General features: G+C 65.3%; 93 protein-coding genes and 4 tRNA genes (2 of these 97 running past the window's edge). 59 read left to right on the top strand and 38 right to left on the bottom strand.

Going from position 1 to position 115,343, the window contains the following annotated elements; translation table 11 throughout:
- On the bottom strand, positions 1 to 2,273 hold the 5' portion of the coding sequence (locus CRO22_RS01040) for an Rne/Rng family ribonuclease (protein ID WP_097068254.1). The gene continues 559 nt to the left of window position 1, outside the view; 2,273 of the gene's 2,832 nt are visible here — the first part of the coding sequence; its start codon is at positions 2,271 to 2,273; the stop codon falls past the left edge of the window.
- Positions 2,274 to 2,815: 542 nt separating this feature from the next.
- Between CRO22_RS01040 and CRO22_RS01035 the strand changes: the two genes are divergently transcribed.
- The 13 genes from CRO22_RS01035 (at position 2,816) to CRO22_RS00975 (ending at position 19,033) form a co-directional block, all read left to right on the top strand.
- Positions 2,816 to 3,703 (top strand): LysR family transcriptional regulator, encoded by an 888-nt coding sequence (locus CRO22_RS01035; RefSeq protein WP_097068253.1) that lies wholly within the window; start codon positions 2,816 to 2,818, stop codon positions 3,701 to 3,703.
- A gap of 120 nt (positions 3,704 to 3,823) precedes the next feature.
- Complete coding sequence (locus tag CRO22_RS01030) at positions 3,824 to 5,377, top strand: ABC transporter substrate-binding protein (protein WP_097068252.1); 1,554 nt, start codon at positions 3,824 to 3,826, stop codon at positions 5,375 to 5,377.
- Complete coding sequence (locus CRO22_RS01025) at positions 5,377 to 6,336, top strand: ABC transporter permease (protein WP_097068251.1); 960 nt, start codon at positions 5,377 to 5,379, stop codon at positions 6,334 to 6,336. The genes CRO22_RS01030 and CRO22_RS01025 overlap by 1 nt, the downstream gene beginning before the upstream one ends.
- A gap of 1 nt (position 6,337) precedes the next feature.
- Complete coding sequence (locus tag CRO22_RS01020; RefSeq protein WP_097068250.1) at positions 6,338 to 7,153, top strand: ABC transporter permease; 816 nt, start codon at positions 6,338 to 6,340, stop codon at positions 7,151 to 7,153.
- A complete protein-coding gene (locus CRO22_RS01015) occupies positions 7,150 to 8,751 on the top strand; it encodes an ABC transporter ATP-binding protein (RefSeq protein WP_097068249.1) in 1,602 nt (533 codons plus the stop codon). The genes CRO22_RS01020 and CRO22_RS01015 overlap by 4 nt, the downstream gene beginning before the upstream one ends.
- A 44-nt stretch (positions 8,752 to 8,795) precedes the next feature.
- Positions 8,796 to 10,796, top strand: coding sequence for a CocE/NonD family hydrolase (locus CRO22_RS01010; protein ID WP_097068248.1), 2,001 nt, complete (start codon positions 8,796 to 8,798; stop codon positions 10,794 to 10,796).
- A gap of 587 nt (positions 10,797 to 11,383) precedes the next feature.
- Complete coding sequence (locus CRO22_RS01005; RefSeq protein WP_097068247.1) at positions 11,384 to 12,973, top strand: ABC transporter substrate-binding protein; 1,590 nt, start codon at positions 11,384 to 11,386, stop codon at positions 12,971 to 12,973.
- 124 nt (positions 12,974 to 13,097) lie between these two features.
- The gene (locus tag CRO22_RS01000) at positions 13,098 to 14,027 is read left to right on the top strand and encodes an ABC transporter permease (RefSeq protein WP_217991858.1); all 930 of its coding nucleotides are present in this window, start codon (positions 13,098 to 13,100) and stop codon (positions 14,025 to 14,027) included.
- A 2-nt stretch (positions 14,028 to 14,029) separates the two neighbouring features.
- Positions 14,030 to 14,917, top strand: a complete 888-nt coding sequence (locus CRO22_RS00995; RefSeq protein ID WP_097068245.1) for an ABC transporter permease — start codon at positions 14,030 to 14,032, stop codon at positions 14,915 to 14,917.
- Between the two features lie 4 nt (positions 14,918 to 14,921).
- The gene (locus CRO22_RS00990; protein WP_097068244.1) at positions 14,922 to 15,932 is read left to right on the top strand and encodes an ABC transporter ATP-binding protein; all 1,011 of its coding nucleotides are present in this window, start codon (positions 14,922 to 14,924) and stop codon (positions 15,930 to 15,932) included.
- The gene (locus tag CRO22_RS00985) at positions 15,929 to 16,939 is read left to right on the top strand and encodes an ABC transporter ATP-binding protein (RefSeq protein ID WP_097068243.1); all 1,011 of its coding nucleotides are present in this window, start codon (positions 15,929 to 15,931) and stop codon (positions 16,937 to 16,939) included. Before CRO22_RS00990 ends, CRO22_RS00985 begins: the two co-directional genes overlap by 4 nt.
- 10 nt (positions 16,940 to 16,949) lie before the next feature.
- Positions 16,950 to 17,465, top strand: a complete 516-nt coding sequence (locus CRO22_RS00980; RefSeq protein WP_097068242.1) for a L,D-transpeptidase family protein — start codon at positions 16,950 to 16,952, stop codon at positions 17,463 to 17,465.
- Between the two features lie 8 nt (positions 17,466 to 17,473).
- Positions 17,474 to 19,033 carry a D-aminopeptidase gene (locus CRO22_RS00975; RefSeq protein WP_097068241.1) on the top strand — a complete coding sequence of 520 codons (1,560 nt, stop codon included), beginning with the start codon at positions 17,474 to 17,476 and terminating at the stop codon, positions 19,031 to 19,033.
- A gap of 145 nt (positions 19,034 to 19,178) precedes the next feature.
- On the opposite strand, the gene CRO22_RS00970 is transcribed toward CRO22_RS00975, so the two are convergent.
- The 3 genes from CRO22_RS00970 to CRO22_RS00960 all read right to left on the bottom strand — a co-directional run bounded on the left by CRO22_RS00970 (position 19,179) and on the right by CRO22_RS00960 (position 20,737).
- A tRNA-Val gene (locus CRO22_RS00970) sits at positions 19,179 to 19,253 on the bottom strand.
- An 18-nt stretch (positions 19,254 to 19,271) separates the two neighbouring features.
- Entirely contained in the window at positions 19,272 to 19,682 is a 411-nt protein-coding gene (locus CRO22_RS00965; RefSeq protein ID WP_097068240.1) for an HU family DNA-binding protein, read from the bottom strand.
- Positions 19,683 to 19,813: 131 nt separating this feature from the next.
- Positions 19,814 to 20,737, bottom strand: a complete 924-nt coding sequence (locus tag CRO22_RS00960) for a DUF6635 family protein (protein WP_097068239.1) — start codon at positions 20,735 to 20,737, stop codon at positions 19,814 to 19,816.
- 495 nt (positions 20,738 to 21,232) lie between these two features.
- Between CRO22_RS00960 and CRO22_RS00955 the strand changes: the two genes are divergently transcribed.
- Positions 21,233 to 21,308, top strand: a tRNA-Ala gene (locus CRO22_RS00955).
- 1,613 nt (positions 21,309 to 22,921) lie between these two features.
- Here CRO22_RS00955 and CRO22_RS00950 read toward each other — a convergent pair.
- From CRO22_RS00950 to CRO22_RS00940, 3 genes are read right to left on the bottom strand one after another with little or no spacing between them, the layout of a single operon-like run.
- Complete coding sequence (locus tag CRO22_RS00950; protein WP_097068238.1) at positions 22,922 to 23,872, bottom strand: ABC transporter substrate-binding protein; 951 nt, start codon at positions 23,870 to 23,872, stop codon at positions 22,922 to 22,924.
- On the bottom strand, positions 23,869 to 24,693 hold the full coding sequence (locus CRO22_RS00945; RefSeq protein ID WP_097068237.1) for an ABC transporter ATP-binding protein: 825 nt from the start codon (positions 24,691 to 24,693) through the stop codon (positions 23,869 to 23,871). The genes CRO22_RS00950 and CRO22_RS00945 overlap by 4 nt, the downstream gene beginning before the upstream one ends.
- 4 nt (positions 24,694 to 24,697) lie before the next feature.
- Positions 24,698 to 25,492, bottom strand: coding sequence for an ABC transporter permease (locus CRO22_RS00940; RefSeq protein WP_245860843.1), 795 nt, complete (start codon positions 25,490 to 25,492; stop codon positions 24,698 to 24,700).
- Between the two features lie 337 nt (positions 25,493 to 25,829).
- Between CRO22_RS00940 and CRO22_RS00935 the strand changes: the two genes are divergently transcribed.
- The 22 genes from CRO22_RS00935 (at position 25,830) to efeO (ending at position 50,125) form a co-directional block, all read left to right on the top strand.
- Positions 25,830 to 26,873: a LacI family DNA-binding transcriptional regulator gene (locus tag CRO22_RS00935; RefSeq protein WP_097068235.1), complete on the top strand. Its 1,044-nt coding sequence runs from the start codon at positions 25,830 to 25,832 to the stop codon at positions 26,871 to 26,873.
- A 125-nt stretch (positions 26,874 to 26,998) separates the two neighbouring features.
- Positions 26,999 to 29,230, top strand: coding sequence for a carbamoyltransferase HypF (gene hypF / locus CRO22_RS00930; protein WP_097068234.1), 2,232 nt, complete (start codon positions 26,999 to 27,001; stop codon positions 29,228 to 29,230).
- A 196-nt stretch (positions 29,231 to 29,426) separates the two neighbouring features.
- Positions 29,427 to 30,503 carry a hydrogenase small subunit gene (locus tag CRO22_RS00925; RefSeq protein ID WP_097068233.1) on the top strand — a complete coding sequence of 359 codons (1,077 nt, stop codon included), beginning with the start codon at positions 29,427 to 29,429 and terminating at the stop codon, positions 30,501 to 30,503.
- Between the two features lie 3 nt (positions 30,504 to 30,506).
- The gene (locus tag CRO22_RS00920; RefSeq protein WP_097068232.1) at positions 30,507 to 32,300 is read left to right on the top strand and encodes a nickel-dependent hydrogenase large subunit; all 1,794 of its coding nucleotides are present in this window, start codon (positions 30,507 to 30,509) and stop codon (positions 32,298 to 32,300) included.
- A 9-nt stretch (positions 32,301 to 32,309) separates the two neighbouring features.
- A complete protein-coding gene (cybH, locus tag CRO22_RS00915) occupies positions 32,310 to 33,098 on the top strand; it encodes a Ni/Fe-hydrogenase, b-type cytochrome subunit (RefSeq protein ID WP_097068231.1) in 789 nt (262 codons plus the stop codon).
- A gap of 267 nt (positions 33,099 to 33,365) precedes the next feature.
- Positions 33,366 to 33,998 carry a HyaD/HybD family hydrogenase maturation endopeptidase gene (locus CRO22_RS00910; protein ID WP_097068230.1) on the top strand — a complete coding sequence of 211 codons (633 nt, stop codon included), beginning with the start codon at positions 33,366 to 33,368 and terminating at the stop codon, positions 33,996 to 33,998.
- Positions 33,998 to 34,318, top strand: a complete 321-nt coding sequence (locus CRO22_RS00905; RefSeq protein WP_097068229.1) for a HypC/HybG/HupF family hydrogenase formation chaperone — start codon at positions 33,998 to 34,000, stop codon at positions 34,316 to 34,318. The genes CRO22_RS00910 and CRO22_RS00905 overlap by 1 nt, the downstream gene beginning before the upstream one ends.
- Before the next feature lie 7 nt (positions 34,319 to 34,325).
- Positions 34,326 to 34,742 carry a thioredoxin domain-containing protein gene (locus CRO22_RS00900; RefSeq protein WP_097068228.1) on the top strand — a complete coding sequence of 139 codons (417 nt, stop codon included), beginning with the start codon at positions 34,326 to 34,328 and terminating at the stop codon, positions 34,740 to 34,742.
- Between the two features lie 3 nt (positions 34,743 to 34,745).
- Positions 34,746 to 35,573 (top strand): hydrogenase expression/formation protein, encoded by an 828-nt coding sequence (locus CRO22_RS00895; protein ID WP_097068227.1) that lies wholly within the window; start codon positions 34,746 to 34,748, stop codon positions 35,571 to 35,573.
- Entirely contained in the window at positions 35,570 to 36,409 is an 840-nt protein-coding gene (locus CRO22_RS00890) for a [NiFe]-hydrogenase assembly chaperone HybE (protein WP_097068226.1), read from the top strand. Before CRO22_RS00895 ends, CRO22_RS00890 begins: the two co-directional genes overlap by 4 nt.
- A complete protein-coding gene (locus CRO22_RS00885; protein WP_097068225.1) occupies positions 36,406 to 37,290 on the top strand; it encodes a hypothetical protein in 885 nt (294 codons plus the stop codon). The genes CRO22_RS00890 and CRO22_RS00885 overlap by 4 nt, the downstream gene beginning before the upstream one ends.
- The gene (hypA, locus tag CRO22_RS00880) at positions 37,283 to 37,624 is read left to right on the top strand and encodes a hydrogenase maturation nickel metallochaperone HypA (protein WP_097068224.1); all 342 of its coding nucleotides are present in this window, start codon (positions 37,283 to 37,285) and stop codon (positions 37,622 to 37,624) included. Before CRO22_RS00885 ends, hypA begins: the two co-directional genes overlap by 8 nt.
- The gene (gene hypB, locus CRO22_RS00875) at positions 37,624 to 38,658 is read left to right on the top strand and encodes a hydrogenase nickel incorporation protein HypB (RefSeq protein WP_176518508.1); all 1,035 of its coding nucleotides are present in this window, start codon (positions 37,624 to 37,626) and stop codon (positions 38,656 to 38,658) included. Before hypA ends, hypB begins: the two co-directional genes overlap by 1 nt.
- Complete coding sequence (locus CRO22_RS00870; RefSeq protein WP_097068223.1) at positions 38,658 to 40,136, top strand: sigma-54-dependent transcriptional regulator; 1,479 nt, start codon at positions 38,658 to 38,660, stop codon at positions 40,134 to 40,136. Before hypB ends, CRO22_RS00870 begins: the two co-directional genes overlap by 1 nt.
- Entirely contained in the window at positions 40,136 to 40,426 is a 291-nt protein-coding gene (locus CRO22_RS00865) for a HypC/HybG/HupF family hydrogenase formation chaperone (protein WP_097068222.1), read from the top strand. Before CRO22_RS00870 ends, CRO22_RS00865 begins: the two co-directional genes overlap by 1 nt.
- The gene (gene hypD, locus CRO22_RS00860) at positions 40,423 to 41,556 is read left to right on the top strand and encodes a hydrogenase formation protein HypD (RefSeq protein WP_097068221.1); all 1,134 of its coding nucleotides are present in this window, start codon (positions 40,423 to 40,425) and stop codon (positions 41,554 to 41,556) included. The genes CRO22_RS00865 and hypD overlap by 4 nt, the downstream gene beginning before the upstream one ends.
- 108 nt (positions 41,557 to 41,664) lie before the next feature.
- Positions 41,665 to 42,687, top strand: coding sequence for a hydrogenase expression/formation protein HypE (gene hypE, locus CRO22_RS00855; RefSeq protein WP_097068220.1), 1,023 nt, complete (start codon positions 41,665 to 41,667; stop codon positions 42,685 to 42,687).
- A gap of 136 nt (positions 42,688 to 42,823) precedes the next feature.
- On the top strand, positions 42,824 to 45,850 hold the full coding sequence (locus tag CRO22_RS00850; protein WP_245860842.1) for a CheR family methyltransferase: 3,027 nt from the start codon (positions 42,824 to 42,826) through the stop codon (positions 45,848 to 45,850).
- A gap of 178 nt (positions 45,851 to 46,028) precedes the next feature.
- Entirely contained in the window at positions 46,029 to 46,862 is an 834-nt protein-coding gene (gene efeU, locus CRO22_RS00845) for an iron uptake transporter permease EfeU (RefSeq protein ID WP_097068218.1), read from the top strand.
- Position 46,863: 1 nt separating this feature from the next.
- On the top strand, positions 46,864 to 48,009 hold the full coding sequence (locus CRO22_RS00840; RefSeq protein WP_176518507.1) for a cupredoxin domain-containing protein: 1,146 nt from the start codon (positions 46,864 to 46,866) through the stop codon (positions 48,007 to 48,009).
- Between the two features lies 1 nt (position 48,010).
- A complete protein-coding gene (gene efeB, locus CRO22_RS00835; protein ID WP_245860841.1) occupies positions 48,011 to 49,306 on the top strand; it encodes an iron uptake transporter deferrochelatase/peroxidase subunit in 1,296 nt (431 codons plus the stop codon).
- Positions 49,307 to 49,321: 15 nt separating this feature from the next.
- Positions 49,322 to 50,125 (top strand): iron uptake system protein EfeO, encoded by an 804-nt coding sequence (gene efeO / locus CRO22_RS00830; protein ID WP_097068216.1) that lies wholly within the window; start codon positions 49,322 to 49,324, stop codon positions 50,123 to 50,125.
- A 96-nt stretch (positions 50,126 to 50,221) separates the two neighbouring features.
- Here efeO and CRO22_RS00825 read toward each other — a convergent pair whose 3' ends face one another.
- The 8 genes from CRO22_RS00825 to xdhA all read right to left on the bottom strand — a co-directional run bounded on the left by CRO22_RS00825 (position 50,222) and on the right by xdhA (position 60,957).
- Complete coding sequence (locus CRO22_RS00825) at positions 50,222 to 51,505, bottom strand: NAD(P)/FAD-dependent oxidoreductase (RefSeq protein ID WP_097068215.1); 1,284 nt, start codon at positions 51,503 to 51,505, stop codon at positions 50,222 to 50,224.
- Positions 51,506 to 51,678: 173 nt separating this feature from the next.
- Entirely contained in the window at positions 51,679 to 52,761 is a 1,083-nt protein-coding gene (locus tag CRO22_RS00820; RefSeq protein WP_097068214.1) for a BMP family ABC transporter substrate-binding protein, read from the bottom strand.
- Between the two features lie 50 nt (positions 52,762 to 52,811).
- Complete coding sequence (locus tag CRO22_RS00815) at positions 52,812 to 53,741, bottom strand: ABC transporter permease (RefSeq protein ID WP_097068213.1); 930 nt, start codon at positions 53,739 to 53,741, stop codon at positions 52,812 to 52,814.
- Positions 53,738 to 54,817: an ABC transporter permease gene (locus CRO22_RS00810; RefSeq protein ID WP_097068212.1), complete on the bottom strand. Its 1,080-nt coding sequence runs from the start codon at positions 54,815 to 54,817 to the stop codon at positions 53,738 to 53,740. Before CRO22_RS00810 ends, CRO22_RS00815 begins: the two co-directional genes overlap by 4 nt.
- Positions 54,814 to 56,334 carry an ABC transporter ATP-binding protein gene (locus tag CRO22_RS00805; RefSeq protein WP_097068832.1) on the bottom strand — a complete coding sequence of 507 codons (1,521 nt, stop codon included), beginning with the start codon at positions 56,332 to 56,334 and terminating at the stop codon, positions 54,814 to 54,816. The genes CRO22_RS00810 and CRO22_RS00805 overlap by 4 nt, the downstream gene beginning before the upstream one ends.
- Positions 56,331 to 57,272, bottom strand: coding sequence for a xanthine dehydrogenase accessory protein XdhC (xdhC, locus tag CRO22_RS00800; RefSeq protein WP_097068211.1), 942 nt, complete (start codon positions 57,270 to 57,272; stop codon positions 56,331 to 56,333). Before xdhC ends, CRO22_RS00805 begins: the two co-directional genes overlap by 4 nt.
- Positions 57,269 to 59,554, bottom strand: coding sequence for a xanthine dehydrogenase molybdopterin binding subunit (gene xdhB, locus CRO22_RS00795; RefSeq protein WP_097068210.1), 2,286 nt, complete (start codon positions 59,552 to 59,554; stop codon positions 57,269 to 57,271). The genes xdhC and xdhB overlap by 4 nt, the downstream gene beginning before the upstream one ends.
- Positions 59,551 to 60,957, bottom strand: coding sequence for a xanthine dehydrogenase small subunit (gene xdhA / locus CRO22_RS00790; protein WP_097068209.1), 1,407 nt, complete (start codon positions 60,955 to 60,957; stop codon positions 59,551 to 59,553). Before xdhA ends, xdhB begins: the two co-directional genes overlap by 4 nt.
- Positions 60,958 to 61,162: 205 nt before the next feature.
- On the opposite strand from xdhA, the gene dnaE reads away from it, so the two are divergent.
- Entirely contained in the window at positions 61,163 to 64,672 is a 3,510-nt protein-coding gene (dnaE, locus tag CRO22_RS00785) for a DNA polymerase III subunit alpha (RefSeq protein ID WP_097068208.1), read from the top strand.
- 30 nt (positions 64,673 to 64,702) lie between these two features.
- Here dnaE and CRO22_RS00780 read toward each other — a convergent pair whose 3' ends face one another.
- The gene (locus tag CRO22_RS00780; protein ID WP_097068207.1) at positions 64,703 to 64,909 is read right to left on the bottom strand and encodes a SlyX family protein; all 207 of its coding nucleotides are present in this window, start codon (positions 64,907 to 64,909) and stop codon (positions 64,703 to 64,705) included.
- Positions 64,910 to 64,982: 73 nt separating this feature from the next.
- Here CRO22_RS00780 and hisS point away from each other — a divergent pair, with 73 nt between their 5' ends.
- The 3 genes from hisS to hisG are packed head-to-tail and all read left to right on the top strand — an operon-like array spanning position 64,983 to position 68,259.
- Entirely contained in the window at positions 64,983 to 66,482 is a 1,500-nt protein-coding gene (hisS, locus tag CRO22_RS00775) for a histidine--tRNA ligase (RefSeq protein WP_097068206.1), read from the top strand.
- Positions 66,482 to 67,555 (top strand): ATP phosphoribosyltransferase regulatory subunit, encoded by a 1,074-nt coding sequence (locus CRO22_RS00770; RefSeq protein ID WP_097068205.1) that lies wholly within the window; start codon positions 66,482 to 66,484, stop codon positions 67,553 to 67,555. The genes hisS and CRO22_RS00770 overlap by 1 nt, the downstream gene beginning before the upstream one ends.
- Positions 67,552 to 68,259: an ATP phosphoribosyltransferase gene (hisG, locus tag CRO22_RS00765; protein WP_097068204.1), complete on the top strand. Its 708-nt coding sequence runs from the start codon at positions 67,552 to 67,554 to the stop codon at positions 68,257 to 68,259. The genes CRO22_RS00770 and hisG overlap by 4 nt, the downstream gene beginning before the upstream one ends.
- Positions 68,260 to 68,281: 22 nt before the next feature.
- Here the strand turns inward: hisG and CRO22_RS00760 are convergent, their stop codons facing one another.
- The 9 genes from CRO22_RS00760 to CRO22_RS00720 form a co-directional block, all read right to left on the bottom strand.
- Positions 68,282 to 69,223 (bottom strand): 2-hydroxyacid dehydrogenase, encoded by a 942-nt coding sequence (locus CRO22_RS00760; protein ID WP_097068203.1) that lies wholly within the window; start codon positions 69,221 to 69,223, stop codon positions 68,282 to 68,284.
- Positions 69,223 to 70,362 (bottom strand): rod shape-determining protein RodA, encoded by a 1,140-nt coding sequence (rodA, locus tag CRO22_RS00755; protein ID WP_097068202.1) that lies wholly within the window; start codon positions 70,360 to 70,362, stop codon positions 69,223 to 69,225. The genes CRO22_RS00760 and rodA overlap by 1 nt, the downstream gene beginning before the upstream one ends.
- A gap of 9 nt (positions 70,363 to 70,371) precedes the next feature.
- Complete coding sequence (mrdA, locus tag CRO22_RS00750) at positions 70,372 to 72,303, bottom strand: penicillin-binding protein 2 (protein WP_097068201.1); 1,932 nt, start codon at positions 72,301 to 72,303, stop codon at positions 70,372 to 70,374.
- A gap of 9 nt (positions 72,304 to 72,312) precedes the next feature.
- Positions 72,313 to 72,852, bottom strand: a complete 540-nt coding sequence (locus tag CRO22_RS00745) for a rod shape-determining protein MreD (protein WP_097068831.1) — start codon at positions 72,850 to 72,852, stop codon at positions 72,313 to 72,315.
- Complete coding sequence (mreC, locus tag CRO22_RS00740) at positions 72,845 to 73,759, bottom strand: rod shape-determining protein MreC (RefSeq protein WP_097068200.1); 915 nt, start codon at positions 73,757 to 73,759, stop codon at positions 72,845 to 72,847. The genes CRO22_RS00745 and mreC overlap by 8 nt, the downstream gene beginning before the upstream one ends.
- A gap of 58 nt (positions 73,760 to 73,817) precedes the next feature.
- A complete protein-coding gene (locus CRO22_RS00735; RefSeq protein WP_097068199.1) occupies positions 73,818 to 74,852 on the bottom strand; it encodes a rod shape-determining protein in 1,035 nt (344 codons plus the stop codon).
- A gap of 282 nt (positions 74,853 to 75,134) precedes the next feature.
- The gene (locus tag CRO22_RS00730; protein WP_097068198.1) at positions 75,135 to 76,694 is read right to left on the bottom strand and encodes a 2-isopropylmalate synthase; all 1,560 of its coding nucleotides are present in this window, start codon (positions 76,692 to 76,694) and stop codon (positions 75,135 to 75,137) included.
- A gap of 300 nt (positions 76,695 to 76,994) precedes the next feature.
- Positions 76,995 to 78,440, bottom strand: coding sequence for a sensor histidine kinase (locus CRO22_RS00725; protein ID WP_097068197.1), 1,446 nt, complete (start codon positions 78,438 to 78,440; stop codon positions 76,995 to 76,997).
- A gap of 293 nt (positions 78,441 to 78,733) precedes the next feature.
- Complete coding sequence (locus tag CRO22_RS00720) at positions 78,734 to 80,197, bottom strand: MORN repeat-containing protein (RefSeq protein ID WP_097068196.1); 1,464 nt, start codon at positions 80,195 to 80,197, stop codon at positions 78,734 to 78,736.
- Positions 80,198 to 80,346: 149 nt separating this feature from the next.
- On the opposite strand from CRO22_RS00720, the gene CRO22_RS00715 reads away from it, so the two are divergent.
- The 3 genes from CRO22_RS00715 to CRO22_RS00705 all read left to right on the top strand — a co-directional run bounded on the left by CRO22_RS00715 (position 80,347) and on the right by CRO22_RS00705 (position 85,344).
- A complete protein-coding gene (locus CRO22_RS00715; RefSeq protein ID WP_097068195.1) occupies positions 80,347 to 82,008 on the top strand; it encodes an NAD+ synthase in 1,662 nt (553 codons plus the stop codon).
- A gap of 126 nt (positions 82,009 to 82,134) precedes the next feature.
- Positions 82,135 to 84,102 (top strand): putative bifunctional diguanylate cyclase/phosphodiesterase, encoded by a 1,968-nt coding sequence (locus CRO22_RS00710; RefSeq protein ID WP_245860840.1) that lies wholly within the window; start codon positions 82,135 to 82,137, stop codon positions 84,100 to 84,102.
- Between the two features lie 624 nt (positions 84,103 to 84,726).
- Positions 84,727 to 85,344, top strand: coding sequence for a class I SAM-dependent methyltransferase (locus CRO22_RS00705; RefSeq protein ID WP_097068194.1), 618 nt, complete (start codon positions 84,727 to 84,729; stop codon positions 85,342 to 85,344).
- Between the two features lie 7 nt (positions 85,345 to 85,351).
- Here the strand turns inward: CRO22_RS00705 and CRO22_RS00700 are convergent, their stop codons facing one another.
- Positions 85,352 to 85,573 carry a hypothetical protein gene (locus CRO22_RS00700; protein WP_097068193.1) on the bottom strand — a complete coding sequence of 74 codons (222 nt, stop codon included), beginning with the start codon at positions 85,571 to 85,573 and terminating at the stop codon, positions 85,352 to 85,354.
- 420 nt (positions 85,574 to 85,993) lie between these two features.
- On the opposite strand from CRO22_RS00700, the gene CRO22_RS00695 reads away from it, so the two are divergent.
- Positions 85,994 to 87,928 (top strand): methyl-accepting chemotaxis protein, encoded by a 1,935-nt coding sequence (locus CRO22_RS00695; protein WP_245860839.1) that lies wholly within the window; start codon positions 85,994 to 85,996, stop codon positions 87,926 to 87,928.
- Positions 87,929 to 88,251: 323 nt separating this feature from the next.
- On the opposite strand, the gene CRO22_RS00690 is transcribed toward CRO22_RS00695, so the two are convergent.
- The 4 genes from CRO22_RS00690 to CRO22_RS00675 all read right to left on the bottom strand — a co-directional run bounded on the left by CRO22_RS00690 (position 88,252) and on the right by CRO22_RS00675 (position 90,839).
- Positions 88,252 to 88,953 (bottom strand): hypothetical protein, encoded by a 702-nt coding sequence (locus tag CRO22_RS00690; RefSeq protein WP_097068191.1) that lies wholly within the window; start codon positions 88,951 to 88,953, stop codon positions 88,252 to 88,254.
- Between the two features lie 65 nt (positions 88,954 to 89,018).
- Positions 89,019 to 90,401 carry a PucC family protein gene (locus CRO22_RS00685; protein WP_097068190.1) on the bottom strand — a complete coding sequence of 461 codons (1,383 nt, stop codon included), beginning with the start codon at positions 90,399 to 90,401 and terminating at the stop codon, positions 89,019 to 89,021.
- Between the two features lie 88 nt (positions 90,402 to 90,489).
- Positions 90,490 to 90,669 (bottom strand): light-harvesting protein, encoded by a 180-nt coding sequence (locus CRO22_RS00680; protein ID WP_097068189.1) that lies wholly within the window; start codon positions 90,667 to 90,669, stop codon positions 90,490 to 90,492.
- A 20-nt stretch (positions 90,670 to 90,689) separates the two neighbouring features.
- Entirely contained in the window at positions 90,690 to 90,839 is a 150-nt protein-coding gene (locus CRO22_RS00675) for a light-harvesting protein (RefSeq protein WP_097068188.1), read from the bottom strand.
- 811 nt (positions 90,840 to 91,650) lie between these two features.
- Between CRO22_RS00675 and CRO22_RS00670 the strand changes: the two genes are divergently transcribed.
- The 3 genes from CRO22_RS00670 to CRO22_RS00660 all read left to right on the top strand — a co-directional run bounded on the left by CRO22_RS00670 (position 91,651) and on the right by CRO22_RS00660 (position 95,676).
- The gene (locus CRO22_RS00670) at positions 91,651 to 92,982 is read left to right on the top strand and encodes an NAD(P)-dependent oxidoreductase (protein WP_097068187.1); all 1,332 of its coding nucleotides are present in this window, start codon (positions 91,651 to 91,653) and stop codon (positions 92,980 to 92,982) included.
- Between the two features lies 1 nt (position 92,983).
- Entirely contained in the window at positions 92,984 to 94,303 is a 1,320-nt protein-coding gene (gene preA / locus CRO22_RS00665; RefSeq protein WP_097068186.1) for an NAD-dependent dihydropyrimidine dehydrogenase subunit PreA, read from the top strand.
- 206 nt (positions 94,304 to 94,509) lie between these two features.
- Positions 94,510 to 95,676 (top strand): MFS transporter, encoded by a 1,167-nt coding sequence (locus CRO22_RS00660; RefSeq protein WP_097068185.1) that lies wholly within the window; start codon positions 94,510 to 94,512, stop codon positions 95,674 to 95,676.
- Here CRO22_RS00660 and CRO22_RS00655 read toward each other — a convergent pair.
- Both CRO22_RS00655 and trpA read right to left on the bottom strand, forming a co-directional pair.
- Positions 95,667 to 96,830, bottom strand: coding sequence for an alpha-hydroxy acid oxidase (locus CRO22_RS00655; RefSeq protein ID WP_097068184.1), 1,164 nt, complete (start codon positions 96,828 to 96,830; stop codon positions 95,667 to 95,669). The genes CRO22_RS00660 and CRO22_RS00655 overlap by 10 nt on opposite strands.
- Before the next feature lie 87 nt (positions 96,831 to 96,917).
- Positions 96,918 to 97,709: a tryptophan synthase subunit alpha gene (gene trpA, locus CRO22_RS00650; RefSeq protein ID WP_097068183.1), complete on the bottom strand. Its 792-nt coding sequence runs from the start codon at positions 97,707 to 97,709 to the stop codon at positions 96,918 to 96,920.
- Positions 97,710 to 97,846: 137 nt separating this feature from the next.
- Between trpA and ychF the strand changes: the two genes are divergently transcribed.
- The gene (ychF, locus tag CRO22_RS00645) at positions 97,847 to 98,944 is read left to right on the top strand and encodes a redox-regulated ATPase YchF (RefSeq protein ID WP_097068182.1); all 1,098 of its coding nucleotides are present in this window, start codon (positions 97,847 to 97,849) and stop codon (positions 98,942 to 98,944) included.
- On the opposite strand, the gene CRO22_RS00640 is transcribed toward ychF, so the two are convergent.
- Entirely contained in the window at positions 98,945 to 100,309 is a 1,365-nt protein-coding gene (locus CRO22_RS00640; RefSeq protein WP_097068181.1) for a hypothetical protein, read from the bottom strand.
- A 240-nt stretch (positions 100,310 to 100,549) separates the two neighbouring features.
- Here CRO22_RS00640 and CRO22_RS00635 point away from each other — a divergent pair, with 240 nt between their 5' ends.
- Both CRO22_RS00635 and pth read left to right on the top strand, forming a co-directional pair.
- Positions 100,550 to 101,155, top strand: coding sequence for a 50S ribosomal protein L25/general stress protein Ctc (locus CRO22_RS00635; protein WP_097068180.1), 606 nt, complete (start codon positions 100,550 to 100,552; stop codon positions 101,153 to 101,155).
- Between the two features lie 192 nt (positions 101,156 to 101,347).
- Positions 101,348 to 102,055 (top strand): aminoacyl-tRNA hydrolase, encoded by a 708-nt coding sequence (pth, locus tag CRO22_RS00630; protein ID WP_097068179.1) that lies wholly within the window; start codon positions 101,348 to 101,350, stop codon positions 102,053 to 102,055.
- Positions 102,056 to 102,058: 3 nt separating this feature from the next.
- Here the strand turns inward: pth and CRO22_RS00625 are convergent, their stop codons facing one another.
- Genes CRO22_RS00625 through CRO22_RS00615 form a run of 3 tightly spaced genes read right to left on the bottom strand, consistent with a single transcriptional unit; the run spans position 102,059 to position 104,750 of the window.
- Positions 102,059 to 102,487 carry a VOC family protein gene (locus CRO22_RS00625; protein WP_097068178.1) on the bottom strand — a complete coding sequence of 143 codons (429 nt, stop codon included), beginning with the start codon at positions 102,485 to 102,487 and terminating at the stop codon, positions 102,059 to 102,061.
- A 57-nt stretch (positions 102,488 to 102,544) separates the two neighbouring features.
- On the bottom strand, positions 102,545 to 103,888 hold the full coding sequence (locus CRO22_RS00620; protein WP_097068177.1) for a hypothetical protein: 1,344 nt from the start codon (positions 103,886 to 103,888) through the stop codon (positions 102,545 to 102,547).
- Position 103,889: 1 nt separating this feature from the next.
- Positions 103,890 to 104,750, bottom strand: a complete 861-nt coding sequence (locus tag CRO22_RS00615) for a hypothetical protein (RefSeq protein WP_097068176.1) — start codon at positions 104,748 to 104,750, stop codon at positions 103,890 to 103,892.
- Between the two features lie 213 nt (positions 104,751 to 104,963).
- Here CRO22_RS00615 and thyX point away from each other — a divergent pair, with 213 nt between their 5' ends.
- Positions 104,964 to 105,878 carry an FAD-dependent thymidylate synthase gene (gene thyX, locus CRO22_RS00610; RefSeq protein ID WP_097068175.1) on the top strand — a complete coding sequence of 305 codons (915 nt, stop codon included), beginning with the start codon at positions 104,964 to 104,966 and terminating at the stop codon, positions 105,876 to 105,878.
- Positions 105,879 to 105,956: 78 nt separating this feature from the next.
- Positions 105,957 to 106,883, top strand: a complete 927-nt coding sequence (locus tag CRO22_RS00605) for a type II toxin-antitoxin system death-on-curing family toxin (protein WP_176518506.1) — start codon at positions 105,957 to 105,959, stop codon at positions 106,881 to 106,883.
- Between the two features lie 93 nt (positions 106,884 to 106,976).
- Here CRO22_RS00605 and CRO22_RS00600 read toward each other — a convergent pair whose 3' ends face one another.
- A complete protein-coding gene (locus CRO22_RS00600) occupies positions 106,977 to 108,011 on the bottom strand; it encodes an SDR family NAD(P)-dependent oxidoreductase (protein WP_097068173.1) in 1,035 nt (344 codons plus the stop codon).
- A gap of 205 nt (positions 108,012 to 108,216) precedes the next feature.
- Here CRO22_RS00600 and CRO22_RS00595 point away from each other — a divergent pair, with 205 nt between their 5' ends.
- The 5 genes from CRO22_RS00595 to CRO22_RS00575 all read left to right on the top strand — a co-directional run bounded on the left by CRO22_RS00595 (position 108,217) and on the right by CRO22_RS00575 (position 113,555).
- Positions 108,217 to 110,820 (top strand): putative bifunctional diguanylate cyclase/phosphodiesterase, encoded by a 2,604-nt coding sequence (locus CRO22_RS00595; protein ID WP_141399396.1) that lies wholly within the window; start codon positions 108,217 to 108,219, stop codon positions 110,818 to 110,820.
- Positions 110,817 to 111,809, top strand: a complete 993-nt coding sequence (locus CRO22_RS00590) for a sugar-binding transcriptional regulator (RefSeq protein ID WP_097068171.1) — start codon at positions 110,817 to 110,819, stop codon at positions 111,807 to 111,809. Before CRO22_RS00595 ends, CRO22_RS00590 begins: the two co-directional genes overlap by 4 nt.
- 130 nt (positions 111,810 to 111,939) lie before the next feature.
- Positions 111,940 to 112,016: transfer RNA gene (locus CRO22_RS00585), tRNA-Asp, on the top strand.
- 129 nt (positions 112,017 to 112,145) lie between these two features.
- A tRNA-Asp gene (locus CRO22_RS00580) sits at positions 112,146 to 112,222 on the top strand.
- Positions 112,223 to 112,289: 67 nt separating this feature from the next.
- On the top strand, positions 112,290 to 113,555 hold the full coding sequence (locus tag CRO22_RS00575) for a glutamate-5-semialdehyde dehydrogenase (RefSeq protein WP_176518505.1): 1,266 nt from the start codon (positions 112,290 to 112,292) through the stop codon (positions 113,553 to 113,555).
- 110 nt (positions 113,556 to 113,665) lie between these two features.
- Here CRO22_RS00575 and CRO22_RS00570 read toward each other — a convergent pair whose 3' ends face one another.
- On the bottom strand, positions 113,666 to 114,295 hold the full coding sequence (locus tag CRO22_RS00570; RefSeq protein WP_097068169.1) for a histidine phosphotransferase family protein: 630 nt from the start codon (positions 114,293 to 114,295) through the stop codon (positions 113,666 to 113,668).
- A gap of 25 nt (positions 114,296 to 114,320) precedes the next feature.
- On the opposite strand from CRO22_RS00570, the gene CRO22_RS00565 reads away from it, so the two are divergent.
- Both CRO22_RS00565 and CRO22_RS00560 read left to right on the top strand, forming a co-directional pair.
- Positions 114,321 to 114,500, top strand: coding sequence for a DUF3553 domain-containing protein (locus CRO22_RS00565; RefSeq protein ID WP_097068168.1), 180 nt, complete (start codon positions 114,321 to 114,323; stop codon positions 114,498 to 114,500).
- A gap of 130 nt (positions 114,501 to 114,630) precedes the next feature.
- Positions 114,631 to 115,343: the 5' portion of a GNAT family N-acetyltransferase gene (locus CRO22_RS00560; protein ID WP_097068167.1), read on the top strand. 73 nt of this gene lie beyond the right edge of the window; only the first 713 of its 786 coding nucleotides appear in the window; it begins with the start codon at positions 114,631 to 114,633; the stop codon falls past the right edge of the window.

The raw sequence follows: 115,343 nt of genomic DNA, 5'->3' as shown, positions 1-115,343 counted from the left end.
TCGTCCTCGTCGCCGTCATCGCCTGCCTCGGCAGATTCTGAACCGCCCATGCCGGGTTTCTTGCGCCGACGGCGGCGGCGTTTTTTCTTCTTCGGCGTTTCCTCGGCCTCGGTCTCGCCCGCGGGGGCCTCTTCTGCCTCGTCCTCTTCCTCCTCGACGATCTCTTCCTCGTCGATCTCTGCCATCAGCTCGGCCGTGGCATGCACCGCGGCACTCATCGGATCGGGCACGATCCGGGTCGCGGTCTTGAATTTCTCGATCGAGAAATCGGGGCTCACCAAGCTCGGATCGGCCTCGATCCGCACCGCCATGCCGTAGCGCGCCTCGATCGAGGCGATATGCTCGCGCTTGGCGTTCATCAGGTAGTTCGCCACCGCGACGGGGCATTTCACCAGCACTTCGCGCGAGCGCTTGCGCGTGCCCTCTTCCTCGATCGCGCGCAGAACCTGCAGCGCGAGGCTGTCATCGGAGCGGATAAGCCCGGTGCCGTGGCAATGCGGGCAAGGCTGGGTCGTGCTTTCCAGCATGCCGGGCCGCAGCCGCTGACGGCTCATTTCCAGGAGGCCGAAGCCCGAGATCCGGCCCACCTGAATCCGCGCGCGGTCGGTTTTCAGCTTCTCTTTCAGGCGCTTTTCGACGGCGGAGTTGTTCTTGCGCTCCTCCATGTCGATGAAGTCGATGACGATCAGGCCCGCGAGGTCGCGCAACCGGAGTTGACGCGAAATCTCTTCGGCCGCTTCGAGGTTCGTCTTCAGCGCCGTATCCTCGATCGAGCCTTCCTTGGTGGCCCGGCCGGAGTTCACGTCGATCGCGACCAGCGCCTCGGTGACGCCGATCACGATGTAGCCGCCGGATTTGAGCTGCACCACCGGGTTGAACATCGAGGCGAGATAGCTCTCGACCTGGAACCGCGCGAAGAGCGGCAGCTGCTCGGCGTAATGCTTCACGTTCTTGGCGTGGGACGGCATGATCATCTTCATGAAGTCCTTGGCCACGCGGTAGCCGCGCTCGCCCTCGACGAGCACTTCGTCGATGTCTTTCGAGTAAAGGTCGCGGATCGAACGCTTGATCAGGTCGCCTTCCTCGTAGATCGGGGCGGGGGCGATCGATTTGAGCGTCAGTTCGCGGATCTGCTCCCAGAGCCGCATCAGGTATTCGTAGTCGCGGCGGATCTCGGTGCGGGTGCGCTGGCTGCCCGCGGTGCGGATGATCAGCCCGGCGCCTTGCGGCACCTCCATCTCGGAGGCGATTTCCTTCAGCTTCTTGCGGTCGGCGGCATTGGTGATCTTGCGCGAGATGCCACCGCCGCGGGCGGTGTTGGGCATCAGCACGCAGTAGCGACCGGCGAGCGACAGGTAGGTGGTGAGCGCCGCGCCCTTGTTGCCACGTTCTTCCTTGACCACCTGCACCAGCATGATCTGGCGCACCTTGATCACTTCCTGGATCTTGTAGCGGCGCGCACGCGGGCGACGGGGCGCGCGGATTTCCTCCTGCACATCCTCCTCGGCGACCGATTCGATTTCGTCATCGGCCGGATGTGCATGATGGTCGTGATCGGCGCCGTCTCCGGCCTCCTCGTCCTCGTCATCCGCGCCGGTATCCTCGACGCCGGTATCCTCGACGGTCGCGCCGTCTTCGGCCATTTCGGCATCAGCGCTGGCGTCTTCCGTCTCCGCGGCAGCTTCGGTCTCGCCAGCGTCGAGGTCCGAGACGGTTTGCGCGGTTTCGGCCTGCGGTTCCGGCATCGCTTCCGGCAGGGGTTCGGAGGAAGCCTGCTCCGCTTCGGCCACGGCCATCGTTTCCGTCGCGCCGTCTTCGGCCGCGGTTTCGATCACGGCCATGCCCGGAATATCTTCCGAACGGACAACGGGATCGGAGTCCGTGACCTTTTCGGCGCGCGCGGCGGAGGCGCCGCCCGAGGGCTTCGAACGCGAGCGCGAACGGCGCGAGCGCGGCCGGTTTTCCTCGGCCTCCTCGGCCTCGGCGGCCAGGCGTTCCTCCTCGAGGAGCGCCTGACGATCCGCCATCGGGATCTGGTAATAATCCGGATGGATCTCGGCGAAAGCGAGGAACCCGTGGCGGTTGCCGCCGTAATCGACAAAAGCGGCCTGGAGCGAAGGCTCCACCCGTGTCACTTTTGCCAGATAGATGTTCCCGGCGAGTTGCCGTTTGTTGATGGTTTCAAAGTCGAACTCTTCGACCTTGTTGCCGTCCACCACCACCACGCGGGTTTCTTCCGCATGGGTGGCATCGATGAGCATTTTCTTTGCCATTAATCCTGGTTCCCCACGCACAGCGCCGCCTTGGCCGTGACGGCAAGACGGGCAGCGCATGGTTTGTCGTTGAGGCGGGAGCGCCGAGGCATGACCGGGTGGCGGCGGCCGTTTCAGGCCCGCCCGTCATCACCCAGTTCACTCTTGCGCGCTCCATCGCGGTTCTTCCCAGACGCCCGGCAAGCCGCGCGCCGATTGTAAGACCCCCGAGACCGTTGCGGTGCTCGCGGGCATGAAGGCGGTCTTGCGACCAATCGGATGACCCAAGGCCCGCTTCGCACTCGCGAAGATCGCTGGCCCGGAAATCAGCGAATTCCGTGGGCGGGAGTAGTCCCGCCGACCCTGCGAGTGTAGCAAGTCGCAGGGCGTGAATACAATCGCTTTTTCGTCAAGATAGAATTAACGAATTCCCGTGTGCCCTGTCTCCGGCGCCAACGTTCCGGGCGGGGCTGGAACCGGCAGCACAACACCGATAGCCTGCGCCGGGCAGCATTTCGATGCGCGGCAAGGGCGCGTCCCAAAATGCCGCAAGGGGAGGTCTCATGGAGCTTGGTCGTCTGCCACCATTGCGCGCGCTCGTCGCCTTTCAGACCGTGGCACGTTATGGCAGCTTCACGCGCGCGGCGGAACTGCTCGGTCTCACCCAGAGCGGGATCAGCCGACAGATCGCCCAGCTTGAGGACCATGTCGGCACCGCGCTCTTCGAGCGCCAGCCCTCGGGCGTGGTGCTGACCGCGCTTGGCGAGGAATATGCCAAGGATGTCGGGCGCGCGCTCGATGCGCTGCAGGGGCTGGAGGCGGGTCAGATCGGGCGGCGCGGCGGCAATCAGGTGACCATCGCCTGCTCGCGCGGTGTGGCCGATCTGTGGATGCTGCCGCGTTTGGCGGGCTTGCACAGCGCCTTTCCCGATCTTGAACTGAAGCTGATCGTGAACGATTTCTACCCGCAGCTGAGACATGATGAGTTCGATCTGGCGATCTATTACCGGCCGATGCGGCCCGCCGATGTCACCTTTGATGCGCTCGGCCCCGAGGAGATGCTGCCGGTGATGGCGCCGGGCGGTGCCCCGCTGATCGCGCGGGCCGCCCCGGTGGTTCTGAGCGTGGAAGAGACGCACAAGGAATGGACCGACTGGGGCAACTGGCTTTCGGGCGCGGCGATGAGCCTTCCGCAGGCCACGCAACGCTGGAAGCTTGGCGATTATCACCTCTCGGTGGAGGCGGCGCGGCGCGGGCTCGGTGTGGCGATGGGCTGGACATGGATCATGGCAGATCACCTGCTTTCCGGCGCCTTGGTGCCAGCGCATGACTATGTGCTGCGCGGTGCGGGGCAGTATTACCTGATGCGCCCGACGACCCGTCATCAACGCCAGATCACGCGTCAGGTGGCGGAGTGGCTGCTGGAGAGCAACCGTCTCTGGAGCCGCTGACCCCTCTTGATTGCACAGGGGTATGACAGAAATTCATTTGTAACCCCAAGACTCATCTTCAATGTTCATAGGTAAAATTGAAGCTCCCGATCAGAGGGGCGCGAACACAGAGGAGATGACATGATGAACCTTCATAGCATGACTGCCATCAGCCGCCGCGGCGTTCTGGCCGGGGGCGCCGCGCTTGGCCTGCTGGGGCTCTCCGGGCGCCCGCTGCGCGCCGAGGCCACCCCGACGAAGGGCGGCGTGCTCAAGCTCGGGATTGGCGGCGGCTCGACCACGGACGATTTCGACATCCGCAAGCTGACGGATTGGGTGCCGGTGAACCAGGCCTATATGGTGATGAACGGGCTGGTCGAGATCGACGCCGACAACACCGCCCAGCCTGAGTTGTTCGAGAGCTGGGAAGCCGCCGAGGGCGCCGTGGAATGGACCTTCAAAGTGCGTCAGGGCATCACTTTCCACAATGGCAAGACCCTCACCGCGGATGACATCCTCTATTCGCTGAACCTGCACCGCGGCGACAGCGGCTCGGCCGCGCGCTCGGTGGCGGCAGCGATCAAGGAGCTCGTCAAGCTTGATGAGACCACGGTGAAGATCACGCTGGAAAGCGGCAACGCCGACCTGCCCTATGTGCTCTCGGATTATCACTTCCTCGTCGTGCCGGAGGGCTTTGACGACTGGATGAACCCGATCGGCACCGGCCCGTTCAAGCTGGAGCGGATGGAGCCCGGCGTGCGGGCGCGCTTTACCCGCAACGAGAGTTACTGGAAACCCGGCTGCGCCAATGTCGATGCGGTCGAGGTGATCGTGATTAACGATATCGCCGCGCGCACCAATGCGCTGATGTCGGGGCAGGTGCACGCGATCAACTCGGTCGATTTCAAGACCGTCGATCTGCTTGGCCGCAACCCGAATATCGAGATCGTGAAATCGGCGGGCGGGCAGCATTTCACCTTCCTGATGGATTGCACGCAGGCCCCGTTCACCGATACCAATATCCGCCTTGCGATCAAGCATGCGGTCGATCGCGAGCAGCTTCTGACCACCGCGTTGCGCGGCTATGGCCAGCTCGGCAATGACCATCCGATCCCGAAAACCGACCGGTTCTTCAACGCGGAGCTGCCGCAGCGCGCCTATGACCCGGAGAAGGCGAAGTTCTATCTCAAGCAAGCCGGGCTCGACAGCCTGAGCATCACGCTTTCTGCCTCGGATGCGGCCTTTGCGGGCGCGGTCGATGCGGCGGCGATCTTCCGCACCGCCGCGGCGGGCGCGGGCATCGACGTCACCCTGAAGCGCGAGCCCGCCGACGGCTACTGGAACGATGTCTGGATGAAGGCGCCCTTCTGCATGTCTTACTGGGGCGGGCGCCCGACCGCAGACCAGATGCTCACCATCGCCTACGAGTCCTCCTCGGCCCAGAACGACACGCATTGGAAAAACGCGCGCTTCGACAGCCTGCTCAAGGAAGCGCGCGCGCTCCTCGACGAGGAGAAACGCCGCGAGATCTATTGGGAGCTGCAACAGATCATCCACGATGATGGCGGCGCGATGATCCCGATGTTCGGCGATTATCTCGATGCCGTGTCGAAAAAGGTCAAGGGCGTCACGCCGCATCCGATGTTCAACCTGATGGGGGCACGGATGGCCGAGAAGGTCTGGCTCGACGCCTGATGACGACGTTGATCCTGAAACGCCTCGGGCTCGGGCTCTTCACGCTCTGGCTGGTCTCGGTTCTGGTGTTCGCCGGAACCGAGATCCTGCCCGGCGATGTGGCGGGCGCCATCCTTGGCCAGAACGCAACGCCCGAGTCCCTTGCCGCGCTGCGCACCCAGCTCGGGCTCGATGAGCCCGCGCTGATGCGCTATCTCGGCTGGCTCGGCGGCATCACCCACGGCGATCTGGGCCAGTCGCTCGCAAACCACCGCCCGGTGGCAGAGCTGCTGTGGCCGCGGTTCTGGAACACGATGGCGCTGGCCGCCTATGCGGGCGTGATCGCGATCCCGCTTGCGGTCAGCCTCGGCATCCTTGCGGCTGCGCGGCGCGGCCGCTTTTTTGACCGCTTCGCCAATATCGCGGCGCTCGCCCTCGTCTCGCTGCCGGAATACTTCCTTGGCCTGCTGCTGATCCTCGGCCTGTCCGTGCGCACCGGCTGGCTGCCGAGCCTTGCCGACACCTATGAGGGCATGGGGCTTGTGGACTGGTTCAGGGCCACCACCCTGCCGATGCTGGTGCTCGTGATGGTGACGATGGCGCAGATCCTGCGGATGACCCGCACCACGGTTCTGGGCGTGATGGATCAACCCTATATCGAAACCGCCTTCCTCAAGGGGCTGCGCAATGGCCGCGTGGTTTTGCGCCATGCCACCCCCAATGCGGCGGCGCCAATCGTCAACGTCGTCTCCTTCAACATCGCCTATCTGATCACCGGCGTGGTGCTGGTGGAGGCGGTGTTCAACTACAACGGGCTCGGGCGCTTCATGGTCGATGCTGTCTCCAAGCGCGATCTGCCGATGGTGCAGGGCGCTGCAATCGTCTTTGGCGCGGCCTATGTGCTTTTGAACATGATCGCCGATATCGCCGCCATCGCGCTCAACCCGCGGCTGCGCCATCCGCGGGCGAAGGGGGCGTAAGATGAACCGCATCCCCCTCACCGCCTGGATCGGGCTTTTCCTGATCGGGCTCAATCTCGTGCTCTTTCTCTTTGGCCCGCTCCTCGCTCCGTTCGGGCAGGAAGAGATCGTCGGCGCGCCGTTCGACGGACCGATGCCGGGGCATTGGCTCGGCTTTGACCAGAACGGGCGCGACATGCTCTCGCGGCTCCTTTACGGCGCGCAAATGTCGATCGGCGTCTCGCTTGGCGCGGTCGTGCTCTCCTTCAGCATCGGCATTCCGCTCGGCTTTTTTGCCGCGATCCGCGGCGGTTGGGTTGATCTCGCGCTTTCGCGCCTCGTCGACACGGTGATGTCGATCCCGGTGCTGATCTCGGCGCTGGTGGTGTTGCAGGCGCTCGGCTCCAGCCTTCCTGTGCTGATCGTGACCATCGCCTGCCTCGATTCCACCCGCGTGTTCCGGCTCGCGCGGCTCGTCGCGCAGGGCATCAACGTGATGGAATATGCCGAGGTGGCGCGGCTGCGCGGCGAGGGGCTCTGGTGGATGATCCGCAAGGAGATCCTGCCCAATGCGCTGCCCCCGCTTGTCGCCGAATTCGGCATGCGGTTTTGCTTCACCTTCCTCTTCGTCGCCGGGCTGAGCTACCTCGGGCTCGGCGTGCAACCGCCCTTTGCCGATTGGGGCGGCATGGTGCGCGACAATCAGCAGGGCATCCTTTACGGGCTTTATGCGCCGCTCTTCCCCGCCGCGGCCATCGCCCTTGTCACCATCGGGGTCAACCTTGTGGTCGACTGGATGCTGGCTGGGCGCACCATCGTGCAGGGAGACAACCGATGAGCGAGATCCTGAAAATCCGCGATCTGCGGGTCGAGACGGCAAGCGGCTTGGAGCTTCTGCACGGCATCTCGCTGGATCTCGCCAAGGGCGAAATCCTTGGCCTGATCGGCGAATCCGGCGCGGGCAAATCCACTATCGGCCTTGCCGCGATGGGCTATGGCCGCGGCGGCTGCCGGATTTCGGGCGGCACGATCGAGCTTGCGGGCACTGAGCTTGCTTCGGCGAGCCTGCGCCAGCGCGAGGCCGTGCGGGGCGCGCGCATCGCCTATGTCGCGCAGAGTGCCGCTGCCGCCTTCAACCCGGCGCAACGGCTTGAGCAGCAGATCGTCGAAGGGCCGCTCCGGCATGGCGTCATGACCGCCGCCGAAGCGCGCGCCTGGATGCTGGAGCTGTTCACCGCACTGCAGCTCCCCGAGCCCGAAGCTTTCGGGCGGCGCTATCCGCATCAGGTCTCGGGCGGGCAGTTGCAACGCGCGATGGTGGCGATGGCAATGGCCTGCAAGCCCGACATCCTCGTGCTTGACGAGCCCACGACCGCGCTTGATGTGACAACGCAGATCGAGGTGCTGGCGCTGCTGCGCGAGACGATCCACAAATACGGCACGTCGGCGCTTTACATCACGCATGACCTTGCGGTGATCGCGCAGATCGCCGACCGGCTGATCGTGCTGCGCGACGGCGCCGAGATCGAAAGCGGCACCACGGAACAGATCCTCGAGGCGCCGCGCCACGAGTATACGCGCCGCCTGGTGGCGGAGCGCGCCGAGAGCCTGACGGCGGCGCCGGGGGCGCATCACCGCACCGGCGAGACCTTGCTCGCGCTCAGCGGGGTCGCGGCGGGCTACGGCTCCAAACCCGTGCTCGCGGGCATTGACCTGACAGTGCGGCGCGGCGAGACGGTGGCGATCGTGGGCGAATCCGGTTCCGGCAAATCCACCCTCGCGCGGGTGGTGGCGGGGCTGTTGCCGCCCTCCGAAGGGCTTCTCGATTTTGCCGATGCGCCGCTGCCGCCCAGCTACACCAAGCGCCCGCGCGATCTGCTACGCAGGATCCAGCTCATCTATCAGCTCCCCGATGTCGCGCTCAATCCGCGCCAGAGCGTGGCGGAAACGATTGGCCGCCCGCTGGAGCTTTACCGCGGCCTGAAGGGGCGCGCCCTGCGGGCCGAGGTGGCGCATCTGCTGGGCCTGATTGGCCTCGCCCCCGAGATGGCCGACCGATTGCCCGGCGCGCTTTCGGGCGGGCAAAAGCAGCGCGTCTGCATTGCCCGCGCACTTGCGGCGAAGCCCGACCTGATGATCTGCGACGAGGTGACCTCGGCGCTCGACCCGCTGGTGGCCGAAGAGATCTTGCGGCTTCTGCGCCGCCTGCAGGACGATTTCGGCATGACCTATCTCTTCATCACCCACGATCTTTCGGTGGTGCGGCGGCTTGCCGACCGCACGGTGGTGATGCAGCAGGGCCGGATCGTCGAGGCCGCTGAAACCGAGACGCTCTTCACCGCCCCGCAAGAGGCCTACACGCAGCGGCTGCTCGACTCGGTGCCGCAGCTCGACCGCGGCTGGCTCGACCGCGTTCTGACGGCGCGCGGCGGTTGAGCGCGACCCCTCACACAATTTCCCTACGGCAAGCGGAGTGCGAGATGCACACGGAAGTGATTGAACAGATCTGGATCGAGATGCCCGACGGCTGCCGGCTCGGCGCGCGGCTCTGGCTGCCCGCGGGGGCGCGGGCGCTCCCCGTGCCGGCGGTGCTCGAATATATCCCCTATCGCAAGCGCGACGGCACCCGCGGGCGCGACGAACCGATGCACGGCTATTTTGCCCAGCAAGGCTATGCGGCGATCCGGGTCGACATGCGCGGCACGGGGGAATCCGAGGGCCATATGGCCGATGAATATCTGCAACAGGAGCAGGATGACGCCTGCGCCGTCATCGCCTGGATCGCGGCGCAAGACTGGTGCGACGGCAATGTCGGGATGATGGGCAAAAGCTGGGGCGGCTTCAACGGTTTGCAGGTGGCCGCCTGCCGCCCGCCCGCGCTCAAGGCGGTGATCACCGCCTATTCGACCGATGACCGGTTCCGCGACGACATCCATTTCATGGGCGGGTGCCTGCTCAACGACAACCTCTGGTGGGGCACGATCATGATGGGCTATCAGGCCCGCCCGCTCGACCCCGCCGTCGTCGGCGAGGGCTGGCGCGCGGCCTGGGAAGACCGGCTCGACCGGATCCCGTTCTTCCCAGCGCTCTGGGCCGCGCATCAGAGCTACGACGAGTACTGGAAACACGGCTCGGTGCAGGAGGATTACAGCGCGATCGAATGCCCGGTGCTGGTGATTGGCGGCTGGTCAGACAGCTACACCAATCCGGTGCCGCGGCTCCTTGAAAACCTGACCGTGCCCTGTCGCGGCATCATCGGCCCTTGGGGGCATATCTTCCCGCAAGACGGCGTGCCCGGCCCCGCGATCGGCTTTTTGCAGGAGGCAACCCGCTGGTGGGACCATTGGCTCAAGGGCAAGGATACCGGCGTGATGGCGGAGCCGAAGCTGCGCGCCTTCATCAACGATCCGGTCGAGCCGGTCACGTCCCGCCCGGTGCAGCCCGGTCGCTGGGTTGGCGAGCCCGCCTGGCCAAGCCCCGAGATCACGGCCCGCGATTTCCACCTCGGCGCAAGCGGAGAGCTTTCCGAGGCACCCGTGGCTGGCGGGCAGCTCACCCTGTGCTCGCCGCAAAGCCTTGGTGCGGCAGCGGGGGAATGGATGGGCGTCGGCTGCCCCGGCGACATGCCCGCCGATCAGCGCCTTGATGACGGCGGCGCCTTGGTGTTCGAGACCCCGGCGCTGGCAGCAGAGATCGAGATCCTCGGGACACCGGAGCTGACCCTTCGTCTTGCCTCTGACAAGCCCGTGGCGCAGATCGCGGTGCGGCTGAGCGACGTGAACCCCTCGGGCCGCGTGACCCGGGTGAGCTATCAGGTGCTCAACCTCACCCACCGCACCAGTCATGAGACCCCCGAACCGCTGGTGCCCGGGCAGATGGAAGAGGTTTCCATCACGCTGTCGATCTGTGGCCATCGCTTCGCGCCGGGCCACCGGATCCGCATCGCGCTCTCCACCGCTTACTGGCCGATCCTCTGGCCAGCGCCCGAAGCGGCAACGCTGACACTCGACACCGCGGCCTCGCGCCTCTCCCTTCCCGTGCGCAAGGGCGGCGACGGCGGCGTGGCCTTCGAGGCGCCGTTGCACGGGGTCGATGCGCCGCAAACAATGATACGCCCGGCGGTGCTGCGGCGCTCGGTCACGACCGATCTGATGACCGGTGCCGTGACCTATGTGACCGATGGCGAGGGGGGGCTTTTCGGGGAGGGCGTATTGCGCTTTGACGAGATCGGCACGGTGGTCTCGCACAGCCTGCGCCGCGAACTGACGATCCACCCCGACGATCCCGCGAGCGCCAGCTACACGCTGCATCAGGAATATGATCTCGGCCGCGAGGGCTGGCAGACCCGCTCCGTGATCGACAGCGCCATGACCTGCGACCGCGAGAATTTTTATCTCAAGGCCGAGATGCGGGTGACGCTGAACGGCGCCGAGGTGCGCCACCGCACATGGGCCGAAACGCTGCCCCGCAGGCTGATCTGATCCCGCCCGCCCGGCGCGGGGAGCGGCCTTTGCCGGGATCGCATGCGACAGGGGAGGGGCAGCATTGGGTGACGGGCATCTTTGGGAAATCGTCTGGAACCCGGAGCTGTTTCCGCCGGAGGAGTGAGGGACTTGCCTCAAGTCACTGGTCCGCCCCGGCGCAGGAGACGGCTTTGGGCACGAGCCGGTTCCGCGGCCGCCCCCCCTCCGCACCGCAACGATACCTTTTGAGGCATTCTTGCTGCCGATCTATGCGCGCTCCGACGTTTCCGCTCTTTATCAAGATCTTGGCCGGATCGTCTTTGGCGAGCGGCTGGTATTTGTCGATGCGGCCCCCTAAGGTGACGCAATGTCATGCTCCGGCACGCGCGTGATCTGATTCCCGCCGCGTTGCCGATGCAGGGCAGCCCCCGGTCATACGTTGCCACGCGGATTTCCGCGGTCTGCCGCAGCCTCGACAGGGCGGTCTCCGGCTGCCGCCGGGTGAGTACGAGAACCGGGGTGGTGCTGTGCGACAGGCTCTGCTTTTTTTCTAATGAAGTCGCTGAATGCCGCAGCCGCGGTCAAACCGACATGGAGCTGAACCAATGATCCTCACCCCCAAAATGAAGCTGCTGCTGGCCTCGGGGCTTGCCAGCCTGATGCTCATGTCTCCGGCGCTGGCCGAGAACATGCTGCGCATTTCCAACACCGAAGACCCGAAGACTGCCGATGCGCAGATGACGACGGATCTGTACACGCTGCCGCTCAATATCTTCGACCGGCTGGTGGAATCCGAGACCACCGGACCGGGGCAATCGAGCCTCGTTCCCGGGCTCGCGGAAAGCTGGGAGGTCTCGGCAGACGGGCTGACCTACACGTTCCATCTGCGCGCGGGCGTGAAGTTTCATGACGGTGCCGTGCTGAGCGCCGATGATGTGGTCTACACGTTTGACCGGATGCTCAACCCGGCCACCAAGGCGCTGAACACCGATATTCTCACCTTCATCGCCGGGGCCGAAGATCGGCTCGACGGCAAGGCCGACAGCGTCTCGGGGCTGAAAGCGCTTGATGATCACACCGTCCAGATCACGCTGGCGCAGCCCTATGCCGCGTTCCTTGCGCTTCTGGCCGCGCCCGGCGCCTCGATTTATGAGCGCGCCTTCACCGAAGCGGCGGGCGACCAGTTCGGCCTGACGCCGGAAACGACGAACGGCACCGGGCCGTTCATCCTGCGCGACTATACGCTCAACGACAGCCAGATGCTTGAGGCGAACGACGATTACTGGCGCGGCCGGCCGGAGCTGGACCGGTTGCTCGTGCGCGTGGTGGCCGATTCCGAAACCCTGCGCATGCTGTTTGAATCCGACGAGATCGACGTGCTCGACCTCGACTATGCGCCGACCCAGACGCCCTATTTCTACGGTAGCGACACCTGGAAGGATCAGATCCGCTCGGGCCCGCGCGTCGGGATTTACTATTACAACATCAACCAGGCCCAGAAGCCGTTTGACGATGTGCGCGTGCGCAAGGCGTTCCAGATGGCGATCGACCGCCAGACCATCGTTGACAAGAACTTCTACGGCAAGGGCAAGCTCGAAGACGGCGTTATGCCGCGCGGGCTGACCTGCTACGCCCCGGCGGAACCGATCGCCTATGATCCCGCCAAGGCCAAGGAGCTGCTCGCTGAAGCGGGCTACCCCGATGGCGTGGACATCACCCTGAGCCAGGCCGCGAACTGGTCGCAGAAATGGTCCGACATGAACCAGATCGTGCAGGCGCAGATTGCGGCGGCGGGGTTCCGCGCCACGATCGAAACGCCTGACGAGGCAACCTTCATGGCGGCGCGCAAGGCGGGCGAGACGCATAACTACATGCAGGTGTGGTCGGCGGATTTCAACGATCCGGACAACTTCTTCTACACCTTCTTCTCGGAATCCGGCTCGAAGTCGCGCGCCTACAACAACAACGACCCCGAGGTTTTTGCTGATATCGTCAAAGCGCGCGGCATGGTCGATCAGGAAGCGCGCTGCAAGCTCTATCAGGATCTGACGGCGCGGATCGTGGGCACGGATGCCGCCTGGGTGCCGCTCTTCAGCCTCGATCACAACTATGTCGTGCAGCCGCGGGTGAAGAACTTCGTGGTGCCGTGGAACGGCTGGAGCGACATGAGCTATTACAAGGTCGAGGTCGAATAAGACCCCGCTCCGGGGCGGGCGCAGCACCGCCCCGGACCGCTCCTTTTGCCGCCCTGACCGGGCGGCCTTTCGCCCATCTGCCCCGCCCTGCCGGGGCCGCAGAAAGACCGCTTCGCCGATGTTGATGTTTGCGCTTCGCCGCATTCTGGTGTCGATCCCGGTGCTGATCGGGATCACCATGATCCTCTTCATCATGCTCAACGTGGTGCCCGGCGACCCGGTCGCGCTGATGATGAAAGAGCACGCGAGCCCCGATGTGATCGCCCGGGTCCGGGCGCAGATGCATCTCGATGACCCGATGATCGTTCGCTATTTCCGCTTTCTGGCGAATGCGTTGCAGGGCGATCTGGGCAATTCGATCAAGCTCAACCGCCCCGTCACCGATCTTTTGCTCAAGGCCTTTCCCAATACGCTGATGCTGGCCGTCTGTGCCGCGCTCGTTTCCTGGGTGATCGGCATTCCGGCGGGGGTGCTGTCGGCGGTGCGGCGCGACAGCCTGATTGACCGGTTCTTCATGGGCTTTTCGCTTCTGGGCGTCTCGATGCCGGTGTTCTGGTCGGCGCTGCTGTTGCAATACATCTTCGCGATGCAACTGAGATTATTGCCGGTTTCGGGCTTCTACGGCTGGAAATACATGATTTTGCCCGCAATCGTGCTGGGCTGGTCCTCGGCGGGGGTGATCGCGCGGCTGACGCGCTCAAGCCTGCTGGAGGTGATGCGGCACGATTATATCCGCACCGCCCGCGCCAAGGGCCTGCGCGAAACCGGCGTCATCACCCGCCATGCGCTGAAAAACGCGCTGATCCCGGTGGTGACGATCATGGCGATTCAGGTGGCGGGGCTGCTCTCGGGCGCGGTGATCACGGAATCGATCTTCTCGATCCCCGGTGTCGGGCGCATCACCGTCAACGCGATTTCCTCGCGCGACATGCCGCTGTTGCAAGGCGCGGTGCTCTTTGCCACCGTGCTGGTGATCCTTGGCAATCTGGTGGCCGATATCCTCTATTCGGTCCTTGATCCGCGCATTCGCGCACAGATGAAGAAGGACGCCTGATCATGGCCGCTCCCGCAACTCCGGCCACCGAGCCCGAAACGCTTGAAGACGCAAGCTTCCTGCGGGACACTTTGCGCGCCTTTCGCAAGAACCGCATGGCGATGGTGGGGCTCGCCTTCGTGGTGCTGCTGGTTCTGGGCGCGATCTTTGCCCCCTGGGTGAGCCCGCATGATCCCTATCGCGTGGCGCTTGACGAGCAACTCCTGCCGATGTCGCACACCTATTGGCTCGGCACCGACAATTTTGGCCGCGATGTGCTCACGCGCATCCTTTACGGCGCGCGGATCTCGCTGATGGTGGGGATCGTGCCGAGCCTCGTCTCGCTCACCATCGGCACGGTGCTCGGCATTCTGAGCGGCTATCTTGGCGGCAAGACCGATTTCGTGGTGATGCGGCTTGCCGACATGATGATCGCCTTCCCCTCGCTGCTGCTTGCGATGGTGGTGATGTATACGCTCGGCGCGAACCTTCTGAACATCTTCCTCGCGCTCGCGCTCGTGGGCTGGGCCTCGGTCGCGCGGGTGGTGCGCTCCCAGACCCTCGCCCTGCGCGAGAAGGAATTCATCGAGGCGGCGCGCGCCAATGGCACCGCCCGCGCCACGATCATGTTTGCGCATATCTTCCCCAATGTGGTGCCAACGCTGATCGTGCTCTTTTCGCTCTCGATCCCGGAGGCGATCATGTGGGAATCGAGCCTCAGCTTTCTGGGCGTTGGCGTGCAGCCGCCCGAGGCAAGCTGGGGGCTGCTGGTGGCCAAGGGCAAGGAATATATCTTTCAGGCGCCAAGCGTGGCGATTGCCCCCGGCATCGCGATCCTGCTCACGGTGATGGCCTTCAACTTCATTGGCGACGGGCTGCGCGATGCGCTTGACCCCTCGATGAAGGATTGAGCCGATGGGAAGAGCAGATCCAATCCTTTCAGTGCGCGGCCTTTCGACCGCGTTTTCGGGCGACCGGGGCAATGTGACGGTGCTCGACGATGTGTCTTTCGAGGTCGGGCGCGGCCAGATCGTCGGGCTGGTGGGGGAATCGGGCTCCGGCAAGAGCATGACGGCGCTGTCGCTGATGGGGCTTGTGCCGCAGCCGCAGGGCCGCGTGAGCGCGCGTGAAATCCTGCTCGACGGGGTCGATCTCGCGCGTCTCGACGGCGCCGGGATGCGGCGCATCCGCGGCGGCGAGATGGCGATGGTGTTTCAGGAGCCGATGACGAGCCTGAACCCGGTGCGCAAGGTCTGGGAGCAGGTGGGCGAGCCGCTCGCGATCCATCAGGGGCTTGGGCGTCGGGAGATCCGCGCACGCGTGCTCGAAATGTTCGAACTCGTGGGCATTCCCGAGCCCAAAAGCCGGCTCGACGCCTATCCGCATCAGCTTTCGGGCGGGCTGCGCCAGCGCGCGATGATCGCGATGGGGCTGATTTGCGAGCCGAAGCTTCTGATCGCGGATGAGCCGACGACGGCGCTGGATGTGACAACGCAGGCGCAGATCCTGCAGCTGATGCGCGATCTGCGCGACCGGGTTGGCACCTCGATCATCATGATCACCCATGATCTGGGGGTGATCGCAGAGATGTGCGACGTGGTCAACGTGATGTATGCGGGCCAGATCGTGGAGCAGGCGGATGTGTTCGACCTGTTCGAGCGCCCCGCCCATCCCTACACGCGCGGCCTGCTCGCCTCGATCCCGCGGGCGAACGAACCTCGCGCCGGGCGGCGCATGCCGAGCATTCCGGGCATGGTGCCGAACCTCGCCAAACTCCCCCCCGGCTGCCGCTTCGCGCCGCGCTGTGGCGATGCGATGCCGCTTTGCACCCGCGCGCCCGAACTGGCCGCACTCGGTGCGGGGCGTTCTGCGCGCTGCTGGTTGCACGCGCCCGACGCGGCCCAGCCTTTGGAAGAGATGCCGTGACCCATACCGCAAAAGCCCCCCCCGCCCCCGCGCAAGACGAGATCCTGATCTCGACGCGGGATCTGACCAAGCATTACCGCATCGGCGGCGGCCTCTTCGGGGGGCCAGCGCGCGTGGTGCGCGCGGTCGATGGCGTGACGCTCGACATCCGCGCCCGCGAAACCTTCGCGCTGGTGGGGGAATCGGGCTGCGGCAAGACCACGCTCGGCCGGGTGATGCTGCGCCTGCAGGAACCGACCTCCGGCACCATTCGCTACCGCGACACCGATCTGACGGATCTGGGCGAAGGCGCGCTGCGCGCCCTGCGCAAGAACCTGCAGATCGTGTTTCAGGATCCGTTTGCCTCGCTCAATCCGCGCATGCGGATCGAACAGATCCTGGCCGAACCGCTGCGCAGCCACGGCTATGGCACGCCCGCCGAGATCCGCGAGCGCTGCACCGAATTGCTGGAGATGGTGGGCCTGCGCCGGCAGTATCTGCGCAGCTATCCGCACCAGTTCTCGGGCGGGCAGCGCCAGCGCATCGGCATTGCGCGCGCGCTCGCCAACAAGCCCGATTTCGTGGTCTGCGACGAATCTGTCTCTGCGCTCGATGTCTCGATTCAGGCGCAGGTCTTGAACCTGCTGGGCGATCTGCAAGATCAGCTCCAGCTGACTTATTTCTTTATCACCCACGATCTTTCCGTGGTGCGCCAGTTTGCCGACCGGGTGGGGGTGATGTTTCTGGGCCGGTTGGTCGAGGTTGGCACCACCGAGGAGCTGTTTGCCCATCCGCAGCACCCCTATACGATGCTGCTGATGTCGGCGGTGCCGCGCCCCGATCCGCGCCGCCGCGGCGAGCCGCGCCCGATGATGCAAGGCGAGATTCCGAGCCCGATGAACCTGCCAAAGGGCTGCCGGTTTCACACCCGCTGCCCCTTCGCGCGCGACATCTGCCGCGCCGAGGAACCGATGTTGCAGACAGGCGGCGGTCCCGCGGTCGCGTGCCATTTTCCGCTTGAGGGGTGAAAGGACAATCATGGATCTGATCGTGACCCGGCAGGGCGATATCTGGCAGGCCCGTTACGGCGAAAAAGTCTGGCAGGCCGGTGTGGGGCGCGGCGGCATCGCGCCCAAACAGGTCGAGGGGGATGGCATCAGCCCAATCGGCTGCTGGCCGATCCGGCGCGTGCTCTACCGCGCCGACAAGCTTGGCGAGGCCCCGGCCTCGGTCTTTCCGACCGAGACCATCGCCGCCGATGACGGCTGGTGCGATGCGCCCGAGCATCCCGACTATAACCGCCCGGTGAAGCGCCCCTTTGCGGCCAGCCACGAAGAGATGTGGCGCGCCGATGACCTTTACGACATCGTCGTCGTGCTCGGTCACAATGACGATCCGGTCGTGCCCGGCGCGGGCAGTGCGGTGTTTTTGCATGTGGCAAGCGCAGGCTATGGGGCAACCGCGGGATGCGCCACGCTGACGCGCGCGGATCTGCTCGAGTTTCTCGCTCTGGCCGCGCCGGGAACGCGGCTTTGCTTCCGCGCGGAGGAATAGGACTCATCGTGTCAGAAATCGACCTTTCGGCGCTCGATGAAGCGCTTGACCTGCTTCCCGATCAGTTTCGCGGCCCGGCGGGGGTGGCCGGTGTGGTGCATCGCAGCAAGGTGGTGGCCCAGCGCGCTTGGGGCCATGCGGATGTGGCGGCGCGGCTGCCGATGACGGCGGCCCGGCGCATGCCGATCTGCTCGATCTCGAAGCATATGACCTGCGCCTTGCTCCTTGATCTCTTCGAGAGCCCGGAGGTGCTGGCCCCGCTCCTGCCCGCGCTCTTGCCCAATTTCCACGGCCCTCTGCCCAGCGTGGCGCAGCTTTGCCACAACCAGTCGGGGCTGCGCGACTATTGGGCGATGACGGTGCTGCACGGCGCCGCCCCCGAGGGCCGGTGCAGCTTGGCCGATGGCCTCGCCCTGATCGGGCAGGCGCAGCGCGGCCATTTTGTCCCCGGCGCGCATTTTTCCTATTGCAACGGCAACTTCCGGCTTCTGGCGGAGCTGATTTGCCGCGCGACGGGGCGCGATTTTGGCGATCTTCTGGAGGAGCGGCTGTTTCGCCCCGCGGGCATGCCCGGCGCGCGCCTTTCTCCCGACATGGCCGAGCGGGTCGACGGGGTGATCGGCTATGAGGGCAATGACGAGGTCGGCTTTCTGCCCGCGCAAAGCGCGATCAGCTGGTTTGGCGATTCCGGCGTCTCGGCCTCGCTCGACGACATGCTCGCATGGGAAGCGCATATCGATGCGGAGCGCGCAAACCCGGCGGGGCTTTACCAGCGCATCTCCGGCCCGGTGCGCTTTGCCGATGGAACAGCCGCGCCCTATGGCTATGGCCTGCGCCGCTATACGCGCGACGGGCGCGCGGTCACCGCCCATGGTGGCGGCGTGCGGGGCTTTTGCTCATACCGTCTGCATGTCGCGGCAGAGCGGCTTTCGGTCGTGGTGATCTTCAACCATGAGGCCAGCGCGATGCGGGCAGCCGAGACGCTGATGGCGGCCGCCCTCGGCTTGGCACCCCCCGCCGCCCCCACGCCCGCAAAGGGCTGGGACGGTCTTTGGCATGACGCCGAGACCGGGCTCTTTTTGCGCACGCGCGACACGGCGGGCGGCGTGCGCCTCCATTACGCGGTCTCGCCCGTCACATTGCCGCAAAGCGATGAAACCGACGCCAGCGCCCCCGATCTTTCCCTGCGACGGGAGGGGGAGACGTTGGTGATGACCCGCACCGCCGAGAACCTGACGGTGCGCGCCACGCGGCTGCAGCCCCTCGCGCGCGCGAACGCGGCGGAGATTGCCGGCGCCTACCGGTCCGAAGAGATCGGCGCGACGCTGGTGATCGAGGCCCAAGGCGGTGCCGCCAGCATCGGATTTGAGGGCATGCTGGGGCTTGGGCCGATGGAGCGGATGTATCCGCTGGCACAAGATCTCTGGACGGTCACCTCGCGCCGCGCGATGGACGCCGCTCCCCCCGGCGAATGGACGCTGCAGATTCGCCGCAACTCGACAGGGAAAGTTGAGGGGCTGACAATTGGCTGCTGGCTGGCCCGCGGGATCGACTACGCCGCCATCTGACCGCCCCCCCTTGCTGTAGCGCAATGCGGATGAGTTCGAGCAATCCCCCTCCTGTCCCGCGCGCGTGGCGGCTGTGATCCGGAGAGCAGGCAGCAAAAGGCCCCCACGAGGGGGGCCTGATGGCTTGACTTGATCAAGTAAATTCTGGTGGGCGATAACGGATTTGAACCGCTGACATCTTCGATGTGAACGAAGCGCTCTACCGCTGAGCTAATCGCCCGGTAGCGGGCTTTTAGACTCACTCTTCGGGCTTCGCAAGGGGGGGCGGGCCGGATTTTTCATCCTTTTTGGCCGTCTCTTCCGCATGGCTCGCGCCCTCGGCGGTTGCGGCCCGACGGAGCTTGAGATGCAGCACCGTGCCGCCGTTGCGATCGGTCCGCCGTGCCAGCGCAAGCTTGCCCAGCGGTGGCGCCAGAAGCGTCTCGCCCGCCTCCAAGGCTTCGGCCAGAACGGCAAGGACGGCATCGGTCAGATCGCGTGCCGCCGCCTTCTTGACCCCGCTTTTCAACGCCACGCGCTCGACGAGCTCATTTTTCTTCACCTGCACCCGCGCCGCAACGGCCCCATCGGCCCCCCCTTCCGGTCCGGCCGCGGGGCGCGGCGCCGATTGTTTCGGCTGCCCTGTTCTTTTCTTGCTCGATTTTTCCATCACCGCCTCGACATTTTGAGTCGACAAAAGAGTAGTGCGCGTCGCGGCGCCGATCCATATGCTTCGCGTTTAGCGGGAAACCTTTCTGGGGCCGGAGATCGTCGCGCCGACGGGATCGGACGGGCAGCGCTTCAGCCGCGCAGCACGCGCAGGATCCAGAGCACCGCATCCCAAAGATCAAAGATCCGCGCGAGGAAATGCTCCCGCGCGACGAAAGTCTTCTCGGGCGCCCGGTCACGTTCCGCTTCCACCACCGCCATCAGGCGTATCAGCCGACGGCGATGCACGCCGAGCCAGACCTGAACCGGATCCGCGAGCACACCGGCGAAAGTTGCCACGATGGCGCCCAGAATCACAAGGCAGATCAGGGTGGCGGCAACGAGACCGGGCGACGGGCCGACCGGAAAGAGGCCATACCAGAGCGCGCCCGGCCCCGCGCCGAACGGGAAATGCGCAATCGCGGTGCTTTTTGCGACCTGCGCGGCCACCCCCGGCACCATCGAGATCGCGCCCGGAGTTACCGCATGAAAGGCCATCGCGCCAATCATCAACATGATCAGGGCGGTGGTGAACTCGGCCATTGCGGCGCGCGCGCCCGAATATTCTCCCAGCGCCGCGATGATCCTCCCGGCCATGCGCTCGGCCGCCGCGACACTGCCGCAGCGCCGGATCGGTGCGCGCAGTGCGGGAGTGGTCAGGATTGCCTGTTGCAGCGATGCGTGCGGGCGCGCGGGGCCGGGCAGGGGAACGTCCAGCAATTCGGTCAGGATCAGTGTCTCGACGCGCGCCGCAACGGCGGTGCGCAGGAGCAGCCTGCGGCTTTTCAGCCAGCGCGAGAGCCGGGCCAGGCGGAGCGCACCGCAGATCCAGCCAAGCAGCCGCGCCGCGACAAGCAGCGGGGAGAGCAAGACATTCAGCGGCGCCCGGAGCAAATCGAGGCCAAGCGCGGCGCGATGAAGCCGCAGGCTCCCCGGCCACAGGAAATGCCGCCGCACGAAAGCGTCGATCTCGCCACCTGGCACGCTTTGGGCTCCGGACCGCTTCTGGCTCGTCATTGCTTGCTTATCACCCTTTTCTATGTGGTCGGGCCGCGCGTCGCCGCGTCGGGTGACCCGGACGACTATGGCCGATTGCCGTGTCGAAGCCCATCCCGGACGGGCAATCCCCGTCGTCGGGGATCGGAGCGCGGCCGAACTGCCCGGCTTGGACTGCCCGGTGTTGCAGTAATGTTCAAAACTTGCGGGGCGGGGAGCTTGAGGCCGCATCGGCAATGGGGTGCGGAACCGGACGTGATTGACACCGGGGATGATGCACAAACTCGCCAAACGCCCGCGTTTCTGTGGTGACAAACAACACCGTCCGGCGGCTTTGTGGGGGGAGGGGACGTCAGCTTTACGCGCGCAAAACCAGTGGCATTCGCGCGAGTGTACCGGCGGAGGGACCGTGAACGAAAAAATCTGCTCTTGCCAGGAAATTCCTCTTGCACAGGAAGCAGCCGGCCCGTATAGACCCCCCCACACAAGACGCGCAGCGGATTGTGGACCTCAGGTGGGGCCATAGCTCAGTTGGGAGAGCGCTTGAATGGCATTCAAGAGGTCAGGGGTTCGACTCCCCTTGGCTCCACCAATTTAACATATACTAGTGAAATCAAGGACTTACGTGGTCATACTGACCATGCTGACCGCCCCCATGCTGACCAACCCCGCTTGAAGCCTTCCTGATCATTGGACGGGTCTCCCCGACGCCGCAGACGCATCCGCGACTCACGTTAGATCGCATCCGATTGCCCACTGTGCGAGGGGCCACACTGACCGAGGTGCGCGCAGCGAGAGACCGAAGGCCCATCCCCTCAGAAGCACACAGGGTGTCCAAATTGGCCATGTCAGGGTGTACAGATGGTGCCCCCGTTCAGGTGCCCGCAAACGCCGCCCAAACGGTCCCCGCGAGGCCTTAACAGATTGGCACCCCCGCGAAGATGATCAGCCCCAAACATCTCGCCCCGACGACGCCTTGGAAGGCCCGCCAGCGCCCTCAGGCTGCCCCGTGAGTTGCATCTCAAGGCCACCGCAAATACACCCTAACGCCACCGCGAAGGCGCTCCAGCGTGCCCCACAGGCGCACCCGGAGCATCACCCTTACGCACCCCGGCAGGTTTCCCATCGGGGCCGTTGGGGTGCTGGGCCTGTCCTTCGCGGTGCGGGGCGTCGGCCTCAGCATTACGCCTGCGCCTGTGAGGCTAACTGGACCCTGTACTCCGCCAGCCTTGCCAGCCCTTCGGGGGCATCTCCTGAGACCCGGAGACGGTAAGGAGGGGGCGTTTCGCCCCCCCCTTTCAATGCTACTCAGGCGTTTGTGGTGATGAAGGTGGTGGGGGGAGGGTCTCGTCGGCGTGGAGCCGAGGCAGAGGTGCCCCGGAAGGTGGCCTGATGGTCCCGCGCAGGATGCGGCCCAACATCAGCTGACCCGTTCGGTCGTCGATCATCCGGCTGCGCCGAGGGAGACCACAGAGAAGGTGTTGGCCTCGGGGTCATCCCGAGGTCGAGGTGTCATTGAGAGGTGGGCTTGAGGGAGAGCGTTGGTCTTGCGCATCCTGCGGCCCCCAACGGTCAGCCCTCACGGGAAGCGTGGAGGTTCCCCGCCATCAGTCCCTGTTCTGCTGTGTCGTCGGAGATCTCTGCCACCGTGGCACCCCGTCGATGATACATGGTCACGAGACCACCGTCACCCTGCACACTGGGACTGCGATAGGCTTGATCTCCTCGGCGAGGACACCCCCGCCACCGAGGCATCTCTTGTCCCCCTCACGGGAGCCGATGCGGTGCAACTGGGCGGGAACCGTAAGGTGCACCTCTAAGGGAACATAGGGGGGACTCTCTCTATGGGTGGTGTTAATCGGAACGGGTCTTCAGAGAGCAAACCTCCGTCCTCAGGGGCAGCGTCAACGTGGCCTTTCAGGTTCTCCATTATATGTTTGGAGGGACGTTTGCGGTGGCGGGCGCCCCCTTCGCAGGGCGAGGAGAGAACTCGGCGAAAGGCGGGGACCCGCGCCGTATCAGCGAGGCGTTATAGTTGGACCAGGAGGTCGTGCGATAGCCGGGGACGGCAGGCTTGCGCATCTCGACAAACTAACCCTATGGACTCCCAAACTAAATACCTCTCACCGATAGGTGCATCAACCCGTACCCAACCCATCATCAAAGCGCCCCCAATCCGATCCACCGGATGCCGGGACCGAACAGCTAACGCGTTGCGGCCTCGAGGGCGGCGGGCCGGATATGGGCGGCCACGGTTTCCACGCTCGGCAGCGGACCCCGGATCACCCCCTGATCGAGGATCCAGCCCGCTTCGGTGCGGATCAGATCGGCAAGATCCGGAGGCAGCGCAAGGCCAATATCGACATCGCGCCAGAGGGCCGCGATCTCCCGCGCAGGAATTGCGCCCGCCATCGACCGCGACACCACCTCCTGCGCCGCCGCCGGGTCTTCCTTCAGATCGGTTTCGGCGCGAATCAGCGCGCCGAGAAAGGCGCTCAACCGGGCGCTTCCTGCCTCCGAGAGGTCCGGTGTGGCGACGAGGATGTAATGCACCTCGTAGCCACCCGGGCGGAGCTCGCGATAATCGGGGCCGAGCGTGGCACGCGCTGCGCTGTAAAAGCTCGGGAAGGGGGCGATCGCATCGACATCGCCGCGCGCGAGCGCGGCGACCAGATCGCCGGGCGCGGCAGAGATGATCGTCGCCCGGACCCCGGCCGCGGCCAGCGCGTGATCGAGGAAGTAGTGCACATTGGTGCCGATCGTGGTGCCGATGCGCCGACCCTCCAGATCCGCGACGCGCGCGAGCGGTCCGGCGGCGGCATTGCCGATGATCCGCGAGCCGGAATAGCGCGCGAGATCCGCGACGATGGCGAAGCGCTGACCTGTCAAGATGCCGGTCGCCGCCGGAAATTCGGTCATGAAGGCCAGATCGGCCTGCCCGCCGAGCAATGCCTCGAAGGCCTCGCGCCCGGAGGCAAAGGGGACGATGTGCACCGTAAGCCCGGCGGCCGTGAAATAGCCGCGAGCCTGGGCCAGTGCGACCTGCGGCGCCTGCGGAGCCGGGCTCCAGGCGAATGTCAGCGTGTCGGCGGGGGCGGGGGCAGTGGAGAGCAACGCCCCGAGAGCAAGGCCGGCAAGGCGGGTCAGAAGAGTCATGGCTGGCTCCTTTCGGGGCAGGTCGCAACGATGCCGGGGCTGCGGGAGGGCGCGGCGGATGGTTGCGGGTGCAGCCGCGCAAGGATCTCCTCGCGGATCGCCAGGAGCGCCCCGCCGTCTTGCGTCAGGCTGCGCGGGCGCGGTTGCGCCAGCACATAATCCGCGATCAGCCGGCCCGGCCCGGCGCTCATCAGGTACACCCGATCGGCCAGCAACAGCGCCTCATCGACATCATGGGTGACGAAGAGCACGGTGGCGCTGTGACGGGCCCAGACCTCGAGCATCAGCTCCTGCATGCCGCGCCGCGTCTGCGCATCGAGCGCGGCGAAAGGCTCGTCGAGCAGCAAAACCTGCGGCGCGCCGGCAAAGGTTCGGGCGATCGCCACGCGTTGCCTCATGCCGCCCGAAAGCTGCTGCGGAAACTTCCGTTCATGCGCGCCGAGCCCCACCTCGGCCAGCGCGGCGCGAGCGCGGGCGATTTCCTCTGTGCGCGGCAGCCCGAAGCGGCGCAGGGCGAAGCGCACATTGCCGAGCGCGGTGAACCAGGGAAACAGCGCATAGTGCTGGAAGATCAAGCCGATCCGGGCCGAGGGGCCGGTGACGGGCGCGCCGTCGAGCCGGATCGTTCCGGAAGCGGGGACGAGAAACCCCGCGATCGCATTGAGGAGGCTCGACTTGCCGCACCCCGAGGGGCCGATGAGCGCGGTGAAGCTGCCCGGGGCGAGGTGAAGCGTGGTGGGGGGGAGCGCGGTGACCGGACCTTGTCGGCCACGGAAGAGGATCGTGATATCCTCGATGCGCAGATCGCCCGGCGCGCTCATCCTCTCACCCCTGCTGCCAGTGCACGATCCGCCGCCCGATCCGCCCGACGATCAGATCGGCCAGCGCGCCGATCCCGCCGAGCAGGATCAGGAGCGCGAAGATCCGGTCGGTGCGAAGATATTGCCGCGCCTCCTGCAGGCGGAAGCCAAGCCCGGAGGAGGCGCCCGAAAGCTCCGCCGCCACGAGGCTGAGAAAGGCAAGCGCAACCCCGAGGCGCAGCCCGGCAAGGATATGCGGTGCGGCGGCAGGGACGATCACGGCAAGAAATTCGCGGCGCCGCGAGGCCCCGAGCGCGCGCGCCGCGCGCAGGTAGGTCTCGGGGACATACTCCACGCCGTGGTGGGTGTTGAACCAGACCGTCAGGAACACGGTATAGCCGATCACGAAGTGCTTCGAGCCCTCGCCGATGCCGAACCAGACGATCGCCAGCGGCACGAGCGCGATCGCCGGGATCGGGCGCAGCAGCATCAGCAGCGGGCCGAGCAGCCAGCGCAGCACCGCCACCCGCCCGGTCAGGAGCCCGAGCGCGATGCCAAGGCTCGCGCCGAAGGCAAAACCGGTTGCGGCGCGGCCAAGCGAGACGCCAAGATCCTGGGCCAGCGTGCCCCCCTCCCACATCTCGCGCCCCGCCGCCCAGACCGACCAGGGCGCGGGAAAGATCGCCTCCGGCACCAGTTGCGCCGCACCGAGAACTGCCCAGAGCACGAACACCAGCGCGAAGGCGAGCACTGGCCCTCCGAGCCCGGCCGAAAGATGCAACAGGCGCAGTGCGGGGGAAAGGGTCTCGTTCACAGCCATCACATCCGCCTGAGATTGACCGGGCATCTGCCGGAACCGGCCGGGGCGCGCAGCCCTCAACCCAAGGTAGTTCCGCCGCCCCGGCCTTGGCAACTGCCCAGATTGCGTCAGACGGCGGGTCCGCGGCCGCGGCCTGCTTGCCGGGCAATGCGCTCCAGCCCGACGACTCGGGGTGCTGCGTCGGAATAAAACGATTTAGCGTCTTTGATACTTGCCTGAAGGCGCCGAAACCGGTTTCATAAGCACTGCGGCGGCCGGCGCGTGTGCGGTGTCGCGATGCCGCCGTGTCAACCTGTCGCAAGGGGCGCGTGAGGTATCAGCCCGGATCGGAGCGAGAATGAAACAACCGGAGCGGGATCCGCCGGGAAAGCCGGGAGCTAAGCGGGCCACCGTGATCGATGTCGCGCGCCTCGCCGGGGTGTCGGCGGGAACGGTCTCGAATGCGATCAACGGCAAGCGCCGGGTCGACCCGGAAACGCGCTCGCGCGTCGATGCGGCGATCAGCGCGCTCGGCTATCGGCCCAATATGGCGGCGCGCGGCATCCGCACTGGCCGCGCCAACACGATCGCGCTGTTCTCCTCGATGGCGACGGGGGTCGCGGCGGGGCCTTCGCGGCTCGGGTTCCTGATGGAGATCGCCGCGGCCGCGGCTCTGGCGGCGCTTGAGCGCAATGTTGCGCTGGTGCTGGTGCCGCCGATCCCCGAGCCCGAGGCGGCGCTGCGGACGGTGCCCCTCGATGGCGCGCTTCTGGTGGAGCCGGCGCGCAATGACCCGTTTTTGCCGTTTCTGGCCGCGCGCGGCATTCCGACCGTGTCGATCGGCGCGGCTTACGGGATGGTGTCGGCACAGGTGGATCTGAACTACGAGGCGACGGCGGATCTGCTCATCGACCATCTGCTCGAGATGGGCGCACGCGATTTCCCGCTGCTGATCGGCACCAGCGCACGGCGCTATTTCGAGGTGTTCGAGGCGCGTTACCGGGCGCGGGCAGCGCAGATCGGCATGGTGCCGCAAGTGCTGCGGATCGAGGAACGGCTGGGCGAGGCGGCAGCGGCGCAGGTGATGGCGCGGCATCTGCTGTCCCGCCCCGGGCTTGACGGCGTGCTGGCGCCGGTCGATGCGCTGGCGACAGGGGCGATGATGGCGCTGCGCGAGGCGCGTCGGGCGGTGCCGGCCGAAGTGCGGGTGGTGACGCGGTACGACGGTTTGCGCGCGCGTTCCGAGGCGCCGCAACTCACCGCCGTCGATCTGCATCTGGACATGGTGGCGCGCCATGCCGCGATTGCCCTTCTCGAGCTGATCGAGGGGCGGCCTGTGGCCTCGATCGTGCCCGGCCCGTTGCCCCAGATCATTGTCCGCGGCTCCTCGCGACCGGGTTGAAAGCCCCGCTTGATCGCACGCTTGCAGATCGCGCGCTTGACTTCGCCTCCGGTGCGCCGCCTGATACGGCGGCCCCATCCGCAATACCCGGCGCAGACGGCGCGGATCGGGGGGAGGGAGGGGGCATGAAGCAACAGGGCTGGCAGATCCGGGTGCGCGGGCAGGTGCAGGGGGTGGGGTTTCGCCCCTTTGTCTGGCAACTCGCGCAGGCACGGGGCTTGCGGGGCACGGTTTCGAACGATGCCGAGGGCGTGCTGATCCGCTTCCTCGGCGATCCGGGCGATCTGGTCGCTGCGCTGAAGGCCGAGGCGCCGCCGCTCGCGCGCGTCGATGCAGTCGAGCTGTCGGTCGCAGTGTTCGAAGCGCCGCCGAAGGGCTTCGAGATTACGCTCTCGGGCGGCCCGGGCGCGGAGACGCGGGTCACCCCCGATGCCGCAACCTGCCCGGACTGTCAGGCGGAGATCCACCTTTCCGGTCGCCGTCAGGGGTATGCCTTCACCAATTGCACCCATTGCGGGCCGCGCTTCACCATTCTCGAGAGCCTGCCCTATGACCGCGCCCGCACCACCATGGCGCCTTTCGAGATGTGCCCCGACTGCCGCGCGGAATATGACGACCCGACCGACCGGCGGTTTCACGCGCAACCCATTGCCTGCCCCGATTGCGGGCCGCGGCTCTGGCTTGAGGTGGGCGGCGCGGAGGTGGAGGGCGATGCAATCGCTTTGGCCGCTGCACGGCTTCAGGCCGGGGAGATCGTGGCAATCAAGGGGCTTGGCGGGTTTCACCTCGCCTGCGATGCGCAAAACCGCTTTGCCATCGCGGAGTTGCGTGCCCGCAAGGGCCGCCCGTCCAAGCCCCTGGCGCTGATGGCTCGGGAGGAAGATCTGGAGGCGATTGTCGAGGTCTCGCCCGCGGCGCGGGCCGCGCTGAAAGATCCGGCCGCGCCGATCGTGCTGATGCCGTCGCGCGGCACGCTGCCCGCAAGCGTGGCGCCCGGCATGGCGGAGCTGGGCGTGATGCTGCCCTATACCCCGCTGCATCACCTGCTGATCGAGGCGTTCAGCGGGGTGCTGGTGATGACCTCGGGCAATCTTTCCGGTGAACCGCAGGTGGTGAGCAATGACGAGGCGCGCGAGAAGCTCGCGTCTTTCGCCGATGCGTTTGTGATGCATGATCGTGCCATCGCGCGCCGGCTCGACGATTCTGTCGTGCGCGCCGATCCACACGCGGTGCTGCGACGCGCCCGTGGGCAGGTGCCCGGTACACTGCCGCTGCCGCCGGGCTTCGAGGGCGCCCCCGAAGTTGTGGCTTACGGAGGGCAGATGAAGGCGGCGCTCTGCCTGATCAAGAACGGGCAAGCGCTTCTCGGCCATCATCTGGGCGAACTCGACGAGGCGCTCACCTGGGAGGCGTTTCTGGAAGCCGATGCTGATTATGCATCGCTTTTCGACCATCACCCGAAGGGCGTCGCGGTCGATCTGCACCCTGATTACCGCGCCACGCGGCACGGCGGCGAACGTGCCGCGCGCGAAGGGCTTCGGCTTGTCGCGGTACAGCATCACCATGCGCATCTTGCCGCCTGTCTGGGAGAAAACCTCTGGCCTTTGCGGGGGGGCAAGGTGGCGGGGATCGTGCTCGACGGCCTCGGCCTCGGCCCCGACGGCGCGATCTGGGGGGGCGAGCTGCTGCTTGGCGATTACAACGGCTTCAGACGTCACGCCTGGCTCAAGCCCGCAGCGCTGATCGGCGGCGATCGGGCGCAGATGGAGCCCTGGCGCAATGCCCTTGTGCGGCTCGATGCGGCGGGACTGGGCGCTTTGGCCGACGGGCTTTTTCCGTCAGCACCGCGCGACATTGCCCGCCAGATGGCGGCAAAGGGGGTCAATGCGCCGCCTTCGTCGAGCGCCGGGCGGCTCTTTGATGCGGTGGCGGCCTGCCTCGGGCTCTGCGCGGTGAAGCAAAGCTACGAGGGCGAGGCGGCGATGCGGCTCGAGGCGCTCGCGCGCCGGGCCAAGGCCGCGCCCGAAGTGCGGTTCGGGAATGACGGCGCCGAGATCGACCCCGCGCCGCTCTTTCGCGCGATCGCCCGCGGGAGCGATCCGGCGGGGCTGGCGCTTGCCGCGCATGTCGCGCTTGCGGAAGCCTTTGCGACACGCGCCCGCGCGCTTGTCGAAAGCGGGGTAGCGCAGGCGGTGGCCCTCTCGGGCGGGGTGTTCCAGAACGCGCTTCTGGTTCGCCTGACGGTTGAAAGACTCAGCGACTGCGAGGTGCTTGTGCACCGCAGGATTCCCGCGAATGACGGTGCGCTTGCCTTTGGCCAGGCGCTCGTCGCAGCAGCAAAATTGGAAGGTTATTGATCGGTCTGGAAGCAATATCGGTTACAAAGCTTTCATAATTTTTCCGTGACATAATCACACACCCTTGAAAATAAATGAAAAATTTATATGCGACATTCTGTCAGTTCGGAGTGGCCCGGAAAGTGTCGATCGGCACAATCAGAGGCGTACCGAGGGCGTGCCTGGGAATGGCCGGCTCCAGGCAGGGGAGGGATCAGTGTCGACAGTGGAAACCTTTTACGACGTGATGCGGCGTCAGGGCATCACCCGCCGCAGTTTCATGAAATATTGCTCGTTGACGGCGGCCGCTTTGGGGCTCGGGCCGAGTTTCGTGCCGAAAATCGCCCATGCGATGGAAACGAAGCCGCGCACGCCGGTGATCTGGGTGCACGGGCTGGAATGCACCTGCTGCTCGGAGAGCTTCATCCGCTCTGCCCATCCGCTCGCCAAGGATGTCGTCTTGAGCATGATCTCGCTTGATTACGACGACACGCTGATGGCCGCCGCGGGCCATGCCGCCGAGGCCGCGCTCGAAGACACGATCGAGAAATACAAGGGCAACTACATCCTCGCCGTGGAGGGCAACCCGCCGCTGAATGAAGACGGGATGTTCTGCATCATTGGCGGCAAGCCCTTTGTGGAACAGCTCCGCCACGCAGCCGAACACGCGAAAGCGATCATTTCGTGGGGCGCCTGCGCCTCTTACGGCTGCGTGCAGGCCGCCGCGCCAAACCCGACCCAGGCGACGCCCGTGCACAAGGTCATCACCGACAAGCCGATCATCAAGGTGCCCGGTTGTCCGCCGATTGCCGAGGTGATGACCGGGGTGATCACCTATATGCTCACCTTCGATCGGATGCCGGAGCTGGACCGTCAGGGCCGCCCGGCGATGTTCTACTCCCAGCGCATCCACGACAAATGCTACCGCCGCCCGCATTTTGACGCCGGCCAGTTCGTCGAACACTGGGACGACGATGCCGCGCGCAAGGGCTATTGCCTCTACAAGATGGGCTGCAAGGGCCCGACCACCTACAACGCCTGCTCGACGGTGCGCTGGAACGATGGCGTGAGCTTCCCGATCCAGTCCGGCCACGGCTGCATCGGCTGCTCGGAAGACGGGTTCTGGGATCAGCACGGCTTCTACCAGCGCGTGACCGGCATCAAGCAGTTCGGCATCGAGGCGACGGCGGACCAGATCGGCCTTGCCACGACGGCCGTGGTCGGCGGTTCGGTGGCGATCCATGCCGCCGCTTCCGCGCTCAAGCGCGCCCAGAAAAAGACCGAGGAGGCGTAAGCCATGACGACGCAAACCCCGAACGGCTTTACCCTCGACAACAGCGGCAAGCGCATCGTTGTGGACCCGGTCACCCGGATCGAAGGCCATATGCGCTGCGAAGTGAACGTGAACGAAGAGGGCATTATCACCAATGCCGTCTCGACCGGCACGATGTGGCGCGGCCTTGAGGTCATTCTCAAGGGTCGCGACCCGCGCGACGCCTGGGCCTTTACCGAGCGGATCTGCGGCGTGTGCACCGGCACCCATGCGCTGACCTCGGTGCGCGCGGTGGAGGATGCGCTCGGCATCTCCATTCCCGAGAACGCGAACTCGATCCGCAACATGATGCAGCTCGCGTTGCAGATCCACGACCATATCGTGCACTTCTACCATCTGCATGCGCTTGACTGGGTGAACCCGGTCAATGCGCTGCGCGCCGACCCGAAGGCGACCTCGGAGCTGCAGCAGATGGCGAGCCCGAGCCATCCGCTCTCCTCCCCCGGCTATTTCCGCGATGTGCAGAACCGGCTCAAAAAGTTTGTCGAAAGCGGGCAACTCGGGCTCTTCAAGAACGGCTACTGGGATAACCCGGCTTACCTGCTGCCGCCCGAAGCCGACCTGATGGCGACGACGCATTACCTTGAAGCGCTTGATCTGCAAAAGGAAATCGTCAAGATCCACACGATCTTCGGCGGCAAGAACCCGCATCCGAACTGGCTCGTCGGCGGCGTTCCCTGCGCGATCAACGTGGATGGCGTGGGCGCGGTTGGCGCGATCAACATGGAGCGGCTCAACCTCGTTTCCTCGATCATCGACAAATGCATCGAGTTCACCAACAACGTCTATCTGCCCGACGTTGTGGCGGTGGGCGGCTTCTACAAGAACTGGCTTTATGGAGGCGGGCTCTCCTCGCAGGCCTGTCTCGCCTATGGCGACATTCCCGAGCATCCGAATGATTTCAGCCCGGAACAGTTGCATCTGCCGCGCGGCGCGATCATCAACGGCAACCTCAACGAGGTGCATGACGTCGATGTGCGCGACCCCGAGCAGATTCAGGAATTCGTCGACCACTCCTGGTATGAATACGGCGAGCCGGGCCAGGGGCTGCACCCCTGGGATGGCGTGACGGCGCCGAAATTCGAGCTCGGGCCGAACTTCAAGGGCACCAAGACGAATATTCAGGAACTCGACGAAAGCGCGAAATATTCCTGGATCAAGGCGCCGCGCTGGAAGGGCCATGCGATGGAGGTGGGGCCGCTGGCGCGTTACATCATCGGCTATGCGAAGGGCCATGAAGACATCAAGAACCAGGTCGAGGGCCTGCTCGGCACGATGAACCTGCCGGTTTCGGCGCTGTTCTCGACGCTCGGGCGTACCGCGGCCCGCGCGCTCGAGGCGGAATATTGCTGCCGGCTGCAAAAACACTTCTTCGACAAGCTGATCACCAACATCAAGAACGGCGACAGCTCGACCGCCAATGTCGAGAAATGGGAGCCGAAAACCTGGCCGAAAGAGTCGAAAGGCGTCGGCATGACCGAGGCGCCGCGTGGTGCGCTCGGCCACTGGGTGCGCATCAAGGATGGCCGGATCGAGAACTATCAATGCGTCGTGCCGACCACCTGGAACGGCTCGCCGCGCGATAGTCAGGGCAATATCGGCGCCTTCGAGGCCTCGCTGATGAACACCAAGATGGAGCGGCCCGAGGAGCCGGTCGAGATCCTGCGCACGCTGCACAGCTTCGACCCCTGCCTCGCCTGCTCGACCCATGTGATGTCGCCCGACGGGGCGCCGTTGACCACCGTCAAGGTGCGCTAGGGGGGCATCATGCGCAAGATCACCGACGAAAGGATCTATGAGCCGAGGGTGCCGCCCGAAGAAATTTTCGAGGCGTCCCGGCTGACCGGCGACGCCACGCTCGAAGATCTCGAGAGTATCCGGCGCCGCACATCGGTCTATGTCTACGAGGCGCCGGTACGGATCTGGCACTGGGTGAATGCGCTTTGCATCACCATCCTGTGCATCACCGGCTACCTGATCGGGGCGCCGCTGCCGAGCATGGATTACAGCGAGGCAACGAACCAGTTTGTCATGGGCTATATCCGCTTTGCCCATTTCGGCGCGGGCACGGTGCTCTCGATCGGCTTCCTCGCGCGGATCTACTGGGCCTTCGTGGGCAACCGTCACGCCTGGCAGATGTTCTACATCCCGATCTTCAACCTGCGTTACTACCGCGAGTTCCTGTTCGAGTTGCGCTGGTATCTCTTCCTCGAAGAAGAGCCAAAGAAATATGTGGGCCACAACCCGCTTGCGCATGCGGCGATGTTCTTCTTCATCACGCTCGGCATCACCTTCATGATGATCACCGGCTGGGCGCTCTACGGCGAGGGGGCGGGGCAGGGCAGCCTGCCGGACACGCTCTTTGGCTGGGTGCTCGGGATCGCGCAGAACAGCCAGCGCATCCACACGCTGCATCACCTCGGCATGTGGGCGATCGTGATCTTCGCAATCATCCATATCTACGCCGCTGTGCGCGAGGATGTGATGAGCCGGCAATCCATGGTTTCGACGATGATCTCCGGCTTCCGGACCTTCAAGGACGACCGTATCGAGTAACTGCTTTGGTGTAAGAGCCGGGCGCAGATCTTCTGCGCCCGGTTTTTGATGGAAGTATTTCTTCCAGTTTCCGGGTTTTGGTGGTAACAATGCTTCCGAAGCCTGGTCGGGCCCGACTCGTTGTTTTTGGCAATCAGGCCCTGACTTCAAGGGGATGCGCGAAGAGGCGCGACCCGGCTCTTTGTGACGGCGCCGCTTCGGCGCCCGGCATAGTCTTCGCTTGGGGCAGTCCGGCTGCCCCGCGTGCAATCGGTTCAGGAGGATTTCATGCAGGCGGTCAAACCCGAACGGGTGCTCGTTCTCGGCATCGGCAATGTGCTGTGGGCCGATGAGGGGTTTGGCGTGCGCTGTGTCGAGACCATGGCCCAGACCCATGCCCTGCCCGAGGCGGTGAAACTGCTCGATGGCGGCACCCAGGGGCTCTACCTGCTGCCGTTCCTGGAAGAAGCCGACGCGTTGATTGTCTTTGATGCGGTCGATTTCGGGCTCGAGCCCGGCACGCTGGTGACGATGCGCGACGAGGATGTGCCCGCATTCATGGGGGCCAAGAAAATGAGCCTGCACCAGACCGGCTTTCAGGACGTGCTCGCCACCGCGCAGCTGATCGGTGCCTGCCCGGGCCGGATGACGCTGATCGGATGCCAGCCGGTCGAACTGGAAGATTACGGCGGCAGCCTGCGCCCGGCGGTGGCCGACCAGATCCCGCGGGCGCTCGAGGAGGCCGTGCGCGAGCTGGAGAGCTGGGGCATCAAGGTGGCGCCCGGTGTCACGCTTTGCGACGATCTCGTCGATCCCTCGCTCGCCCGCGACGCCTATGAACATGGCCGCCCCTCGGAGGAAGACGCCTGCCGGAGCGGGGATCAACGCTTCTTCCCCGCTGCACAGAAGGCGCGCGCCTGATGTGTGTGGGCGTTCCGGTGCAGATCCGCGCCATCGATGGAATCCGCGGTGACGTGATTGAGGAAGGCGTGCCCGGCATCGTCGATCTTTCGCTCACTCCCGAGGCACAGCCGGGAGACTGGGTGCTCGCCTTTCTCGGCGCGGCCCGCGCCGTGATTTCCGCCGAGGAGGCGCAGCAGATCTCTGCGGCGCTCACCGGTTTGCGCGCGCTGATGCAGGGCGGCGATCTGGGGGCGGCCTTTGCCGATCTGGAAGCGCGCGCGCCGCAACTCCCCCCCCATCTGCAAGCCGCGCTCGAGGCCGGCAAGACCACGGCCTGAGGTATCCATGCACGATCACGCCCCTTTCGACACAGCGCCCCGTTCCGGGCAGATGCACCCTCTGGTGGCGCGTCTGAGCACCGAATTTGGCTGGCCGCGGCTTGAAAATGCCTCCGATCTGGCCGAATTCACCTGCCGCCCGGGGGTACACTGCCTGTTCGTGCCGGGTGATTCCGCCCGCAATCTCGAAACCCCCGATGCCGCCGTGGTGTTGCCGGAGCTGCGCCAGGCGTTCCAGAACGGCTTCGATTGCGCCGTCGTTGGCGATGCGATCGAAGCGGATCTGCGCGAAGCGACCCGGGTGCTGAAGACCCCGTCCTTCCTCTTTTACCGCGACGGCACCTTTCTGGGCGGGATCGAGAAGATCCGCGACTGGGACGATTACCTCGCCCGCATTCCCCATATTCTCGCCGTGAAAGGCTGATCCATGGTCTCGAATTTCCATCTGCCGCCCGTCGGCTTCGGCCCCGGCTCGCAGCCCGAGGAAGATGAGGAGCTTGGCTATATGCAGCTTCCCTCGGGGATGCGCACCTATGAGAGCCACCTGCCCGACGTCGCCGACAGCACGGCCGTCGCGCCCGCGATCGCGCTGCTGGTACGGGTGGCCGCCGCGGCATCCGCTTGCGCCGGGGCGGGGCGGGCATGCTTCGATTTGAGCGAGCTTGATGCACAAAACCGTGCCCTCATTGCCGAGACGATGGGGCAGGGCGAAGTCGCAATGAAGATCCGCGGCATTCCCGCGCTGATGGTGCAGGAATCGGTCTTTGCCGGGGTCTGGTGCGTGGCCGGCGCCGGGGTCGACCGGATCGAGGTCGCGCCGGTCCCCTCTGCCGCGCAGAGCCGTGCCTTCGAACCTTTCCGCCGTGCCGGCGGCGCCGGGCTCGCCACGCCGCCCGGAGTGGTAAACGCTCCCGCTCTTCTGGCTGAATTGCTCGACAAGTCGGCTGCTTACGAGGGGGGCGCGGCGCATGTGATCAACCTCACCCTGCTGCCCCATACCGAGGAAGACCTCGCCTGGCTGGCGGAGGCGCTGGGGGAGGGAGCGGTCACAGTGCTCTCGCGCGGTTACGGCAATTGCCGCATCACCGCCACCGCCACCCCCCATGTCTGGCGGGTGCAGTTCTTCAATTCGACCGATGCGCTGATCCTCGACACATTCGAGGTCACGGCGATGCCCGAGGTGGTGTTGGCCGCGCGCGAAGACCTGGAAGACAGCGCAGAGCGGCTGCGCGAAGTGCTGGAGGCGATCCGATGAACGGTCCGATCAAGGGCTTCGAGGGCAGCTATCTGGGGGCCCATGACCGCATTTCCGATCACGCGATCATGGAATGCAAGATCTGCTGGACACCCTACGACCCTACGCATGGCGACGATTTCCGCCAGGTCTTGCCGGGCACGCCGTTCCGCGCGCTTCCGGAGGACTGGCATTGCCCCAATTGCGATGCCCCCCGCGATGCCTTCATCGTGCAATTCGACCCCGGCGCACCAGAACTGCTCGAACAGCAGCGGATCGAGGCGCAGGTCACCGCGCTCACCGCGGATTTTCGTGAGATCTGGCATTCGAAAATGCGCGACGTGCCCTTAGTGAACAAGGCGCTGGCGATCGAGGCGGTTGGGTTTCGCTCCCATGAGGGGCGTGGGCTTGGTGTGCTCGTCTCGCCCTGGTTCATGAATCTCGTGGTGCTGCCGGGCGCGGAAGAAGACTGGTCGGCGCTCGTGCCGGGCGCCAAGGAGGACATGCATTTCCCTTCCGGCATCTATGAATTCATCCACAACCGCCGTGAGATGGTGGGGGGCTATAAGGCTTGCGCCTTGTTCTCCTCTATGGGTGATTTCCAGAGCCAGATGCAGGCACGCGATGTCGCGCGCGCCGTGATGGGCGAGCTCTTCAAGCCGGAGAACCGCGCCGAGACCACGCGGGGCGCCGAAATCCGCGCGAGCCGTGAGGCCGAGATCGAGGCGGTGCACGCTGCCGAAGCGGCGGCCGCAGAAGCGGTGACGCGTGGTGAGGCTCTGGCGCAGCCAAGCCGACGGCAAGTGATTTCCGGCGGGCTTGTGGCCCCCGACAGGGCGGAGGGGGGCGCGGTGTGAGCGCCGAACTCGGCATTCTGCTCCGTCCCGACGGCCCGAGACTGACGGTCGAGATCTCCCGCCCCGACCCTTTGCCGCTGGAGCGGATGCTGCTCGGGCGGCCCGCGGTTGAGGTGGCGGAACTGCTGCCGCGACTGTTCAACCTTTGCGGCGCGGCGCAGGGGCAGGCGGTGCGGCTCGCGCTCGGTCTGCCCGCGCCGCAAATGCCGGTGCAGCACGAGATCCTGCGCGACCATCTGGCGAAGCTCTGTCTGATCTGGCCGAAGCTCGTGGGGGTGCCGCCGCGGCCTCTGCCCGCCGCCTGGGCCGAGGGCGGCACGGCGCTGCAGGGCTGGATCTGGGGCGGGCCGGTGCCCGAGCGGCTGGCCTCGTTCATCGCGAGCGGGGCCGGAGCGGCGCCGCTGCTTGCGGAACTCGCAAAGCTGTTCTCGCCCGGTGAGGCGGTCGCAGACCTGCCGCCGCTCACCGACCCGATGGCGGTGACGGCGCAGGAAAACTCCCCCGCCGGGCGGGTTGCCGAGGCGGGGCTGATGGCGCAGGCGGAGGCCCTCTGGGGCCGCGGGCCGCTCTGGCGTGCGCTGGGCCGGATGATCGACCTGCACCGGCTTGCCCTGACCCCTTACCCGGCCGAGCTGCGCCCCGATGGCACCGCCGTGGTGGCTGCGGCGCGCGGCGCCTATGCGCTTTCGGCCGATGCCGAGGGGGGGCGCCTGACCGCGCTCACCCGCGTCACGCCGACCGATCATCTTCTTGCCCCGGGGGGGGCGCTGGAGCAGAGCCTTGCCGCCCTGCCGAGCGAAAAGGCCGATCTCGCCCGCCTCGTGGTCGATATTCTCGACCCCTGCGTGCCGGTGGCTCTGGAGCTGGCGCCCGATGCATGAAATGTCGATTGTCGAAGGGATCCGCAGCGTGATCGAAGAGGCGGGGCGCGCGCAGGGTTTTGCGCGTGTGACAAAGGTGCGTCTCGAGATCGGGCGGATGGCGGGGGTGGAGCGCGCTGCGCTCGATTTCGCCTTCGACGTGGTGATGAACGGCTCGATTGCTGAAGGGGCGGCGCTCGAGATCATCGATATTCCCGGCAAGGCGCTGTGCTTTGACTGTGAAAAGACGGTAGAAATAGACCATCGCCTCGATGGTTGCCCGCTTTGCGGCGGGGCGCGGCTGCTGGTGCAGGGGGGCGAGGAAATGCGGATCAAGGATCTGGAGGTGCTCTGATGTGCACGGTGTGCGGGTGCGGCGGCCATAGCGTCGAAGAGGCGTTCAAGGACCATCTGAAAAAGACCGGTCAGGAGGCCGAGAGCCACAAGCCCGCGCCCTTCGCCGTGCTGGCGGAGCCGCCGAAAGGCGCGGTGCACAGCCATAACCATACACATTGGCACACCCATGCCGATGGCACGAGCCATAGCCATCCGCATAATCACAGCCACAGCCATACCAGCGGGCATGCCGCGGCCGAGGCGGAGCATCCGCACGGCGAAGGCCATGATCACGACCATGCCCACGGGCATGATCACGCGCATGGGGCCTCTTGCGGGCACGATATTCATCTCGGCCACGGGCTCGCAGGCACGGAAGTGCCCGGCATGAGCCAGGCGCGGCTGGTCGAGATCGAGACCGACATCTTGTCTAAAAACAACATCTTTGCCGCGCGAAACCGCAAGTTTCTGGCGCAAAAGGGGATTTTTGCGACAAATCTGGTTTCCTCGCCCGGCTCGGGCAAGACCACCCTTTTGGTGAAAACGATCGAGATGCTCGGCGGCGCGCCCTTGGGTGTGATCGAGGGCGATCAGCAAACAACGAATGATGCAGACCGCATCCGCGCCACCGGCGCCCCGGCGCTGCAGGTCAACACCGGCAAGGGCTGCCACCTCGATGGCGCGATGATCGAACAGGCGCTGGCGCGTCTGCCGCTGCCCGACCATGCGCTTTTGTTCATCGAAAACGTCGGCAACCTTGTCTGCCCGGCCGCCTTTGACCTTGGGGAAGATGCGAAAGTGGCGATCCTTTCCGTCACCGAGGGCGAAGACAAGCCGCTCAAATACCCCGACATGTTTGCCGCCGCGGGGCTCGCGATCCTCAACAAGGTCGATCTCGCACCGCATTGCGACGTGGATCTGGACCTTTACGAAGCCAATATCCGCCGCGTGAACCCCACTATCGAGGTGCTGCGCGTCTCCGCCCGCACCGGCGAGGGCATGCAGGCCTGGCTGGACTGGCTCGCCGCCGGGCGCGCCCGCAAGGCAAGCTGATGTCGGCCTCTGCCCCCGCGATCCTCCTCGTCGATGATGAGCCCCATTCGCTCAGCGCGATGAAACTCGCGCTGGAGGATGATTTCGATATCCTCACCGCCAAGGGGGCGGCAGAGGCGCTGGCGATCCTCGAAGAGGAATGGGTGCAGGTGATCATCTGCGATCAGCGCATGCCGGGGCGCACGGGGGTCGATTTTCTCACCGAGGTGCGCGAGCGCTGGCCGGAGACGGTACGGATCATCCTCACCGGCTATACCGACAGCGCCTCGATGATGACGGCGATCAACGAGGCGGGGATCCACCAGTTCCTCACCAAGCCTTGGCATCCCGAGCAGCTTCTGGCCTCGGCGCGGAACGCCGCGCGGATGTTTGCGCTGGCACGCGAGAACGACCGGCTCTCGTTGGAGATGCGGCTTTTGAACTCGACCCAGGAAAGCCGGGTCGAGAAACGCCGCCGCGCGCTGCGCGAGGGGATGGGGTTCGAGACGATCCTGCGCACGCCCAATTCCGCGATGAACGGCGCGGTGACGCTGGCGCGGCAGTTTGCGAGCTTCGATGTGCCGGTGCTGGTGCGCGGCGAGCCGGGCTCGGGCCGGGCGCAGATGGCGCGGGCGATGCATTATGTCTCGCTGCGCTCCGACAAGCCGTTTTATGAACTCAACCTTGCGGGCATGCCCGAAGAGCTGGCAATGATCGAACTCTTCGGGGCACGTCGCGGCATTCTGCCCGGTGGCGTCGCAAAGATCGGCCTTGCGCAGAAGGCAGACCGGGGCACGCTGTTTCTGGCCGGGATCGAGACCGCGACGCCGGCCTTGCAACTGGCCTTGATCCGCATGCTGACCGAGGGGGCGATCACGCCCTTGGGCGGGCAGGAGACGGCAGGCACGAACCTGCGCCTGATCACGGCGGCAGCGGCCGATCTGCGCGCGCTGGTGGCGGACGGGAAATTCCGCTCGGACCTCTATTATGCGCTCTCGACCGGCGAGGTAGTGCTTCCGCCTTTGCGGGCGCGGCGGGGCGATGTGGCGATTCTGGCGCAGAACTTTCTGGCCGAGGCGGCGGCGCGGCACGGCAAGCCGGTGCTGGGCTTTGACGGCACGGCGCTCGATTTCCTCGAAAACTACGACTGGCCGGGGAACCTGCGCGAGCTTTCGAACGAGGTGACGCGAATGCTGATGTTCGCGCAGTCAAACACGCTCGGCGCGGATCTGATTTCGCGTCACATTTTGCAGGCGGCGCCTTCGGAAGAGGGAGCGGACCGCTCTGCCGAAGAGGTGATGACCGCCGCGGGCACGCTGAAGGATCGCGTCGAGCTGATCGAGATGCGGATCCTGCGCGAAACGCTGACGCGCAATCGCTGGAACAAGAGCCGCGCGGCGGCAGAGCTGGGGCTCAGCCGGGTGGGCTTGCGGGCAAAGCTTGAACGGTATGGCATCATCGACCCTTCAGGGCGGGTGTCGGAAGAGGAGGAGAGCTGATGTGTCTGGGGATTCCGGGGCAGATCATCGCCATCACCGATGCGGAGCGGATGGCCGCGCTCGCCGAAGTGTCGGGCGTGCGGCGCGAGGTCAATGTGGCCTGCGTGGCCGAGGGGCCGCTTGAGGCGCTTGTCGGGCAGTGGGTGCTCATTCACGTCGGCTTTGCGATGAGCCTGATCGACGAGGATGAGGCGGCCAAGACGCTTGAGGCGCTGCGCGATCTGGGCGAGGCGCAGGAGGCGCTCGAGCAGATGGCGGCGGGCGATGCGGCGCTGGAGGGGCGGGCATGAAATTCGCCTCTGAATTCCGCGATCCGGCGCTGGCAAAGGCGCTCTTGGCCGAGATTGCAAGGACCGCCGACGAGATTGGCGCGACGAAGCAAAAGCCGGTCAGCATCATGGAGATCTGCGGCGGGCATACGCATTCGATCTTCCGCTACGGGCTCGACCGGCTGATCCATGACGGGATCGAATTCATCCACGGGCCGGGCTGCCCGGTCTGCGTGCTGCCGCGCGCGCGGGTCGATGAATGCATCGAGATTGCGCAAAAGCCGGGCGTCGTGTTTTGCACCTTTGGCGATGCGATGCGGGTGCCGGGCTCAAAGCTCAGCCTGCTGCAGGCGAAGGCTGCGGGGGCGGATGTGCGCATGGTCTACAGCCCGCTCGACGCGCTCGAGATTGCGCGGCGCAGCCCCGAGAAGGAGGTTGTGTTCTTCGGTCTCGGTTTCGAGACCACGACGCCCTCGACCGCGCTTGCGATTGCGCAGGCCGCGCGCGAGGGGCTGACGAATTTCACGGTGTTTTGCAACCACATCACCGTGCCCGAGCCGATCAAGGCGCTGCTCGATGACCCGCATATGTGCCTTGACGGCTTTATCGGGCCGGGCCATGTGTCGATGGTGATTGGCATTCATCCCTATGATTTCATTGCCGAGGATTATGGCAAGCCGATCGTTGTCGCGGGGTTTGAGCCGACCGATCTGCTGCAATCGGTGCTGATGGTGCTGCGCCAGATCGCCGAAGGCGTGGCGCGGGTGGAGAACCAATATGCCCGCGTCGTGCCCGAACATGGCAACACGGTGAGCCTTGCGGCGATGGCGGAGGTTTATGAAAAGCGGCCCTCTTTCGAATGGCGGGGGCTGGGCGAGATCGACGCCTCGGGGCTGCGGATTCGCGACAAGTACCGCGCCTTTGATGCCGAGGAGAAATTCGGGATCGGATATGCCGGCGTGCGGGCCGTGGTCGAGGAGGCGGAAGGCTGCGCGTGCGGTGCGGTGATGACGGGACGGATGAAGCCGCCGGCCTGTCCGCAATTTGGCAAGGGCTGCACCCCGGAGATGCCGCTTGGCGCTTTGATGGTGAGTTCGGAGGGTGCTTGTGCGGCCTACTGGCAATATGGGGGCGCGCGGGCGGCGGAGTGATTTCGCCTCGGCAGGGCCGAGGCGACCCGGCGGGGGGCTTGCAGCCCCCCCCCCCCCCCCCCCCCCGGACCCCCCGGACAGCCCCGGCGAGACTGGAGTGAGACGAGAATGGCTTTGAGAGACGCGCGGGTGACCTTGGCGCATGGCGGTGGCGGGCGCGCGATGCGTGACCTGATCGAAGAGGTGTTCACCTCCGTTTTCGGCCCGCCGGGGATGGAGGATCAGGCGCGGCTGAGTGCGGCGGCGCTCGCCCGGCCCGGCGCGCGGCTCGCCTTCACCACCGACAGCTATGTGGTGACCCCGGTCGAGTTTCCGGGGGGCGATATCGGCAAGATCGCCGTTTGCGGCACGGTGAATGACCTTGCCGTAGGGGGGGCAACACCGCTCTGGCTCTCGGCCGCCTTCATCATCGAGGAGGGCACCGAGATCGCGCTTTTGCGCCGCATCGTGGCGACGATGGCAAGCGAGGCGGAAGCCGCGGGGGTGCGGATCGTCACCGGCGATACCAAGGTGGTGGGGCGGGGAGCTTGCGACGGGGTCTTTGTCACCACCGCGGGGGTGGGCGTGATCGCGCCCGGTTGCGAGATGGCGGCAGACCTCGTGCGGCCGGGGGATGTGGCGATTGTCAACGGCGTGCTCGGCGATCACGGCGCGACCATCCTTGCGGCGCGGGGGGATCTGGCGCTGTCGAGCGATATCGAGAGCGATTGCGCGGCGCTCGGTCATCTGATGGCCGATCTCATCGCCGCCGCGCCCGGCACGCGCGCGGCGCGCGATCTGACCCGCGGCGGGCTTGCCTCGGCGCTCAGCGAGATCGCGGGAGCCGCCGGTTGCGGACTGGTGATCGAGGAGGCCGCGCTGCCGCTTCGCGCCGAAGTGGTGGGGATGTGCGAGATCCTCGGCCTCGATCCGCTCTACCTTGCCAATGAGGGGCGACTTGTTGCTTTCGTGCCCGAGGCCGAGGCCGAGGCGGCGCTGGCTGCGATGCGGGGGCGCCCCGAAGGTGCGGGCGCTTGCATTGTCGGGCGGGCAGTGCCAGAGCACCCCGGGCAGGTGCGCATGCGCACCGCTTTCGGGGGCAGCCGGATCGTCGACATGCTGGTGGGCGAGCAATTGCCGCGAATCTGCTGACGCTGTAGATCTGGGCTCAGCGTGCCCGACAAGACGATTGACTTGGTGCCGGCCTGCAGGGGTCATAGCTGCGGAACTTCCGGCAAAGATATTGCTTACAGGCCCCTTGCGGGGAAAATTAGAGCGGCCGGAGGACATGAAGCCCACCGCCAAAACCGGAAAGACGAAACGTATGGACGGCCCGAGCGACGACAAGACTGACGCGGATCTGACAGTGACTGCGCCACCGGCGCCGCAAGAAGACACCGGCGCGCCGCAGGTGGTGGTGGCGATTGGGGCCTCTGCCGGGGGGCTTGATGCGCTGGAGCGTCTATTTGGGGCACTGCCCTCCAATACCGGCGCGGCCTATGTGGTGATCCAGCATCTGTCGCCCGATCATAAATCGATCATGGCCTCGCTGCTGGCGCGTCACACCAGAATGCCCGTGGTGACGGTGGAAGACGAGATGGCGCTCGCGCCCAATTCTGTCTTCCTGATCCCGCCCGCCACGATCATGACGCTCGAAGGGCGGCATTTGCGGCTCGCCCCGAAGGATCGCCGCGTGCTTTCGCTGCCGATCGATGCTTTTTTCACCTCGATGGCGGCGGGATACGGTAACCGCGCCCTTGCCGTCGTGCTCTCGGGCACCGGCTCGGATGGCACGCGTGGCGTTTCCGCCGTCCATGCCGCGGGGGGGGTGGCAATTGCGCAGGATCCGCGCGACGCGCGCTTCGACGGCATGCCGCGCTCGGCCATCGCCACTGGTTTCATCGATTCCACCCTCTCGATCGACCGCATCGGCCCCTGGATTGCGGATTACCTCGTACGCCGCCCGGCTCTGGTGGCCGCCGCAGAGGCCGGGAAAACCCCCGAGGGTGACAGCCCGGCCCTGCCGCGGCAATTCGAGGGGCTTGAGCCGCAGGAGGCGCTGGGCCGGGTGATCGAGATCCTCTCGCTCTCGGGCGGGGTGAATTTCACCGATTACAAATCAGGTACGGTGCAGCGCCGGATCGAGCGGCGCATGGGCGTGCGCCAGATCACCGAGCTTTCCTCCTATCTCGAACTGCTGACCCAGGATCGCGCCGAACTCGCCACGCTGCGCCGCGAGATGCTGATCCCGGTCACCTCCTTTTTTCGTGACACGGAGGCCTTTGCGGAGCTCTCCGAACGGGTGATCGATGCGCTTGTCGCCGAGGCTGCGGTGGGCTCGACGCTCCGGGTCTGGTCGGCGGGCTGCGCCACCGGTGAAGAGGCTTATACGCTCGCCATGCTCTTCTTCGACGCCTTCGAACGGGCGGGGCGCTGGCCGACGCTGAAGATCTTCGCCACCGATGTCGAGCCGGTGAACATCGAGCAGGCCGCGACCGGATTCTACCCCGAAACCATCGCCGCGGATCTGCCCGGCACCTTCCTGGAGCGCTTCTTTACTCCGCGCGGCGGGCAATTCGTTGTCCGCCCGGAGTTGCGCCAGTCGATCGTCTTCGCGCGCCACAACATCCTGTCCGATCCGCCGTTCACCCGGATGGATCTGGTCAGCTGCCGCAACACGCTGATTTATCTGCGCCCCGAGGCGCAGGAGCGCGCGCTCCGGCGGATGCATTACGCCCTGCGCCCGGGCGGTTTTCTGTTCCTCGGCGGGTCGGAAGCGCTCGTCCATGTGCAGGACGATTTCTCCGTGCTCTCGGCGCGACACCGGATCTGGCAGGCGCAACGCTCGGGCTCGGCGCCGCTTACCGACCGCAAGGCAGGGCTTTACATCAACGCGCGCCCGACGCGCCGACGCACCGAAGGGGCACCGCAAACGGCGATGGAGCGCGGCCTTGCGGCGCTGCAAAAAGCCTATGCGCCGCCGCCGTCTCTGCTCGTCAACGGGCGCCATGAGATTCTGCATTCCTATGGCGATCTGAGCCGGTTCATGCAGATCCGCGATGGCGTCGCAACGCTCGAGATCGGGCGTCTTCTGATCGAGCCTTTGCTTCCCGTTGCCTCGGCGCTGCTGTTCAAGGCGGCGCGCCTTGGCGAGGAGGCAGGCTCCGATCCGCTGCATCTGGCCGAAGGTGTGGCCGGACCCGAAGCGCAATGGGTGCGCCTGAAGGTGATGCCGATCGCCCCGGCGCAGGAGGCCGTGCCCGACGAGGTGCGCCTCTACCTTCTTGTTTTCGAAACCGTTGCCTCGGATGAGGATGATGTGCCCGTGGTCGACATCGACCGTGAGGTGGGCGCGCGGATCGAGATGCTGGAGGCCGAGCTCGCGATGACGCGCGAGAGCTTGCAGGCGATGATCGAGGAGCTGGAGACCTCAAACGAGGAATTGCAGGCCACCAACGAGGAAATGATGGCCTCGAACGAGGAGCTGCAATCGGCGAACGAGGAGTTGCAATCAGTCAACGAGGAGCTGAACTCCGTCAACGCCGAATATCAGGAGAAGATCGACCTTCTCAACCGCTCCAATGCCGATCTTGACAGCCTCACCCGGATCATGGCGATGGGGGCGATCTTCGTCGATGCCGATCTGCGCGTGACCCGGTTCAGCCCTGACGCGGTCGAGCTGTTCCGGATCCGCGATGTCGATATTGGCCGCCCCTTGGGCGATATTACGCATCGGCTCGATTATGCCGGGTTGCTCGATGACCTGCGCCGCACGCTGCGCGCGCAAAGCCGTCACGAACGCGAAGTCAGCGGGCTGAACGGGCGGCATTATCTGGTGCGGATGCTGCCCTACAAGGTGCCCTCTTCCGCGGCGCAGGGCGTGGTCCTGACCTTCGTCGACATCACCCAGACCCGTAACCTGCAGCTTTTGCAGTCGGTGATCGACGGGCTCGCCGAACATGTTGCGGTGCTCGATGGCAAGGGCGACATCATGCTGGTGAACGCCGCCTGGACGCGGTTCGCCGCCGAAAACGGCGATCCGGGCGCGGCCCATACCGGGGTTGGCGTCAATTACGTCGGCCATTGCGATACCGGCAATGCGGCGATCGACGGCAGCTACGCCAAACGCGCAGTCGACGGCATCCGGGCTGTGCTTGGCGGCAAGCAGGACCAGTTTTCGCTGGAATATCCGTGCGATGCGCCCGAATGCCCGCGCTGGTTCGTGATGCATGTGCGCCCGCTTGCCAATCCGATCCAGGGCGCGGTGGTCAGCCATGTCGAGATCACCCGCTGGCGCGAGGATGTCGCCGAATAAAGCTCTCCGGAATTCATTGATCTTCATGCCCCCCGGACCACGGTCCGGGGGGTGTCTTTTGGGCGGTATACCGTGGTCAATTGCATAAATGACGAATCTGACTTTTGGAGATAAATCTTGACAGTTTTGATGGGCAAACGTATCCGACAAGAAAGGTAAGGATTTTAGGAGACCAGCCATGCTCGCCCCGCTCCTGATCATGCTGCGTGAAGGGCTAGAGGCCGCGCTTGTGGTCGCGATCATCGCAACCTATCTCAAACGCACGGGGCGCGGTGCCTGGATCGGTGCTATCTGGGTGGGAGTGCTGTTTGCGCTGGCACTGTCGCTGTTCGTCGGCGCCGGGCTGCAGGCGCTTCAGGCAGAGTTTCCGCAACGTGCGCAGGAGGGCTTCGAGGCCATCGTGGCGCTGGTTGCCGTGGGCGTGCTGGTGTGGATGGTGTTCTGGATGCGAGCTGCCGCGCGCTCGATACGTGCCACGCTGGAAACCGGCATCGACGCGGCCTTCACGGAGAATGGACCGGGGCAGGGGACGGTCTGGGCGCTCATCGCCATGTCTTTCTTCGCCGTGGCGCGCGAGGGGCTCGAATCGGTCTTCTTCCTGCTCGCGATCTTCCAGCAGGCGCCGGGGCCGACCGCGCCGCTCGCGGCCCTTCTCGGCATCGTGATCTCGATCGCGCTGGGCTGGGGGCTTTATGCGGGCGGGCTCAAGCTCAACCTGCGGCTTTTCTTCCGCGCCTCCGGGCTTTTCATCCTCTTCGTTGCGGCGGGGCTCTTTTCCGGCGCACTGCGCTCGCTCCATGAGGCAGGTCTGTGGAACTGGTTGCTCACCCCCGCCTGGGATCTGAGCCACGAGCTTCCGCTCTCCTCCGTTGCGGGGGCGGTGCTCTCGGCGCTTTTCGGCTATCATGAGAGCCCGAGCTTCGGCGAGGTGCTCGCCTGGGCGCTGTTCCTGGTCTGCACCCTTCCGTTCTTCCTGCGTCCCGCACCCATTGCCCAACCGCAAGAGGCCTGAGATGACGACGCCTGACACCGCTCCCAAAGGCCCGCCGGGCCGGCTGATCAATTACCTTATCGCCGTTGGCATCGCCCTCACGGCAGGCGGGATCGAGCTCTTCTGGTCGATCTCCTCGCGCAATAACGTGATGACGATGGATGCGATCACCATCACCGTCGACGGGCGCGCCTGCACTCCGATGGCGCTTGAGATGCCCGCGGGCAAGGCGACTTTCAAGATCGTCAATGCCTCCGACCGGCCGCTCGAATGGGAGATCCTCGACGGGGTGATGGTGCTGGCCGAGCGCGAGAATATTGCGCCCGGTTTCTCCTCCAGCCTCACCGAGACGCTGAAACCGGGGGATTACGAGATCACCTGCGGGCTTTTGTCGAACCCGCGCGGGAGCCTCAAAGTGCTGCCCACGGCGGCGAGCGAGGCCGCGCGCACGGCCCCGCCGGTGGCGGAATTCGTCGGGCCGCTCGCCGAGCGGCAGGTGCAGCTGATGCGCGCTGCCTCGAAATTCGTGCAATCTTCCAAAGCCCTGGAGGAGGGGCTCGGGGCGGGCGACATGGTGGCCGCGAAAGCCGCCTGGCTTGCTGCGGCGCAGGACTGGGCCCGGCTCGGCCCGGTTTCGCTCCGTGTTTCGGATCTGACGAACCGGATCGCGCCGCAGCCCGAATGGCTTGCCGGGCGCGAGGCGGATCCGGGGTTCACCGGCCTCACCCGGATCGAATATGCGCTCTTCAAACAGGGCAGCACCGAGGGGCTCGGGCCCGTTGCGGCGCAGCTTCTGGCCGATGCCGAGGCGCTGCAGGTGCGCGTCAAGGCGCTCAAACCCGCGCCGGAGGATGTGGCCGGCGATGCCGCGCGCCAGGCCCGCGCGCTGGCCGAGGGGCAGATCGCCGCCGGGCTCTCGCGCCATGCGGGGGCCGATGGTGCGCTTCTTGCCGCCGCGCTTGAGGGCCTGCGTCGCTCGATGGCGGCGGAGGAGCCGATGATCTCGGCTGCCGATCCGGCGCTGGCCGCGCGTCTTGATGATGCCTTCGCCGCCGCCGGAACGGCTGCACAATCCACCCCTTACGACCCTGCTGCCGCAGCGGCGGCGTTAAGCGGCCTGGCCGACGCGCTGGGCGCCATCAACCAAAGCCTGTCTTTAGAGAGCTGACATGTCCGAGATGAACGAAAGCCGCCGGGCCCTGATCAAGGGGCTGGGCCTGGGTCTTGCAACCTGTCCCTTCGCGCTGGGCGCGGCCCGGGCGGAGGCGCCCGCGCAGGCCTCGGCCGTCACCGCCGCGCCGCAGGCGGGCGCCACCTCGTCGAGCGACCGGATCTCGCCTTTCGGGGCGCATCAACCCGGCATCGCCACGCCGCGCCCCGCCTGGGGCATGGTGGCGAGTTTCGATGCGATCGTCGACACGCCAGCCGACCTTGAGCGGCTCCTGCGCCGCCTCACCGAGCGGATCCGGTTCCTGACGAGTGGCGGAGCGGTGCCGCAGGTCGACCCGAAACTGCCGCCGCTCGACAGCGGCATCCTGGGGCCGGTGCTGCGCCCTGACGGGCTCACCGTCACGCTCGGGCTTGGCTCATCGCTCTTTGAGCGCCACGCTTGGCTCGCGGCGCATCGCCCGGCGCAGCTGGTGCGGATGACGTCCTTCCCCAATGACGCGCTCGATGCTGATCTTTGCCACGGCGATATTGCGTTGCAATTTTGCGCCAATACCCAGGATACGATCATCCACGCCCTGCGCGATGTGCTGAAAAACCTGCCCGATCAACTGGTTTTGCGCTGGAAGCAGGAGGGCAACGTGCCCGTGATCCCGCCGCAGCCGCCGGGGGTGATGGAATCGGCGCGCAATTTTCTGGGCTTCCGCGACGGCTCGGGCAACCCCGACGCCGCCGATGAGGCGCTCATGGCGCGCGTGCTCTGGGTCGAGACGCCCGACTGGACCGCCGAGGGCAGCTATATGGCGGTGCGGATCATCCGCAATTTCGTCGAGCGCTGGGACCGCACGCCGCTCACCGAGCAGGAGCGGATCTTTGGCCGCACCAAGATCACCGGCGCGCCGCTTGACCAGCCCGCGGGCAGCGAGGCCGATGTGCCCGATTACGCCGCCGACCCCGAAGGCGAAAAAGTGGCGCTCGACAGCCATATCCGGCTGGCCAACCCGCGCGATGAAGCCGGCGAGCGCCATCTGATGCTGCGCCGCCCTTTCAACTACTCAAACGGTGTGACCCGCTCGGGCCAGCTCGATCAGGGGCTTCTCTTCATCGCCTGGCAGGCGAGCCTTGAGGATGGCTTTCTGGCCGCGCAAACGCGGCTGAACGGAGAACCCCTTGAAGAATATATCAAACCTGTCGGTGGTGGCTATTTCTTTGCGCCGCCCGGCTTTTCGGACGCCGCCGACGATTATCTTGGCCGCCAGCTGATCGACGCCATTGGCCGCACCCCCCGCAAAACCTGAGAAAGGATGCATCCGATGAAAACCCTTCCCCTCGCAGCGTTGCTGCTGGCCACCACCGCCCCCGCCTTTGCCGAGCAGGCAGCGCTCGATCTGGTCGCGCCGATTGCCGAATACAAGCTCTATGTCACGGAAAACACGGAGACTTTGGTGGACGAGACCCGCGCTTTCACCGAAGCCGTGAAGGCGGGTGATGTTGAGAAAGCGAAAGCGCTCTTTGCGCCGACGCGGCTCAGCTACGAGCGGATCGAACCGGTGGCGGAGCTTTTCGCCGACCTCGACGCGCCGATCGACGCGCGCGCGGATGATTATGAACAGGCCGAGGCAGACCCGGAATTCACCGGCTTCCACCGGCTCGAATATGCGCTCTGGGTCGAGGGCAAGACCGATCATGTGACCGCCATCGCCGACAAGCTGCAATCGGATGTCGAGGAGCTGGCCAAGCGGATCGACGGGCTGACCTTCCCGCCCGCGGTCGTGGTGGGCGGCGCCTCGGTGCTGATGGATGAAGTGGCCGCCACCAAGATCTCGGGTGAGGAAGACCGCTATTCCCGCACCGATCTGTGGGATTTCCACGGCAACTTCGATGGCGCTTACAAGATTGTCGAGCTTTTCGGCCCGCATGTCGAAGACAAGGATTTCCTCGCCTCGGTCGAGGGCAATTTCGCCAAGGCGAATGAAACGCTCGCCAAATACCGCGAGGGCGAGGGCTTCGTGAGCTACGAAAAGCTCACCGACGAAGACCGCCGCCGCCTCTCGGCGCTGGTGAACACGCTGGCCGAAGATCTGGCCACGCTGCGCGGCCGCCTCGGTCTGGGCTGAGTGCTGAATGCGAAAGGCGGGCCGCGAAGGCCCGCCTTTTCTCCGCCGCGGCGGAGATGCGCCAGCAGGCCTTCGGGGGCCTGCCTCCTCTGACGCCTAGCCTTTTTTGACCGCCTTGAGCTTGTCGATGCCGAGGATCTTCATCCCCGCCTTCTCGTAGAAGGTCTCCGAGGTGCCGCGGCGCAGCTTGTGCATGAAATAGCGCTCGAATCCCTCTTTTGCCCAATGCACCCATTTGCCCTGCGCCGACCAGTTGACGTTGCGCGGCGGGATCTGGGGTTGCGCAACAAAGGCGATGCCCTGATCGCCGAAATCGGCCAGACAGACGGCGTTCCAGGTGCCGACCTCATCGGCCTCCTGGCCGCGCACGATCCGGCCCATGTTATGCGCCGTTGCCGTGACCATGCTTTCGATCATGAAGCCCGTTTTCGGCACGCCGCAGGGCACCGGCGTTGGCACCACCGGCGGGATCGCCACGCAAACGCCCACAGCAAAGACGTTCTTGTATTTCGGGTTTTGCTGGTGCTGGTCGACGATCACGAAGCCGCGCGGGTTGACGAGCCCCTCGATCCCCATCAGCGCCTTGATGCCGCGGAAGGCGGGCAGCATCATCGCATAGCCAAAGGGCATTTCCTTCTCGGCCTTGACCGAGCCGTCATCGGCGATTTCCTCGACGATCATCTTGCCGTCTTCGACCTTTTTCACCCGGCACGAGGTCATCCATTTGATGTGTTTCTCGCGCATGTTGCCTTCAAGCAGGCCCTTGGTGTCGCCCACGCCGTCAAGGCCGAGGTGGCCGACATAGGGCTCTGAGGTGATGAAGGTCATCGGCACCTTGTCGCGGATTTTCATTTTCCGCAGGGCGGTGTCGAGGATGAAGGTGAATTCATAGGCTGGGCCGTAGCAGCTTGCGCCCTGCACCGCGCCGATGATGATCGGGCCGGGGGTTTCGCAAAAGCGCTCAAAGGCGATGCGGGCATCCTCGGCATGGTCGATATGGCAGATCGACTGGGTGTAGCCCTCGGGGCCAAAGCCTTCGATCTCGTCAAACGCCAGTTCCGGGCCGGTGGCGATGACGATGTAATCGTAGCTCACCGACTGGCCGTTTTCGAGTTCGACCCGGTTTTCAGAGGGATGCAGCCGCGCGGCCGCGACCGGGATGAAGTCGATGTTCTTTTTCTTCATCGTCGGCGCGAGATCGACGGTGATCTCCTTGCGCGAGCGCCAGCCCACGGCCACCCAGGGGTTTGACGGCACGAAATGGTAGTGCGGATCTTTCGTGATGACGGTGATCTTGTCTTCCTTGCGCACCTGTTCGCGCAACTCGTAAGCCATGATGGCACCGCCAAGACCGGCGCCCAGAACCACGATATGAGCCATTCGTCCCTCCCCTGAACTGGCTTCGGGCAACCGCCCTTTCCATGCACATCTCTGAATATGAGGCGCGCGGCTGTCAAGCGAGTTCTGTGAGAATTTGCCGCATTGCCTTCATATGAAAGAAAAAAGGGTGGGCCGGAGCCCACCCTTCAACTCTAACACGAATTTCTGTCGCGTCACTTCGGCATTTCGGCCGAAATCCCTTCGACGTAGAAATTGAGCCCGGCGAGCTGGCCGTCATCGGGGGTTTCGCCCTCGGCGAGCCAGACCGAGCCATCCTGCTTGTTGAGCGGGCCGGTGAAGGGGTGGTATTCGCCCGAACCGATCATCTCGATCAGGTTTTCGGCTTCGGCCTTCACCTCGGCGGGCACCGCATCGGTGATCTCGCCGATCTTCACCATGCCCGAGCCGATGCCGCCCCAGGTGGCATCCGCGGTCCAGCTGCCTTCGAGCATCGCCTTGGTGCGTTCGACGTAATAGGGCGCCCAGTTGTCGATCGTCGAGGCAACGCGCGGGGCGGGCTTGAAGGCTTCCATGTCGGAGGCCTGGCCAAAAGTATAAACGTTGCCCGCTTCCTGCGCCTTCGCTTGCGGTGCGGTCGAGTCGGTGTGCTGCAGCACGAAATCGCAGCCTTCGGCGATCAGCGCGGCGGCGGCATCGGCTTCTTTCGCCGGGTCGAACCAAGTGTAGGCCCAGACCACCTTGATCTCGACATCCGGGTTCACTTTCTTGGCGTGGATGAAGGCGGCATTGATGCCCTGGATCACTTCGGGGATCGGGAAGGAGCCGATGTAACCGATCTTGTTGGTCTTCGTCATCCGACCGGCGATGGTGCCCTGAATCGCGCGGCCCTCGTAGAAGCGCGCATCATAGGTGCCGAGGTTTTCGGCGCGCTTGTAGCCGGTGGCATGTTCGAATTTCACGTTCGGGAATTTGGAGGCGACGTTGACTGCCGCATCCATGAAGCCGAACGAGGTTGCGAAAATGAGCTGGTTGCCTTCGAGCGCGAGCTGGGTCAGCGCGCGTTCGGCATCCGGGCCTTCGGGCACGTTTTCGATGAAGGAAGTGACGACCTTGTCGCCGTATTCCGCCTCGATCGCGCGGCGCGCCACGTCGTGCTGATAGGACCAGCCCATGTCGCCCACCGGGCCGACATAGATGAAGCCGATTTTCAGCGGGTCGGCGGCGCGGGCGGGCAGGCCCAGCGTGGCAAGCGTCGCGGTGGCGGCGGTGGTTTTCAGAAAGGATCTGCGGTCCATGGGATGTTCCCTTGTTGTGGGCCTCCGGCCCGGTTGGAAAGGCCCCGGTCTCAGCTCGAGGCGTGGAACGACCGCCCCAGCGCCGCCGGCGCGGCCGGGGCTCCGTGGCGGTGGGTTGCGGAGAGGATCACCAGCACAAGCACGGTGATCACGTAAGGCGCCATCGAAAGGAGATGCACCGGAATGGCATAGCCCGCTGCCTGAAGTTGCAGTTGCAACGCGGTGATGCCGCCAAAGAGATAGGCACCGATCAGCACGCGCTCAGGCTTCCAGCTGGCAAAGACGACGATGGCAAGCGCGATCCAGCCCGCGCCCGCGGTCATCCCCTCGGTCCATTGCGGCACCCGCACGAGGCTGAGGTAAGCGCCGCCAAGCCCCGCGAGCGCGCCGCCAAAGGCAAGTGCCGCAAAGCGCACGGCAATCACCCGGTAGCCGAGCGCATGGGCGGCATCGTCATTCTCGCCCACCGCGCGCAACACAAGCCCGGCGCGAGAGAATTTGAGAAAGGCCCAGGTGGCGAGGACGAGGAGCAGCGAGAGATAGACTATCCAGTCATGGTGAAAGAGGATAGGGCCAAGCACTGGCAGATCCGAAAGCGGGCCGAAGTCGAGTTTCGGCGTGGGGGGCGGGCGCACCCCCTCGAACCCCTTGCCGAAAAGTGCGGAGAGCCCGAGCCCGAAGAGGGTGAGGGCGAGGCCGGTTGCGGTCTGGTTCGAGAGCAGGAATTGGGTGAGGAGCGCAAAGAGGCCTGCCAGAACCGCCCCCGCCAGCGCGCCGCCCAGAAAGCCCAGAACCGGGCTTCCGGTCGTCACCGCCGTGGCAAAGCCCGCGACCGCGCCAAGGATCATCATGCCTTCGACGCCGAGGTTCAGGACGCCCGCCTTTTCCGCCACAAGTTCGCCCGTCGCCGCCAGCAGCACCGGCGTCGAAGCGGCCATCAGCGCCGCGACAAGGGTGACGATGTCGATGCCGCCGATCATGCGCGCGCCCTCCCGAGGCGGAAACGGTAATGGGTGAGCAGGTCGAATCCCAAGAGGAAAAACAAAAGCATCCCCTGAAACACCTGAATCGCCGCCGTGGGCAGGCCGAGCATGAGCTGCGCCATATCCCCGCCGATATAGGTGAGCGCCATCAAGAGCCCCGCGAGCAGGATGCCGAGCGCATTGAGCCGGCCTAGGAAGGCGACGATGATCGCGGTGAAGCCATAGCCCGCGTTGAAGCTGTCGGTGATCTGGCCGTTGGGGCCTGCGACCTCGAAAAGCCCGGCAAGGCCCGCAAGTGCTCCCGAGAGGCCAAGGCAGAACATCACGAGCCTTGCGGGAAGCACGCCTGCAAAGCGTGCCGCACGCGGCGCCTCGCCCGCCACGCGGATGCGGAAGCCCAGAATATGACGTTGCATCAGCACATAGATCGCGATCACGGCGAGGAAGGCGGCGACCACGCCCCAATGCATCCCCGTGCCCGCGATCAGCTCGGGGTTATGGGCAGAGGCATATTGCTGGAGGTTGCGCGAGCCCGGAAAGCCGAATCCTTCGGGGTTTTTCAGCGGGCCGAAGGCCGCATAAGCCAAAAAGTTCTGCGCCACATAGACGAGCATCAGCGAGACGAGGATCTCGGATGTGCCAAAGAACACTTTCAGCACGGCCGGGATCATGCCCCAGAGCCAGCCGCCAAGCGCCCCGGCAATCACCATCGCCGGGAACAAAAGGTGGCTCTCGGCCGGGTAGGCGGCGAGCGCCACCGAGGCGCCCGCGAGCGCGCCCATGATATATTGCCCCTCGGCGCCGATGTTCCAGATCCCCGCGCGAAAGCCCACGGCGAGCCCCGACGCGATCAGGATCAGCGGCCCCGCCTTGACGAGCAATTGCCCGCGGAAATAGGCGGCATTGGGACCGAGAAGAGGATCCCAGAAAATCACCTTGATCGCGGCGATCGGATCCTTGCCGAGCGCGGCGAAAAGCGCGCCGCCCGCGATCATCGTGGCGATCACCGCCAGAACCGGCGTGGCGAAGGCCCAGCCCCGCGAGGGCGTGGGGCGTTTCACAAGCGTGATCATCGCGCCGCCACCTCCTGCATGCCATGCGCGCCGCCGAGCATCAGCCCGATCTCTTCCATGCTCAGCCCCTCGGTGCGGCGCGGCGCGCTGAGCCGGCCCTCGTTGAGCGCGCAGAAGCGATCGGAGATTTCCATCAGCTCATCGAGATCCTGGCTGATCACGATCACCGCCGCGCCCTTGGCAGCGAGATCGAGAAGCGATTGCCGGATTGCGGCGGCAGCGGCGGCGTCGACGCCCCAGGTGGGCTGGTTCACCACAAGCACCTCGGGCGCCTGCAACACCTCCCGCCCGATCACGAATTTCTGCAGGTTGCCCCCCGACAGCGCGCGGGCGGCCACCTGGGGCCCCGGCGTGCGCACGTCAAAACCGAGAATGATTTCCTCGGCAAAGCGTTTTGCCGCGCCGATATTGAGAAAGCCGTTCCGGGTCAACGGGCGGCGCACGGTGCCGGTGAGAATCGCGTTTTCGGTGAGGCTGAGGTTTGGCACCGCGGCATGGCCGAGCCGTTCCTCGGGCGCCGCAAGGAGGCCGAGGCGGCGGCGGTCATTCGGCCCGAGGTCGGAAATGTCCTGCCCGTGCAGGCTCACGGTGCCGATGCCTGAAGGCCGCTCGCCCGAGAGCGTTGCGAGCAGTTCTTCCTGCCCGTTGCCCGCCACGCCGCCGATACCGAGCACCTCGCCCGCCGAAAGCGAGAAGGTGACGGCCTTCAGCGCCGGGCCGAATTGCGACATCGGCGCGAGCGAGAGGTTGGCGACTTCAAGGATCGTGGCGCCATGTTTGCGCTGGGCCCGCGTCGTGGCGGCAAATTCGCCCCCCACCATCATCTCGGCCAACTCGCGCGCCGATTTCTCGCGCGGCAGGCAGGAGCCCACCACCTTGCCGCCGCGCAGGATCGTTGCGCCGTCGCAGAGGCTGCGGATTTCTTCGAGCTTGTGCGAGATATAAAGAATCGCGGTGCCCTCGGCGGCGAGCTTGCGCAGTGTGCGAAACAGGATCTCCACCTCCTGCGGCGTCAGCACCGAGGTGGGTTCATCCATGATCAGAAGCTTCGGGTCTTGCAGCAGGCAACGGATGATCTCGACGCGCTGGCGCTCGCCCGCCGAGAGATCGCCCACGATGCGCGCGGGGTCCAAGGGCAGGCCATAGGCATTCGAAATCTCGCGGATTCGCGCCGCAAGCGCGCGCATCGGCGGCGGGTTCTCCATCCCGAGCGCGACGTTTTCGGCCACGGTCAGCGCCTCAAAGAGCGAGAAATGCTGAAATACCATCGCCACGCCCGCGGCCCGCGCGGCACGCGGCTCGGCAGGGGCATAGGGCGCGCCCTCGAAGGTCATCGCCCCGGCATCGGGCTTGACGAGCCCGTAGATCATCTTCACGAGGGTCGATTTGCCGGCGCCATTCTCGCCCAGCAGCGCGTGCACCTCGCCGGGCGCGACCTCGAAGCCGACCCCGTCATTCGCCACGACGCCCGGATAGGCCTTCGTCAGCCCCTCAATCTTGAGCAATGCTCCCGTCACCCGGTGCATCCTTTTTCTGTTGCGGCCGTTCCGGCTCTGGCAATGCGTTCCCTCAGTAGCGCGGCGGCGACCGAAATCGCAATGGCCTGTGGCGCTTTCCCGAGCGATGGGTCGCCTATCGGGCAGGCAATGCGTGAAATTTGGGCGGGGGAATGGCCCAGTTCTGCCAGACGGCGCTGAAATCTTGACCATTTGGTCTGCGAGCCGATGAGCCCGCAGGCCGAGAATCCCCGCCCGAGCAACCGGTGGCAAAGCTCGAAATCGAGCGCATGGGAGAAGGTGAGGATCAGATGCCGCGCCGCGGGGGGGGCGAGCGAGACGAGATCGGCGGGGTTTGCCGCGACAAGCCGGGTAACGCCCGGGAGGAGCGTGTCGGGGAAGCGCGCGGCATCGGTGTCGGCCCAGCGGATCGCCCAGTCTTCAAGCGGCGCGATCACATTGACAATGGCGCGCCCGACATGGCCCGCCCCCCAAACCCAGAGCTCTTCAGGCGGGGCCGCGAGCGGTTCGATCAGCCAGCCTTCAACAAGAAGCGGCGGGGCGGTGCCTGCGCGCCGCGCCTCGGCCAGCGCGCGGTGCACCGCCAGCGGCCTCTCGGCGGGGCCGGAGATTGGCCGGGCGAAGACTTCGCCCACAATCTCTTCAAGGATTTGCGCGGTGAATGGCTCGAAGGCGAGGGTGACGGCTCCGCCGCAGCATTGCCCCATGTCAGGGCCAAGGGCGAAGCGCTCGAGCTTTGGCGCGCGCCTGGCCCGGGCCCGGGCGATGGCTTCGAATTCGAGCGTGCCGCCGCCGATCGTGCCCTCGACATGATCGGGCCAGACCAGCATTTCGGCGCCGGGTTCGCGCGGCGCCGAACCCTTCACCGCGGCCACAAGAACCCGCACGAAGGGGCCGCGTTGTGCGGCCGCGCGGAGAGCCTCCTTCCGCAGGCTCATGCGCGGCCCTCGGCGCGATGCACCGCGGCGAGCACCGCCTCGGGCGTGGCGGGGGCCTGCAGATCGGGCCAGTGCGGACCGCAGGCGGCGCAGGCATCGCCGAGCGCCAGAAAGGCCGAGATGCCGAGCATGAAGGGCGGCTCGCCCACGGCTTTCGAGCGGAAGATGGTCTCCTCGCGGTTCGGCTGATCCCAGAGCGCCACGTTGAAGACCTGCGGCCGGTCTGAACAGGCGGGGATCTTGTAGGTCGAGGGGGCATGGGTCATCAGCCGCCCCCTGCCGTCCCACACCAGCTCCTCGGTGGTGAGCCAGCCTGCGCCCTGCACATAGCCGCCCTCGATCTGGCCGATGTCGAGCGCCGGGTTCAGGCTCGCACCCGCATCGTGCAGGATGTCGGCGCGCAGGATCCGGTTCTCGCCGGTGAGCGTGTCGATCACCACTTCGGTGATTGCGGCGCCATAGGCGAAATACAGGAACGGGCGGCCGCGCCCGGCGACACGGTCCCAGGAGATCTTCGGCGTGGCATAAAACCCTGTTGCAGAAAGGGAAATACGCGCCATATAGGCCGCCTCGACCACTTCCTCGAAGTGCCAGCTGCGGCCGGCCGCTTCCACTTTGCCGTCGAAAAACCGGAGCTCGGCGCTGCTGCAGCCCTCGCGCGCGGCCAGAAACCCGGCGAGCCGCGCGCGCAGTTTTTCGCAGGCGTCCTTCACCGCCATGCCATTCAGATCCGCCCCCGAAGAGGCCGCGGTGGCCGAGGTATTGGGCACTTTCGAGGTGTCGGTCGCGGTGATCCGCACCCGGTCCGGCGCGATGCCGAGCACCGTTGCCGCCACCTGCGTGAGCTTGCGATGCAGCCCCTGACCCATCTCGGTGCCGCCATGATTGAGCGCGACCGAACCATCGGCATAGATCTGCACCAGCGCGCCCGCCTGATTGAGATGGGTGAGAGTAAAGGAGATTCCGAACTTCACGGGGGAAAGCGCAATCCCCCGTTTCAATGTTCGATTTTTGCTATTCCAATTGGTAATCTCTGACTTGCGAGCGGTAAAATTGGCAGATTTTTGTAGTTCCTTCATCATCTCTGCGAGCGGGAAATCTTCCACCACCTGACCATAATGGGTGCTTTCGGGGGGGGCACCGGGCGGAGCATAGAAATTCTTCTTTCGCAATTCGGTGGGCTCAAGCCGCATCGCATGCGCCAGATGTTCGATCGCGCGTTCCATGCCCAGCATGCCCTGCGGCCCGCCAAAGCCGCGAAAGGCGGTGGCCGATTGCGTGTTGGTGCGCAACCTGTGGCTTTCCACCCGCAGTGCGGGCAGGAAATAGGCGCTGTCGGCATGCAGCATCGCCCGGTCGCAGACCGGCAGGCTGAGGTCGGCCGACCAGCCGCAGCGCGCCGAATGGGTGAAATCGGCCGCAACGAGCCGCCCCTCGGCATCGGCCCCGATCCGGTAGCGGATGCGGAAATCGTGCCGCTTGCCGGTGATGATCATGTCATCGTCGCGGTCGTAGCGCATCTTGCAGGGCCGCCCTGTCGCCGCGGCCGCCACCGCGCAGGCGATGGCCAGATGGTTCCCCTGGCTCTCCTTGCCACCAAAACCGCCGCCCATCCGCCGCATCTCGACCCGCACATCATGCAGTGCAAGCCCAAGCGTATGGGCGACCTTGTGCTGGATTTCGGACGGGTGCTGGGTCGAGCAATGGAGGATCATGCCTCCCTCGGCGGGCAGCGCCAGCGCGGCCTGCCCCTCGAGGTAGAAATGCTCCTGCCCGCCGATCTCGATTTCGCCCTCGACGACATGGGTTGCGGTTGCGAGCGCGGCTTCGACATCGCCCTCGGCCCAGATCACCGGGCCGCTTTCGAACCGGCTATCGGCGGCAAGGGCCTGATCTATCGTGAGAATGGCAGCGCGGGGTTGATAAAGCACGCGCGCCCTGCGCGCGGCGATCCGCGCGGCGCGGTGGCTCGTCGCGGCGACAAGAAAGATCGGCTGGCCGATGTAATGCACCTCGCCCTCGGCCAGAACCGGCTCGGGCAGGGGCGCGGGCGAAGCATCATTGGCATGGGGCAGATCGGTGGCGGTGAAGACCGCGACGACACCGGGGGAGGCTTTGACGGGGGCAAGATCAAGCGCGGTGATCACGGCCGAGGCCTCGGTCGAGAGCCCGAAGGCGAGGTGCAGCGTGCCCGCGGGGCAGGGGATGTCGTCGAGATAGCGCGCTTCGCCTGTAACATGGAGGCGCGCGGAGTCGTGGGGCAGCGGTTGGCCGACACTCATGGCGCGACCTCCAGCACCGAAACCGCCGCGCCGGTGCGCGCGCGGATATAGCGCAGCGCCATCGCCTGGGCGGCGTTCATCCGATAGGCGGCAGAGGCGCGCATGTCGCTCAGGGGCGTGAAATCGCGCTCAAACGCGGGAAGCGCGGCGGCGACTGCCGCTTCGGTGAAAGGCTGGCCCAGCAGCGCGGATTCGAACGCAAAAGCGCGTTTCGGCGTGCCGGCCATACCGCCGAAAGCGACTTTCGCGCTTTCAATAATCGAACCTTTTTGGGTGATATTGAAGCAGCCACACACAGAAGAGATATCCTGATCGAACCTTTTCGAGAGTTTGTAGCAGGCAAGCGCGGGCGCGGCTTTGGGCAGGGTGACGCTTTCGACAAATTCTCCGGGCAAACGATCCTGCTTGCGGTAATCGAGAAAGAAATTCTCAAGCGGGAGGGTGCGGCGCGTGCTGCCGCGGCGCAGCGTGAGGCGCGCCCCCATAGCGATCAGGGCGGGCGGGCCATCGCCGATCGGCGAGCCATTGGCGATATTGCCGCCGATCGTCGCCACCTGGCGCACCTGCTCGGAGGCGAAACGGCGCAACAGGTCCGCCAGCGCCGGATGCGGCCCCTCGGCCCAGGCGCGCAGCCGGGCGATGGTGACGCCTGCGCCGATCTCGTAGCCTTCCGCCGTTTCGCGAATTTGCGCGAGCTCGTCGCATTGGGTCAGAAAGGCGACCTCGGGCAGGTCGCGCAATTGCTTGGTGACCCAGAGCGCAACATCGGTGCCGCCGGCAATCAGCGTCGCCCCGGGGTGGGCGAGATACCATTCGGCCAGGGCGTCGGTAGTATGCGGCAGAAAGGGGATCTGTCTGCCCCCCTCCGGGCCTGCGGCCCGTTCCCCCCCCGAGGATATTTGTGCAAAGTCGCAGGCCAGATCGCTCTGCATCCAGTCGGGCACCGGGGCCTCGGCGGCGGCCTCAGCCGCGCGGACGATGGGCGCATAGCCGGTGCAGCGGCAAAGGTTACCGGCCAGCAGATCATCATAGTCGCTGCGCCGGTTCGTATGCGCCGCCGCGAGCGATGCGATGAAGCCCGGGGTGCAGAAACCGCATTGACTGCCGTGATGGTCGACCATTGCCTGTTGCACGGGATGGAGCTGGCCTTGCGGGCCGGCAATGCCCTCCACGGTGCGCAGTGCCTTGCCCGCAAGCTGGGGCAGCATCATCAGGCAGGCATTGACCGCGCGGGCGCCGACTTCATCGGTCACGATCACCGTGCAGGCGCCGCAATCTCCCTCGTTGCAGCCCTCCTTGGTGCCGGTCAGCCCCTCGGCGCGCAGCCAGTCGAGCACGCTGGTGAGCGGGGTTTCAACCGTGACCCGCCGGGTTTCTCCGTTGAGAAGAAACGCAATTTCCATGGCATGTTCCGCCGCGGTACCGTTTTTTGCTATCCCCGCCCGATGCGGCGTAGAGCGGGGCGCGCTCCCATTTGGTCAGTTTTGCCGACGCCCCCTCCGCTGGCAAGTCTCGGGATGCGCTGCCCGGACAGAATTGCACCAGATGGTCGAAAATTGGGCAAGGCGGGGCCTTCCGCTCGCCCCGGCCAGCCCGTAATCTGCCACCATGACCCAGCCCCGATTCATTCATCTGCGCGTGCACAGCCAATATTCGCTGCTCGAAGGCGCGGTGCCGGTGAAGACGTTGATCAAGATGTGCGACGGCATGGCCATGCCTGCCGTGGCTGTCACCGATACCAATGTCATGTTTTCGGCGCTCGAGTTTTCGGTGCTCGCACAGGGGGCGGGGCTGCAGCCGATTGTGGGTTGTCAGGTCTCGGTGACCTACGACCCCGCCGCGCAGGGCGAGAAGCCGCGCCTGCCTGCGCCGGTGGTGCTGCTGGCGCAGACCGAGGCGGGCTACATGAACCTGATGAAGCTCTCCTCCTGCCTTTACGTCGACAAGCACGGGCAGTTGCCGCAGGTGACGGTTGAGGATCTTGAGGCCCATGCCGAGGGGCTGATTTGCCTCAGCGGCGGGGCCGATGGGCCGGTGGGCAAATTCCTTCAGGCGGGGCAGGCGGGCAAGGCGCGGCTGCTGCTGGAACGGCTCGCGCGCGCCTATCCGACCCGGCTCTATGTCGAGTTGCAGCGCCATCCGGGCGAAGGCGGGCAACTGACCGAGGGCGAGCGGCGCACCGAGCGGCCCTTCCTTGAAATGGCCTATGACATGAGCCTGCCGATCGTGGCGACGAACGATGTCTATTTTCCGAAGGCGGGCATGTATGAGGCGCATGATGCGATGATCTGCATCGCCGAGGGCGCCTATGTCGACCAGAGCGAGCCGCGCCGCCGCCTGACCCCGCAGCATTACTTCAAATCCGAGGCGGAGATGGCGGCGCTGTTTGCCGACCTGCCCGAAGCGCTGGAAAACACGGTGGAAATCGCACGGCGCTGCGCCTTTGCCACCTACAAGCGCAAGCCCATCCTGCCGCGCTTCGCCGATGACGAGGTGGAGGAACTCCGCCGTCAGGCCTGGGAGGGGCTGCGCGCCCGGCTGGAGGTGATCCCGCATGCGGTGCCGGTCGAGGATTATGAGGCGCGGCTCAAGTTCGAGCTTGGCATCATCGAGCAGATGGGCTTTCCGGGCTACTTCCTGATCGTGGCCGATTTCATCAAATGGGGCAAGGCACAGGGCATTCCCGTCGGGCCGGGGCGGGGCTCGGGGGCGGGCTCGCTCGTCGCTTATGCGCTCACCATCACCGACCTTGATCCGTTGCGCTATTCGCTTCTGTTCGAACGTTTTTTGAACCCCGAACGGGTCTCGATGCCGGACTTCGACATCGATTTCTGTATGGATCGCCGCGAAGAGGTGATCCGCTATGTGCAGGGCAAATATGGCCGCGACAAGGTGGGGCAGATCATCACCTTCGGTGCGCTTTTGTCGAAGGCGGCGGTGCGCGACGTGGGCCGCGTGCTGCAAATGTCTTACGGGCAGGTCGACAAGCTCTCGAAGATGATCCCCGTGGAGGGGGTGAAGCCGGTCTCGATCGAAAAGGCGCTGGCCGACGAGCCGCGACTGCGTGAGGCGGCGAAATCCGAGGAGGTGGTGGCGCGGCTTCTGAATTACGCGCAAGCGATCGAGGGGCTGTTGCGCAACGCCTCGACCCATGCCGCGGGTGTGGTGATTGGCGACCGGCCTCTGGATGAGCTGGTGCCGCTTTATCAAGACCCCCGCTCGGACATGCCCGCCACCCAGTTCAACATGAAATGGGTCGAACAGGCGGGGCTGGTGAAATTTGACTTTCTCGGCCTGAAAACGCTCACCGTGATTCAGAACGCGGTCAACCTGATCCTGAAATCGGGCCGCCCGCTGCATGTGAGTGCTGCAGGCGAGACACTCTACACCCCTGCCGAGGGGGCCGAGAACGAGATCAACCTGATCCCGATTGATGACGCGAAAACCTACGAGCTTTATGCCGGGGCGAAGACGGTCGCCGTGTTCCAGGTGGAATCGACGGGGATGATGGATGCGCTTCGGCGCATGAAGCCCACCTGCATCGAGGATATCGTGGCGCTGGTGGCGCTTTACCGCCCCGGCCCGATGGAGAACATCCCCACCTATTGCGAGGTCAAGCACGGGCTGCGCCCGCTTGAGAGCCTGCATCCTACCATCGACCCGATCCTGAAGGAAACGCAGGGCATCATCGTCTATCAGGAACAGGTGATGCAGATCGCGCAGGTGATGGGGGGCTATAGCCTTGGCGGCGCCGACCTTTTGCGCCGCGCCATGGGCAAGAAGATCGCCGAGGAAATGGCGAAAGAGCGCCCGAAATTCATCGAGGGCGCCAAGGCCACGCATAACATTGATGCGAAAAAAGCGGGCGAGGTCTTCGACCTGCTCGAGAAATTCGCGAACTACGGCTTCAACAAATCGCACGCGGCCGCCTATGCGATTGTGAGCTATCAGACCGCTTGGCTGAAGGCGAACCATCCCGTCGAATTCATGGCGGGGGTGATGAACTGCGATATCCACCTTACCGACAAGCTCGCGATCTATACCGCCGAGGCTCGCCGCGGCCTTGGTATCGAGGTGGTGCCGCCCTGCGTGAACCGCTCGCTCGCCACCTTTGACGTGGTCGATCAAAAGCTGATCTATGCGCTCGGCGCGCTGAAAAACGTGGGCGTCGAGGCGATGAAACTCATTGTCGAGGCGCGGGAGAACACGCCTTTCCGCACCCTTGAAGATTTTGCCCGGCGCTGCGACCTGAAGCGGATCGGCAAGCGGCCCTTGGAGATGCTGGCGCGCGCGGGCGCTTTTGACCGGCTCGACCCGAACCGCAAGCGCGTGTTCGAAAGCCTTGAGGGGCTGATGGCGTGGTCTGGCGCGGTGGCGGAGGCAAAGGCCTCGGCGCAGGTCTCGCTTTTTGGTGAGGCGGGCGATGATCTGCCGCCGCCGCGGCTGGCCGATACCGATGACTGGTTGCCGGGCGAGCGGCTTGCCGAGGAACACAAGGCGATCGGTTTTTATCTTTCGGGCCACCCGCTTGACGACTATCTCCCCGCGCTCAAACGCAAAAAGGTGATGACGCTGGCCGATGTGACGGCGAAGGCGATCAACACCGGGCCCTTTGTCGGCAAGATCGCGGGGCAGGTTGCCGCGCGCTCGGAGCGCAAGTCCGCCAAGGGCAACCGCTTTGCCTTTGTCTCGCTCTCTGACCCGACCGGGCCTTACGAGGTGACAGTTTTCTCCGACACGCTGGAGGCCTGCCGCGCCCATCTGGAGCCGGGGCAGGCGGTGGTGCTGACGGTGAAGGTCGATGTCGAGGGCGAGACAGTGAAGATGCTGTGCAACGCCGCCACGCCGATTGATCAGGTCGCGGCGGAATCCGATGGCCACGCCGGGCTTTTGATCCATATCGAGACGCCCGAGGCGGTGAGTTCGGTTGCTGCACTTTTCGAACGTATTACAGCCGAAGGCCGGGTGAAATCACGCGGATCCGTGACCTTTTCTGTATTCGATGCCGAAAAGCGCTGCCGCTATCAGATCACTGCCGGAAAACCGCTGCCCGTCAATCCGCAGGTCAAGGGCGCGCTGCGGAGCCTGCGCGGCGTGGTGCAGGTGGAGGAAGTCTGAGCGCTTGCGACGCGATGCCGCAAGCGCACCTCACCAATGCGGCGGTTTCTGATCGGCCAGCGGAATCGCGCCGCCGGAGGCATATTCGCGCTCGGCTTCACGCTCCATCAGGAGCCCCAGCAACCGCGCCATCCGGTCCAGCTCGCGCCCCTGGGTGGCCACCACGTCGCTCAGCTCATCCACAGCGCGGCGCAGATGCGCCAGTTCTTCCTCGGCGCGCTCGATCCTGTCGCTCATTTTCCCTCTCGTGCTTGCCGCCATGGCCCCCATCCGCTACACCCTCGCGCGAGAAACGATCGGGTGCAAGACCATGGCCAAGGATACCAAACCCCGCCGCCCCCGCGCCGAAACGCCGAAAGGCTTTCGCGATTACTTCGGCGCCGAGGTGACCGAGCGGGCGGAGATGCTTTCCACCATTGCCGGGGTCTACCGCGCGCATGGGTTCGAGGCGCTCGAAACATCGGCTGTCGAAACGGTCGAGGCGCTGGGCAAGTTCCTGCCCGATGTCGACCGCCCGAACGAGGGCGTGTTCGCCTGGCAAGACGAGGGCGGCGACTGGCTCGCGCTGCGCTATGACATGACAGCACCCCTCGCGCGCGTGGCGGCGCAGTTCCGCAACGATCTGCCCTCGCCCTACCGGCGCTATACGATGGGTCCGGTCTGGCGCAACGAAAAGCCCGGTCCGGGGCGGTTTCGTCAGTTTTATCAATGCGATGCCGATACGGTGGGGGCGCCCTCGGTGGCGGCGGATGCCGAGATCTGCGGCATGCTCTCGGATGCGCTCGAGGCGGTAGGGATCGAGCGCGGCGATTACATCGTGCGGGTGAACAACCGCAAGGTGCTCAACGGCGTGATGGAAGTGGCGGGCGTGCTCGACCCGAGCGACCCCGACCGCTTTGCCGAAGAGCGCGGCATCGTGCTGCGCGCGATCGACAAGTTCGACAAGTTCGGCGAGGCGGGCGTGCGCGCGCTGATCGGCAAGGGACGGCTCGATGCCTCGGGCGATTTCACCAAGGGCGCGGGGCTCTCTGATGCCCAGGCCGATGTGGTGATGGGCTTCATGGAGGCCAAACGCGACACCGGCGCCGCCACGGCGGCCCGGCTGCGCGAGCTGGTCACCGGCTCGGCGCTCGGTGCGGCGGGCGTTGATGAGCTTGAATATATGGCGCAAATTCTGGAGGCGCAGGGCTATGGCCCGGACCGGATCGTGATCGACCCCTCGGTCGTGCGCGGGCTTGGCTATTACACCGGCCCGGTGTTCGAGGCGGAACTGACCTTCGAGATCCTCGACGAGAAGGGCCGCAAGCGCTCCTTTGGCTCGGTCGCGGGGGGCGGGCGCTATGACGATCTGGTGAAGCGCTTCACCGGGCAAGAAGTGCCGGCGACCGGCGTTTCCATCGGCGTGGACCGGCTGCTGGCGGCGCTGCGCGCCAAGGGCAAGATTGGCAGCGCGGGGCAGGGGCCGGTGGTCGTAACGGTGATGGACCGCGACCGGATGGGCGATTATCTCGCCATGGCGGCGGAATTGCGCCGCGCGGGTATCCGCGCCGAGGTCTACCTCGGCAACCCGAAAAACTTTGGCAATCAGCTCAAATATGCCGACAAACGGCAAAGCCCGGTGGCCGTGATCCAGGGCGGAGACGAGGCCGCGCGCGACGTTGTGCAGATCAAGGATCTGGTGCTTGGCGCAAAGATCGCCGCCTCCGCTTCTGTTGAAGAATGGAAATCCCAACCGGCGCAATTCGAAGTTTCTCGCCAAGAAATGGTTGCAAAAGTGCAAGAGATCCTTGCGCGGAACGGGGCGCTCTGATGGCCGGGAAGGCACAGTCCCGGGCCATTGGCGCACAGCTTCTGGCGGCGTTCGAGGCGGCGGGGGCGGTGGAAGTCACCCCCGACATTCTGCAACCCGCCGAGGCGCTTTTGGACCTTTACGGCGAGGATATCCGCGCGCGCGCCTATGTCACCGCGGACCCGCTGCGCGGCGAGCTGATGCTGCGGCCCGACTTTACCGTGCCGGTGGTGCAGGCCCATATGGCCGAGGGCGCCGAGCCCGCGCGCTATGCCTATATGGGCGAGGTGTTCCGCAAGCAGGACCACCGCGGCGCGGCGCGGGTGGCGGAGTATTTTCAGGCGGGCTATGAGATCTTTGACCGCGAAGACCCGGAAGCCGCCGATGCCGAGGTCTTTGCGTTGTTTGCCGGGCTGTTGAAACCGCTCGATCTGAGCGCCACGATTGGCGACATCGGCCTTTTGCGCGCGGCCGTCGCCGGGCTTGAGACCTTGCCCGCGCGCAAGGCGGCGCTCTCGCGCCATATCTGGCGCCCGAAGCGCTTCCACAAGCTGTTGCAACGCTACGCGGGCCAAGCGCCGATGCCCGAGAGCCGCGCCGCGCTTCTTGAGGGGCAGGGGGCGAGTGATGCGCCCTGGATCGGCGTGCGCTCCCCCGAGGAGATGGCCGCCCGGATCGAGACGCTCCGCGCCGATGCGGCGACGGCGCCGATCCCGTCCGAGGATGTCGCCCGGCTCGATGCGCTCTTTGCGCTGCGCTGCACCGCGGACCGCGCGCCCGCACAACTCGCCGATCTGGGGATCGCCGCCCTTGCCCCGGCGATCGCGCGGCTTGAGCGCCGCCTTGCCGCGCTTGACGCAAAAGGGATCGACCTGACCATGCTTGCCTTCGAGGCGAGCCATGGCCGCGCGACGATGGAATATTACGACGGTTTCGTTTTCACCTTCGAGGCCGCCGATCCCGGTTTTCCGCCGGTCGCCTCGGGCGGGCGCTATGATGCGCTCACGCGGGTGCTCGGCGGCGGGCGCGAAATTCCGGCCGTGGGCGGCGTGATCCGCCCCGGCCTCGTCGCCGATCTCGGGGGGCTCGCATGAGCGCGATCAAACTGGGCGTGCCCTCCAAGGGGCGGCTGATGGAACAGACGTTTGACTGGTTTGCCGCGCGGGGCCTCACGCTGCGCCGCACCGGTTCGGAGCGGGAATATGCCGGCGCGGTCGAGGGCGCGGAAGCGGTGGAACTCGTTCTGCTGTCTGCCGGAGAGATTCCGCGCGAACTGGCCGCCGGGCGCATCCATCTGGGCGTCACCGGTTCCGATCTTGTGCGCGAAAAGCTCGCCGACTGGCAGGGGCAGGTCGCGGACCTCGCGCCGATGGGCTTTGGCCATGCCGATCTGATCATCGCCGTACCCGCCTGCTGGGAGGATGTCGACACGCTCGAAGATCTGGATGCCGCCGCGCATGCCTTTCGCGCCGCGCATGGGCACCGGCTGCGCATCGCCACGAAATACCACCGGCTTCTGCGCGAGTTTCTGGCGCAGGAAGGGGTAGCGGATTGGCAATCGGTGGACAGTCAGGGCGCGACCGAGGGCACGGTGAAGAACCTCACCGCGGAGGCGGTGGCGGACATCACCTCTTCGGGCGAGACCCTGCGCGCCAATCACCTGAAGATCCTCTCGGACGGGCTCATTCACCAGAGCCAGGCGACGCTTTTTGCCGCGCGCGCGGCCGATTGGTCGGGTCTCGCGGCGCCTTTTTCGGCGCTTTGCGCGCAGCTTGGCGTGCCGGTGCCCCGGCTCTGAGCGGGCAGCGCCCCCCTCGCCCTCAATAGCCTCGCGCGCGGTCGACGAGATGGAGCGGCGTCTCGCCCGCCTCGAAGCGGCGGATGTTTTCAGCAATCACCCGGGCGGCCGAGGCCGGGCGTGTTTCGGCGGCGATATGCGGGGTGACGGTCACCTTGGGGTGCGCCCAATATGGGTGATCGGGGGGCAGCGGCTCCACCCGGAACACATCGAGCGTGGCATGGGCGATCCGGCCCGTGTCCAGCGCGGCAAGAAGCGCCGCGTCGTCGATCAGCGTGCCGCGACCGGGGTTCAGGATCACCGCGCCACGCGGCATCAGCGCGAGCGTTTCGCGATTTAGCAGATCCGTCGTTTCAGGGGTGTTGGGCAGCACGGTGACGAGGATCTGGGCGCGGCCGAGCGCTGCGCGCAGCCCCTCGGGGCCGGAGAGGCACGTAACACCCGCAAGCGTTTTGGGGGTGCGGCTCCAGCCGGTGACGGCAAAGCCAAGCGACGCGAGCGTGGTGGCGCAGGCGCCGCCAAGCGCGCCGAGGCCGAGCACCACCACCGAGCGGTCGCGCGCGAGCGGGGGCACATGGCCTGCCTGTCGCCAGACGCCATCCTGATGCGCAAGGAAAAAGTCGATATCGAGATGGGCGCGCAGTACATGGCCCGTCACCCATTCGACCATGCCGCGCTCGAGCCCCTCGTCGACCATGCGGCAGAGCGGCTGGGTCAGTGTCGGGTTGCCGACCACGCGTTCCACTCCGGCCCAGAGATTCAGCACGGCTTTCGTGCGCGTATAAGCGGTGAAATCCTGCACCGGGCCGCGGGGGGAATAGACGATATAGTCGATCGCCCCCGGATCGGCGGGGGGCAGCAGGATCTCGGCCGCGATGCCCATCTCGGCAAGCGCGGATTTCAGCGCGGGCTCATAGGCGGGCCAGTTTTCGATCCGGTCGGCGAAGAGGAGTTTCAGCATCATTACCTCGGGCGGTGGACATGGGCGCTTTGCACGAGCCCGAAGGCGGCAAGCAGGATCATCATTGCGGTGCCGCCATAGCTCACAAGCGGCAACGGCACGCCGACCACGGGCATCAGCCCCATCACCATCGCCATGTTGATCGCGAAGAAAAAGAAGAAGGTTCCGGCGACGCCGAGCGAGACGAGCGAGGCATAGCGGTCCTTCGTGGCCAGCGCGGTATAGGTGGCGAAGGCGATGATGCCGACATAGAGCATCAAGAGCCCGAAGGCGCCGACAAAGCCAAACTCTTCGGCGAGCGTGGTGAAGATGAAGTCGGTGTGTTTTTCCGGCAGGAAGTTCAGATGGCTCTGCGTGCCCTGCATGAAGCCGCGCCCCGACCAGCCGCCCGAGCCGAGTGCGATCTGCGCCTGCATGATGTTATAGCCCGCGCCGAGCGGATCGGCGGCGGGATCGAGAAACGTGTCGATGCGCTTGAACTGGTATTCGTGCAGAAGCTGCCAGGAGGTGCCGCGGCTCTCTATCACTGTGAAGACGAGGCCAACGACCATCGCAATCACCGTGCCGAAATACCACAAACTCACGCCCGCCGCGAACATCACGAAACCGCCGCCCAGCACGAGCATCACCGCGGTGCCGAGGTCTGGCTGAGTCAGCACGAGAAAGGTGGGCATCAGGATCAGCACCACCGGGATCGCGACCCAGAGCGGATGCGAGACCTTATTGACCGGCAGCCAGTCGTAATAGGCCGCGAGCAACATGACGATGGCGATTTTCATCAGCTCTGAGGGCTGAATCCTGAGCGGCCCGATTTCAAGCCAGCGCTGCGCTCCCATGCCGATCGCGCCAAAAAACTCCACCGCGACAAGGAGCACAAGCGCGATCACGTAAGCCAGCGCCGAGACATTGCGCCAAAACCAGATCGGGGTGAGCCCCACCACGAGCATGGTCGCCATACCGACGCCGAAGCGTTTCATCTGCGGTTCGGCCCAGGTCTCCAGATCGCCGCCGGCAACCGAATAGAGCATCAGGAACCCCGCGCAGGCGACGGCCGTCAGCAGGATGATCAGAGGCCAGTTCAGATAGAGAATTTTGGCCGGGCCGACCGGCATCGTTTTCAGATTGCTTTCGAGATAGGACATCGCGCCTCCTCACGCCCGGCTGCGCGCAGGCGGCGCGATGGTGGCGGGGTCGATCAACTCGAGGGCGTCGAAACGTGTACGGATCTGCTCGCGCTGGTTCGACGGGTAGGCGGCAAGCGGCGGCAGCCCGCCTGCCAAAGCGAACAGCAGCACGTCGCGCGCGATCGGCGCCGCGGTGGCCCCGCCGCCGCCGCCATGTTCGACGATCACCGAGACGGCATATTTCGGGTTTTCGACAGGGCCATAGCAGACGAAAAGTGCGTGATCGCGCTGGATCCACGGCACAGCGGCGTTGTTCACCACGGTCGAGCGCACCTGCGAGGTGCCGCTCTTGCCCGCCATCTCCCATTCCGCCATCGCCACCATCGCGCGCCGTGCCGTGCCGTGCGATCCGTTCACCACCGCCCACATGCCCTTGCGCGCGAGCCCCAGATGGGACGCCTCAAGTCCCAGTTCGGGCGCCTCGGCCACCGGCACCTCAACCCCGTCACGCGCCCGTACGAGCCGCGGCGCGATGGCGCGGCCGGTCGCCACGCGCGCCGTCATCACCGCGAGTTGCAAGGGCGAGGCGAGCACATAGCCCTGACCGATCGAGGCGTTGATCGTGTCGCCGATCTGCCAGTCCTTACCGAAACGGGCCAGTTTCCAGTCTTTCGTCGGCGCATTGCCCTCGGCCACAGCCGACATCGGCAGATCATGGCGCACGCCGATGCCGAGCCGGCGCGCCATCGCCGACATCGCCTCGATGCCGACCTTCTGCGACACCTCGTAATAGAACACGTCGCAGCTTTGCTCGAGGCTTTGCCAGGCGTTGAGCCGGCCATGCCCGCCGCGTTTCCAGCAGTTGAAACGCCGTCCGCCGACCTCGATGTAACCGGGGCAACGCACCGTATCTTCATGTGAGATCACCCCCGCCTCGAGTGCGGCGAGCAGCGTGACCATTTTGAAGGTGGAGCCGGGCGGGTAGAGGCCCTGTACCGTCTTGTCGGCGAGCGGGCGGTGGTCGTTCTCCATCAGCGCCTTGTAATCCTTGCCGGAAATACCGCGCACGAAAAGGTTCGGATCAAACGAGGGGGCCGAGGCAATGGCGAGGATGTCGCCGTTCGTCACATCCATCACCACCGTTGCGGCGCTCTCCGAGCCTAGCCGGGCGAGGGCGAAATTCTGCAGCCGCGTGTCAAGCGTGAGTTGCAACGCCGTACCGGGCTCGCCCTCGCGCCGGTCAAGCTCGCGCATCTCGCGCCCGGCGGAGTTCACTTCCACCCGGCGCTGCCCGGCCCGGCCGCGCAGCTCATCCTCGAGCTTTGCCTCGATGCCGGATTTGCCAAGCTGGAAGCGGGGGATCCGCAGAAGCGGATCGGGGTTTTCGAGCTTCGAGAGGTCATAATCCGATACCGGACCGACATAGCCCAGCACATGCGCGAAATCGGGCCCGTGCGGATAGTAGCGCGAGAGCCCGACCTCGGGCGAGACACCCGCCAGCGCGGGCGCGTTCACAGCGACGCGGGAAAACTCCTGCCAGCTCAGCCGGTCGGCGAGCGTGATCGGCGCATTGGGCGGGCGGCGCTTGAGTTCGCCCAGAAGCTCTTCCGCATCGGTGTCGCTGATCGGGATGAGCCGGCGCAGATCGGCCAGTTCGCGTTCCACATCCTCGGCATCCTCGCGCGTCATCGTCACGCGGTAATTCTGTTCGTTGCCGGCAATCAGCACGCCGTTGCGGTCATAGATCAGCCCGCGCGCGGGCGGGATGAGGCGGATCTTGACCGAATTCCCCTCGGCGAGCAGGCGGTATTCGTCGGCCTGTTCAAGCTGCATATGGCGCATCCGGAGCCCGAGCGTAGCCGCCACCGCAACCTGCGCGACCCCGAGCAGCAGCCCGCGTCGGGTGATCGTGGTGCGGCTGGCCTGCACGGCGGCGGTGGTGCGGTGACGAAGTGCCATGCCTCCCCCTCAGATCGGTCGGCCGAAGTCGTCCACTTCGCCGGTGGCGGCGCGGCGCAGACCGAAGGCCAGCAGCGAGAGGGCGACGACGAAAGGATAAGAGATTAGCGTGATCAGCAGCCGCAGAAGTTCGCGCCCGAGCGGCGGCTGGTCGACCATCAGCAGCCCGAGGATAAAGCGGTCCAGCACCTGCATGGCCACCATCACGCCGCCGACGAGCACCATTTCGAGCGCGAAAGGCAGATCGCGCGAGGCCTCCTCGCGCGCACGCAGGAACTCGGTGCCGAAGAGCACGATCAGCGCCCAGAGCCCGACCGGGCGCCAGTACATCAGGTCTTCGAGCAGGAATACCGCAACGATCAGCACCGCGGGCAGGTAATCGGGGCGGCGCATCACCCAGGCAAGGGTGAGCGCCAGCGTCAGATCCGGTCCGGGGATGCCATCGGATACCGGATTGATCGGCAGCATCCGCAAGAACATCACGATCAGTACGAGCCCGGTGTAAAGCCCCATGTGCAGAACGCGGCGCGAGGTGATCGGGTCAACCATCGCTGCCCCCGGCGGCCTCGGGCGCATCATCGCTCTCGGCCGGCAGCGGTGTCTCGGAAGGCGCGACGAGCGGACCGATATCGGTGATCTTCTCGGCCGGATGCGAGCGCAGCACGCGCAGGAAATCCAGCCGTTCGTAATCGGCGGCGAGCATCACCCGCAGCCGCCGGTCCTGGCCCTGCACGACCTGACCCACCAGCAGCCCGGCGGGGAACACCCCGCCGTCGCCCGAACTCACCACCCGGTCCCCCGGGCGCACAAGATCGGGGTTTTCAAGGAAATCGAGCGGCGGCAGCATCGAATTGTCGCCTGTGAGCATGGCGCGTTGCCCGGAAGGCTGGATCGTCACCGGTACGCGCGAGGCGGTATCGGTCAGCAGCACCACCCGGCAGGTGGATTTGCCCACTCCCGAGATACGGCCGACAAGGCCGAGCCCGTCCATCGTCGCCCAGCCATCGACGATGCCGTCGCGCGCGCCGACATTGAGCAGCACCGATTGCCGGAAGGGCGAGCCCGAATCCGCCAGCACCACGCCGGAGACGGAAGTCAGCTTGGGGTCAAGCCGCACCTGGTTTTGCGCCAGCAGCTTGGCGTTTTGCTGCTCCAGCTGAACGGCCGCTTCCTTCCACGCCTTCATCTGCTGAAGTTCGCGCCGAAGCTCTTGATTTTGCTCGTAGATACGCGCGTAGCTCTGGAACCCTTCGACCATGCTCAGCGCTTTCGTCACCGGCACCATCGCCCAGTCGAAAGTGGGCACGAAGCGGTCGATGAATGTCGCGCGCAACCGCTCCACCCGCACGCTGTCGATGCGCCAGGCGAGGAAGGTGACGGCCAGCACAAGGGCAAGCACCGCAATCAGGATGCGGCGCAGCGGTCCGGCATAGTCTTCGTCACGGTCTTTCGCCACGGAAACCTCCGGTCAGTTCTCGACGGCAGGTGCGGGTCGGCAGCAGGCGCGCGGGGCGTCAGCTGTCGTAGTCGATCACATGACGCAGTTGCTTTTCGTATTCCAGCGCCTTGCCGGTGCCCAAAGCAACACAATTGAGCGACTGATCGGCAATCGAGATCGAAAGCCCGGTCTGTTCGCGCAGGCTCAGATCCAGCTCGCCCAGAAGCGCGCCACCGCCCGTCAGCATCACGCCCCGGTCGACGATATCGGCTGCGAGGTCGGGCGGCGTGGTCTCCAGCGCCTGCATCACCGCATCGCAGATCTGCTGCACCGGCTCGGCCAGCGCCTCGGCGACTTGCGCCCCGTTGATCTCGATTTCCTTCGGCACGCCGTTCAGAAGGTCGCGGCCCCGCACCAGAAGCGAGGCGCCGCGGCCATCGTCGGGCATGCGCGCGGTGCCGATCGTGGTCTTAATCCGCTCGGCAGTGGATTCGCCGATCAGCAGGTTCATGTTGCGGCGCAGGTAGGAGATGATCGCCTCATCCATGCGGTCGCCGCCGACGCGGACCGAGCGCGCATAGACGATATCGCCAAGCGAGAGCACCGCGACTTCGGTGGTGCCGCCGCCAATATCGACGACCATGTTGCCGGTGGGGTCGGTGATCGGCATGCCTGCGCCAATGGCGGCCGCAATCGGCTCGGCCACAAGGCCCGCGCGGCGGGCGCCCGCAGAGAGAACGGATTGCCGGATCGCGCGTTTTTCCACCGGCGTGGCGCCATGGGGCACGCAAACGAGGATCTTCGGCTTCGAGAAGGTGGTGTGCTTGTGCACCTTGCGGATGAAATGCTTGATCATCTCTTCCGCGCTGTCAAAATCGGCAATCACGCCGTCGCGCATCGGGCGGATCGCCTCGATCGAGCCCGGCGTCCGGCCAAGCATCAGCTTCGCGTCTTCGCCGACCGCGAGCACCTGTTTCTTGCCGTCCTTGACGTGATAGGCGACCACCGAGGGCTCGTTGAGCACGATGCCCTTGCCCTTGATATAGACAAGCGTGTTTGCCGTGCCGAGGTCGATTGCCATATCGGACGAAAAGATGCCGCCAAGGCCCATAGATCCGTTCCCAGTGTGATTGGTCCGCGACTCGCCGCCCGAGTCCGGTTCGAGCCCATATATTCAAAGCCGCGCTTTGGGGAAAGACGATTCCCGAAAGCGCCGCGCAGGGGTGGCGGCAATCCGCGAAGGGCCTGCAGATCTGCGATCTTTATCGAGAGGCTCTGTGCCCGGATGCGGTAAAACTATCAGTTTTGCAACATCTCACGAGTTCGTGTGCGGTTTCTCGCACCCCAAGCGACGGGCGCCCCCGCAGGAGCGCCCGGACAGATTTGCACCAGATCAGAGCTTGTAGCTGATCGATTTCACATCCGCATCGGGGGCAGTTTTCTGGCTGCGCACGCGCAGCCGGTTGAGCGCGCCGACATAGGCCTTGACCGAGGCGAGGATGGTGTCGGTATCCGCCGCCGAGCCGGTGACGATGCGCCCGTCTTCCTCGAGCCGCACCGAAACCGTGGCCTGCGCATCGGTGCCCTCGGTCACGGCATGGACCTGATAGAGCTTCAGATGCGCGCGGGTCGGATAGATCGCCTTGACCGCCTTGAAGCAGGCATCCACCGGCCCGTCGCCCGGCACGCGCGCGGATTTCTCCGCCCCGTCGACGAGCAGTTTCAGCTCCGCTTCCTGCCCGTCCGAGCCGCAGGTCACGCGCAGCCATTTCACCTGCAGATAATCGCTGTCGGTATTGGCGGCGCTGTCGGTCATCAGCGCGATCAGGTCGTCGTCATAGATTTCCTTCTTGCGGTCGGCGAGCGCCTTGAACCGCACGAAGACGTCGTTGAGCTGGTTGTCGGCGAGATCAAAGCCCAGATCGCGCAGCTTGGTGCGCAGCGCGGCGCGGCCCGAATGCTTGCCCATCGCGATATTGGTCTCGGTGATGCCGATATCGGCGGGCTTCATGATCTCGAAGGTTTCGACGTTTTTCAGCACGCCATCCTGATGGATGCCCGACTCGTGCAAGAAGGCGTTCTTGCCGACGATCGCCTTGTTGAACTGCACCGGGAAGCCCGAAACCTGCGCCACACGGCGCGAGAGGTGCATGATCTTGGTGGTGTCGATGCCGGTCTGATAGGGCATCAGATCGCGGCGCACCTTGAGTGCCATCACGACTTCTTCGAGCGCAGTATTGCCCGCGCGCTCGCCCAAGCCATTGATCGTGCATTCGATCTGGCGGGCACCCGCGGAAACGGCGGCGAGCGCATTCGCCGTCGCCATGCCGAGGTCGTTGTGGCAATGGGTGGCGAAGATCACGTCATCCGCGCCCGGCACCTTTTCGAGCAGCATGGCGATGATGTCGGCGCTTTCCGAGGGCAGGGTGTAGCCCACGGTGTCGGGGATGTTGATCGTGGTGGCGCCCGCCTTGATCGCGCATTCGACGACGCGGCAGAGGTAATCGCGCTCGGTGCGGATTGCATCCATCGCTGACCATTGCACGTTGTCGCACAGATTGCGGGCATGGGTGACGGTGTCATGGATGCGGGTCAGCATTTCCTCGGGATCGAGATTGGTGATGCCCCGGTGCAGCGGCGAGGTGCCGATGAAGGTGTGGATGCGGGGCTGCGCGGCGTGTTTTACCGCCTCCCAGCAACGGTCGATATCTTTGTAATTGGCGCGCGAGAGCCCGGCGATGACGGAATTCTTCGACGCTTTGGCGATGTCGGAGACCGCCTCGAAATCGCCTTCGGACGCGATCGGGAAGCCGGCCTCGATGATATCGACCCCCATCTCGTCGAGCAGCATCGCAATTTCGAGCTTTTCGTCATGGGTCATGGTGGCGCCGGGGGATTGTTCGCCGTCGCGCAGGGTGGTGTCAAAAATCAGAACGCGGGATTTGTCGGTCATGGGTCTGTCTCGGTCTCGTGGGATAGGTGTGTCTTAGCTTCCGTTGGCCCCGAATGCCAGCCTCTCGCCATTTCGTGTGGGCTGGTCGGGTCGGGCGCTGTCACCTCTGAGCGGTCGCGCCCGTGGGCACGCTCAGAGCAGGCTCAGAAGAAGGAGACCGGACACGGGACTCATGGGCGCAGGCGCGCCCCCGGTGCAGGCAAGGCTGATCGTCATCCGTGTCATGGCGCAACTATGCCGGGAGATGGCGCAAATGAAAAGCCCCCAAAAGGCCAGTCCGGTCGAGGCGCGAAAATCGGTTCAGGCGATATGGCGTATGCCCCCGTCACTGCGAGGGGGGAGAGCGCCGCGGGCCGGGGCGCCCGCCTCTGGCGGGAGAGCGCTGCGCAGATCGTCGATGCCAGGGCCCGGTCCCGGACAGGGCGTATCTTCCGGGGCGGCGATCGGCAGCAACAGATGCATTGCCGTGCCTTCATCAGAGGATTCGATCGAGAGCATTCCGCCCGACTGGCGCACGAAACCTTCCACCATGCTGAGCCCGAGCCCCGAGCCCTGGCCCACCGCCTTGGTGGTGAAAAACGGTTCTGTGACGCGGCGCAGGATCTCGGGCGGGATACCGGAACCGGTATCGGCCACCGTCACCTCGGCGTAAGCGCCCGCCGGCAACACACTGCCATCGGGCTGCGGATCATCGGTGAAAAGGTGCACGGGCCGCGTCGTCACCCGCAGCGTGCCGCCATCGGGCATCGCATCGCGGGCATTGACCACGAGATTGACGAGCGCGGTGAGAAACTGGCTTTCGTCAAGCGCCACCCAGAGCGGATCGCGCGGCGCCTCGAAGCTTTGCGAGATCGTCGCGGGCAGAAGCCGCCGGGTCAGCACCTGCAATTGCTCGATCAATGCCCCCACGTCACGCCGCGCCACCTGCATCGGCGAACGGCGCGCATAGGCGAGAAGCTGTTGCACCAGATCGGCCGCACGCACGGCGGCAAGGCGCGCCTCGCGCACCAGCGCATCGCGCTCCACAGGTTCGGGAATGTCCTGATAGAGGTCGAGATTGCCGATCACCGCGGTCAGAATATTGTTGAAATCATGGGCAACGCCCCCCGCGAGCTGGCCGATCGCCTCCATCTTCTGGGCCTGTACCGAGCGTTGCGCGGCGCGTTCCGCATCAATCCGGATCCGGCGGTTGGTGAACATGGTGACAGTGAAATAGCACCACAGCCCGCCCCCGGTCAGCGCCACGCCAACCTGCGCGCTCGGGTCCGAGACCTTGGTCAGGGTCGCATAGAGGATCCAGACCACCGCCACGCCGACCACTGCGACCTCGCCCACCATCACCGAAAGCACCCGGTCGGCGCGGTGGATGAGGAACACCAGAAGCGCGCCGATCCCGGCGGCACCGGCAATGCGCAAGGCCGGATCTTCCTGCACGATCATCCAGGCCGGCAGCCAGATGAAGGCGGCGATGATCGCCCAGAAAGTCACGCCGGCGATCATTACCTCACGGAAGTTGCAAGTGCTCTTGCGGGTGCGCAGGTAAGTGAAATGCAGCAGATGCAGGACTGTCTGGCCGCCGATCCACCACAGGGTGCGATCTTCGCCGGTATAAAAATAGAGTGAAATGCCCCCCGCAAGGAGCAGCGCGAACCGGAATGCGGCATCCAGCCGGCGCCCATATTCGAGACCGTAGAGGCGTTCGACTTCCTTGCGGTAGTCCATGCCGTTCAGATCGAGGTTCTGCATACTCACGTTTTCACCGAACTCGTATCAATTAAATCAAGTAGTCGAGATGCAAAGAAAGAGCGTGTCAGCCAGCGTCGATCCCGCGATCGATCTTGCAACATTGCCATAAGTGCTAACGACCGTTCCTTAACGTAAGCCCGCTTGCAATGGGAAGTTCGTCGGAACGACCAAGGGTTTCACAAAAAAGTGCCGAGATTTCTGTTTTTGATGCATCAGGCGGTATTTGCGCCTCTGGCCGGGTGAGAGGAAGTTGCGAAAAAGGGGGAGCGCGTTGCGCCGGGGGGGCGGCGAGGTCAGGGAGATGCGGCGGGGGCCGAGGTCGTGTTCGGGCTGCCCGGCGTCTCGGCTGGCGGGGGCGGCAGTGCCTCGGCGGGGCGGGCGAGGCGGTCTTCCTCCCAGTCGCCGCCGGCGACTTCGCCCGAGGCATAGCGCATCACGCCCTTGCCCTGACGGCGGCCGCGTACAAACATACCTTCGTAGACATCGCCATTGGCATAGCTTGCCTTGCCCGGACCGTCGATCTCGCCATCGACCCAGTTGCCCTCGTAGGTGAAGCCGTCGGGCATCATCAGCTTGCCGAACCCCGAGCGTTGCCCGGCCTCGAAACTGCCGATATACACGGTGCCATCGGGATGGACCGCAGTGCCCTTGCCCTGACGCTGCCCGTCCGCCCAGTCCCCCTCATACGTGTAGCCGTCCGGGTAGGTCATCTTGCCCTTGCCATGTTGGCGCGCGGCGAGAAAATCGCCCTCGTAGACGAGCCCGTTGGCATAGTGTGCGCGCCCGTGCCCCTCGATCACGCCCCCCGCCCAGTCGCCCTCGTAGGTGGCGCCATCCGGATAAGTGATGCGGCCTTTCCCCTCGGGCAGGTCGTTCTTGAACGTGCCTTCGTAAACCGAGCCATCGGGGAATTCGGCGCGACCCTCCCCTTCGATCCGGCCTTCGACCCAGTCGCCGCTATAGACATAGCCGTCGGCACCGCGGAACGTGCCGCGCCCGTTCGGCTTGTCAGCGGCAAAAGCGCCCTCGTAGCTGTCGCCGTTGGCATAGGTGACCTTGCCCCGGCCGGACCGCTTGCCCGCGAGCATCCCGCCCTCGTAGCGATCGCCATTGGGCTGGACGAGCGTGCCCTGACCCTCCATCCGGCCCGCAACCCAGTCGCCCTCATAAGTGACGCCCGAGGCGAGGTCGAGACGGCCCTTGCCGTGACGCTGACCGGCGGCCATCTCGCCCTCGTAGCGCGCTCCGTCGGGGTAAGTGATTGTGCCGTGGCCCGATTTCTCGCCCGCGACCCAGTCCCCCTCGTAACGGTAGCCGTCGGGGCCGCTCAGCACGCCTGTGCCGTCGTGCAGCGCGTTGCGGAAGCCGCCTTCGTAGCTTGTGTCATTGGCGTAATGGGCGCGGCCGATGCCGGTGATCTGCCCTCCGACCCAATCCCCCTCATAGGTGCCGCCGTCAGCGAAAGTGATCTTTCCTTTCCCGTCGGGCTTGCCACGGGTGAAATGGCCCTCGTAGATCGATCCGTCGGGAAATCTCGCCCGGCCCTGCCCCGCGATCTCGCCCTTCTTCCAGTCGCCGGAGTATTCGTAGCCCGAGGGCAGGCGATAGGTGCCCGTGCCGTCCTGCTTGCCGTCCCGGAACGTGCCCTCGTAGATGCCGCCGTCTTCATATTGCTTGGTCAGCACCTGCTCCGCCGCGGCCGGTGCGGCGGTAAGCGCCAGCGCCAATGCCAGCCCGATGTGACGTGCCGTCCCCATGCCCGTTTCCCGTGTCGATCCCTGAGCCCCCAGCCTAGTCCGCACGCGGGGCGGAGACAAGCGGGGCAGGACGCGCGCATTTCCCGGGGCGAAGGCTTTTCTCCGCGCCGCAGCGGAGCTACATGGAAAGAAACCATCGCAGGGTGCCCATGACCGACCGTTTCCGCCTGACGCTTGCCCAGCTCAATGCCACCCTCGGCGCGCTCGATGAAAATGCCGAGAAGGCCTTTGCTGCCTGGGAGGCGGGGCGCGCTGCCCGGGTGGATCTGGTGATGCTGCCCGAGATGTTCCTCACCGGCTATCAGACGCAGGATCTGGTGCTCAAGCCCGCTTTCCTGCGCGACGCGATGACGGCGATGACGGCGCTCGCGGCGCGGCTGGGCGAGGGGCCGGTGCTCGGTATCGGCGGCCCCTTTGCCGATGCTTCGGGCATCTACAATGCTTACTGGCTGCTCGCCGAGGGCCGGGTGATCGCCCGGCGCCTCAAGCGCGCGCTGCCACATGAAGATGTGTTTGACGAGATGCGGCTCTTCGACCCGGGGCCGCTTCCGGAACCGGTTGTGATCGGTGCGGCACGGATCGGCCTGCCGGTCTGCGAGGATGCCTGGCACCCGGAGGTCGCGCAGGCGCTCGCCGCGGCAGGAGCGGAGATGCTTTTCGTGCCAAACGGCTCGCCCTACCGGCGCGCCAAGCTCGAGGCCTTGCGTCTGCCCGTCACCCGCGCCCGCGTGGCCGAGACCGGGTTGCCGCTCGTCTATCTCAACATGCTGGGGGGGCAGGATGACCAGCTCTTCGACGGTGCGAGCTTCGTGCTCGACCGGGAGGGTGCGGTGGTGGTGCAGTTGCCCGCGTTTGAAGAAGCGGTCGTGCATGTCGATTTCGAGAAACGGCAGGGAGAATGGCAGCCGTGCTCCGGGCCGGTGGTGCCACAGCCCGGCGATCTTGAGCAGGATTATCACGCCATGGTGCTCGGCTTGGCCGATTATCTCGGCAAATCCGGGTTCAAAAAGGCGGTGCTCGGGCTCTCGGGCGGGGTCGACTCGGCGCTTGTCGCGGCAATTGCCGCCGACGCGCTTGGCCCGGAGAACGTGCATTGCGTGATGCTGCCCTCGCGCTACACTTCGCGGGCCTCGCTTGAGGATGCCGCTGCGGCGGCCAGAGCGCTCGGTTGCAAGCTCGACACCGTGATGATCGAGGAGAGCCGCCACGCCGTCGAAGGGGCGCTCGCGCATGTCTTTGCCGGCGCGGCAGCGGATGTGACCGAGGAAAACATCCAGTCGCGCCTGCGCGGTGTGATGCTGATGGCGATCTCGAACAAGTTCGGTGCGATGTTGCTCACCACCGGCAACAAATCCGAGGTGGCGGTGGGCTACTGCACCATCTACGGCGACATGGCGGGTGGCTATAACCCGTTGAAAGATCTTTACAAGACCCGCGTTTTCGAAACCTGCCGCTGGCGCAACGCCAACCATCGGCCCTGGATGAAGGGCCCGGCGGGCGCAGCGGTGCCGGTGGCCATCATCGACAAGCCGCCCTCGGCCGAGCTGCGCGATAACCAGAAGGATCAAGACAGCCTGCCGCCCTATGAGGTGCTCGATGCAATTCTCGAGCGGCTCGTCGAGGGGGATCAGTCGGTTGCCGAAATCGTTGCCGCGGGGTTCGAACGCGCCACGGTGAAGCGAGTCGAGCATCTGCTCTACATTTCGGAGTGGAAGCGCTTCCAGTCTGCGCCCGGGCCACGGCTGAGCACCCGGGCCTTCTGGCTCGACCGGCGCTATCCGATGGTGAACCGCTGGCGCGACAGGAGTTGAGCGCGCGCGGCCGTACGAAAAACATTGAATTTGTCTAATTACTCCCCCTCGTGATCCGGTCCGGGCTAAGGGACCGCAAACCTTTTCATGCGAGAACCGGCGGGACTGCAGCAAAGATCGCGATCCGTGCCCAACATCCTTCGCCCCCTTTTCTCGCCGATTCGCGCGGTGCTCACCAAGCATCCGACGCCGGAGGATGTCGCCAGCGTGATCAAGGCCACCGGGGTCGGGGCACTGATCTCTGCCCTCAACGCCCTGATCTACACGATTGGCGCCTTCGAGCGGCACGAACCGATTTTCCTGCTTTTGTGGTTCGGGTCCGTGGTTCTGCTCGGGATCGGGCTGACACGGATGTCCTTGCGCGCGCGCAGACGGACAGTGACGCGGGTGTCGCCGCGGGCGGCGCGACGGTTGATCGCCACCTCCGTACTGCTGGCGCTGCCCTGGGCGCTTCTGCCGTTCCAGGTGTTCGGCCTGCGCGAGGGGGGCGATCCGCTGGTGGTGCTTGTGGTCTGTATCGGCATGCTGGCGGGCGGTGTCTTCATGCTGCATCGCGCGTTGACGGCGGCGATTGCCTATATGCTGACGATCCTGCTTGCCGTGGCCCTGTCGATCCATACCGGCGGCTGGGATCAGGCCTGGCCGGTGACGGCCTATTGCCTCCTGTTCGGAGTGTTTCTCGCCTATTTCGCGCTTATCGCGGGAGAGACGGCGCGGCAACGCGATGCCTCGGTGCAAGCGCTCTCGAAGGCGGTCTCGGGGCTGCGCGCCGCCCGCGACGAAAATTATCTGCTCGCCAATATCGACGACACGACCGGGCTTCTCAACCGCAAGGCCTTCAATGCCCGCCTTGCCGAGGCGGTTGCGGCGCAGCGCGCCGAGGGGGGCGCCTTCTCGCTGCTCCTGATGGATCTCGATCGCTTCAAAAACGTCAACGATCTCTTCGGGCATGGTGTGGGTGATGAACTGCTCGCGGAAGTGGCGCGGCGGTTGCGCGCCAATCTGCACGAGGGCGATGTGGTCGGGCGCATCGGGGGCGACGAATTCTGCATCATCCTGCGCGAGGCGCGCGATGAAGCCCAGATCCGCGCTGTTGCGGGGCGGCTCCTTGAGGCGCTCAACCGGCCGGCGCGGCTTGTCGGGCGGCAATTGCATCCGGGTGCCTCGATCGGTGCGGTGATCTGCCCGGAGGATGCCGCCGAGCCGGTGGAGCTTTTCCTGAAGGCCGATCTCGCACTCAACCGCGCCAAGGAAAGCGGGCGCGGCCAATGCGTGAAATTCGATGACCATCTGCGCCAGCAGGTGATTGCCGAGGACCAGATCGAGGCCGGGTTGCGCGAGGCGTTGAAAGACAACCTCCTTTACGTGCAGTACCAACCAAAAATCTGCCTGCGCGACGGCATGCCGATGGGGGCGGAAGCGCTGGTGCGCTGGAAGATGCAGGACGGCGAGAAAGTGCCGCCCGATCATTTCCTGTCGATCGCGGCCGAACGCGGCATGCTGCCCGCCCTCTCGCGCCATATCGCCGAAGCGGTCGCGGGCCATATTCTCGACTGGCGCGCCGCGGGGCTCACCCCGGGCAAGATTGCGCTCAACCTTCATCCTGACGACATCAAATCGCCCGAACTGCTGATGGAGACGATCCATATGTTCGAGGATCGCGGCATTTCCGGCAAGGATCTGCTGCTCGAGATCACCGAGGGCTGCCTGATCGGGCGTGGCACCGATATGGTGAGCCGCCTGCTCGATGCACTCGACGAACGCGGCTATGACCTCTCTCTCGACGATTTCGGCACCGGCCATGCCGCGCTTGCACATTTGAAAAAGATCCCGGTGGCCGAAATCAAGATCGACCGCAGCTTCGTGTCGGGGCTCGAATACCGCCGCGACGACCGCGCCATCGTCGCCGCCATTGTCGAGATTGCGCGCGGGCTCGGCATCCGCTCGGTGGCCGAGGGGGTCGAGACCGAGGCGCAACGGCAGATCCTGCTCGAACTCGGTGTCGATGCGGGGCAGGGGTATCTGTGGTCGCGCCCGATCAGCGCCGACAGTTTCGCCGCCTTTTTGGAAGCCCAGAACCGCGCTGCAAGTTGAGCCGCGTTGAGAGCCGCGCTGCGCCCTAAGCCGGAACCGGCCTGAGCACACCATGCGGCTGCCCCGCTTGCGGGTGGCAGCGTTCGCAAAATGGGTGCGCCGTCCGTGGGCGAGGCTTCCACCCTGCCTGCGGGGAGGCAGTCGCCACCGGGGTGACGGGACGGCGCGGGGCACTCATACTCAAACTGCCTCGCAAAACAGGATCTCCAGGGCCGCGCCCGTGAGGGAGCAGCCGCGCCGGTGTGGTCTTTTCGTCCGATGCGCCTTGCGCAAATTTCCTGCAGAATTCGGGCCGGATGCCCGATTGACTGCCCGTGAGACGGCCCATAGTGCCGGAATCGCGTTATAATCTCCCGCGACTATGGCCGGAGTTGGGCGGGCAGAAAGCGCTTGAGCAAGGAAAATAGTCATCGTGCGAAAGACTTCATAATAGGGTGCACAATCTTCTCCGAAAACTCCCCCGCGATCAAGTCTGTTGATGAGCAATCTGTGGTTGCACGCTCCGCCTTCCGCCGCGCCAGATCGTCCCGGAGGCGGATCGGGGCTTTGCCGCGTCGCGGCGCAAGGCTAGGGTCGCGGCCGGTCGCGCAGATGGGGCGCGGGCGCAAGAGCGGAGGGGCACGAATGGGCAAGGATCAAGGAGAGTTCTGGGATCGGGTGGCGGAGCGCTACGCGGCGCGCCCGCTGAAGGATCCGGCGGCCTATGACGAGATGCTGGTCGAGGTCGGCGGCTGGTTGCAGCCCGGTGACCGGGTGCTTGAGATCGGTTGCGGCACCGGCTCAACCGCGGTGCGGCTGGGCGGCACGGTGGGACGTTGGCTCGCCACCGATCTCTCGGCCGAGATGGTGCGTATCGCACAGGCCAAGGCCGCGCCCGAAGGAGTGCGCTTCGCGCAGGCCGGGGCCGAAACGCTCCATGCAGAGGCGCCGTTCGATGCGATCTGCGCCTTCCACATCTTGCATCTGGTCCCCGATGCGCCCGCAACGCTGGCGGTGCTGCGCCGCCAGCTTGTGCCTGGAGGGCTCCTGATCTCGAAAACCTGGTGCCTGCGCGATTTCAACCCGCTGATGCGGATGATCTTTCCGCTCCTGCGGGCGCGGGGCTACATGCCGCCCATCCGGCAGATCCGGGCCACCGAGCTGCGCGCAATGATCACCGATGCGGGCTTCACCATTGCCGGCGAGCGCCATTTCGGCAAGCATCGCCAAAGCCGCTTCATTGTCGCGCGTCGCACGGATTGAGGCCGGCTCAGGCCGCGTCGCCGCCGTCTTTCGGGGCGTTTTTCGCTCCGGGGGCGGTGTATTTGTAAAGCAGATGATAGCCGGCATAGCCGCCCGCCGCGGCGAAGATCGCGGCCCAGACGAAGCTTTTTGTCGTGAACACTTCGACCGCCGCCCAGAGGAAGCAGAAAGCTACGAGCGCAATGCGCACCCAAAGCGGTTTGAACATCGGATGATCGAAGCTCGCCATCGCAAATCCTCTCCTGCGCCCCGTCGCGCGACGGATTGGCGCTTGTGCACCCGGCAACCGGGCCTTGAGCGGAACGCGCAGGCCTCCGCACGCCCCGGACGCGCCGCGGACCAACCGCGGGGCGGCGGCCCGCCTCGCGCCGACCGCAGCGCCACCATCGCCGGATGAGGCGCAAAGTCAATGCCGGGCGGTGGGCTGGCCGGGCGCTGCGGCGCCCCGCCGCGGCGCAGGCGCGATGGTAACATTCCGTTAGCCGCGTCTGCGATCTGTTCTTGGCCGCATTGAGAATTATTCTCGATAGAAAGCACTTCTTGACGATTTGCTGCAATTCTGGGCGTCGATCGACCGGCTTTCATCTGGTTTTCTTGTTCTCGTACTCGTGCCTGGTCCCTTCCCATCCACAAGCCCGATAGGTTCCTCTTGTCTCGTCTCACTGGAATATCCGCCCGAATTTATGGCATCGTGGCTGTCGCCGCGCTTGCCCTCGTCATCCTGTCCGAAACCCTGCTGAATTTCGCCTCGAACAACGCTTTCGAAATGCGCGAACAGCATCTGAGCGACGTTACCGATACCGCGATCAGTGTTCTGGCCGAGTTGCAGGCCGAGGTTGATGCCGGGACGATAACCGCCGAAGAAGCTCGCACCGAGGGCGCAAAACGTCTGACCGGTCTGAAATTCGACAAGACGGGTTACTTCTACGCCTTCGATACATCGGGGGTGATGCTTGTGCATCCGACGATGCCGAACTGGGTCGGCAAAGCCCAGCTCGATTACGAAGATGCCTATGGCACCAAGATCTTCGTCGAGATGCTCCAGATCGTGAAAGACGCCGGTCGCGGCCATCTGGACTATTATTTCCGCAAGCCCGACAGCGACGTGGCGGAGGCCAAGATCGGTTATGTGGCGGAGTACAAGCCTTGGGGATGGATCGTCGGTACCGGCTCCTATGTCTCTGACATCGAGGCGGCGCTCAGTGCGTTGCGCACGATCTCGATGACGGCGATGGGCGTGGCCTTGCTTGCCCTGCTCGGGATCGCCACGGTGTTGGCGCGTTCGGTGACGAAGCCCTTCGCGCAGGTCCATGCCCGCATGGATGCGATGACCGATGGCGATACCGCGAGCCCCGTGCCCTGCCAGAAGAATGGCAGCGAAGTCGGCGACATGGCGCGTGCGCTGGAGCATTTCCGCGAATCGCTGGAGCAGAAGAACGCTCTGGAAGCGCGGCAGCGTGCTCAGGCCGAAGAACTGGCGCGTGCCGAAGAGGAAGCCCGCATCCGCGATGCCGAGTTGCAACGGCGCGAAGCCGAGGCGGCCGAGGAAAAGGCGCGAGAAGAAGCCCGCCGGTCTGCGGAACGGGCCGAGCACGAGGCGAATCTGGCCGCGGAGCGCGAGCAGCAACTCAAGGAGCAGTCGCTGATCGTGACCGCGCTGGCCGATGGTCTGCGGGCGATGTCGGAAGGCGATCTGACGGCGCGAATCGAGGCGGCCTTCCCGCCTGCCTATGCCGAGCTGCGCAACAACTTCAACGCTGCCATGGGTAAGATGGCCAATCTGATTGCCTCGATCGTGCAGACCACCAATGCGGTCGAGGAAGGTGCGGGTCAGCTCTCGATCGCCTCGGCCGAATTGGGCCGACGCACCGAGACCCAGGCTGCCTCGCTTGAGGAGACGGCCGCGGCGATGAACGAGATGGCGTCCTCGGTGGAGCAATCGGTGAGCGGCGCGCGGACGGCGGCGCAAGCCGTGACCCGGACGCGCGAAACCACCGCGACCGGACTGGGCGTGGTGCGCGAGACGGCGGCGGCGATGAACGACATTGCGCGCAGTTCCGAGCAGATCTCGCGCATCACCTCCGTGATCGACGATATCGCTTTCCAGACCAACCTTCTGGCGCTCAACGCCGGCGTCGAGGCGGCGCGGGCGGGCGAGACCGGGCGCGGCTTCGCGGTGGTTGCCTCCGAGGTGCGGGCGCTGGCGCAGCGCTCGTCGGAAGCGGCCAAGGAAATCGCCGAGCTGATCGAGACCTCTTCGCGTCAGGTGCATTCGGGGGTGCAGCTTGCCGCGCGCTCCGATACCGCGCTGGGCCAGATCGACAAACTGGTGACCGAGCTTGACGAATTGCTGAGCAATATCAGCAGCGCCGCGACCGAGCAGAATGCGGGCATCTCCGAAGTGACCGCCGCGGTGAACCAGCTCGATCAGGTGACCCAGCACAATGCCGCGATGTTCGAGGAAAACTCGGCCGCGACCCAGGGCCTGCTGGCCGAGGCGCGCACGCTCAAATCGCTCAGCGGCGTGTTCCGCATCGGGGCCGATGCGCAGGCCGATGCCGAGGGGATGCGTTACGCCTCCTGATGTGCACTGCCGCCGGGGCGGGGCAAGGAACCCGCCGCCCCGAGCGTGCAACCGGATCTTCTGCCGCAACGCCGCGCAATCTCGCGCGGCGTTTGCATCTGTCCCAGCCGGAAGGACCGCAGGAGGGCAGGGCGTCCGGTGCGGGGCGAGTGGCCCGGAACCACTTGCCCGAGAACGGGTTGCCAGGGAGAACCTGACTGGAAGGCCGGGCGGCGCACAAGGAAACGCCCGCTCTTCGGCCCCTTCCCGCGGGAAGGGTGGAAGAGCGGGCGCCAACCCGAAGAGGTGCGGGCGGTCAGGCCGCCCGCAACCGCAAGATCTTGTCAGGGACGACGCGAGATCGTCGCAAAGCCGAACGTTTGCGAGAACGGCAGGAAGTCGCCCGGGATCACGTTCGATTGACGCGGGCTGTCTTTGAGCAGCGGCGCTTTCCAGAACGCGGCCGATTTCGGCGCTGCATCACGCGGGCAGAGGTTGTCTTTGCGCGGCGTGTCTTTCACGAGCGGCGTCGGCCAGAAGCTGGCGGACATGAAGTTGTCGCCTTCATAGACGTTCTTCTTGCGCGGCGTGTCTTGCAGCAGCGGCCAGCCGAAGCGAGCCGAGAACTCGCCCGCCGGTTCCGCTTTCACGGGCGCGTTCAGGAAGATGTGCCGATGGTCTTTCATGATGTTGTCGGTGGTCATTTTGGTCTTTTCCTCGCAGGTGAACTCTTCAGTGACGTTTTCAAGCGCAACAGCATCCGCGCGAGCGGCGATGGTACGCACGAGTTTCGCCGCGCCAAGCGGCTTGTGGCTGACTTTCGCGACGAGCGCGGCGGCACCGCCAGCGAGCCGCTCTGCATAACCGGCAACGGCACTTTCGTGCACGCCGGCGGTTTTGAGTGCTTCGACAAGGGCGGCACGTTTACGACCGTCAGCCGTGACGACCGTGACCGCGCCGGGTTTGATCCCTTCTCGCGTGAGTTGGCGTGCGATGTCGCCCGCCGTATCTGCATCGGCATAAAGCCGGGTAATTGCCGTCGTCATGCGTCCTCCTCGGGTTCAAGGGCATTCCAAAAGTCTAAACCTCGTCGCGCAAAAGCGCTCCGCGGTCACTTGTCACGGCTCAGCGCTAACGGCACGGCAAAGACGATCGCGATGAGCAGCAGAAAGGCTTCGATGGCAAAAACCATATTGTAGGGCGCCGCCACACCGGCGCCGAAGATACCGGGCATCGCCACCAGCCCGTCGCGCACCACACCGGCAAGGGCGACGCCAAGCCCGGCAGCCGTGGCCTGCACCGCGCCCCAGGCGCCGAGCGCAAGGCCGATCCGGTCCGCAGGGGCGGCGCGCATCGTTGCGGTGAGGGTGGCGTGGCCAAAAAGACCGATGCCGAATCCCACGACGTAAGTGCCGATCACGAACAGCGCGAACAGCGGCAGAAGCGAAGAATAGATGATCGCGGCAAAGCCTGGCACGCCGAGAATCGCCCCGATCAGACCGAGTCGCATCGGTTTCATGCCGTTGCCGAGCACGCGCGACGCCAGACCGAATCCGGTCAGCGTGCCAAAGGCGAAGAGCGCGGAAAGCTTCGTCGTCTCGCCCACGGTGAGCCCGAGCGCCTGCCCGCCATAGGGTTCAAGGAGCACGTCGGCCATGCCATAGGCGAAGGTTCCGAGCGCGATCACCGAGAGGAGCGGCAACATGCCACGGCGCGCCATCAGCTCGTTGAACGCTTGCCGAAAGCTCGGATGCACGGCGGCTTCCATCTCGCGGGCCCGCTCGCGGCTGAAGGTTTCCTGCCGCCAGAGCGCGACCATGTTGAGCGTTGCAGAAACGAGCGCCGTGCCCTGAATCACCTGAATCAAACGACCCGGCGTGTAATTTGCGAGCAGGAAGCCGTAGATCAGCGCGGCGGCGACGCTGCCGAAGAGCAGCATCACATACATAAGCCCCACAACTTTCGGATGGTCTTCTTCCTCGACGAGGTCGGTGGCGAGGGCGAGCCCCGCGGTCTGCACGATGTGAGCGCCCGCGCCGACCAGCAGGAAGGCGAGCGCCGCGGCGGAGATGCCGATCCAGCGCGGCGCATCATAGGATTCGCCAAAACCCGAGAGCACCAGAAGCGCGAAGGGCATGATCGCGAAGCCGCCGAACTGGTAGATCGTGCCTTTCCAGATCCACGGCACCCGCCGCAGACCGAGGGCGGATTTGTGGGTGTCGGACTTGAAGCCGATCAGCGTGCGGAAGGGCGCAAACAGCAGCGGCATCGCCAGCATGATCGAGACGACCGAGGCATGCACGCCGAGTTCGACAATCATCACCCGGTTGAGCGTGCCGGCCAGCAGCACCAGCGTCATGCCCACGGTGACTTGAAAGAGAGACAGCCGGAGAAGGCGGGAAAGAGGAACCTCTTCCGTAGCCACATCGGCAAAAGGGAGATACCTGGGACCGAAACGCGCCAGATTTTTCAGAGCGAAGTCACGGTAGCCCATGGGTGCCGCCCGAAGTAGAGAGGGGTATTAGGGGCGGGGGCCCCGGACGGAATGGGCCCACCGGTTTGCACCGGTGGGCCCAGACAGATTATTGGGCCACGACCACGGTCGGGGCGGCCATCGGCTTACCGTTCCAGTAGGCCGAGAACCAGTCGGTGTTGGCCATCAGGCCGGCGTGCAGCACGAGGGCGGTCACGGCCACGGCGCCGAGGAACAGCGGGATACCGGTCGAGGGTTTAACGACGGTCCAAACTTTGGCGTTGTTCATGGTATAACTCCTCTACCCGATTAGCCGAGCCACGGCGTGGCGATCGCCGAGAGGATGTGCGCAACGAGCGCCATCGCCCCGAACACACGGGTGCCATCGATCAGATAGCTGTGGATTTCTTCAGCTTCTTTCAGCGTCAGGCCGCTCGGCCCAGCTTTGTCGTCAGTCATGTCCCGAATCCTCCAAAAAACTGGGATCTCTCGAAGGCTTTCCCAAGTCTTCGCACCTTGCGATGCGAGCCTCAGCTTTTGCCTCCCCGCTACCACATCCGGACTGACGTGGCATCGTAGGGGCACTATGGGATCGGGAGGGGGGTCAGTTCAAGTGTAAAGTGTGGCTGACACTGCGGCAAATTCGGCATGTGCAGGCGTTCTCCGGAGGTGTTAAATGAAGCCTTTCAAACCTATGTTTTATAGATCTTGACGGCTGCGCAGTCGCTTCGATGGCGCATCGCTGCAGACGCGCTGACTCGCGGGTTTCGTCAATGAAGCAAGGCTGTTTCGCTGCGCAGCAGCCGTTCCGGCAGAGTGCCAGCACCGGAAGGGTTTCCCTCGGCCAGCAGAAGTGTAACGTCAGATATACATTTTTCTGCGTTGTGCTGTCGCAGCTTGATCGCTTCCGGCGGGCACCAGGGACGAAAAGCGCGCTTTGCGGGCGCAGAAATTCTGGGTCGAATTGTCGCGTTCAAAAAACTTCGAGCCGGGGGGTTGAAAGCCCATAAGAGCGTCCCCACCTCGCGATCATAAGCTGTCGTCAGCTTTGAAAGCCGATTCAGTCACCGAATCCTCCAAAGATGCGCCCAGGTGACAGAATCTCGCGGCTCTCCTCGCCGGACACGGGGAGAGCCGCACACAAAATCAGCAGATGCCGAGAATTACTTCACCCTGAGGGCGCTTCTGCCTCTCGCCCTGAATTTTACCCATTGATAAAATTTTGATCCGTGGCAGCGTTGGTCAAACAACAGCCAGGGAGGGTCCAGCCGTGACCACAAGCCAGTTCCAGCCCGGGATCATGCCCGGGCGTCTTCCGGCGGAAGACTATTGCCATGCCTTCGCCGATACCGCGCCACCCCTGACCGATCACGCGGCGCGCGTTGCGGCGGACCGATGCTACTTCTGTTACGACGCGCCTTGCACAACGGCCTGCCCCTCGGGGATCGACGTGCCGCTCTTCATCCGCCAGATCGCGACCGGCCAGCCCGAGGCGGCGGCGGTGACGATCCTGTCGCAAAACATCTTTGGCGGCCTCTGCGCCCGCGTCTGCCCGACCGAAACCCTTTGCGAAGGCGCCTGCGTGCGCGAGGTGGCCGAGGGCAAACCGGTGGAGATCGGCCTTTTGCAGCGCCATGCGACCGACAGGCTGCAGGCGGCGGGCGTCCATCCGTTCTCCCGCGCCGAACGCACCGATTTTTCGATCGCGGTGGTGGGGGCGGGCCCTGCCGGGCTTGCCTGCGCGCATCGCCTCGCGATGAAGGGGCACGAGGTCACTCTTTATGATGCGCGGCTGAAACCGGGCGGGCTCAATGAATATGGGATTGCGGCCTACAAGGCACCGGGCGGCTTTGCGGCAAAGGAAGTGGCTTGGCTTTTGCAGATCGGCGGCATCACTCTTCTTGAGAACTGGGCGCTTGGCCGCAATGGCACGCTCGCCGATCTGCTCGAAGACCATGATGCCGTGTTCCTTGGCATGGGGCTCGCGGGGGTGAATGCGCTGACGATCCCCGGCGCGGAACATGCGACCCCCGCCACCGATTTCATCGCCCATCTGCGCCAAAGCGAGGATCTGGCGACGTTGCCGATCGGGCGGCGGGTCGTGGTGATTGGCGGCGGCATGACGGCGGTGGATGCCGCGGTGCAGGCGAAACTCCTTGGCGCCGAGACCTCGACCATCGTTTACCGCCGCTCGCAACCCGAGATGCCCGCCTCGCTCCATGAGCAAGACCATGCGCAGACCCATGGCGTGCGGATCGTGCCCAATGCGACGCCGGTGGCGATCCGCAAGGATGAGGTGGGGTTTGAGGTTGAGTTTGCTCGCACCGCAACCCGCGACGGCACCATGACGTTGCTTGAGGACACGTTGCGGCTCAAGGCCGATCAGGTCTTCACCGCCATCGGCCAGACGCTCGGCCCGGTGCCCGAGGGGCTCACGATCACCGGCGGCAAGATCGCGATTGATGCGACAGGCCGCACCGGCCTTGCCAAGGTCTGGGCGGGGGGCGATTGCGCCTCCGGCGGCGAAGATCTGACCGTGACGGCATCGGCGCAGGGCCGCGACGCCGCCGAAGACATCCACGCTTTTCTGATGGGGGCCTGAGATGGCGAACCTTTCTTCCGAATTCATCGGCATCAAGTCGCCCAATCCGTTCTGGCTCGCCTCGGCGCCGCCGACCGACAAGGAATATAATGTGCGCCGCGCTTATGAGGCGGGCTGGGGCGGGGTGGTCTGGAAGACCTTGGGCATGGATGGCCCGCCCGTCGTCAACGTATCGGGGCCGCGCTACGGCGCGATCTACGGGCCGGACCGCACGCTTCTGGGGCTCAACAACATCGAGTTGATCACCGACCGCCCGCTTGAGGTGAACCTGCGCGAGATCAAGACGGTGAAGCGCGACTACCCGGACCGGGCGCTGGTCGTCTCCCTCATGGTGCCCTGCGATGAGGAGAGCTGGAAGTTCATCCTGCGCGAGGTCGAGAACACCGGCGCGGACGGGGTGGAGCTCAATTTCGGCTGCCCGCATGGCATGGCCGAGCGCGGCATGGGCGCGGCGGTGGGGCAGGTGCCCGAATATATCGAAATGGTCACGCGCTGGGTGAAGACCCATTCGCGCATGCCCTGCATCGTCAAGTTGACGCCGAATATCACCGATATTCGCAAGCCCGCCGAGGCGGCGCAACGTGGCGGCGCCGATGCGGTGAGCCTAATCAACACGATCAATTCGATCACCTCGGTCGATCTCGACCTTTTTGCCCCCGAGCCGACGATTGACGGCATGGGCACGCATGGCGGCTATTGCGGCCCCGCGGTCAAACCGATCGCGCTCAACATGGTGGCCGAAATTGCCCGCAACGCGGAAACCCGCAAGCTGCCGATCTCCGGCATCGGCGGCGTGACCACCTGGCGCGATGCCGCCGAGTTCATGGCGCTCGGCGCCTCGAATGTGCAGGTCTGCACCGCGGTGATGACCTATGGCTTCCGCATCGTCGAGGAGATGATCGCGGGGCTGAGCGCCTTCATGGATCAAAAGGGCTTCACCGCGACGTCTGAACTTGTCGGCCTTGCGGTGCCGAAGGTGACCGACTGGCAATATCTGAACCTCAACTACACCACCAAGGCGGTGATCAAACAGGAAGACTGCATCAAATGCGGTCGCTGCCATGTGGTCTGCGAAGATACCTCGCACCAAGCGATCGCCATGGCCGCTGACCGCACGGTGACGGTGAAGGATGAGGAGTGTGTCGCCTGCAATCTCTGTGTCGATGTCTGCCCGACGGGCTGCATCTCGATGCAGGAATTGCCCGTGGGCACGCTGGATCCGCGCACCGGGCGCCCGGTCGGCACGCCTCTGAACTGGACCGAGCATCCGAACAACCCCTCCGGTTCGGCGGCAGCCTGCGCGCGGGAACCGGCAGAATAAGGGTTTCGCCGCGCCAAGCGCGGCGACCCGGCGGGGGGCTGCCGCCCCCCGCACCCCCCGCTGGCTCCTGAACGACGACAGCGCAACATGTTCACGCATTGATGTCAGCCCCGGCGAAAGCCTGCCGAAGGGCGGTTTGGGCTGTCATGGTACAGCACCTCCCCCCGTGCTAGCGCAGGGGGAACGGGGTGTCGGAGGCCGGGGCCATGGGGATTGATGCGGTGATGCGGGCGAGCCGAAGGACCGGGCCCGCGCTTTTTGGGCTCGGCACCTTCTGGGGCGCCTTCGCGGCCTTTATCCCGGATTACAAACTGCGCGCGGGTGTGGAGGATGGGCTCTTCGGCGCGATGCTCCTTGCCTCCGCGCTTGGGGGCGTGGTGGCGATGGCGCTGGTAGCGCGGATCACGGCGCGGCTCGGGGCGCGGGCGCTTTCGGTGCTCGCCGTCGCGCTGGCGCTCGCCGCGCTGGCACCGCTTGCCATCGGCTCCGCCGCGACGCTGGCGCTGGCGCTTTTCGTCATGGGGGCGGCGATGTCGGCGCTCGATATCGCCGCCAATGTCGAGATTTCCGAGGCGGAGCACGACACCGGCCTGCCGTTGATGAACGGCAATCACGCGCTTTTCTCCTTCGGGCTTGGCGGCGCGGCGCTGCTGGTGGGGGGGTGGCGCAGTGCCGGGGGCGCGCCCGAAACGGTGCAACCGCTTTTGGCGCTGGGGCTTCTTGCGCTCGCCTGGAGGCTGCGCGCCGGGAGCGCCGCGCCGATGCCTGCGGTGCAAGAGGCGCCGGGCGCGCGCGTGGGCGCACCTTGGCGGGTGGTGCTGCCTGCGGCGGTGATCCTGTTTGCGGCCTTTGTCACCGAAAACACCACCGAGACATGGTCGGCCCTCTATCTTGAGCGCGGGTTGGGGGCGGCCTTGGGGGCCGGGGCGCTCGGGCCTGCGGTGTTCGGGCTCGTGATGGGCCTGTTCCGACTGGGCGGTCAGATGCTCGCCAGCCGGCTCGGCGAGGCGCGGCTCGTAGCGTTTTCGGCGGCCCTCGGTGTGCTTGGCGCAGTGCTCGCGGCCCTCGCGCAAAGCCTGCCGCTGGCTGTGCTCGGCCTTGGGCTGATCGGCATCGGTGCCGCGGTGGCCGTGCCCTCGACCAATGCGCTGCTGTGCCAGCGCGTGACCCGGGCCGAACGCGCGCGCGCACTCTCGCGCGCCTGGATGATCGGGTTCTCGGGCTTTTTCATTGGCCCCGTTGCGATGGGGGCACTCGCCGAAGGGATCGGCCTGCGCGGGATCTTCCTGTCGCTCGCGCTGGTGCTTGCGATGATCGGGCCGGGGCTCGCCGCCTTGCTGCGGGTGCCCCGGTGCCGTCTCGCTCAGGCATAAGTATCGAAGAACCCGTTCGGGATCAAAAGATTGTCGCGGCTCAGATCCTGCACCCGCTTCTCGCCGCACAGCGCCATCGAGATGTCGAGTTCCTTTTGCATCACTTCGAGCGCACGGGTCACGCCGGCCTCGCCCATCGCGCCCAGCCCGTAAACATAGGCCCGCCCGGCCATGGCCCCCTTGGCCCCGAGCGCCAGCGCCTTGAGAATGTCCTGGCCCGAGCGGATGCCGGAGTCGAGCCAGACCTCCGTCTTGCCGTCCACTGCCTTGAGGATCTCGGGCAGCATGCGGATCGAAGAGAGCGCTCCATCGAGCTGGCGCCCGCCATGGTTCGAGACGATGATCGCATCGGCGCCGAAATCGGCGGCCGCGCGGGCATCCTCGGCATCGAGCACGCCCTTGAGGATGAACTTGCCGCCCCATTGGTCACGGATGCGGGCGATCTTTGACCAATCGAGGCAGGGGTCGAACTGCTCCGCGGTCCAGCTGAAAAGCGAGGAGGCATCGGTCACGCCCTTGGCATGGCCAACGATATTGCCAAAAAAGCGCCGCTTGGTGCCGAGCATCTCAAGACCCCATCGGGTCTTTGTCGCCATGTTCAAAAGGTTGCGCGGCGTGAGCTTGGGCGGCGCGGAGAGGCCGTTTTTCAGATCCTTGTGGCGCTGGCCGAGAATTTGCAGATCGAGCGTCAGCACCAGCGCCGAGCAGCCCGCGCGTTTGGCCCGCGCAAGGATCGCGTCGACGAAGTCTTCGTCGCGCATGACGTAAAGCTGAAACCAGAACGGCGCGGGCGAATGGGCGGCCACATCCTCGATCGAACAGATCGACATGGTGGAAAGCGTGAAAGGCACGCCGAACTTTGCTGCCGCTCGCGCCGCCTTGATCTCGCCATCGGCGCGCTGCATGCCCAGAAGACCCACCGGGGAAAGCGCGAGCGGCATCGTCACCGGCTGTCCGGCCATGGTGGAGGCCGTCGAGCGGCCCGACATGTCGACGGCCACTTTCTGGCGCAGCCGGATCTGTGCGAAATCGGACACGTTCTCGCGGAAAGTCTGCTCGGTGTAAGAGCCGCTTTCGCAATAATCAAAGAACATCTTTGGCGTGCGCTTGCGGTGCAATGCCTTCAGATCGTCGATGCAGGTAATGACAGTCATAGCCCCTCCAACTGGTCAGGCGAACTTACCAATTGCTGTGCCAATTGCAAGCGGCGGGGCAAGACCGGACGGTGCTCCGCTTTGCATTCAGGCCGAATGCGCGCCCGCCGCGAGCGCCGCGACGGTTTTGAGCACCTCTGCCGGGCTCTTGCCCGCGCCGATTTCCTTCACGATCGCCGAGCCGATTACGCAGCCGTCGGCCACTGCGGCGATGGTGCGCGCGGCCTCGGGCGTCGAGATGCCAAAGCCGACGATCAGCGGCAGATCGGTCGCCGCCTTGATCCGCGCCACTTCCGGCGCGACATCGGCCACCTGCGCCGCCTGGCTTCCGGTGATGCCGGTCACCGAGACGTAATAGACAAAGCCCGAGGTATTCTGCAGCACTTTGGGCAGGCGCTTTTCATCGGTCGTGGGTGTGGCGAGGCGGATGAAGTTGATCCCCACCTCCGCCGCGGGCAGGCACAGTTCCTCATCTTCCTCGGGGGGCAGGTCAACGACGATCAGCCCGTCGATTCCGGCCGCTTTCGCATCGGCGAGGAATTTCGGCACGCCGCGGTTATAGATCGGGTTGTAATAGCCCATCATCACGATCGGCGTGGTATCATCGCTCTTGCGGAACTCCGCCACCATGTCGAGGGTCTTTTGCAGGGTTTGCCCGCCGTCGAGCGCGCGTTGGCCGGCAAGCTGGATCGTCGGGCCATCCGCCATCGGGTCGGTGAAGGGAAGGCCCAGCTCGATCACATCAACCCCCGCCGCGGGCATGCCGCGCAAGATCTCCATCGAGGTCTCACGGTCCGGGTCGCCCGCCATGATATAGGCGACAAAGGCTTTCTTGCCCTCGGCCTTCAGCGCGGCGAATTTGGCGTCGATACGAGTCATGGTCTTCCCCCGGAAATGCTCATCGCGGTTTGAGCGAAGCCTGCGGGAAAATCAATGGCGAAAGGGCCGCGCTTGCGTTGCCGCCCGCCCCCGCGTATGAGGCCGCAAGCAATCAGGGCAAGCAACAGGAGAGTGTCATGGGCTTTCGCATGGGGATCGTGGGCTTGCCGAACGTGGGCAAGTCGACGCTGTTCAACGCATTGACGAAAACCGCCGCGGCGCAGGCGGCGAACTTCCCCTTCTGCACCATCGAGCCCAATGTGGGCGAGGTGGCGGTGCCCGACCCGCGCCTTGACACGCTCGCCGAGATCGCGGGCTCGAAGCAGATCATCCCGACGCGGATGACCTTTGTCGATATTGCGGGCCTTGTGAAAGGCGCCTCCAAGGGCGAGGGTCTGGGCAACCAGTTTCTGGCCAATATCCGCGAGACCGATGCCATCGCCCATGTGCTGCGCTGTTTCGAAGACGGCGATGTGACGCATGTTGAGGGCCGGGTCGATCCCTTGGCGGATGCCGAGACGATCGAGACCGAGCTGATGATCGCGGACCTTGAAAGCCTTGAAAAGCGGCTCGCCAATATCGCGCGCAAGATCAATGCGGGCGACAAACAGGCCAAGGAAGATGCGCGGCTGATGCTGGCCGCGAAAGAGGCGCTTGAGGCCGGTCGCCCCGCGCGCACCGTCAAGGTGGCGGACGACGACCGCAAGGCCTGGGGCATGCTGCAACTGCTCACCGCCAAGCCGGTGCTTTACGTCTGCAACGTCGAGGAAGAAAACGCGGCCAAAGGCAATGCGCAATCCGAGCGCGTGGCGGCGATGGCGCGCGAAAGCGGCGCGGCGGCGGTGGTGATTTCGGCCAAGATCGAGGAAGAGATTTCTCAGCTCGAGGCCGAGGAAGCGGCGATGTTCCTTGAAGAGTTGGGCCTGCACGAGCCGGGGCTTGATCGGCTCATCCGCGCCGGTCACGACCTTCTGGGCCTGCAGACCTATTTTACCGTGGGCCCGAAAGAGGCGCGCGCCTGGACCATTCGCAAGGGCACCCTTGCCCCCGCCGCCGCGGGTGTGATCCACGGCGATTTCGAGCGCGGCTTCATCCGTGCCGAAACCGTGGCTTACGAAGATTACGTGCAATACCGCGGCGAGGTGGGCGCCAAGGAGGCGGGCAAGTTCCGCGTCGAGGGCAAGACCTACGAAGTCCAGGACGGTGACGTGCTGCACTTCCTGTTCAACGCATAATTATCCGGCAAGCGCGGCGCGCAGGCTTTCACATTCCCTGAGTGCGGCACTGGCGGGCTCGGCGGCAAAGGCGGCTTCGGCCTTTTCAAGCGCCGCTTCCGCCCCGGCGGTGTCGCCCTTTGCCAGCGCCACGCGGGCGAGGCCGATATGGTTCGCGCCCGCCCGGTAATCTGCGAAATCGCGGCTCCCAAGGGTGCGCGCCGCCTCGAAATCCGCCTCTGCCCTGTCTGCCCATTGCGTGTCCGGCAAAAGTCCGGCGAGCGCCAGATGCGCAAGCCCTCGGGCATGCAAAAGCCGCGCGCGGGGGGCGGGGGCGGAAGTGTCTTCAAGCGCTTCGGCAAAATCTTCGAGGGCGGTGAAAAGGAGCGCCTCGTCCTTTCTCACCTCGCCCAGATGACGGCGCGCAATGGCATGATTGGCCCGCGCCGCGGCGGCATCCTGTGCGTGCTCTTCACCTTTGAGCGCGTCAAAGACATCGTCAAACATCTTGATCGCTTCCTCGATCTCGACATTGTCCTGCGCCATCCGCCCGAGCGCCGCCCTCACATTGGCGAGTGCGCTCGTGGCATTGGCCCATTCGACCGGATGGGCCTGCGCATTGAAGACTTCCAGGACGTTGCCATAGGCCTTCACGGCCTTTTTCAGCATCGCCCCGTCCTGATGACGCAGGCCGATGAGTTCGGAAATGCCGCCGAGGTTATGCTGCGCATAGGCCCAGTTCTCCGGCTGCTTGGTGCGGACCGCAGCCTTGGCGGCGGCGGCAAAAAGATCGGCGGCAAGGTCGAGATGCTTGCGGCCGGGGCGGAACTGGCCGATCACCTGATGGCAATTGGCAAGGCTCGTCTGCGCCTGACCGAGATCGCGGCCCTTGGCACGTTTCATCAGCGCTTTCGCGATCTCCAGCGCGACGAGCAGCCGCCAGGGGTCGTTTTCGGCCTCGCCCGCCTCAAGCTCGGCATAAAGCAGCTCCACAGCGGCGCGGATCACGCCCCCCGCAGGCGCGGCCGCCTTCAGCGCTTCAAGGTGGCGCGCCGCGGCACGCTCGGTGGCGTTGCAGATCCGGTCCTGCCGGAACGCGGCCGCACTGAGCGTCTCGCCCGCCGCCGTGAGCCGCGCGGCGGCCTCCTCGCGCGCGCCTTGATCGTTGAGTGCGGCCACCTCGGCCAGCACCGCGCTGCCCGCGGCCTTCGTTTCGGCCGCAGCGGCGAGCGCGCCGCGCAGCGCCGTCGCGGCAAGGTCGGGCGCGGAGAATCGCCCCGCGGCGAGATCCGCCGCTAAGGCCTCGACCAGCGGCTCCGCGCCTCCGGCTTCCCTGCCCAGCCTGACCAGCCCTGCCTTCAGCGCGTTCTCTGCCTCAGCTCCCACGGTCCGTTCCTCGTCTGCCGATTATCCATTCCCGCCAGCACTTTCGCGCCCGCATGCGGGGGGAGACTAGCGCAAGCGCCGCAGCCTTGATACCGGCTTCCTCTGGGTGATTTCGGCGCAGCCCCTTTGCGCGCCGGTTCACCCGTTTTTGCCTTGCCAAAATTGGGCTCCGGCGCTATGCGCAAGCCCTCACGGGCCCACACCCTTGGAGGGGGCCCTTTTTTTTATTGGAGATACCAGATGGCCAAAGAGATCGAAACTCTCGAAGCCGAGGTGCGCACGGGGACGGGCAAGGGGGCCGCTCGCGCAGCACGTCGTGAGGGCAAGGTGCCCGGCATCGTTTATGGCGATGGCAAGGAACCGCTCGCGATCAACCTCGACTACAACAAGCTGCTCACCCGCCTGCGCAAGGGCCGCTTCCTGTCGACGCTGTTCAACCTGCACATCGACGGGCAGGAAGATGTGCGCGTGATCTGCCGCGGCGTGCAAAAAGACGTGGTGAAGGATCTGCCGACCCACATCGACTTCATGCGCACCCACCGCGCCTCGCGCATCAACCTGTTCATCCACGTGAACTTCGACAATGCCGAAGCGAGCCCCGGCCTGAAGCGTGGCGGCACGCTGACGATCGTGCGCCCCGAGGTGGAGCTTGAAGTGATGGCCGGCGATATCCCGGATCACATCACCGTGGACCTGAGCGGCCGCAACATCGGCGAAGTCATCCACATCAATGACATCCCGCTTCCGGAAGGCTGCAAGCCGACGATCGACCGCAACTTCGTCGTGGCCAATATCACCGCGCCTTCGGGTCTGGTGTCGTCGGACAACGAAGAAGCCCAGGCCTGATCGGGGCTTCGCAGGAACAATCGCTGACGCCGGGCCCTGGGTCCGGCGTTTTCGTTTTGAGCGCCCGCCGTCCAAGGCGCCTTTTCCCTTCGACTTGAGGCAAATATCCAGGGGGTGAATTCGGCGCAGCCGAAGAGGGGGCTGGCCCCCTGCGCCCCTCACCGCTAGAACCGCGACCAAAGGAGAGACGCCATGCAGCTTTGGGTCGGCCTCGGCAATCCCGGTGCGAAATATGCCGCGAACCGGCACAATATCGGCTTCATGGCGGTGGATCGGATCGCCGCAGACCACGGCTTTGCGCCTTGGAAAAAAGCGTTTCAGGGGCAGGTGAGCGAGGGTCGGTTCGGCGCGGCCCGGGTGCTGCTGCTCAAGCCAGAGACCTTCATGAACCTGTCGGGCCAGTCGGTGCGGGCGGCGGCGGATTTCTACAAAGTGCCGGTCGAGGCGATCACCGTGTTCCATGACGAGCTTGACCTCGCGCCGGGCAAATGCCGACTCAAGACCGGCGGCGGGCATGCGGGTCATAACGGGTTGCGCTCGATCCATCAGCATATGGGCGAGGCCTATGCGCGGGTGCGGCTCGGCATTGGCCATCCGGGGGACAAGACCCGGGTGGCGGGCTATGTGCTCTCGGATTTCGCCAAGGCCGAGGCGGACTGGCTCGATGATCTGATGCGCGGGATCTCGGACGGCGCTCCGGCGCTCGCGGCGGGGGAGGGCGCAAAATTCCTCAATGCCGTGGCGCTGAGGATGGCGCCGCCGCGCGCTTCCACCGGCACGCGCCCCGATGCGGGGCGGGCGAAACCCGAGCCGAAAGGGACGCTTGAGCCGAAGCCCGACCTCCCGGCCGACGATACCCGGTCGGCGCTTGAAAAGCTCGCCGACCGGTTCAAGCGCTAAGCCTCACCAATGCCCGGTATTGGGCATCGAGAGCCACGGCTCGGCCGGCGCGCGCGACGCGCCTTTTTGCAAAAGCTCGATCGAGGCATTGTCGGGGCTGCGCACAAAGGCCATGCGGCCATCGCGCGGCGGGCGGTTGATCGTGACGCCATTGGCCTGCAGATGCGCGCAGATCGCGTAAATATCTTCGACCTCATAGGCGAGATGGCCGAAATGGCGGCTGTCTGAGGGCAGGCCCGCGTCGCCATCCCAGTTGTAGGTCAACTCGACCGGGCATTCCTCCTGCCCTTCGGGCGCCATGAAGACGAGCGTGAACCGGCCCGCCTCGCTTTCGATGCGGCGCGTCTCGCGCAGGCCCAAAAGGGCAAAGAATGCGATCGAGCGCTCCAGGTCGAGCACCCGCAACATCGTGTGCAGGTAACGGATCTGCATCGGTTTTCTCCTTATGTCGGTGGCGCGAGTGTAGTCCCGCGCGCCCCGGCGGCAAGGTCAGAACACCGATTTCACTCCGAGGGTGAGGCCGAATTCGCGGCTGTCATAGAGCAGGTGGTTGGAGCGGTTGCGGCTGTAGCTGGCGCCGATCTCGGGGGCAAAGCCCATATATTGCACGCGCGGCAGCACGGCGGAGACACCAAGATCGAGCTTGCGATCTTCCCGGCCGGTGTCGTAATCGCGCGCCTCAAGCCCGAGATCGAAGCGGAACGCCGTGCCGAAAAGCGGGCGCGCAAGGTCGTAGCCAAACCCGATCCGCCCGCCGGTATAGGCGCTGGCCTCGGCAGACGAGAGCATCTGGATCGCCTGCCCCGAAAGCCGCAGCCGTCCCGGCGCGCCGGCATGGGCGTAGCTGAGCCCGAGGCTTTGCGCCGTGCCCGAGCGCTCGGGCGCATCAAGCCGGTGCTGCCGTTCGACGCCAACCTCGGCACGCAGGGCATCGCGCGGCGCAAGGCGAAAATCCTTGGCGAGCCCGAGCCCGAGCCGGTTGGTGAGCGCCGCACCGCCATAAGTGTCGTGGCGCGCGCTCACCCAGCCTTCCCAAGGCGCGCGCCAGCCTTCGGGCAGGCCCCGGTAAATCAGCGCGGTGTTGAGGGTCCAGAAGTCGTAATCCGACCCGTTCACGCCGGGCGCACGCTCTTTCGCGCTGCCTGAAAGGCGGTTCACCGTGCCGTCGAGCCCGGCGGCAAGGGTCCATTGGCTGCGGGCCGTTTCCGCAAAGCGGTAGCTCAGATCGGCGCCAAGCCGCGTTTGCAGCCCCGAAAGGGCCTGCAATTCGGCGGGCATCGGCAGGGTGTAGGGGCCAAAGTTGATGCTTTCGGTCAGCGTGCCGCCGTTGATGTTGGAGACGGGCCGCACCGAGAAAGAGAGCGACCAGCGCAGCTTCTGCATCGGTTCGAGCCCGTGCAGGGCGCGCAGGGCGAGGCTTTGATGCGCCGCATCGGGGGCAAAATAGGCGGCGCGGCGCAGCCAGCCCCGCGCGGCGCCGATCTGCGCGCGCTTGAACGCGCTTTCGGCGGCGATCATCGCCGCATCGTGGCGCGCGGGGCCGCGGGGCGCATCGCGATAGGCGCGCCGGGCATTAGCGCCCGCGGCGGCAAAATCGCCCGAGGCGTATTCCGCCGCGGCAAGGATCATCCGCGCCACGGTGTCTTCCGGGTCGCGCTGCAAAAGCGCGCGCGCCAACCCGCTGGCAAGCGGCCCATCCTTGGCGCGATGCGCGGCCAGCGCCAGCGCGCGCGCCTGTGCCGGGCTCAGCGCCTCCTGCGCGGGCAGGGGCGGGGCCACGAGCGCAAGCAGGCCCGCGAGAGCCGCCGAGCGAAGGCGCAGCCTGCCGGGCATCTCAGGGCCGGATCAGCGAGACCTGGTCGATCACGAAAGCCCCGGTCTCGCGCACATTGACGTCGGCATCGAGCGCATCGGGCCCTTCCAGCACGAGCACGCCGGCGACCTGATCGCCATCCGTGCCGCCAAAGATCCCCGCCAGCGTGCCGCTCGCCCCGGTGGCCGTGTCGCCATAGCCCTCGCTGATCGTCGTCTGCGCAATCACGCCGCCCTCGTGCTGCGTGTCGGCCACCACGAGGCTCGGCAGCGCGCCGAGCACGGCCCCGTTCGCATCATAGGCAACGCGGTTGCCCACCGTGGTCGAAATCGCGCCGGTATCGTCGAAATCCTCGAAATCGATGACCATCTGGACATCGCCGGTCGAAAACCCGTGCGCTCCGCCGCCCTCGTAGATGCGGATGCCCTGATAGGAGCCCTGATAGGTCGCCTGGGCATCGGTGGGCAGGTCGACATTGCCGGTGCCGCGGAACATCGTGCCCGAATAGCCGTAATCGACATAGCTGTCGGTGGCGGCCACGCTGGCGGCGGTGAGCGTGTTGGTGCCCTGCACATAAAGCGCGTAATAGGTCCGCGCGCCATTGGCGTTGCGATAGACCTGCTGGCCGCCGACCGTCAGCCCGTCCACCTTCTGATAGGTGCCGTCAAGGTCGAAGGGCAGGTTGTTGATATGGATCTCGTCCTTCGTCGCGTCATAGCTGAAGGCATTGGCCTCATCCATGCACACGATGGTGGTGCCGTCGCAGACCCCGCCCGAGGGGGCGGCCGCGCTGTCGTCGCCGCCTGCCGGTCCGGTGATCGCCGCGCCGCCGCAGCCCACCAAACCCAGCAAAGCCACGAGTGGCAAAGCCTGTCTGATCATTTTATATCTTTCGTTTACTGCTCGCTTTGCCCTCAACCTGCCGAAACGGGCCTGAAAAGTCAATTTCGTTCAAATTTTCCGGACCCTGCGGGCCTGCGCGTGCCCGGGGGGTGACACCTTGGCCGGCCTCTCCCCGCGCGCCACATGATCTCGCGGTTCCGTGAGGCGCCTTGGCCAGATATAGTCTCTGCGATTCTGTCTCTGGAGGCCCCCATGTCGCTCACCCCCGAACAACGCGCCGAGATCGCCGCGCAACGCGAAGCCGCCACGCCCACGCTGCGCACCACCTCCCCCGGTATGGAGGCGCGGCTCTACACCGCGCATGACGTGCTCGACCACGGGCTGATCCGCGTGATCGACTATATGGGCGACGATGCCGCGATCTGTCAGGCGGCGCGGGTCAGCTACGGGCGCGGCACCAAGGCGGTGTCGGATGACCGCGGGCTGATCCGCTATCTGATGCGGCACTGGCATTCGACGCCCTTCGAGATGTGCGAGATCAAGGTGCATGTGAAGCTGCCGGTGTTCGTGGCGCGGCAATGGATCCGCCACCGCACCGCCAATGTGAACGAATATTCCGCGCGCTATTCGATTTTGGACCGGGAGTTCTACATCCCCGCGCCCGACCAGCTTGCCGCGCAATCGGTGGTGAACAATCAGGGCCGCGGCCAGCTTCTCGAGGGGGCGGAGGCGGCGCGCGTGCTCGATTTGCTGCGCGAGGATGCGATGCGCGCCTATGACCATTACGAGGACATGCTGACGCCCGACGCAGACACCGGCAAGCTTGGCCTTGCGCGGGAACTGGCGCGGATGAACCTGCCCGCGAACATCTATACGCAATGGTATTGGAAGATCGACCTGCACAACCTGTTCCACTTCCTGCGCCTGCGCGCCGATGTGCATGCGCAATACGAGATCCGGGTCTATGCGCAGGTGCTGTGCGAGATCGTGAAGGATTGGGTGCCGCAGGCCTATGAGGCGTTCGAAGATTACCGCCTTGGCGCGGTGAGCGTGTCGTCCAAGGCGAAAGAGGTGCTCAAGCGGCGCCTTGCGGGCGAAGCGGTGACACAGGAAACCTCCGGCATGTCGAAAGGCGAATGGCGCGAGTTTGTGGAGGAGTGGGGGTGAGGCGCGGCCCCGGACGCATGTCCGGGGTGGAAACGCTCCGGTGGATTATGTCTTCTTATTCGTATCGTTGAGGTTATTGTGAACGACGAAGTTGATGTATTAAAATTCTCCGAAACACTGCTTCCCGAGATAAGATACCTTTATCAAAGGGCCGTTTCGGATACATCTGGATTCGATGAAGGATTACCTTCTGGAGGGCTCTCTGCGAAAGAAGTTCTGCGGGCGCACTTTTGTATTGTTGATTATTTCTTGAGGGAAGGAGAAGGAGAAGGCGTTGGTGGTTTCGGTCCAAAGGATATTGGTCTTTTATTGTCTGCTGTTGCGAGGCCTTACGCCGAGTTTTCGGGGGTTCTCAAGTGGAATTCCATACAGGAGAAAGCTGCCACACTTCTATTTGGTCTTGTTAAAAATCATCCGTTTCATGATGCGAACAAGAGAACGGCTTACCTTAGCTCTGTTCACTATCTTTACTCGAATGGTTTCCAAGTGACCGCCACTCCGAAGGAGTTGGAGGATTTGACTGTGCAGGTTGCCGAAAACGAATTGAGGAAATTTCCTCGTTGTCGTGATTTGGCAAAGCGCAGTGATGATCCGGAAATTGAGTATCTCGCATGGTTTTTCAGAAAGAATACCCACCATGTCGATCGAACCCAATACTTGGTAACTTATCGGGAGTTGGAAAGCATTTTGAAGCGTTATGATGTTTTTATGGAAAACCCAAATAACGGTTACATTGATGTAGTTCGTTGGGAGGATGTCGAAATGCCTCGTCGTAGCTTTTTTTCAAAGAGAGAAAAGACAAGGGAGAGGCGTAAGGTTTGTTCTATAGGCTTCCCGGGGTGGTCGAAAGTGGTTGGGCGAGGGCGACTGAAGCACATACGTGAGCAACTCGGTTTGACGCCCGAAAATGGCGTTGATTCACTGTCTTTCTTTAAGGATGTTGATGATATGCGGGGCCTAATCGGGCAATATGAAGATGCTTTGCGGCGCCTTGCATATCGTTGATTTATTTTTTGACCCGCTGCCTCGCAACCTTTGCCACTCCCTCGGGTCGGGCGCTGCCCTTGATCTGCCTCAGTGATTGCCGCGCGGGTGCCGTCACACTCCGTAATAGTCTCGATACCAGTCCACAAAGGCTTGCACGCCTTCGGGGACGCGGGTTTTGGGGGTGTAGCCGGTGAGGCGCTCAAGCAGCGTCGTGTCGGCCCAGGTGGCGGGCACGTCTCCGGGCTGCATCTCCATCAGGTTGCGCGTGGCCCGCTTGCCCGTCGCCGCCTCGATTGCCGCGATGTAATCGACAAGCTGCACGGGCTCTGAATTTCCGATATTCACCACCCGGAACGGCGCCACCGGGGAGAGGCTGTCGCCGTCTGCCACCACGCCCGCTTCGGGGCGCACCGGCACCGCCTCGATCAGAAGCATGATCGCGGCGACGAGATCGGTGACATAGGTGAAGTCGCGCTTCATGTCGCCGTGGTTATACACGTCGATCGCGCGGCCCTCGAGGATCGCCTTGGTGAATTTGAACAGCGCCATGTCGGGCCGGCCCCAGGGCCCGTAAACGGTGAAGAAGCGGAACATCGTCACCGGCAGGCCAAACAGATGCGCATAGGAATGCGCCATCGATTCGGTCGCCTTTTTGGTGGCGGCGTAAAAGCTCATCTGATGGTCGGCCTTTGCCGTCTCGGCATAGGGCATCACGGTATTGGCGCCATAGGCCGAGGAGGTGGAGGCCAGAAGCATATGCGCGGGCGGAAAGGCGCGCGCGGCTTCCAGGATCTCGAAAGTGCCGGTGATATTGCTCTCCAGGTAGGAGCGCGGGTTCTCGATCGAGTAGCGCACGCCCGCCTGCGCCGCGAGATGGATCACCACATCGGGGCGATGCGCCTCGAACAGCCCCATCATCCGGCCGGGCGTCTCGACACTGTCATTGACGATGGTAAAGCCCTGATCTTGCATCAGCATTGCCTGACGGCGCTGCTTCAGCCGGACATCGTAATAATCGTTGAGATTGTCGATCCCGACCACGCGCCAGCCCGCGGCCAGAAGCGCCTGCGCGAGGTGATAACCGATAAAGCCTGCTGCCCCGGTGACCAGCGCGGTGCGGGGAGGGGCGGCGGGTGCTGCGGTCATCGGGCGCTCCTTGATGGGATCACATCACGGTTTCTGGGCCGGTTTTGTCGCCGATGCAAGCCGGGCCGCCGGAAACGGGCCGGGCCGGATGGCGGGCACAACTTGCAGTTTATAAGGCGTGTCTTTCCTGTCGCACTCTGGTTGAAAAGTTGTTAATCTCCCCGCTGTGAGAAGCTTTTGTGACAGCGTAGCGATCGGAGAGAGCGTGGGAACGCACAGCCGCCCTCGAGACCTTGTACCGCGCGCCTGTGCAAGATCGGGCTCCGATCTGCTGGGCTGGCGGCTCTGTGCGGGGGCCGAAGGGCTCTCAGTCGTGCTTCAGGGCGAGCCAAGCGAGCCGCCGATGCCGCTTGCCTCCTTCGCCGAGGCGTTCATTGCCGCCGACCAGCCTCGCGTGATCGCTTTTCTTGAGGCGCAGGCGGCGCGGGTGCCGCATCTGGCGCTCTGGCCGGGGTCCGGCGGGGCAGGGCGCAGGACCGGCGGCCCGCGGGCGCCGCTGTCGGGGCCGCCGGTGGCCAGCTTGCAAGGCCGCATGCACTGGGATCTCGCGGGCGACGAGGTGGTTTTGACAAGCCTCGAAGTGGGCGCGGCGGATCCGCCCGGTTGCGGCTGGCTGTTACGTCTTGATACCGCCTTTGCCGTGGCGCGCGGCGCGCTGGAGCGGATCGCGGTGACGCCCGCGCAGTGCTTTTCCATCACCTATCCCGAACGCCGGCTGGAGGTCTCGGCCCCCTGGAAGGCGCGGCTCGGCTATGAGGCGGATGACCTCCCCGATTTCTCGCTCGACGACTGGGCGCAGCTGAGCCATCCCGACGATATCGCCGCTTTTGACCGGGCCGATGCCCAGGCCCGGCTGCGCGCGGGCGAGACGGTGCAGATCCTGTCGCGGTTGCGCCATCGCAACGGCGAATGGATCAGCGTGCTCTCCCACAGTCGTGCGGTGCGCTGGCGCGTCACCGGCGAGCTGAGCCGGGTGATTGGCTGCGATATCGAGATCTCGGCGGTTTCGCTGCTTGAGGATGCCTCGATCGAAGCGTCGCTCGCGCGCGAACGCGACCGGCTGGCGCATCTGCTCGATGTGTTGCCCACCGGCAAGATCGTGCTCGACAGCGCCGGGCAGGTGGTGTTTTGCAACCCCGAGGCGGGCACGCTTCTGGGGCTTGGCCTGAAGGAGAGCGTGGGCTTGCGGCTCGGCGATCTGCTGGCGCCCGAGGAGGGGCGCGAGGAGCTCGAAGAGGCGCTGGGCGAGCCCGATAGCTTCTCCCAGCTGCGCGTGCATCGACGTCGCGCCAGCAAACGGCAGGTGCTGCAGCTCGATATCGCGCCTTTGCCTGACCCGAGCTTCCGGTCCCGTCAGCTGGTGTCGCTGAGCGATGTCACCCAGCTCTTCGACCTCCAACGCCAGCTTGAATACTCGATCGAGAACGCCCGGTTCATTGCCACGCATGATCTGATGACGGGCCTTCCGGACCGGTTCCTGCTGATGCGCCGACTGGAAGAGAGCGTGCGGCGCGCCCGGGTGCTCGGGCAGCCGATCGCCGTTCTGGCGCTGGAATTCGACAATTACCGACTGATCCATGATACGCTCGGCCATGAGACTGCGGGCCAGCTGATCAAGCTCGCGGCGAAGCGGCTCGAAACGGGCCTGCCCGAGGGAGCGGTGCTCGCGCGGGTGAACGAGGGCGAATTCGTGATCCTGTTGCCCGGAACGGAGGGGTGTGCGGCCGAGGCGCGCGGGTGGGAACTTGTGCGCGCCTTCACCCGGCCGCTCCACTTGCCGCAACGGCAGTTCTTCCTCACGGCCTCGGTTGGGGTGAGCCTGTTTCCCAGAGATGGCGAGGGTGCCGAGGCGCTGATGCGCACCGCCGATATGGCGATGCATCAATCCCAGGCGCGCGGTCGCAATACCGTGACACGGTTCTCGCCCGAGCTTGGCGCAGAATTCGAGCGCCGCAGCGCGGTGGCGCAGGCGCTGCATCGCGCACTCGAAGCGGGCCGGTTCGAGCTCCATCTGCAACCGAAATTCGAGGTTGTCGCGGAGCCCACCCTCCGGCACTGGACCGTCGCCGGGGTGACGGTGCGGCTCGCCGGGGCAGAGGCGCTTTTGCGGCTCACCGATGCCGAGCTTGGCGCGGTCTCGCCGGGCGAGTTCATCCCGGTGGCCGAGGTCGATGGCCTGGTCTGCGCGATCGACCGCGACGTGATGCGGCTCGCAGGCGCGATGCTCACGGGCTGGGCGTCGCGCGGCCTTTCGCTGCCTGTGGCGGTGAACATCAACGCTGCCACGCTCGACGATCCGCAGCGCGCCGACCTGGCGCGGGAGCTGGCGCGGGCGGGGCTCGCCCCGCATCAGGTGATCATCGAACTCACGGAGACCGGAATTGCCCAGCCGATTGCCGCGCGCCAGCGCAACCTGCGCCAGCTCGAGGCGGCCGGGTATCGCATTTCCGTGGATGATTTCGGGACCGGGCAGTCGGCGCTCGGTGCGCTTCAGGATCTGCCGGTGACCGAGCTGAAGATCGACCGCTCCTTTGTCAGCGCGCTCGACGGACCGGAGCCCGAACGCGCTCTGGCGATCGTGCGGGCGATTCTGGCGATGGCGCAGGCGCTCGGGCTGAAGGCGATTGCCGAAGGCGTCGAGACGGAGGCGCAGTTCGAGATCCTGCGCGGCGCGGGGTGCACGCTGATGCAGGGGTTCCTGCTTGGCCGGCCGGTCGATCTGGCTCAGTTCGAAGCGCTTTATCTGCAGCCCGAGCCGGTGCCTTGCGCTCCGGCTTTGGCCACCAGCTGCGAGGAGGAGCGCCCATGACCTCCCCGCCGCATCGGCTTAATCGTCCCGACACGCCCGAATCGCGCGCGCGCTGGTTGCATGAAACCGGCGGGCTCAGTGTCGAGGAGATCGGCTGGCGGCTGGGCCTTCCGGCGGCGCGGGTGAAGGCGCTCCTTGAGGCCGGGGCCGTGCAGGCGGTGAAGCTGCCGGGGGGCGCAAGCGGGGCGCGGCTGATGCGCCAGCTCTCGCATCAGTTGCGCGACAGCTACGGGCTGCGCGCGGTGCATCTGGCCCCTCTCGGTCCGGGCGAGAGCGATCCCTTGCCCGCGATCGCCGCCACCGCGGCGCGCTGGCTGACGCGGCTTGTGCAATCGCGCGAGGCGCCGAAAGTGGTCGGGCTGACGCATGGGCGCAGCCTTGCGGCGATGGTGCGGCAACTGCCCGAAATCCATGCCCCCGATTTGCGTTTTGTCTCGCTCGCAGGAGATCTGACGCGCGCGCATACCGCCTATCCGCATGCGGTGATGAGCCATCTCGCGCAGCGTTTTGGCGCGCAGGCCTTTCCGTTGCCGGCAACGCTCTATGTCTCGAGCCCCGAGGAGCGCGCCGAGCTGATGGCGCTGCCGATGGTGGCACGGGTGATGGCGCTGATGCGGGAGGCGGATCTCTGGATCGTCGGCATCGGCAGTGTTTCGGTCGAGAACCAGTTGATGGGCACCGGCATGTTGCAGACGGACGGGCTCGACGAGCTGGCCGGTCGCGACGCTGAATGCGAGGTGCTTGGGCGGTTTTTTGACGGTGCGGGCCATGAGCTCGACACCCGGATCGCGCGCTGCACGCTGGCGCCCGAGGCGGCCGATTTCGCGCGGCACCGGCTGGTCGGGCTGGCTGGCGGGGCGGAAAAGGTGGGGCCGATCCGGGCCGCGCTCCGGGGCAGGCTGGTGCAGGAGCTGATCACCGACAGCCAGACTGCAGTGGCCCTGCTCACGCCTGAGGCACGGGTGGAATATGCGCTTTTGCTGGAATGATTGCGCCTGTCCGAAGGGCCGGGCGGCGGAGCGTCAAGAAATCCGTCTGGTTGATGCTTCTGTGCTTGACGGGGGCGCGCGGGATGCGTAGAAGCCACCGCACGCCCGGGCTATGGTCTGGGAGAAATGCGCGGTTGTAGCTCAGTTGGTTAGAGTACCGGCCTGTCACGCCGGGGGTCGCGGGTTCGAGCCCCGTCAACCGCGCCACTTTCCAAGGCCCCTGCCTCCCGGCGGGGGCCTTTGGTTTTGCGCATTGGGGATGCACGGCGCCCGGCGCGGTGTTTTGGTTTCGCGCTTGACGGCCCCTCTGCCAGCCGCTAATCAGCCCGTCATCGCGCGGTTGTAGCTCAGTTGGTTAGAGTACCGGCCTGTCACGCCGGGGGTCGCGGGTTCGAGCCCCGTCAACCGCGCCACTTCCTCTCTCAATGCTGGACCCTTGCGCTCCGCTCGCGTATCACGCGTGCAAGTGGAGGGCCGATGATGCGTGATGAGACGGATGCAAAAACCCTGATCGACCAGATGGGCGGGGCGGCGCGTGAGGCCGCAGCGGAGCTCGCCTATGCGCCGCCTGCGCAGAAGGAAGCGGCGCTGATGGCCGCGGCCGATGCGGTTGTCGCGCGGCGGGCGGAGATCCTCGCCGCCAATGCCGAAGATCTCGCTTTTGGCCGCGACAAGGGGCTCAGCCCCGCCATGATGGACCGGCTCAAGCTCGACGAAAGCCGTATCGCGGGGATCGTGGAGAGTCTGCGCGCCGTGGCTGCGCAGCGTGACCCTGTGGGGGAGGTGATCGCCGAATGGGATCGCACGACCGGGCTGCATATCCAGCGCGTGCGCACGCCCTTGGGCGTGATCGGCGTGATCTACGAATCGCGCCCGAACGTGACGGCGGATGCCGGGGCGCTGTGCCTCAAGGCCGGCAATGCCGTGATCCTGCGCGGCGGCTCGGAGAGCTTTCATTCCTCGCGCGCGATCCATGCCTGCATGGTCGCGGGGCTGAAGGCTGCGGGTCTGCCCGAGGCGGCGATCCAGCTTGTGCCGACGCGCGACCGCGCGGCCGTGGCCGAGATGCTGCGGGCCGTCGGCCATATCGACGTGATCGTGCCGCGCGGCGGCAAGGGGCTCGTGGGTCTTGTGCAGGCCGAGGCCCGGGTGCCGGTTTTCGCCCATCTCGAGGGGATCTGCCACATCTATGCCGATGGCGCGGCCGATCTTGAGAAGGCGCGGGCGGTGGTGCTGAATGCCAAGACCCGGCGCACCGGGATTTGCGGCGCGATGGAATGCCTGCTGATTGACCGTGCCTTCTATGCCAGGCATGGCGCGGTGCTGGTGGAGGATCTGCGCGATGCCGGGGTGGAGATGCGAGTGAGCGCGGATCTGGCCCATATCCCCGGCACGGTGCCCGCCCAGCCCGACGATTTCGGGCGCGAATTCCTCGACATGATCTGCGCGGCAACGCTTGTGGACGGGGTGGACGGGGCGATCGCCCATATCCGCCGCTACGGCTCAAACCACACCGAATCGATCCTGACCGAAGATGACGCCACCGCGGCGCGGTTCTTCGAGCGGCTCGATTCTGCGATTCTGATGCGCAATGCCTCGACACAATTCGCCGATGGTGGCGAGTTCGGCATGGGCGCGGAGATCGGTATCGCGACCGGCAAGCTGCATGCGCGCGGCCCGGTCGGGGCGGAACAGCTCACCTCGTTCAAATATATCGTCCGCGGTGACGGTACGATCCGGGCGTGAGGGATGTCGCCTCGGCAGGCCGGGGTGACCCGGCGGGGGCTCCGCCCCGCCGACAATTGGTTTTCGAACCCGCGGCGCGCCAATTGGGCCCTTCGCCTTCTCCGGGGCGCTCAGAACAAGATTTGTGCGGTCGTGTCGCTGACGTCCCAGCTCACCCGGCGGCCCTGATGCCCCGCCTCGCGCGGCAGAAGCGCGAACTGCACCTGCGCCGGAGCGACCTGCACGAGGCTGCCCGAGAGCCGTGACCAGAGTTCCGGATCGGGCTTGGTGCGCTTCGTCTCGGCCAGAAGCCGCCATTCGCCGCCCTCTTCGCGGATCACCACCTCGCCGCCCCATGGCAGCGCAGGTTCAAGACACAAAAGCCCGAGGAAGATCAGTTTCACCGCCCGGCGCGGATGGTCCCCCGCCGCGAGCCAGTGATATTTCAGCCGCCCGCCGCGCGACATCTCGTCGAGCACCGACAGGATCTCCGACGTGCCGAGGCGCTGGTCGGCCGAGGCCTGGCCGAAGGCGATGCGGAAGAACTTGATGCGCGCATTTGCCGCCGCCACCGCTTCCGAGATCAACTGCACCTCGGGACTTGCGCCCATGCCCGACATGGCGAGCAACTCGACCCCGTTGCCGATCGCCCCCAAAGGGCTGATAAGATCGTGGCAGAGTCGCGAGCCGACCAGCGCCACGAGATCGGTCTCGAGGCTGGTGGGGTCGATGGTGGCGGAGAGCGAAGTGTCATGGGGCATTTCAGATTTCCCGATTGGGGGCAGGATGAACGAATTTCTCGAACCGGGGATGATGGTCCGCAATCCGCAGGCCCCCGACTGGGGCCTTGGGCAGGTGCAGTCGCGCATCGGCGACAAGGTGACGGTCAATTTTGAACATGCGGGCAAGCAGGTGATCGACGGGCGGCGGGTTCAGCTGTCCCTCGTTATCGAAGGGCAAGATTGACAAAAGGTTAACAGGTTGAGGCATTGTTAACAGCCCCGCCTGGATGGGGACGAAAGCGCGCGGGCGGGGATCGGGCATTGATCGTGCGCGCCGGGCCGCTTACATCGGGTGAAACAGAAAGGCGGACAAGATGGCGGTTGCCCCGCTTGCCTATGAAACCCGGATTGCACGCGACGCGCAGGACATCCGCGCCTCGCAACGTCTGCGCTATCAGGTCTTTGTCGAGGAGCTGGGCGGCTCCGGCCCGCTTGTCGATCATGAAAACCGGCTTGAGGTTGATGAATTCGACCCGCTCTACGATCATCTCGTGTTGCTCGACCCCTCGAAGGAAGAGGGGGATCTGGAGCGCGTGGTGGGGGCTTACCGGCTTTTGCGCTCGGACCGGGCGGAGGAGATCGGACGGTATTACTGCGATGCCGAATATGACCTTACCGCGTTGCGCGCCTCCGGACGGCGGCTTCTGGAGCTTGGTCGCTCCTGTGTGCATCCCGACCACCGCGGCGGGGCGGCGATGTTGATGCTGTGGAATGCGCTGGCCGACTACGTCATCGCCCACGAGATCGAGATCCTGTTCGGCGTCGCCTCCTTCCATGGCACTGATGTGGCGGCGCTGAAGGAGCCGCTCTCCTGGCTGCACCACCACCACCTCGCCCCAGAGGCGCTGCGCCCGCGTGCGCGGGCAGAGCATTTCCAGCGCATGGATCTGGTGCCGGAGGCCAGGCTCGACCGGCGCGCGGCGATGGAGCAGATGCCCAATCTGATCAAGGCCTATCTGCGGCTCGGGGGCTTTGTGGGCGAGGGCGCCTATGTCGATCATCCGTTCAACACGACCGATGTGCTGCT

It is taken from the genome of Rhodobacter maris (assembly GCF_900217815.1).
GTDB classification, from domain to species: Bacteria; Pseudomonadota; Alphaproteobacteria; order Rhodobacterales; family Rhodobacteraceae; genus Rhodobacter; species Rhodobacter maris.
Note: the sequence above shows the minus strand (reverse complement) of the source record. Positions and strands in the feature narration are given on the sequence as shown.

Coding starts and splice junctions, on each gene's coding strand:
- CRO22_RS01035 (WP_097068253.1), top strand. CDS start 2,816: ATGGAGCTTGGTCGTCTGCCACCATTGCGCGCGCTCGTCGCCTTTCAG.
- CRO22_RS01030 (WP_097068252.1), top strand. CDS start 3,824: ATGATGAACCTTCATAGCATGACTGCCATCAGCCGCCGCGGCGTTCTG.
- CRO22_RS01025 (WP_097068251.1), top strand. CDS start 5,377: ATGACGACGTTGATCCTGAAACGCCTCGGGCTCGGGCTCTTCACGCTC.
- CRO22_RS01020 (WP_097068250.1), top strand. CDS start 6,338: ATGAACCGCATCCCCCTCACCGCCTGGATCGGGCTTTTCCTGATCGGG.
- CRO22_RS01015 (WP_097068249.1), top strand. CDS start 7,150: ATGAGCGAGATCCTGAAAATCCGCGATCTGCGGGTCGAGACGGCAAGC.
- CRO22_RS01010 (WP_097068248.1), top strand. CDS start 8,796: ATGCACACGGAAGTGATTGAACAGATCTGGATCGAGATGCCCGACGGC.
- CRO22_RS01005 (WP_097068247.1), top strand. CDS start 11,384: ATGATCCTCACCCCCAAAATGAAGCTGCTGCTGGCCTCGGGGCTTGCC.
- CRO22_RS01000 (WP_217991858.1), top strand. CDS start 13,098: ATGTTTGCGCTTCGCCGCATTCTGGTGTCGATCCCGGTGCTGATCGGG.
- CRO22_RS00995 (WP_097068245.1), top strand. CDS start 14,030: ATGGCCGCTCCCGCAACTCCGGCCACCGAGCCCGAAACGCTTGAAGAC.
- CRO22_RS00990 (WP_097068244.1), top strand. CDS start 14,922: ATGGGAAGAGCAGATCCAATCCTTTCAGTGCGCGGCCTTTCGACCGCG.
- CRO22_RS00980 (WP_097068242.1), top strand. CDS start 16,950: ATGGATCTGATCGTGACCCGGCAGGGCGATATCTGGCAGGCCCGTTAC.
- CRO22_RS00965 (WP_097068240.1), bottom strand. CDS start 19,682: ATGGAAAAATCGAGCAAGAAAAGAACAGGGCAGCCGAAACAATCGGCG.
- CRO22_RS00960 (WP_097068239.1), bottom strand. CDS start 20,737: ATGACGAGCCAGAAGCGGTCCGGAGCCCAAAGCGTGCCAGGTGGCGAG.
- CRO22_RS00950 (WP_097068238.1), bottom strand. CDS start 23,872: ATGACTCTTCTGACCCGCCTTGCCGGCCTTGCTCTCGGGGCGTTGCTC.
- CRO22_RS00945 (WP_097068237.1), bottom strand. CDS start 24,693: ATGAGCGCGCCGGGCGATCTGCGCATCGAGGATATCACGATCCTCTTC.
- CRO22_RS00940 (WP_245860843.1), bottom strand. CDS start 25,492: ATGGCTGTGAACGAGACCCTTTCCCCCGCACTGCGCCTGTTGCATCTT.
- CRO22_RS00935 (WP_097068235.1), top strand. CDS start 25,830: ATGAAACAACCGGAGCGGGATCCGCCGGGAAAGCCGGGAGCTAAGCGG.
- hypF (WP_097068234.1), top strand. CDS start 26,999: ATGAAGCAACAGGGCTGGCAGATCCGGGTGCGCGGGCAGGTGCAGGGG.
- CRO22_RS00920 (WP_097068232.1), top strand. CDS start 30,507: ATGACGACGCAAACCCCGAACGGCTTTACCCTCGACAACAGCGGCAAG.
- cybH (WP_097068231.1), top strand. CDS start 32,310: ATGCGCAAGATCACCGACGAAAGGATCTATGAGCCGAGGGTGCCGCCC.
- CRO22_RS00910 (WP_097068230.1), top strand. CDS start 33,366: ATGCAGGCGGTCAAACCCGAACGGGTGCTCGTTCTCGGCATCGGCAAT.
- CRO22_RS00905 (WP_097068229.1), top strand. CDS start 33,998: ATGTGTGTGGGCGTTCCGGTGCAGATCCGCGCCATCGATGGAATCCGC.
- CRO22_RS00900 (WP_097068228.1), top strand. CDS start 34,326: ATGCACGATCACGCCCCTTTCGACACAGCGCCCCGTTCCGGGCAGATG.
- CRO22_RS00895 (WP_097068227.1), top strand. CDS start 34,746: ATGGTCTCGAATTTCCATCTGCCGCCCGTCGGCTTCGGCCCCGGCTCG.
- CRO22_RS00890 (WP_097068226.1), top strand. CDS start 35,570: ATGAACGGTCCGATCAAGGGCTTCGAGGGCAGCTATCTGGGGGCCCAT.
- hypA (WP_097068224.1), top strand. CDS start 37,283: ATGCATGAAATGTCGATTGTCGAAGGGATCCGCAGCGTGATCGAAGAG.
- hypB (WP_176518508.1), top strand. CDS start 37,624: ATGTGCACGGTGTGCGGGTGCGGCGGCCATAGCGTCGAAGAGGCGTTC.
- CRO22_RS00870 (WP_097068223.1), top strand. CDS start 38,658: ATGTCGGCCTCTGCCCCCGCGATCCTCCTCGTCGATGATGAGCCCCAT.
- CRO22_RS00865 (WP_097068222.1), top strand. CDS start 40,136: ATGTGTCTGGGGATTCCGGGGCAGATCATCGCCATCACCGATGCGGAG.
- hypD (WP_097068221.1), top strand. CDS start 40,423: ATGAAATTCGCCTCTGAATTCCGCGATCCGGCGCTGGCAAAGGCGCTC.
- hypE (WP_097068220.1), top strand. CDS start 41,665: ATGGCTTTGAGAGACGCGCGGGTGACCTTGGCGCATGGCGGTGGCGGG.
- CRO22_RS00850 (WP_245860842.1), top strand. CDS start 42,824: ATGAAGCCCACCGCCAAAACCGGAAAGACGAAACGTATGGACGGCCCG.
- efeU (WP_097068218.1), top strand. CDS start 46,029: ATGCTCGCCCCGCTCCTGATCATGCTGCGTGAAGGGCTAGAGGCCGCG.
- CRO22_RS00840 (WP_176518507.1), top strand. CDS start 46,864: ATGACGACGCCTGACACCGCTCCCAAAGGCCCGCCGGGCCGGCTGATC.
- efeB (WP_245860841.1), top strand. CDS start 48,011: ATGTCCGAGATGAACGAAAGCCGCCGGGCCCTGATCAAGGGGCTGGGC.
- efeO (WP_097068216.1), top strand. CDS start 49,322: ATGAAAACCCTTCCCCTCGCAGCGTTGCTGCTGGCCACCACCGCCCCC.
- CRO22_RS00825 (WP_097068215.1), bottom strand. CDS start 51,505: ATGGCTCATATCGTGGTTCTGGGCGCCGGTCTTGGCGGTGCCATCATG.
- CRO22_RS00820 (WP_097068214.1), bottom strand. CDS start 52,761: ATGGACCGCAGATCCTTTCTGAAAACCACCGCCGCCACCGCGACGCTT.
- CRO22_RS00815 (WP_097068213.1), bottom strand. CDS start 53,741: ATGATCGGCGGCATCGACATCGTCACCCTTGTCGCGGCGCTGATGGCC.
- CRO22_RS00810 (WP_097068212.1), bottom strand. CDS start 54,817: ATGATCACGCTTGTGAAACGCCCCACGCCCTCGCGGGGCTGGGCCTTC.
- xdhC (WP_097068211.1), bottom strand. CDS start 57,272: ATGAGCCTGCGGAAGGAGGCTCTCCGCGCGGCCGCACAACGCGGCCCC.
- xdhB (WP_097068210.1), bottom strand. CDS start 59,554: ATGAGTGTCGGCCAACCGCTGCCCCACGACTCCGCGCGCCTCCATGTT.
- xdhA (WP_097068209.1), bottom strand. CDS start 60,957: ATGGAAATTGCGTTTCTTCTCAACGGAGAAACCCGGCGGGTCACGGTT.
- dnaE (WP_097068208.1), top strand. CDS start 61,163: ATGACCCAGCCCCGATTCATTCATCTGCGCGTGCACAGCCAATATTCG.
- CRO22_RS00780 (WP_097068207.1), bottom strand. CDS start 64,909: ATGAGCGACAGGATCGAGCGCGCCGAGGAAGAACTGGCGCATCTGCGC.
- hisS (WP_097068206.1), top strand. CDS start 64,983: ATGGCCAAGGATACCAAACCCCGCCGCCCCCGCGCCGAAACGCCGAAA.
- CRO22_RS00770 (WP_097068205.1), top strand. CDS start 66,482: ATGGCCGGGAAGGCACAGTCCCGGGCCATTGGCGCACAGCTTCTGGCG.
- hisG (WP_097068204.1), top strand. CDS start 67,552: ATGAGCGCGATCAAACTGGGCGTGCCCTCCAAGGGGCGGCTGATGGAA.
- CRO22_RS00760 (WP_097068203.1), bottom strand. CDS start 69,223: ATGATGCTGAAACTCCTCTTCGCCGACCGGATCGAAAACTGGCCCGCC.
- rodA (WP_097068202.1), bottom strand. CDS start 70,362: ATGTCCTATCTCGAAAGCAATCTGAAAACGATGCCGGTCGGCCCGGCC.
- mrdA (WP_097068201.1), bottom strand. CDS start 72,303: ATGGCACTTCGTCACCGCACCACCGCCGCCGTGCAGGCCAGCCGCACC.
- CRO22_RS00745 (WP_097068831.1), bottom strand. CDS start 72,852: ATGGTTGACCCGATCACCTCGCGCCGCGTTCTGCACATGGGGCTTTAC.
- CRO22_RS00735 (WP_097068199.1), bottom strand. CDS start 74,852: ATGGGCCTTGGCGGCATCTTTTCGTCCGATATGGCAATCGACCTCGGC.
- CRO22_RS00730 (WP_097068198.1), bottom strand. CDS start 76,694: ATGACCGACAAATCCCGCGTTCTGATTTTTGACACCACCCTGCGCGAC.
- CRO22_RS00725 (WP_097068197.1), bottom strand. CDS start 78,440: ATGCAGAACCTCGATCTGAACGGCATGGACTACCGCAAGGAAGTCGAA.
- CRO22_RS00720 (WP_097068196.1), bottom strand. CDS start 80,197: ATGGGGACGGCACGTCACATCGGGCTGGCATTGGCGCTGGCGCTTACC.
- CRO22_RS00715 (WP_097068195.1), top strand. CDS start 80,347: ATGACCGACCGTTTCCGCCTGACGCTTGCCCAGCTCAATGCCACCCTC.
- CRO22_RS00705 (WP_097068194.1), top strand. CDS start 84,727: ATGGGCAAGGATCAAGGAGAGTTCTGGGATCGGGTGGCGGAGCGCTAC.
- CRO22_RS00700 (WP_097068193.1), bottom strand. CDS start 85,573: ATGGCGAGCTTCGATCATCCGATGTTCAAACCGCTTTGGGTGCGCATT.
- CRO22_RS00690 (WP_097068191.1), bottom strand. CDS start 88,953: ATGACGACGGCAATTACCCGGCTTTATGCCGATGCAGATACGGCGGGC.
- CRO22_RS00685 (WP_097068190.1), bottom strand. CDS start 90,401: ATGGGCTACCGTGACTTCGCTCTGAAAAATCTGGCGCGTTTCGGTCCC.
- CRO22_RS00680 (WP_097068189.1), bottom strand. CDS start 90,669: ATGAACAACGCCAAAGTTTGGACCGTCGTTAAACCCTCGACCGGTATC.
- CRO22_RS00675 (WP_097068188.1), bottom strand. CDS start 90,839: ATGACTGACGACAAAGCTGGGCCGAGCGGCCTGACGCTGAAAGAAGCT.
- preA (WP_097068186.1), top strand. CDS start 92,984: ATGGCGAACCTTTCTTCCGAATTCATCGGCATCAAGTCGCCCAATCCG.
- CRO22_RS00660 (WP_097068185.1), top strand. CDS start 94,510: ATGGGGATTGATGCGGTGATGCGGGCGAGCCGAAGGACCGGGCCCGCG.
- CRO22_RS00655 (WP_097068184.1), bottom strand. CDS start 96,830: ATGACTGTCATTACCTGCATCGACGATCTGAAGGCATTGCACCGCAAG.
- trpA (WP_097068183.1), bottom strand. CDS start 97,709: ATGACTCGTATCGACGCCAAATTCGCCGCGCTGAAGGCCGAGGGCAAG.
- ychF (WP_097068182.1), top strand. CDS start 97,847: ATGGGCTTTCGCATGGGGATCGTGGGCTTGCCGAACGTGGGCAAGTCG.
- CRO22_RS00635 (WP_097068180.1), top strand. CDS start 100,550: ATGGCCAAAGAGATCGAAACTCTCGAAGCCGAGGTGCGCACGGGGACG.
- pth (WP_097068179.1), top strand. CDS start 101,348: ATGCAGCTTTGGGTCGGCCTCGGCAATCCCGGTGCGAAATATGCCGCG.
- CRO22_RS00625 (WP_097068178.1), bottom strand. CDS start 102,487: ATGCAGATCCGTTACCTGCACACGATGTTGCGGGTGCTCGACCTGGAG.
- CRO22_RS00620 (WP_097068177.1), bottom strand. CDS start 103,888: ATGCCCGGCAGGCTGCGCCTTCGCTCGGCGGCTCTCGCGGGCCTGCTT.
- CRO22_RS00615 (WP_097068176.1), bottom strand. CDS start 104,750: ATGATCAGACAGGCTTTGCCACTCGTGGCTTTGCTGGGTTTGGTGGGC.
- thyX (WP_097068175.1), top strand. CDS start 104,964: ATGTCGCTCACCCCCGAACAACGCGCCGAGATCGCCGCGCAACGCGAA.
- CRO22_RS00600 (WP_097068173.1), bottom strand. CDS start 108,011: ATGACCGCAGCACCCGCCGCCCCTCCCCGCACCGCGCTGGTCACCGGG.
- CRO22_RS00590 (WP_097068171.1), top strand. CDS start 110,817: ATGACCTCCCCGCCGCATCGGCTTAATCGTCCCGACACGCCCGAATCG.
- CRO22_RS00575 (WP_176518505.1), top strand. CDS start 112,290: ATGCGTGATGAGACGGATGCAAAAACCCTGATCGACCAGATGGGCGGG.
- CRO22_RS00570 (WP_097068169.1), bottom strand. CDS start 114,295: ATGCCCCATGACACTTCGCTCTCCGCCACCATCGACCCCACCAGCCTC.
- CRO22_RS00565 (WP_097068168.1), top strand. CDS start 114,321: ATGAACGAATTTCTCGAACCGGGGATGATGGTCCGCAATCCGCAGGCC.